Genomic DNA, 115343 nt, shown 5'->3' with positions numbered 1-115343 from the left:
ACCAGATGAACGAAAACACCGTGATCAGGACCATCGTCAAAATGGAGATCGGCCAGTGGGCCGCGGCGATCGGCGCGCCGGCTGTATACAGTGCCAATCCGATCAGCATGATCACCGGGCCGACCACCACCGGGGACAGGACTTTTCGGATCTGTCCCATCAAGCCGCTGAAACCGATCGCGATTTCGAAGACCGCGCCGACGATGATCGCGCCGGCAATGTAGGGCATCGCCGCTCCGGGCGTGACGGTTTCACCTTCGGGATGAATCGTCGCGATGATCATGAAGAACGCCGCGAGAAAGGAAAAACTGACGCCCTGAATGATCGGCAAACGGGAACCGAACGTCGCTTGGATCAGCGTCGCGATGCCCGAGCAGAGCATCACGCTGGAGATCAATAGCGCGATCGCGGCGGTGTCCATGCCCATCGCCGGACCGAGCAACAAGGGCACGGCGACCGTCGAACCGAACATGGTCAGCACATGCTGCATCGCCAGCACCACCGCTTTGCCAAGCGGCGGGCGATCATCCAGTCCGTAAAGAACGTTGTTTCGCATGGATCAAAGTGGGATAGGCTTCCAGCCTGTCATACGTTAGATCAAAGTGGGATAGGCTTCCAGCCTGTCATACGCTGGATTTGACAGGCTGGAAACCTATCCCACTATAAGTCGGTGATCGCGTCGTAGGTTTCCGGGCGGCGGTCGCGGAAGAATTGCCAGGTGTTGCGGACTTCGCGGATCATGTCAAAGTCCATGTCGCCGATCACGATGTCGGTCTCGTCGCGTTTTTCACTTTGCGCGAACAACTGTCCGCGCGGGTCACAGAAATAGCTTTGTCCGTAAAACTGGCCGATGTTCCAGGGGGCTTCGGTGCCGGGACGATTGATCGCGCCGACGAAGTACTGGTTGGCGACCGCGTGGGCCGGTTGTTCCAGTTTCCACAAGTACTCGCTCAATCCGGCCACCGTCGCGCTGGGGTTGAACACCACTTCCGCTCCTCCCAGCCCCAAACAGCGGGCGCCTTCGGGGAAGTGCCGGTCATAGCAGATATAGACACCGACTTTGCCGATCCGGGTGTCGAAGATCGGATAGCCGAGATTGCCGGGACGGAAGTAGAACTTTTCCCAGAAACCGGGGCTGCAGTGCGGGATATGGATCTTGCGAAACTTGCCCAGGTACGAGCCGTCGGCATCGATCACTGCCGCCGCGTTGTAATAGACCCCCGTCAGGTCTTCTTCATAGACCGGCACGATCATCACCATTTCGTGCTTCTTGGCCAGCTGCATCATCAACTTCGTCGTCGGGCCGTCGGGCACGCGTTCGGTCATCTCGTACCACTTCGCATCCTGTTCGGCGCAGAAGTACGGGCCGTAGAACAGTTCCTGCAAACAGCAGACCTGGGCACCCTGGTCGGCGGCCTGGGCGATCAGATCGACGTGCAGGTCGATCATCGACGCTTTGATCCGTTCCACGGGCGACGTCGCTGGTTCACAAAGCTTGGTCTGGATCAACGCCCCTCGAACAATTCGTGCCATCAGTCAGATTCCTTGTTGCCGTAAGTGGGATCGGCTTCCAGCCGCAGCAATTCCTATCCCATCCGAGTTGTCTCGCCGCTAAGCTTAGCAAAGTCTTGTCATTTTCCCGAGACGAGTTTGCGACCGTAGCGGACAGCGAGCGATTTCAGCAGCGAGCGATTTCGATGGAACCAACCTGGAGGTCATGATGAGTACCGAGACAGCGGAGGTGAAGCTGCGGGTCGGATCGCAATGGATCCGCAGCAGCACTCACGGGGATTCAACGGCCGTTTTCAATCCGTCGACGGGAAAGACGATCGCCCGGACGCCCGTCGGTTCGGCTGCCGATGTCGACGCCGCCGTCACCGCGGCGCGGGATGCCTTTGATGAGTGGGCCGAAACCCCGGTCGTCGAGCGGGCTCGGGTGATGTTCGCCTACCGCGAATTGATCGCCCGGCACTTTGACGAACTGGCCCGGCTGGTGACGCGGGAGCACGGAAAGACCTACGGCGAAGCCCGTGCGGAAGTCCAGCGCGGTCTGGAAATGGTCGAATTCGCCTGCAGCGTCCCGACGATGATCAGCGGAGACACGTTTCCTCAAATCGCCGAAAATGTCGACGGCGAAACGAACCGCCACCCGCTGGGCGTATGCGTGGGGATCACGCCCTACAACTTTCCCAACATGGTCCCGCTGTGGATGTTTCCGATCGCGATCACGTGCGGCAACACGTTCGTGCTCAAGCCCAGTGAGAAGGTGCCGTTGAGTGCGGTTCGTTTGGTCGAGCTGTTGATCGAAGCGGGGCTGCCCGACGGCGTGATCAATTTGGTCCACGGCGGAAAGGAGGTTGTTGACGCGTTGCTGGAGCACGAACGGGTCGCCGCCATCTCCTTCGTCGGTTCGACCCAGGTCGCCAAACACGTCTACCAGACCGGAACCGCGGCGGGGAAACGTGTTCAAGCGGCCGGCGGTGCAAAAAACCATTTGATCATCATGCCCGACGCCGACATCGAACAATCGGCTCAAGCGCTCGCGGCGTCGGCGTTCGGGTGCGCCGGCCAGCGCTGCATGGCAGGTTCGGTCGCCATCGCCGTCGGTTCGGCCGGTGATCCCTTGCTGGATCGGTTGCTGGGCGTCGCCGACCGGTTGAACGTCGCACCCACGGACAATAACGACGCGTCGGAAATGGGACCGGTAATCAGCGCCGACCATCGCGATCGTGTCGCCGGTTATTTGGACACCGCCGGGCAGGTCGGCGCGAAGGTCGTCCTGGACGGCCGCGATGTCGATGCCGGAGATTCATTCCTGCTGGGCCCGAGCATCGTCGATCAAGTCACGACCGACATGCCGCTGTGGAAAGAAGAAATCTTTGGACCGCTGCTGTCGGTCGTTCGCGCCGACTCGCTCCAGCAAGCCCTGGCGATCGGCAAGACCTGTCCGTTCGGAAACGGCGCATCGATCTTCACTCGCGACGGGTACGCGGCGCGCGAGTTCAAACGTCACTTCAATGCCGGCATGATCGGGATCAACGTCGGCGTGCCGGCGCCGATGGCCTGGTTGCCGTTCACCGGTTGGAACGAATCGTTTTTCGGGGATCTGCACATCCAAGGCACCGAGGGCGTCCACTTTTACACCCGTCAAAAAATGACGCTCACCCGCTGGTTCCAATCCGCCGCCGATTCCCATCACGACCCGGTCTGGAAATCGAAGTAAATGGTAGTGGACGACGCGAGGAGTCTCCGCAGTGCGCAATCCGAATGGACTCGTCGCCTCGTCCACTACCGGAACACCACGCTGGCATAAAACACCCGCGGCATGCCCTACTTGTAACTACGCTCGATGCGAGCGTGGAAAACGTCCGGGAACCACCTTCTGGCGAAGGCAGCTACGTTTTCGAGCAGAAACGGGGGCAGCGGCGAATGGCACGGGCTTAAGCTAATACACTGAGCCGTAGGCGCTAGCCTCGGGCCTTACCGCCGTGCCAAAGGCATATCAAGGCCCGCGGCTAGCGCCGTCGGCTCACTAAGCCCGTGCCATTCGGGCGCAGCGGCAGACGCTACTTGCGATACACCAGGGGGCTCTCGCCCTGGTCGACAATCACCATCAGTCCATCTTTCGTCAACGCGATGCTATTCAACTGGCCGCGAACCTTCATCAACGGCTCTAAATTCGCGTTGCGACGTCCCCGTTCGTACGCCGCAACCGGCTCGATTGCCGACGACCACCGCGACAATTGGCCGCCGCGATCGCTGACCAACCAATCATCACCCAGTCTGCCGTGCACCCAATGTGATCTCAGTTCGTCGACGACGCGTCCAGAATCGATGTCGTAGACTGCAACGCGAGATAAATGGCAGACGGCGATGCGTTTTCCGTCTTCGGAAAAGCACACCCCGGGATGTTCCGAATCGAGAGAACCCCGGGGGTTCACCGTGTTCAACGCCCGTTCGTCTTCAGGGTCCCAAATTACGACGCGACCGGACTGTGCCAACGCGATCCGCCCACGTTGCTGGTCAACGTCCATGGCTTGAATCATCGAGATCCGGACGGTGCCGGTTTGTCGTGCGACTTCGGCCAATTCGATCACGCGCTCACGCGATTGAACATCGTAGATTCGAAGTGCGTCCTGTTCGGCCACCAACAATCGCTGGCCGTCATCCGAAAAACGAACCCAGCGGTTGCTTCGGACCAGGTTCGCACGTTCCCGTCAGTCAGTCCGAGGATCCAGTTTCCGTCCGGGCTGGAGGTCACGAAGGTCGGTTCCTCGGCGAGCGGCACTCGCACTCGCTGTCGCAGCGACGACGTCTCGTAAATCGAAATCGCTTCAGTCTCCGCGATGGCGATCGATTCTCCGTCATCACTGATGTTCGCATCCACCACCTTGACTTCGTCGGGCACCAATCGATGCGATTGTTTGCTGCGCAGATCGATCCAATGGGCGTTGGGAATGTTGCGTCCTTCCGGTGTTCGCTCTCCGACCGCCACAAATCGCTGGCCGTCGGGATGGAACGCGATCCGATCCGCGTTGATGCTGCGATCGGTTGGGACAGGCACCAGGGAGTCGTCAGAAAGCCGCAACAATTTCATCGGGCCGTAGGGTGAGCCAAAGGCGATCAGCTGACCGTTGGGGGAATAGCTCGCGCTGGTGAACAACGTGTCTTCGGCTGTCGGGTCGATCAGCCGTGTGTCGATCAGCGATCCGGTTTCCACATCCAAAAACTGCACGTTGCGCCCACGGGGGCTGGCGAGGATCGGCTTTTCGGGATGCACGGAGGATCGCCCACCGGCACCGACGAGTAGTTGAAATGTTTCCCGCTGTGCCCTTGGGGCGTGCAAAACCAGTCGCCAATTCGATTGCCCGTCCGTCTGAGACACCTCGATCGCAGGAGCAACAAGATCGGGTCTCGGTAAATCCGGCTCGGTGACCCCCAATCGAGAGTCGGCGTCTGGAGCAGCGTGAGACTCCGTCGGGGGCGCTCCGGGGCGATTCACGCGGTTTGATGCATCGGCCTGCGGTCGCACGGCGACCGCGTCACCACGGAAGAACGAACGGATCAGTGGATACAAGAAAGGAAAGGCGACGAGCAACCCCGTCAACAAGATCAACCGTTTCGCAAATCGCGACATGGCCTGAACACCGTTAAATCCCCGTCCATGTTTGGCAATTGCGGCACTATCTTTCCGCTCGTCCTTTCCGCTCGTCGCATCGAGACTTCCCTTACAACCGTTTCGCTTTCAGCAATACGATCGCGTTCATCGTAACGGCTTTCGGCTTGGTTTGCTTGAACGTCTTGTTCAAGTACGGCAGGTTGGACAGCATCAGCGTGCCGGAGGTGACGTCGGTCCGTTCGGTGGACTGGAAGTACGGGTCGAGCAACAGGGTTTGCTTCGGTAACAGTTTTGCCGTCGCCGTTGCTTGACGCACCTCATGGCTCGGCACTTGGATCGTTTTTTGGCCGTCGCCGATGCCGTAGACATGATGTTGCTGGACGTCCGCGACGCGGGCCTGTTGGATCTTGGTCCGCACGATCAGGGCGTCGCCGTCCACATTGCCCAGGACCGAGACGTCGGTGCCTTCGCTAAGCACGTGGATCCCTGACTGCACTGCGGTCTCGCCTTCGTACTGGACCTCTTTCAACTCGGACAAGAACGGACGTTGCACCTGTTGTTCGATCGAAGCGGCCTGTCCATCGCCGGCGATCATGTTGGGACGAGCGATCACCTTGCTGTGTTCACTTTCTTTCGCCAGGGCATACAACTGTTCGACCTGGTCGGGGCTGATCACCGCGGTGGACACGATGCTGCTGGTCGTCACCGTATGCCGGCTGCCGAGTGTCAGTTCGTCATCGGAGATCATTTCCGAGCCCGCGTCGGTCACGTTCGTGATTTGCGTCTGGACGTTGTCGGTCCCCAATTGGGCGTAGATTTTGTCACGGGTTTCCGAGTCGACCGACAGAATCTGCACCTCGAACTTGATTTGACCGTGCGGGGCTTCAAACGACGCCTTTTGCAGCATACGCGACGCGATCGTTCCGCTGCCAAGTGCCCGGATCACCTTTCCGTCGGCAAAGGGGCCCGAGCCGTCGACGACCGTGGCAGATTCGGGTTCGGGCAGGGTGCGGGGAGGTTCGGCATGGACCGAAACGATCGAGGCAACGACCAGGACAGCGACAACGCTAGCAATTCGAGCGACAGACATCATTTTTTCCGTGGTGAGGGCAATCGAGCACCGGGCGACCGCAATCTGTTCCCTACCAAAAACGCCACGGCGGAGGGAAGACTTATTCGCCGACCGGTGGGGGAACCGCGCCATTGGCATCCGACTTGCGTCGGTGTCGGGTACGGCCTCGGGATGCAACCGGCCGTGTTGAATACGGAGGCCACAGCATATGCCCCCCACATCTCGTGGAGAACAACGATGGAATACGTCAGATTGCTGATAGCGTTTATCCTTCCGCCTGTCGCTGTCTTCATGCAGTTCGGTATCGGAAAGCACTTCTGGATCAATCTCGTCTTAACACTGCTCGGTTTTGTGCCGGGCATGCTTCACGCGGTCTACATCATGGCGGCTCGTCCGCCTGGACTGGCAAGGTTGCGATGACGGCTGGGCGTCCAACGTGGCCAGTCGGTGACCGGGTTGTCGGATTGCCGCCCGGTGCCGTCGGACAGAATCCTGACGCTTCCGACGACGCGGCAAATGGTCAGCCAATAGCGGAAGGAAGACTTGCGGCGATGCGAGCGTCTGGAAAATGTCCTCATGAAAGTCCTGATCGGGCGCGCCGAGTGCAGCGTGAGGGATACCGAGAGTGCGAATCACTTGACCAACTCGGATTCACTACACGCGACGCTGCCATCCCAATGAGACCTGTCTTGTATGAATGATTGGATTCACGACATCCTTGATCAATTTGGCGTCGTCGGCGTCGGGGTGATGATGTTGGTCGAGAATATTTTTCCACCGATCCCATCGGAGGTGGTGATGCCTTGGGCCGGCTATGCCGTCAGCCAGGGCGATCTGTCCTTTTTCGGTGTCGTGTTGGCCGGCAGCGTTGGTTCGTTCATCGGCGCGCTCGCCTGGTACTTGTTCGCGAAATGGTTGGGGAGAGATCGTTTAACGACCTGGGTGGAGCGGCACGGTTGGTGGATGACGATTTCCAGTTCAGAGATCGAGCAGATGGATATGTGGTTCGCCCGTTGGGGACACTGGGCGGTGTTCTTGTGTCGCATGATCCCAGGCTTGCGAACATTGATCAGCATACCGGCGGGATTCGCCGCAATGCCGGCCGGAAAGTTCTGTGTGTACACCGCGATCGGAACAATTCTTTGGACTGCGCTGTTGGCCGCTCTCGGTTGGTGGTTGGCCGACCGCTATGAGCAATTGGTCGCGCCACTCAGCTGGGTCAGCACTGCCGTTATCGCGGGAATGTTTTTCTGGTGGCTGTTCCGATTCGTCAAAGCCGGACTGATCCGTAACGCTGCCAATTCCTAATCACCGAGCTTACGCCAAATAGAGAGGAGCGATTCGACATGTCAAATTTGGACACTGCAACATCACTGGAAAGGATCCAACCCGATTCTCCACACGCAGAACGCATCGCAGCATTCGTGCATGATGGCATCGATCTGGACTCGTCTCCGCGCGAGGTTCAAAGCAACACCTTTTGGCAGCGCATCAACGGTGTCGATACATCGCTTTGGGTCGACAGCGGCGACATCGATGCGATTGAATCGATTTGGAATGAATCATTCAGCGGACTGACAACCAACAACACACTCCTGAACAAGGAGGTTCAAAACGGAACGTATGATGACCTCGTTCCCACCGCGCGGGAGTTGGCCGATGAATTATGCGATCAAGCCTTGGTGCGAGAGATCGCGTTCATCTTGAATGTGCGGCATGCGTTGAGACTGGTCGAGCGATTTCGTTGCGACGTCAGCGTGGAACTTCATACGGATTTGGCCAACGATACCGAAGCGACGTTGGCCTTTGCGCGACGCTGTCACCAAATCTGTCCACAGCACTTCGTCGTCAAGATTCCGTTGACGCCGGCCGGATTGATCGCGACCCGGCAGCTTCGTGATGAAGGGATCCGTGTCAACTGCACTCTCGGATTCAGTGCGCGACAGAATTATGTGGCCACCGCGCTGGCGCGTCCGTCATTCGTGAACGTGTTTCTGGGGCGGCTCAACTCCTACGTCGCCGACAATCGACTCGGCGACGGCAAATTGGTCGGGGAAAAGACGACATTGGCCAGCCAGGGCGAGGTGGCGACCTTTTCCCGCGCTTTGCCGACCACAGATACACTTCAGATTGCCGCCAGTCTGCGCGACGCGTCGCAGTTGCCCGATTTGGCCGGCGTCGACGTGATCACGATTCCCACCAAAGTCGCAAACCAGGCCCAACAGACATTGGATCAACCCTGGCAATCTCAGCTGAACGAATCCTACGATGTCAAACTCGCCGCCGAAGTTGATTCGGAAACCGTAGGAATCGAGAAATTGTGGGAGGTTAGCAAAGCAGAGCGGTTCTTTGTGCAACAAGCGATCCTTTCACCGCCGCAGAGCGCCGAGGAGTTGCGGCTGATGACGACCGACCACGACTTGGAAGACCTGTTCCCGATGATGGCAGACGCGGATTTGCAAGCGATTGCCAGGGACGGAAAGATCCCCGTTCACGACCGCTGGAAAGGGCGGATCGTCCGCGGGGACTTGGCGATCGATAGCCTGATGACGCTGGCGGGATTAGCGTCGTTCGCGGACGCTCAAGCGAAACTTGACCGGCGGATTCGCGAGCATCTTGGTTGATTGACCCACGGTCAATCGCAGCGTCTCCACGAGACCGCGGTGAATCCCGCCCCGACGGGAAACGAAGGGGCGTGCGATTGCACCTTCATTGGTGGTCGGGCAGCACCCGACAGCAGCTTAGCAATTCCCATGGGAGACAGTTGTCGGCCAACGGCGGGCAGGAGTCCGCATCGGTGTGAAGCACCGACGGCGTTCGGCAGAAAAACTCAGTGCGGTAGGTTTGTCCAACTTTCGCAGTCACGGGGGCCGTGATCGAAAGGACCAATAGGACATAGGGGACCTATAAGTCCTATGCGTCCTATTGGTCCCATTGCACGATCGTTACCTTTATCGTCGAAGGAACGGCAAAACAATTTCAGGCTGTGATCGTCTTGCCCCTATCGTTTTGCCCATGTTCGTTGCCCAATCGTGCAACACACACACTGACAACGAGGTCGATTCGGCTGCATCGACCGATATTTCGAAGCATTCGGCCAAGCTTGCTTCGGCACCTTGAAATCTGGGACACCTATGCGTCGAAACGATTGTTCCGAAAGGGATTCGGTTTCATCGCTCCGGAGTCGCTTCTCCGGTGCTTTCGCCTGACACGGTCGCTGAATCCTCTCATGCTTTTGACCGTGCCAATCGGTTCTTCAGAACCGGGACGAATGACGGCCGATGCGACACTTTGGAATTCGAGCCGCTCAGAGACTCGTTCTGCGACAATCGAGCTACAATGGGCGGCAGCCTGCCAACTCGCCCGCCAATTTTCTACGTGTGATGTCGCGACAAAGATTTTCCCCACTCGGTTGTTTTTTCGTCGGGTTCGCGATTTCGATCGCCGTCGCACAAGGCCCCGGTGACACTCGCCCCGTCGTGGGGCTACGTGAGAGTCCTCCAGATCGCGTGTTTCTAAGAGATGCCCGCGTCGTCGTCCGGCCGGGTCAGGTCTTGGAGTCGGCATCGGTTTCGATCCAGGGATCATCGATCGTCGACGTGGGCACCGACATCGTGCCACCGGCGGGCGCTGAAGTGATCGATTGCACCGGAAAAACGATCTACGCCGGACTGATCGATGCCTACAGCGAAGTTGATGTGCCCGAGCCGCCGGCCGCCGGTGGCGGACATTGGAACGGAAACGTCTTGCCGCGCCGCAAGGCCGCCGCGGCAATCAAGTCGGTCGACGAGGTCGCGGCATCCCGCACGCAAGGTGTGACGATGCGACTGGTCGCCCCTCGCGGTGCGATCGTCAAAGGCACCAGTTGTTTGGTGATGTTGGACGGAAACAGCAGCGTCAGTGTGATCGATGACGACGTCGCGCAACACTTGCAGCTGACCGTCCCACGAGACAAACGCCGCGACGGCTATCCGAATTCACCGATGGGCGCGATCGCGCTTCTGCGTCAAACACTTGCCGACGCCGACTGGTACACCCGCGTCTGGCAGGCCTACGCGGCCAAGGGCGAATTGCCGCGACCGACACGCAACGACGACTTGGCCCGCATCGCCGACGACCGCGCCGGCGGAACGTTTGTCGTTGACGCTCCGAATGAGCGAATGGCGTTACGGGCCGACCAGATCGCCAATGAATTCTCACTAACCGCCATCATCCGCGGTTCGGGACGGGAGTATCGCGATCTGACAGCGATCGCCGACACGGGGAGGTCGTTGCTGATACCGATCGACTTTCCCGATGCACCGAACGTCAGCTCCGAGGCGGCTGCCGATGACGTGACGTTGTTGCAGTTGATGCATTGGCACTTTGCGCCAGAAAACCCGGCGCTGCTGGCCGAGGCCGGCTTGACGTTTTGCTTGACCTCCGACGGATTGGATGACCCGAAAGCGTTCTTAAAAAACATCCGCATCGCGGTCGACCGAGGCTTAGCGGCCGACACAGCTCTGGCGGCCGTGACCACCGCGCCGGCTCGGTTGTTGGGCGTCGATCCGATCGCCGGTCAAGTCCGCGCCGCAGCGCTTGCGAATCTCGTCGTGACCGACGGTGACTTGTTCGACGAAGACACCAAAGTACTGGAAACCTGGGTCGCCGGAAAACGTTTCGAACATGACACCGCCTCCGAGCCGGAGCCCGACGCGTTGATCGGATCGTGGAAAACGAAACTTGCCGTCGCCGGCAAGAACATCCCGATTCGCTTGGAGCTGAAACGGGAAAAGAAAAAGTGGTCGGGTGAGTTCGTCGCCGATCGCGGCGTGAAAAAGAAGCCGAAACAGGCAGACCCGACGGACAGCGACACGGACGACAAGCAGGGCGAATCTGACGAACAAGACGAACAGGACGACGCATCGGCCAAGCTCAACGAAATCGCCCGCGCCGTGGACCGCTTGACCGCTTGGGCCGACCTGAGCGACGTTGACGACCGGATCCCCCAAGGACCGTCGCGGATCACGATCCTGAGCGTCGCCGAAGGGGAAGACTTGAACGTGTTTTCGACGCTGACGCTGCCCGGCGGAGTGACACAAACGCTCCATTGGCAACGCGTGGAATCAAAGCCGAAAGACAGCGCCGATTCAGATCCCGAAGCAGAATTAACTAGCGAGGAAGACGAAACCGAGCAGGTTGCTGATTCTGCCCTCGATGAAATCGCGATCAACTATCCGCTGGGCGGCCTCGGCGTAACCGAACCCGTACCGGTGGCCCCCGCCGCGCTGTTTCGCGGCGCGAGCGTATGGACTTGCGGCGACGCCGGTGTGCTTGAAAACACCGACGTGCTGGTCGTTTCTGGCAGGATCGAATCGATCGGTCGGTCACTGAAACCGCCTCCGGAGTGTGTCATCGTCGATGCTCGTGGCAAACACCTTTCACCGGGACTGATCGATTGCCACTCACACATGGCGACCGATGGCGGCGTCAACGAATCGGGCCAGGCGGTCACGGCGGAAGTCCGTGTCGGTGACTTTATCGACAACAGCGACATCAACATCTATCGCCAGTTGGCCGGAGGTCTGACGACGTCCAATATCCTGCACGGTTCGGCCAACCCGATCGGCGGGCAGAATCAGGTGATCAAACTGCGGTGGGGCGATGGCATGCAGGCGATGAAGTTTGCCGAAGCGCCCGCGGGTATCAAGTTTGCCTTGGGAGAGAACGTCAAACGCAGCAATCGCAGTGAGCCAGCGACGCGGTACCCGGCCAGCCGAATGGGTGTCGAGCAACTGTTTCGAGATCGTTTTTTGGCTGCGAAGGAATACGACGAACAACATCGGCGATTCCGCAATGGCACGCACAACGGGTTGCCGCCGCGGGTGGATTTCGAATTGCAGGCGATCGCGGAAATCCTGCGCGGTGAGCGTTGGATCCATTGCCACAGCTATCGGCAAGACGAGATCGTCGCGTTGTTGGACTTGCTGGACACGTTTGATGTCACGATCGGAACGCTGCAGCACATCTTGGAAGGCTACAAGGTGGCCGATCGGATGAAACAACACGGCGCGATGGCCTCTGCGTTTTCCGATTGGTGGGCGTACAAGTTCGAAGTCTACGACGCGATCCCCTACAACGGAGCGATCATGCACGACGTCGGGATTGTCGTTTCCTTCAACAGCGATGATCGCGAACTGGCGCGTCACCTGAACACCGAAGCCGCCAAGGCGGTCAAGTACGGCGGCGTGTCGCCCGAAGAGGCGTTGAAGTTCGTGACACTCAATCCGGCCAAGCAGCTTCGAATCGACGACCACGTCGGCTCGATCGAACCCGGCAAAGACGCCGACCTGGTGCTCTGGAGCGGTCCGCCGCTGTCGACGCTTTCGCGCTGTGAACAGACGTGGGTGGACGGACGGATGATGTTTTCCCTGGAGCAGGACCGCGAGCGTCGGCGGCGAGATGCGCGTTGGCGGTCGTTGCTGATCGCAAGGATTCTGGACAAAGATTTCGGCCGCTCCGGCGGCGATGACGACGATGTCGCCGAAGAAGATCGCTGGCTGCGGTACGACGAATTCTGCCATGGACACGATCACGATGACCAGCAAGACCAACACGCCGGACACAACCACGGAGCAGTGCAATGATGAATCTTTACCACTCGTTGCGGGGCTTACGACCGGCCACCTCGTTGCGGGGCTCCGCCTCGCAACGGGCTGTCCCTGAGGCTCCGCCTCTGGAGGCTGTGCCGAGTCGTCGGGAGGCGGAGCCTCAGGGACATTGCGTTCCCAGGCGGAGCCTGGGAACGAGGGCGGCGAGGGGGGGCTGTCTTACGATCCTCGCAATCATCACTCTGTTAGCTTCACACGCCACCGCCCACGACCAAATCCCCGGCGCCCCACAATCTCAGCCGATCGCATTGGTCGGCGGGACGATTCATCGCGTCGATGCGAAACCGATCGAAAACGGCACGGTTGTCTTCGACGGCGGAAAGATCACTGCGGTCGGAAAAAATGTCGCCCTACCGAAAGGATGCAAACGGATCGACACCTCCGGGAAACAGATCTATCCCGGTTTGATGGAATCGTTGTCCAACATCGGCCTGGCAGAAGTCAATGCGGTGCGATCGACGATCGATACCGACGAAGTGGGAAACGAAAACGGGAATCTCCGCCCCTGGGTCGCGGTCAATGCCGACAGCGAGTGGATCCCGGTCGCCCGGGCCGGAGGCGTCTTGCTGGCTTCGGTCGCGCCCAAACGTGGCGACATCCGCGGCCAGTCGGGTGTGATTCAATTGGACGGCTGGACCTACAAAGACATGTTGCTCAGGGGCGACACCGGATTGGTCGTCGACTGGCGTGGCTATGATTCACGCAAGAGTGACGCGAACGATCGAGCGAAAGAACGCGACGAGCGGCTGAAGGCGTTGTCGGATCGGTTGGAAACTGCGGCCCGCTATGCCATCGCCCGGCAGGCTCGTCCGGACAGCACGCCGACGGACTTGCGTCTGGAAGCGTTGGTGCCCGTGCTGGAAGGGGCCACGCCGATGATCATCGATGCCGATTCACGTCGCGAGATCGAAGCGGCGGTTTCGTTTTGCGTCTCGCGCGGCATCCGGCCGATCATCTATGGCGGCTATGACGCGCCGCTTTGTGCACCGCTGATGAAACAATACAACGTTCCGGTGATCGTGCATGCGACCTATCGATTGCCGTTGCGACGCCACGATCCCTACGACCATCCCTACACGTTGCCGCGACGGTTGTTGGACGCCGGGATTTCGTTCGCGATCGGCGGTTCGGGCGCCGGCAGTCCCGGGGGTGGGGCGGCTGCCAGAAACTTGCCCTACCATGCCGCCGTTGCGGTGGCGTACGGTTTGCCGGCCGACCAGGCGGTCCGCGCAATCACGCTCGCGCCGGCGGAGATCATGGGGGTCGCCGAACGCGTCGGTTCGATCACGGTCGGCAAAGACGCAACATTAATCGTCGTCGATGGTGATGTGTTGCAAACCGAATCAAACGTCACCGCGGCCTACATCGCCGGTGCGGCGGTGGACCTGGGCAGCAAACACAAGACGCTGGCCGAAAAGTACCGCCGCAAGTACGAACAACCGTGAGGCACGGTTGGAGAGGCATCTTGCTTGTCAGCGAGTGGAGGGATGGCAGAATGATTCGGGGCAGAATGATGCGGTGGCCGTAGGCACCACGTCGAGACGAAACTCTCCCTGGCAGGGTCGTGTGGTTTACAAGTCTTTGATTCTAAGGGGTTTTTGAAAGTTTTTCTGGCCGCCCTGAACCAGATGGAGGTCGATTGCCCACGGATAGCAGCGCGAACCCACGGATCCCAGGCCGCTTCACATCCGTGGGTTCGCGCTGCCATCCGTGGGCCTTTACGGTTCCACCAGACCTCCTGCCTGAACGCACCACCTCGGCAGGGAGGGGTTTCTACGTTGCGGTGATCGTTGAGCGTGACCGGCATTCACTGCCCGACAGGCTGGAAGCCTCTCGTTCTATTTCCGCCAGGGCTCTCGGGCGTTGGCGGTGACTTCGGCGTCGAGTGCTTCCATCCGTGATTGCATCGAAGCGACAAGTTCAGATTCTTCATCGGCCAGATTCGTTTGCTCGCCGATGTCGTTCGATAGATCGAAAAGAAGAATCTCCGGCGGGGGGACTTTGGCGTTGGGTCGATTCCGCGGCGGACGCTTCTTCTTGACCAACAGCTTCCACTGGCCTTTGCGCAGACCTTCGATCTCGCCTTGCGAGGTGTAATACAAGTATTCCTCACGAGGCGTTTGATCCCAGGTTCCGGACAATAGTCCCGAGACGTCCATGCCGTCGATCTTTCGGTCTTTGGCAAGCGGCGAATCGGTGATCGCGGCGATGGTCGGCAGCAGGTCGATGGTGCCGACCAACTGGTCGCACTCGGTACCGGCGGGGATACGTCCGGGGCCCCACATCACGCACGGCACACGTTGGCCGCCTTCGAACGTCGTGCCCTTGCCGGCCCGCAGCGGTCCGGCCGACCCGCCGTGGTTCTTAAACTGCAACCAGGGGCCGTTGTCGGACGTGTAGATCACGTAGGTGTTGTCGGCCAGATCGAGCTCGCGAATCGTGTCCATCACCCGTCCGACTTCGGCATCAATGTGCTCGATCACGCAGGTGTACGCGTTCTGCGGATCGGGGTCGTAGGCGTCTTCCGGGACGTACAACGGGATGTGCGGCATCGAATGCGGCAGGTACAGAAAGAACGGGCGGTCCTTGTTCGCCTGGATGAAGTCGACGGCGCGGTCGGTGTAGCGCCGCGTGACGGTCCGTTGATCGACCGGCAACTCGACGATCTTTTCATTTTCCATCAGCGGCGTCTTCCACAGCGTCACCGCACTTTCCTGGTTCTTCCACAATTCGTCCGACGGCACCTTCGGCTTGCCCTTGTTGTCGGGATGGTTCATGTCGTTGGAGTACGGGATGCCAAGATACGTGTCGAACCCGTTTTGTTGCGGCAGCGTTTCGGGGTGGTGCCCCAAGTGCCATTTGCCGAAGCATGCCGTGGCGTAGCCCTGCGCCTTCAGATGGTCGGCGATGGTGTGCTCGGTCGGATTCAGGCCTTTGGTCGATGCGGGGAACAAGACGTGCTGGTGCATCCCGACGCGTTTGGGATAGCAACCGGTCAGCAAGGCGGCGCGCGAAGGGGTGCAGACGGGCGAGGCGACCATGAAGTTGGTGAATTTGCGTCCTTCGGCGGCCATCCGGTCGATGTTCGGCGTTTTGATCTTCGTCGATCCGAAGCACCCCAGGTCACCGTAGCCCTGGTCGTCGGCAAAGATGATCACAAAATTCGGCTTGGCGTCTGCCGCGTCCAGACAACGCGGCAGGAACAGGGCAAAGCTGATCAGCGCAAGGCGGATCGCGGTCACTCGGAGCATGGTTCGTTCTTAGGTAGGCGGGGAGAAATAAGGACAGGCACCTTGAATCCAGTGCGCATGTGGGGGGCCTATTAGGATAGACGAAATCGTGAGCACGATGCCAGCACGTGGCGTGAGCCAGTGGCCGGCGATTGGGGTGGAGTGGATTCCGGGTCGCTCGCTCACGCTTCCCGCTGGCATGGGATGCCAGCCCGGGCCGCTCGCTGGCCGGCCCGTTGATTTAATCAGCCGTTTGGCGCGAGCCTACGGGCGCCAGTGCGTTTTCTTGGGATAGGAAACCCGTGCGCTCGCGCGAAACGGCTGATCCCGCGTGTGATCGGACTAAATCAACGGGCCGTGACGCGTCCCGCTGGCATGGGGATGCCAGCACGTGGCCGCTCGCTGACGCGTCCCGCTGGCATTTGGGAGCGTGTAAACTGTGGGGCCGCATTGATCCCGCCTTCCGGTTCTGTTTATCAAGATTCTTATGCATTCTTTCTGTCGTTGCCTGATCCTGATCTCGGCTTCCCTGATTGCCTCTGCCGCCCCGGCCGAAACGCTCCGGCATCCCGAAAACTTGGAACAACAGCTCCGAAGTGCCGATCTCGATGTTCTGGCCGATCAAGTGCGGTTGCGGGGAGACGCACGGCGCGGCGCGTTGGTGTTCTATAAATCGGCGGCCGCCTGCGTAAATTGCCATGGCAGCGGAGACGATGCGACGCCCTTGGGGCCCGATTTGGCCACGCTCGGGGCCGTCAGCGAGCAAGACGTCATCGAATCGTTGTTGGATCCGTCCAAGAAAATCCGCCAGGGATACCAGACGACCAACGTGCTGATGGACGACGGGACGGTGGTGACGGGATTGATCGCGGCCGAGACCGCGGACTCCGTCACGCTTCGATCGGCTTCGGACTTGACTCGCGAAACGGTCCTTCAGCGTGACGAAATCACTCAAATGAAACCGGCGTCCAAGTCGATGATGCCGGAGGGGCTGGTCGGATCGCTGGGCGAACAGCGCGACTTTCTGGACCTGGTCCGCTACATCACCGAAGTCGCCGCGGGCGGACGTGACCGGGCCGCCGCACTCAAGCCGTCGCCGCAGCAATTGGCCGTCAAAGACGACTCGGTGGATCTGGATCACGCGGGCATCATCAAGGGGATGCGATCGCGTGACTTCGATGCCGGCAAAGCGATCTACCACGGCTATTGTTTCAACTGTCACGGCAATGACGGCAACACGCCCTCCCTGCCCACCGCCCGTGCCTTCGGGACTCAAAAACTGAAGTTCGGTAGCGATCCCTACCGGATGTTCATGACGCTGACGCAGGGCAACGGGTTGATGGCTCCGATGTCACACCTGACGCCCAAAGAACGTTATCAGGTCGTGCACTACATCCGCGAGCAGTTCATGAAGCCGGCCAACCCCGATTACTTCAAAGTCGACAAGGCCTACCTGGCTGGCCTGCCAGCGGGAACCAAAGACGGCACCGAAATCGAAAATGTCGAGCGCGATTTCGGACCCGCGCTGGCTTCCCAATTGGAACGCAAGTTCAGCAGCGTGCTGACGGTCAAGTTGGGGGAGCTGACCATTTCGTACGACTTGCACACGATGAACCAGGCCGGGATCTGGCGTGACGGATTTCTGGATTTGAGCAACACCCAGCACGTTCGTGGACGCGGCGAGGGAACGGCAAACCCGTCGGGCAACCTGATCGATGGGCTGGCGGGTTGGCAGTGGGGTCATGATGGAACGCTCGACTACTCGCGTGAGGAGTTGTTGCCACGCGGGCCGATGCCGACGAAATGGATGGACTATCGCGGCCACTACCTGCACGGCGACCAGTTGGTGCTTCGCTACTCCATCGACGGTCGGGAGATCCTAGAGATGCCGACGCAAGGGACGCTGCAAAATTCGGTGCGACATTCGCTGCGGATCGGGCCGGGGAAATCGCTTGTGCTGGCAGTCGCCCAGGCAGACGCATCTTGGAAGGGGCCGAGGTGGGTTCCGGTCGACGGCGGACGCCATCAAGTCAACACTTCGAAGGCTGATGCCGCCGAAGTGATCGCCGTGGTCACCGACAAAACGGGAGCATCGTTCGATCGATTCACCGCCGCGGCCGTCCGCGGCAATGTCGGCGGATTGACCTGGAAGATCGACGCAAAGAACCGCTTGCAACTCGTGATTCCGGCGAGCGAGCACACACGACAGATCGACGTCCACTGCATTTCAGGTCGGTCAACGACTGGGGCGAGTGCTCCAGACGATCACGCTTCGCTGGCCCAATTCCAAGCTCACATCGCCCAGCATCGTCCCGCCGCATCACCGCTGGACTTCGATCGATTGATATCCGGCGGTCCGCTGTTGTGGCCGGACGTGCTGACCACCACCGGTTACCTCGGCTTGGAACGCGGTGCCTATGCACTCGACACGATCACCATTCCCGAATCCACGCCGTACAACACTTGGTTCCGAACATCCGCGTTGGACTTTTTTCCCGACGGACGCATGGCGCTGGCCACACACGGCGGTGACATTTGGATTGTTTCGGGAATCGACGCCGACTTGTTGAATTTGAAATGGAAGCGATTCGCTGGCGGCTTGTACGAACCCTTCGGCGTTAAAGTCGTCGATGGGAACGTGTTCGTGACCTGCAAAGACCGGTTGGTCAAATTGCATGACGTCGACTCAAACGGCGAAGCGGATTTCTATGAGAGTTATAGCGCCGACCAAGATGTTTCGGTCAACTTTCACGCCTTCAACTTTGACTTGCAAACCGATAACGAAGGGAACTTTTACTATGCCAAAAGCGGCCATGGCACCGACTCCGACATCCCCGGCGCCGTGATCAAGGTTTCCGCCGACGGTCGGCATCGCGAAGTGTACTGCACCGGATTCCGCACGCCCAACGGAATGGGCAGCTTGCCCGACGGACGCATCGTCGCCAGCGACAATCAAGGGCAATGGACACCGGCATCCAAGATCAGCCTGCTGAAACCGGGCGGTTTCTACGGCTGGGTCGGCAACTATTCGATCCCCGGAATGTGGTCGCCCGGCGGCGGAACGATCGACTTGGACAAGGTCGTCCCGCCGGAATCGTTTGACCCGCCGCTGGTTTGGATGCCCCAGGAATTCGACAACTCCTGTGGCGGGCAAGCCTGGGTCGATGACGAGCGTTGGGGACCGTTGTCGGGGCACTTGCTGCACACCAGTTTCGGCAAAGGATGGATGTACTACACGATGATTCAAGATTTCGCTGATGTTTCTCAAGCGGCAATCATCAAGCTGCCGTTCGATTTCAGCACCGGCATCATGCGTGCCCGAGTCAATCCGGGCGACGGCCAGGTCTACGCCACCGGGCTGCAAGGCTGGAACGGCGGCGGCCGGATCGGGTTGGCCGACAAAGGGATCCAGCGGCTCCGCTACACCGGGCGACCGCACAAGATGGTCAGCGACTGCAAGGTCCAAGCCGACGGATTGAAGCTGCGGTTCAATTTCCCGCTCGATGTCGTCTCGGCAACCGACTTGGCCTCCTATGACGTCACCCACTGGAACTATCGCTGGGAGAAATCTTATGGGTCGGAGATGTATTCACCGGAAACCGGCCAGATCGGCGTCGACCCGATGAACGTCACCAGCGTCTCGCTGGGCAGCGACGGCAAGAGCGTGTTGTTGAACGTCCCCGACCTAAAACCGGTCGATCAAGTTCACGTGTTGTTGAAGGTCAAGGCCCGCGACGGCCAGGATTTCGAAGAAGAGATTTACTGGACGATCAACCGGGTTCCGGAAGATTGATTGCTCGTGTTGATCGAAGTGGCTTGCACCGAGAGAATTCGGCCAAAGGCCATTCACACCCAAAGCCTTGGGCATCGCCCAAGGTCCCCGTCAAGACTTACAGTAGCCATCGGGCGGCGAAACACGAGTGATATCAGCCGATTCGCGCAAGCGTTCGGGCCCCCGTGCCAATGGAGGCCCGTGTCAATGGAAGCCCGTAGGCTGGCGCCAAACGGCTGATCTCAAGAGAGTTCAGCGGAATCGAAAATGCCAAAATCCAACAACCTCTAACAGGGGGCCGGTTTCACACCGCACCCAGGCCGACGCCGTCCAGGCAGCTGGTGTCCATCGACCCGTCTCGCACGACAAAGATCCCGGGGAACTTGTCTTCCCAGGGCAGGTTGGCCTTGGGGCAGTACTGCCGCGAGTTGGATTCGATCGCCGCAACGCCGGGGACGTGGGCGGCGATGGCGGCCGAGTGAATCAGCGAGGCGCCCGGGCAGGTCAAGTCCTGGACACATAGGAACAGCCCCAGTTTCTGCGCGGCGACGGCCATCAACATCGATTGCGATTGACCCTTGCACGCTTTGAGCGCCGCGCCGGTGTAGCCCATCTCGCGAGCCAGCATCAGCGATTCCAAGTCGGTCAACGATTCATCGATCACGACAGGTTTCAGCTTCGCCGCTTCGTGCATCTTGTTTTCCGGGTGCGCCTTCAAGTCACGCGCGGTCGGTTGTTCGATGTACTGGACGCGATCAAACCCCTTGGGGGTTCGCTCGCGTAGCTTTTCGAGCATCTCGATCAGATAATCGACGTGGGGGCAACGTTCGTTAAAGTCCAACGAATAGAACCAGGTGTCGACGCCCCGTTCGGCCTGGGTTTCCGTGGCGATGCGGTCGACTTTGACGATCCGTTCCAGGTCCCATTTGACGTCGTCGCCGTTCAGCTTGAGCTTCATGTGCGTCAATCCGTTGTACCGGATCCACTCGGGCAACGTGTCGGGCAATCCGTCGCCGGTGGGCTTGTCCAATTCGCCGTCGTCGAGCGGGTCGAGCGCGCCGACCAGGTGATACAGCGGCATTTGAGGCTTGGGCCGGTCCAACAAGAAGTCGCCGATCCAGTCGCCGGCATAGTCGGCGCCGAGGTACGCACCGACGTCTCGGCTCATGAAATCCTGGCCGTAGGTCTGGAAACAGTTTTTGCCATGGACTTTGCCGAAGGCGTCGTGGATCGCTGCGTCGAAGGGGCTGCCGGTGACCATCGTGGCCAGCATCGGAATCGGTTCGACCAGGTTCAATTCCTTGCTGACATCCGCCGCCGCGCCCAAGTACAGGTGTTCGAGTGCCATACCAAGATCGACCGGATGGCCGAATTCGGCGTAATCGGCGGCGATCGCTTCACATCGCCCGGCCAGTGTCGTCATCGCCCCCAGGGTCTGGTCGTAATCCATCTGACGCGACGGGAACGCCCAGATGTTCGACAACGGCATGGATCCGAATCCGGTCGCCGTCTTGCCGTCGCGGGTGACGACGTCGCAGTGGACGTTCAACACCGTCGCTTTGTCGACCGGCACGCCGCCGAATTTCATCGTCGTGCGGTAATCGTGGTGTTCGTAACTGGTGCGAACGCCGGTGATGCGAATGTCGGTGGGCTTCATGGTTTCTAACAGTCCGGTTGGTGGGTTGAGCGACAGGCCGAGATCTTACCCCACGCTCCGACCTCGTTCCAAGGCTCCGACTGAGGTCGCTGGTGTTGGGGCGAGTGACCCCGGGTCGCTCGCTCACGCTTCCCGCTGGCGTGGGATGCGACCGACGGGCTCGCAGCCTCTCCCTGGCTGCTATTCGTAATCGCTCATCGGGACGCAGGCGCAGACCAGATTGCGATCGCCGTAGGTGTTGTCGATGCGACCGACGGTGGGCCAGAATTTTGCGTCGCGCAACCAGGGTGCTGGCCAGGCGGCTTGCTCGCGAGTGTACGGGTGCGACCAGTCATCGCTGCCGATTTCATGCATCGTGTGCGGGGCGTTGTGCAGCGGGTTGTCGTCGCGATCCATCTGGCCGTCTTCGATCGTCGCAATCTCTTTGCGGATCGCGATCAAGGCGTCGCAGAAACGATCCAGTTCTTCCTTGGATTCGCTCTCGGTCGGTTCGATCATCAGCGTTCCGGCGACGGGCCAGGACATCGTCGGCGCGTGGAATCCGTAATCCATCAAACGCTTGGCGATGTCGTCGGTTTTGATGCCGGCGGTTTTCTCGAAGCTGCGGCAATCGATGATGAATTCATGCGCGACGAATCCGTTGGCATCGGTGTAGAGCACGTCATAGTGTTCGGAGAGTCGCTTGGCCATGTAGTTGGCGTTCAAAATCGCGACTTGCGTGGCCTTCTTCAGCCCCGCGGCGCCCATCAGGGCGATGTAGACGTAGCTGATCGTCAGAATGCTGGGGCTGCCATACGGGGCCGCGGCGACTGGGCCGATCGCAAATTCGCCGGCGGTGTCGGGGCGTTCGACGGGGTGTCCGGGCAGGAACGGCACGAGTTGTTTGGCCACGCCGATCGGGCCCATGCCGGGGCCGCCGCCGCCGTGGGGGATGCAGAACGTCTTGTGCAAGTTCAAGTGGCAGACGTCGGCGCCACAGATGCCCGGGCTGGTCAAACCGACCTGGGCGTTCATGTTGGCCCCGTCCATGTAGACTTGACCGCCATGCTGGTGAATCACGTCACACACTTCACGGATCGTCGGTTCAAAGACGCCGTGGGTGGAAGGGTAGGTGATCATCAACGCGGACAAGTGATCAGCGTGCTGTGACGCTTTGGCTCGCAGGTCATCCATGTCGATGTCGCCGCGGTCGTCACACTTGATCGCCACGACTTTCATTCCGGCCATCACCGCCGATGCCGGGTTGGTTCCGTGAGCGGAAGTCGGGATCAAGCAAACGTTGCGAACATTTTCCCGGCCTTCCTTCCTGGCCATGTGTTCGTGGTAGGCCCGGATCACCAACAACCCGGCGTATTCACCTTGCGATCCCGCGTTGGGTTGCAAGCTGACCGCGGCGAATCCGGTGACTTCACACAGCCAGCGTTCCAGTTCGCGGAACATGTGCGTGTAGCCGCGCCACTGGACGTCGGGGGCAAAGGGGTGGATGTTCGCGAATTCGGGCCAGGTCACCGGGATCATCTCGCTGGTCCCGTTCAACTTCATCGTGCAGGACCCCAGCGGGATCATGCTGTTGGCCAACGAGAGGTCGCGGCCCATCAGCTTAAAGATGTAACGCAGCAATTCGGTTTCGCTGCGATAGCTGTGAAAGACTTCGTGGGTCATGAAGTCCGACGTGCGGGTGAACGCGCCCAGGTCCAAGGTCCCGTCGGCGTCGGCTTCGTTGACCAGTTCATCGACGTCGAATCCGGTGTAGTGCCCGAAGTTGAACGCGGCCAGCAGGTCGGCCACGAGCGCGCGGTCGGCGGTTTCGTCCAACGTGACGCCCAGGGTCCCGTCCTCGTATTCACGCAGGTTGATCAGCCGTTCGCGGGCGGCATCGGCGACCTGACGGGCTGCATGCGTGCGGCCTTTGCCAAGCCGGATGCGGATGGTGTCAAAGATCGGTCCGCCGCCGAGTGTTTCGTGCCCCAGTCGCGCCAGGCCCTTGGCCAGGGCGGCGGTGTAGGCTTGGGTGCGGCGGGCGATATCGGTCAAGCCGTCGGGGCCGTGGTAGACGCCATAGAACGAGCTGATGATCGCCAGCAAGGCCTGGGCGGTGCAGATGTTGCTGGTGGCCTTGTCGCGGCGAATGTGTTGTTCGCGGGTTTGAATCGCCATCCGCAGTGCGCGATTGCCGTGCACGTCTTTGGAGATCCCGATGATGCGTCCGGGCAGCTTGCGGGCATGTTTATCGTGTGTCGCGATGTAAGCCGCGTGCGGTCCGCCCAAGCCCATCGGCACGCCGAAGCGTTGGGCGCTGCCGACACAGATGTCCGCGCCCCACTCGCCCGGCGGCGTCAACACGGTCAGCGCCAGGATGTCGGCCGCCGCAACCGTCATGCAGCCGCACTGTTTGGCTTTGTCGGCGACGTCGCGGTAATCTTCGATGCGGCCATCGCTGGTCGGGTATTGAACCAGCAACCCACACAACCCGCCTGCGCCATGCTCGAAATCGATGTCTTCGATGGGGCCGATCTTCAGGTCGATCCCAAGTCCGTCGGCGCGTGTTTGCAGCAACGAGAGTGTTTGGGGGTGGCAATCATCACTGGCCCAGAAGCCGGTTTTCTTATGCGAGGCGATCGAATAGCACATCGTCATCGCTTCGGCCGCCGCGGTCGCTTCGTCCAACAGACTGGCACCGGCCAACGGCAATCCGGTCAGGTCGGCGATCATGGTCTGGAAGTTCAACAATGCTTCCAACCGGCCTTGGGCGATTTCCGCCTGGTAGGGCGTGTACTGGGTGTACCAGCCCGGATTCTCCAACACGTTGCGCAGAATCACCGGCGGGGTGACCGTGTCGGTGTAGCCCATGCCGATGCACGACCGGTGAACCTTATTTTTGCCTGCGATCGTTTTCAGTGCCGACAAAAACTCTCGTTCGCCCCGCGCCTCGGGAATCTCCAGCTCCGATTCGAGCCGAATGTCGCCGGGAACGGTCGCGTCGGAAAGCCCCTCCAGCGAGTCAAAACCGACCGTCGCGAGCATGGTTTCCAGGTCCGACGGGGAGGGCCCGATGTGCCGTTTGGAGAACCCGTCCACAAAGTTGAGGATACGGGTGGCTGCGGAGCCATTGGTTCGCGATTCGCTGGACATAGGTGTGCCGGAGGAAGGCTGGGTCGACGCGATGCTCATCGGAAAGGTGTTCTTCGTTGCGTGGGAAGAATTCTGGAGAGGCCTATCGTAGAACAGTGAGAAGATTGTGTCAGCGGGCTAAATCGTGTGCCGGGAGGGTGAATTCGCCCCGGGGCGGCACCGCAGCTCGGTCGAGGGTAGCGGAACTCGCCAAGAGTTTCGCCTGCCGCTTGCCGAAAGCCTTGGCGGCTTCCGCTACCTCCGGGATCCTGATGCTGGTTTTGGGCAATACACTCGGCCAGTTTTTTTCCGGTTTGCTCGTAACACAATTTCACCCCTTCCGCTTGGTAAACTGAAGTGTTGGTTGCGGCGGTTCGATCGAGCGGTAACCAATGGCCCGCCTGAAATTTGAAATCGAGGAAGAGAAGTGATGCGTCGATCCTGTGTGTGGTTATTCGCGGCTGTCGTCGTTATGGGGACAATCAATCTGGGTGACGTGGGGACAGCCACGGCGGGCCGCGGGTTCCGGCTGTTCCGCGGCCGCACGTATTCGGTCCCCCGCACTTACTCGACCCGGCAACCTGTTTCGTCTTGGCGAAAGACGTCGACGTGGTCCCGCCAGTCGCAACCGGCGGCCAACGGCCCGCGGATCAAGGGCCGCCACGACTGGCCCGGCGCCATCGGTGCACCGCCGGCCAATTATCAGTTCTTTCAAGACGTCAACGGTTATTGGCGGTAGCCATCATCGGTCCGATGTAGTCTTTGCCGATGACGACGTTGTCGATGAACAGGTGCTGGTCGTGGGGCGAGGCTTGTTTGCCGCCGTGGTACACGTTCATCCAGATTTGCTCGATCTTCAATGCATCGGTCAAGCGAAAGCGGACATCGGCTTTCTCGAACGCCAACCGGCCGTCGACCCAGGCTCTTAACACGCCGTCGATTTCGCCGGGCGTATTGAGCCGACAGTGTTGCTCGATCGCGTACCAACGGTTCGTTTCCAGATAGCCGCGGTAGTCCTTGTTCCAGATCCAGTTGGTGCCGTAGTTTCCGTTCATATCGGCGTGGTAACAATAAAATCCGACCGGCGTCGTTCCGGCGAGCGGATTGCCATCCGGAACGGTCATGCGAAACAGTCCCCGCGCGGACCAGCCGTTGACGCCGTCACTCTTGCGACCGCCCCAGCCACCACGTCCGTACGTGCCACTGATCCCCGGCAGCTTGCCGCCTTGAAGGGTCTGATTCCAATCATCGGCCAACCGCAGGTAGTAGCGGAAATAGATCTCTTCGGGCTCGTCACCCGTTTCTTTCTCGAACTTGTAGGTCGTGTTCAGTGCAGTAAACGCTCCCTTGGCGATGCGTGAACGCAGGGCACGCTTTTGTAGAGCTTCAAAGTTTTGAAAGTTCGCGTCGGCGGCGATCACGTCGATCTTGTCTTCCGGTTCGGCAACGGTCCATTCCTCGCGCCAGTCGTCACGTTCGAATCCGGTGGCGAAGACCACCTGGGGATCGGCTTCAATCCCTCGGTCACGATCATATTTTGCGGCGATTCCCAACCGCGGAGGCGAAGGCGGTTCGTCGTGGCCCTGGCGACAGCGAAAGACACCGATCCGCGCTGACCCGTATTGCTCGGTCGAATGCAGAACAAGCGTCGCTTCATCGATCGCTCCGAATCGATCCAGATCGCTCCAATCGAAGCGGACCAGCAGGTGTTCCGGTTCGGCGGAGACGCGTAGTTTCCTCGCGCGGCCTTGGCTGCGATACGTCGATGCGGTCAGGTGGGTGTCGGCGATGGCGGTAAGCTTGATCGTGCCGCTCGGCCCTCGGATCTGCAGTGTCGGATGCAGCGATGCATCCTCGTGCTCTCGACTGGCAAAGGCGATCCGGCCCCGATCACCGGTGACGCGCAAGAACATGCCTTGGCAGGGAAACTCGTGCGCCGTCCACTGTTTGACAAGCGTCGTGACGTTCCAACGCACCGGTTTGGGCGTGTCGTTGTCGATGACCTCGACTTCGGCATACGCGGCATCCCCTTGCGCGACATCGGTGGCGTCGCGCCAATCTCCCATGAAGTGCTTCCAGGGCAGGATCGCGGCGCGGTTGTAGTGTTCACGGTTCGCTCCGTCGGTTTGAGCGGAGGAGCCTTCCACCCAATCCGAGCGATCGGCACGTGCCTGGGATGCGAAGGCGATGGCAAGGACCAGGAGGACATGTCGGGTAAGGGGCATGGGCTGAATCCGATTTCAAAGGTGGGCAGCGGAGGAAGTTGATGGGGTAGGAAGATTAGGGAGGTAGGGGATCCATTCTACGAGGTTTTCGTGTGAAGATTGGCCGCGTCGCCCTTCGTCACGGGCTTGGCCCCACACGTCCGCCGACGTGTTTGATTACGATGTCCGGTTTGCCGAAAGACGCTGTAATACCGCGAGGCGGGGAAGGATGGATTTGGATCGAGACACAATATTTGGCCTGCGTCGCGGTTCCTGCGGTCGTGGCATCGTCGTGATGGTCGGAGTGTTGTTGCTTTCGGTCGCGGTCGTGCACGCCCCGGCCAATGCACAGGACCGACCGCAACAACGCGATTCCGTTGACCGGCCCGCTGATGATGGCCAAAACGAAAAGCGATTGAAAAAGCGTGGGCGGAGAAAAAGACAGGGCAAGCGGCCTAAACACTCTGCAACCACGCCCGCCGAGACTCCGATCCGGCTGCAGCTTGACGGTGCGTTCCAGCTCGACCTCGGCTTCGGCAACGCGATCCATGGCAAGGGCAGCATCACGCTGCAACTAGATCGGGCGACCGTCGAACGACTGGGCGACGAATCGGCCGAGCGGCTGGGAGGGGGCGAGGTCGTCGCGGACGAGTTCCTGGACGTGGTGACGAGGATGCCGGAGATGCTTCGGCAGACGGCCGCGATTTTAGAACTGCTTTCCAAGCCCGAGACGCAAGAAAACCTCCGCCAGGTCGAACAAGTGTTGCGTCTGCTGCCCGCTGGAACGGCGACCGCCCCAACACCCTGAATCGGATGATGCAACACCGCCCGCCTGATCGACACCCGCCCAGTGACGCTCGCCGGAGCGTGGAAGTCCGCCCGCGGAGCGTCAGACGCTCTGGGGGATTACCTACTGGCGATGGTCGCTACGTCTGAATGGCGATCGACCGAAACGACAACGAGAATCTCAACCATGCAATTTGACATCACCAGCTTGATCGTGGGTGGATTGATCGGGGCGACCGTCGGGGTCGCGCTGGCGGTTCCCCGAGTCGGCCGTATCCTGGCGTGCCTGATTTCGGTGGCCCTGTTTGTCACCGGGGCCGGTTTCTTGATCTGGGCGATCTCGGCGGTGATCCGCGGTGACGAGCTGCGTCCGCTGGATTGGCATCAGCTCTACATCGCCTCGCCGGCAGAAGCCCTGGGCGTCGGCGGAGGCCTATTGATCGGCGGGATTCTGGTCCTGGTGCTTGCCCTGTCGCTGGGCGGAAAGACTCCGGTGCGAAGACTTTAGTGCTCTGTCAGCATCAAATCTTCGGGTTGCGTTTGTCAGGTACAAAGAACCGAATGGCCCGAAGGGTGATTCGCGTTTTTGGTATCTGCCCCCTTTTCCTCGGTCAAACGCCAAGAACCTCACTCAGCGACGTCGTGCTGTCGGCGAACCGGTCGGCTTCGATTCCAAACTGCTGAAGGAGGGTGACGTAAAGATCCGATAGGCGGTAGCGAGACTCGTCGAAGCGTTTGTGTGTTCCGTGTGAGAATCCCATCGCTTTGCCACCGGCAAGGATCAGCGGGTAGTTGACGGCTTGGTGGGTGCGACTCGTGCTGCACCCATACAAGATGCAGCTGTGATCAAGCAACGAGCCTTGCTGGAACGGATCGGAGGTCGATCGAAGACGTTCGATGAAGTAAGCGAACTGCGTCGTCAGGAATTGATCGTACCGTGCCCAGTTCTCGTAGCCGTTTTCTTTGCCGGTCCCGTGGCTGAGAGAGTGGTGTCCCGGCAATCCGATCGCACTGGGGAAACGATCGCCGATTCCTTTCGCGTCTTCACTCGTGATCTGGTAGGTGATCGATCGAGTGGAATCGGTGAGAAACGCGACGTACATCAGATCGTAGATCACGCGGATGTACTCCTGAACGTCGTCGTGCGGTGTGGCCGCGAGTTCAAAATCTGCCGGATCGACGTTCGGCCGCTGGACGTCCAGCCACCGGTCGGAGCTTGCCAATCGCTTTTCGATTTCCCGGACCGATGTCGTGTACTCATCAAGGCGTCGGCGGTCGCCCGCGGACAACCCTTGACCGAGCGTTGCGGTCTCCTCCAAGACGTTGTCGAGGATGCTTTGATCTCGGCCGAACCGTCGGCGTTGTTCGGCGACCGTCTGTTCCTGGACGCCGAACAAACGGTTAAAGATGGCGCGGGGTTGCGAAAGACTCGGGATCGGACGTCCTGACGCGGAGAACGAAAGCGTTTGGGTACGGCCGGGCGTTCCTACTCCTCCGTCACTCGATAGAGTCAATGAAGGAAAACGGGTCTGAGCTCCCAGGTGTTTGGCGATCAACTGGTCCAACGAAATACTGTTGGTGTATTCACGCGACGAATCGGCTCCGGTCAAAAAACTATCGGCGGTGAGATGAGCGATCGACGATCGCATCGCGGGATGGGAAAGCCCAGACAAAATGGTCAGTTCGTCGCGATAGTTGGCCAAGGGCTCCAGCGGACGTGTGAGGACGTAGTCGCGTCCTTCACGGTGGGGAAACCAGTGCCAATCGTCATGAGCCGGATGTCCCGCCGGCGGCAGACTGACGCCATTGGGGAAAAAGATGCAACAAAACCGTTTCGGCAGCTGGTGTTCGGTATCGGACGACGAACGTTCCGGTTCCGCTGCACAAACCTCGCGTACGAACGGGACGTCGCGCAAGGATGCGAACATCGGAAGCGCGATCGTGTATCCGGCCGCGGTTAAGATCCGGCGTCGCGGTAGAGTGGGTTCCGAAGTTCGCATCGCTGGCCTTGCCCCGGGGAGATTAGATCCGAAATAGTTTGCTGTCGACGATCGCCAAGACGAGCTCACGCAGCTTGTATCCGGACGCTTTGAAACGTTTTCGGATCTCGTCGACGTCCTGTCGATCAGCATAGTCGGGCGAACGCCCCAGCGTATACGTCAACAGGTGATGAACCAGAGCATCGGCAAATTGCTCGCTTCGCTGACGTCGCAGGTGCTGCTTCAATTCAACGATGTTTTCGATTCGCTGCCCGTCTGGAAGTACCGTTGCTGGATCAATGACTCGTCGCACCCGTTGATCGCCCTCAAACGCAAGCCACTCGTTTCGCCAACGCCCCGTCGCATCAAAGTTTTCAAAGGGAATGCCCCAGGGATCGATCTTCGCATGGCAATTGCGACAGGCCCCCGGTTCTCGGTGGCGTTGGATTTTCTCTTTCAGCGACAGGCCTTCTAATTCGGGATCGTCGATTTCGATTGCGGGAATGTTTGGCGGCGGTGGGGGCGGCGGTGAATTGAGCATCCGGTCCAGCAACCAAACGCCGCGACGGATCGCGTGTGAATCGACACCGTCGGAGTTGAGGGTCATCAGGCTTGCCTGCGTCAGCAATCCGCCTCGTACGGAATCCTTCGGCAACGAGACCTTTTGCATCTCGCCCGACGTTGGGGCGGCCAGCCCGTAGTGTTCGGCCAACCGATCGTCCACGATCACATAATCCGAATCAATCAGGTCCAGGGCGTTCGCATCGCTCTGAAACACCTCCACAAAACACTCGATCGTCTCTCGGATCGATGCCGCGGCAAAGTCCTCGTCATAGGTCGGATAAGCGTCACGATCGACCGCAATGTTGTGGTACCTCCCCAAACGCAACCACTGTCGACAAAAGCTTTCCAGAAATCGGCGACACCGCGGATCGGCGAGCATCCGTTCCGCTTCCTCGTGTAACACGCAGGGCTGTAACAATGATCCGTCGTTGGCGCGAATCATCAGATGATCATCTGGAGGCGACAGCCATAGCAGGTAGGACAACCGCGACGCCAACTGATGCGGGCAGGACGAGTCGGATCGTCGCTTTGCCGGAGTCGGGGAAGGGACTTCCAGAAACAGAAACGCAGGCGAAACGAGGACCGCTGTCATCGTTTCGCGAAGACTGTCTTCAAAGGAATAAGACCGGGTCCGCAAGGCACCGAATAATTTCAGCTTTTGGGAAATCTCATCGGCGCTGACCGGCCGGCGGTAAGCTTGGCGCATGAACTCGGCGAGCAGCGACTCTGCGATCATGGCCTCGTCTCGATCATCTTGATCCACGGCAACGCTGGGGATCTGCCAACGATAGGATGGCGTCGATTCGGACCGGCCAGGAAACATCTCGATCTCCATGCAATCCAACATCAGAAAATTGACGCCATCTCGATCCATCTGATCGATCGCACCAGCGATCCGTTGAGAGCCGATTTCGGGATCGGGATAGCCTCCGCGGCCGAGCGTGAAGACGGCGTGAGGGTCGCAGGAGACGTTGGAAATGTAGATCTGGTCCATGTCGAACACGCTTAACCGATCAAACGTGTCCTCCTGGCGCTGCGGCCCCTTGGTCGGCACATCTTCAAGGCGAATGCGGAATTCGTAGACCGCTGGATCGTCAGTTGGTGCGGTGACATCCGCTTCGCCGAGCAATCGCCTGTCAATCGAACAACCGTCGCCGAGTGTGATCCCTGCCTCGACGCGCAAGCGGGGGAAACGCCCGTTGCGGTCAGCGGTTCCGGCGGCCCGTAGGCGGATGACCATTTCGCCGGTCGACAGCCGGCGGGGAATCGCGACGTACTGTTGATTCAATTTGGGAATCGCCGCCCGTAATTTTTCGTCATCGGAATGGGCGCCCGGCAGCTTGGGCCCCAACGGGTCAACGTACTTTGGTGTCTGAGCAAGATTTCGTTCGCGACGTGCCAGCATGGTTTCACGATCGATTGCCGCGGGCGCACGTTTCCGAGTTCCGTAGCGATCACCGGTTGCGTAATACAGATCCTCGAATTCGATGTGGTATCGGATCACATCGTCTTCGATCGGTCCAAATTGCACATAACGCTGGACCGCGCGGCGGGCGCTGTCCAAATACGCCTCGATTTGCAGTGACGATAGACCGAGCTGAGAGCGGGCATTTCGATATCCCGATTCGGAGATCGGATCCGCCGGAAGCATGTCAGCGAACTCGGCGTCGACACCAAAGAGTGTCTTGAGGGTGTAGTTGTACTCTTCTACCGTCAGACGCCGATGCGGGGATCGCTCGGGTGAGTTTTTCGCGACCTGCAGGAGCCGGTTCCGGAGCAGGCGGAGCAACTGCCGTCGCGACGAAATCGCCAGCGGCTCGGCATCCTCGGGCGGCATCTGACCGCTGTCGACTGCGTTGTACACCCTCTCCAACAGTTTCCCTGCGGCGGCGTATTCAGGCGAGTCGGGCGCGAGCGAAAAATCCGGATTGTCCACTCGAAGATTGGTCTCTGGGTCGTCAGCCCCGTGGCACTGCTGGCAATGGCGTTCCAGTAGACTGCCAAGTGTGTCATCGGCGACCGATCGCAGGCTCGGCGCCAACGTCAACGCAGTCAACAGCACAGCACGAACCATGGTGACATCTCTGCAAAACCACCGATCCATGAGAACTCGCTCGCCGGGGGTGTTTCTGTTTCTGTTTCTGAGACGATCGTCACGCAAGGACAATCAGTTTCCGCTCGCGATTATCTTACCACGCACTACGCGGAAACTCACAAACCGACCGGCGCGACCGTGTGATGCTCGATTTTGCCGTTGTTTCAGCCAGTGATTGTGGCAGAAAACTCTGCCCTATCATTTGTTCGGGGATTCTGACCCTGGCTTACATGCATTTCATCATTCTGCCCCGAATCATTCTGCCCTCCCACTGCCAATTTCCACCAAATCGACAGGGCAAGACGGTTGAACCCGTGGGGTTCTAAGCGACGGCCCGGAAGGGACCGTCGTACAGTGGCGTCGTACAGTGGCGTCGTACAGTGGCGTCGTACAGTGGCGTCGTACAGTGGCGTCGTACAGTGGCGTCGTACAGTGGCGTCGTACAGTGGCGTCGTACAGTGGCGTCGTACAGTGGCGTCGTACAGTGGCGTCGTACAGTGGCGTCGTACAGTGGCGTCGTACAGTGGCGTCGTACGGCGGCGATCGGGCGGTGCGATCACTTTGCGACCGACCAGATTCGGAGGTTGCCGCCGACGTCGCCGGTGACCATCCACTGGGCGTCGTCGCTGAGCGCCAAATCACGAATGCTGATCGGATGACTGCTTTCGACGATCGCGCCGGATCGGCCGGTCACCAGATTGGAAAACGCGATCTGTTCGTCATGGCCGGCGGTGATGAGTCGCTGGCCGGACGGGGAGAACGCGACCGAGCTGATCGGGCCGGTGTGCACCTCGATGGTGCTGGCGACGCCGGACAGGTCACTCGGATACAGATGGACGGTTCCCCGCGCGTCGCCGATCGCGAGTTGGGATGAATCGCCGGACCACGCGACGCAGTGCAACGAATTGCCGAGTTCGGCCCGCGCGAGTTCCGTTTGCTCGTCCACGTCGATCAGGACGGCAACGCCGTTGGCCGAAACGGCCACGGCGCGGCTCCGGTCGCCAGACAATCGCAAGCCGCGAACGACGCCGCCCAAGGCCGCGATCCCGGTGCTGGAATCGGCTTTGGTCAAATCCCAATGCCGCACGCTGCCGTCGAATCCGCCCGTCCAGGCGCTCAAGCCGTCATCCGCCAATTCGATCTGAGCGATCGACTTGTCGGTCGCCGTGCCGTGCAAGCGAATTTCACCGGTGTCGGATTCCCAGACCAAGATCCGTCCGTCGCTGGTGCCGAAGCCGAGCCGCTTTTGGTCTGGTGAACACGCCACGCACGTCAGGTCCTGCGGCAGGGAGTGGTTGCCGGGTGGGGAATCGGTTTCGCCGGGGATCGTTCGCAGCATTCGGCCGGAACTCCGATGCAACAGGCTGGCCGGGCCCGTCGCATGACAGACCACGATGGATTGGTCGACGAATGCCAGATCCGTGATCGCACCATGCGGGGTTTGAACGACATCGGGCCGGACGCCGTCGACGTTGATCGAAACGACGCCGCCATCACCACCGCCGAGCAATAGTCGATCGGAACCCGGGTCGATGGCAAAGTGTCCGACGCCCTGAAAGTAGCGATGGCACTCGCGGACGTGTAAGTCCGGCAGCTTCCAAATGCCCAATTGGCCGTACAGGTTGGTCGTGACCAGAGCGTCTTTTTGGTCCCAGAACTCGACGTCCATGATGGGGCCATGGGTGGTCATGATCCGTCGAACGGATTCAGGATCGTCGACACGTCCGACCATGAATCGATTGTCTTGCGTCCCCGCGGCAAATTGGGTGGCGTCGGCGTTGGTGTCCAGCGACAGAATCGGAAACGCGTTTTTTGCGATCTCGTCACAACGGCCCGACGGGAGTTCACAGCGGATGACCCGGCCACTTTGATCGCCGGTCAGGATCCCCTCGCCGCCTAGAAAATCGGCGGCAAGGATGGTGGAGGTCGTGACCGAGTGGGCAACGTCCTTGGTTCCAGATTCGGACGTCCAGACAACAACGTTTCCGCCAGCACCGGCCGATAACAGTTTCGAACCGTCGGCGGAAAAACGGATCACTTCCAGAGGCGATCCATGGTTCAATGTTCGCATCGGCGTATCCGCCACGCCGATCGTTTTCAGATAGACTCTGCCGAGTTCTCCCCCCCAAGCCAGACGATGGCTGGAGCGTGCAAAATCCACGCAGCGGAGTTGTTTTCCTTTTTCGCGGAAACGGTAAACGATTCGTTTTGTTTCGGTGTCCCACACCAACAGCGTCCGCAGTCCTGTCGCGGCGATCAGCCGCTGGTCGTCGGAGATCGCGATGTCGGTGATCATTTCAACATGGCGCAGGAGTTCTTGGTAACGGCTTTCGATGTTTCGCAACAGCTGAAACTCCACGTCGCCGAGCGGACGCAGCACGTTGAGCGATTGCTGTGCCAAACGATGATCGCCGGCCGTCATCGATTGGAACGCCAGCTTTGATTCGGCGTCGTGCAGCATCTGTTTGGAGTAAGCGACCTCTTCTTTGAGTTCTTCACGCGAGCGTTCGACCTCTTCTCTGGCGATCACTTCTCGTCGCCGATTGTGCTCGGCGCGGCGCCATTGCCATGTCACTCCGGCCAATCCGATGACGATCGCGGCCATCAATCCGGCCACACTGGCGGTCGTCCCCGGGTAGCGGCGACAGCGGCGAACGAAGTGCTCGATTCCCGACACGGGGCGTGCCTGGATCGGATCGCCGTCGAGAATGCGCTGCAGGTCATCGGCCAAGTCCGCGGCCGTCTGATAACGCCGATCAGGGTCTTTTTCCAAACACTTCAGGCAAACGGTTTCCAAGTCCAGGGGGACGCTTTGATTGAGCATCCTCGGCGGCTGTGGATCAGTGTGAATCACATGATGAATCAACATCCGCGAACTGCCGCGAAACGGTTTTTCGCCCGTCGCCAGTTCGTACAGGATCACGCCCAAAGAATAGATGTCGCTGCGGCGGTCCGCGTCCCGCGAGTGCCCGGCGGCTTGTTCGGGCGACATGTAGGCCGGTGTACCGATAATCGAACTTTCGTTGGAAATCGTTTCATCGCTGTCGCTGTGTTTGGCGATGCCGAAATCGTTGACATGTGGGGTTTCATTCTGATCCAACAGAATGTTGCCGGGTTTTAAATCACGATGAATGATGCCTTTGCCGTGGGCATAATCGACGGCCCGGGCGATCGCCACCATGATTTCCGCGGTCCACGTGTGATTGGCCGGCCCCGAAGCAAGACACTCCTTCAGCGTCGCGCCGTCGATCAACTGCGAGATGATGTAGGGTTTGCCATCCAGGTCGGCCACGTCGTAGATCGAGACGATGTTGGGGTGGTCGAGTGCGGCGGCCGCGCGACCTTCGTGAATAACGCGTTTGTATTGGCCGTCACCTCGGTCGGAAGAGCGCGGCAGCGCGGCTTTGAGCGCAACCAATCGCTCTAATCGCAGGTCTTCGGCTTTGTAAACCGTCCCGAAGCCGCCCGAACCGAGTCTGCTGAGGATTCGAAAGTTACCCAGCACATGGTCACCGTCCGCATTGAGCGTGATCGTTTCTCCCAACAACGAATCACTGGCGTGGCTGAGCGTCTCCTGCTGTTCGCCGACGTTGCGATGTGTCTGCTTGGTGAGATCAACAAAGTCGTCACTGCTGCTCGGCAACTCGCTGTCGTGCAAGAAGGTCGATTGCCCCGGCTCGTCCGGATCGCCGGGATCGTCTTCGTGGTTGGGCTCAGCTGGCATGGCAGGTTGCGGCGGCGGGGGGCTTTAACGCGGGGACGTTGCAGTGTAGCCGAATCGTTCCCGCAGCTCGCCTAATATGCTTTCGGCCGTTTCGTGTACCTGGCGGGTAAAATGCGGCGAGTCTTGCCAGACGCCCGGTCGGCCGTGGCGACGAAACGCTCCCGGTCCGGTGTCTTTGTGACGGTCAAAACGAAACCGATCCACCACGCGATCGATTTCATCCACGTTCGCTTGCGTCCCCAAGAAGGAAGCGATCCGAACCAGTTCGCCTGCCGCGTCGGTGATCATCGACTCGTACCGCACCTGGAGCCTTTGCGAGACTTCGAACGCCTCAAAGGCGTCGGCAGCGCGAGCGTACGCACTGGCAATGTGCTTGGCGAGATGTTTCGGGTCGCTGGAGGCCCGATCATTGGACGCTCGATTCCAGCTGCCGGGTTGGCGCATGTCGATGTAAGAATCGAGCACGTCGAACGGATCTCGGACCAGAAACAACATTCGGCTGAGCGGAAACAGTTCTTCGATCATCGCAAACAACTCCGGCGTGTTGACCTCCTTGACGACCAACGCCTCGGCGCCAAACCCCGGATAGCGTTCCTTTGCAACTTCGTAGAACGCTGCTCGGATGGCGCGCAAGCCGGCTTTCCCGTTGCCATCAAAGAAGAAAGCGCTGGGGCGTTTGCGTTCGTCCGGCCGCTCGGCCAAATGTTGAACCAAACGACCGAAATAGGGCTCGTGCCAACCTCGCATCTCGGGCAGCGCGTCAAGCATCTCGCACAACCAGGTCGATCCGGTTCGTCCGCAACCGATCAGCCACGCCAAACGCTCTTCGGGGATTCGATCGGGTTTGAGCGTGGCTCCCGATTCGGCGGGAGTGTCGGCCGCATCGGGCCTGGCGGAGGTCACGCGGAGGGTCGAAAACCTCGCCCGCTGACGGGCCAGCAACTTTAGCAGGGTTTCGCTGCGGTGGCGGTACAGATGTGCCTGGTCGGTGATCAATTTGGCCTGTGCGACGCGGCGGCGACGGTCGGCGTCATTGGCGATCGCTCGGTCCACTTGCTGGCACAGTTCATCGGCGTCGTCGAAGTGATAGACCGAATCGCCGAAGATTCGAGTCACCTCGTCGCGTCGGACGCCGGTCAACAATGCGGGACTGCCGAGCGCGGTGACTTCGAACACGCGTGGGCTGGGGGAGACCGCTTGGTCGGCCGCACGGAACAGGTTCAGAACCAGCTTGCTGGCCGCATACATCCGCCACTTCGCGTCGGGGCGGACCGTTCCGGAGGAGAAATCGACCGCGGGAATGCGTTTGAACTGTGTCGCGTCGGCGGGGAAGTTGCCGGCCATGCGAAACCGCAGCCCGCGGCGGTCGCAGTGTTCGGCAAGTTTCAACATCGTCGCCACTCGGTCTTCGAACAGCGTGCCGATAAAAACGACGTCGCTTTCGGGTTCTTGACCGACCCGCGCGGAAATTTCCGGAGCCGCTAGTGTGGCGGTCGGCAGGTAGGCCTCGGCGTCGGGCTTTTGGTACAGCTCGTTGGTGCAGACCAGATGGTACAGCCGCTGTGTGTCCGCGATCGGGCAATAGGGATCGTCGGTCTTGATGACGGCGGTCAGGATGTTCGAGTCACGCAGCGTCGCCGGGACCCAAGCCCGCTCGCCGCTGAAATGCATGCCGTCGATAAACACGACCGCGTCGACGCCGTTGCGCACGTCATGGGCCTTGCCGACGATATCGTTGCCGACCGCTTCGTGGCTGAGCACGCGCAGCATCGAGAACGTCGCGTAGGGAATCACGTTGACGCCGCACTGGGCCAGCCCTTGGCGATAGCCTTCCCAAACATCGCGGGTCGAAAACCCGGCCGAACCGGCGACCAACAAAACCGTCTTGGGTGTCATCTAGATCCCGTACCCGTATTCCGCTCCGGGTGGCGGGCTGCCGAAATTTTGCTGGGCGGACGCATTTGCCGCTCGGGCATCGATCGTGCCGTCGACCGTCTCGCTGATGCCGTCCATCGCGTGATGCGGTTCCGTCTCGGAGGATTGGTTCACCGTTTTATCCGTCGATTCCTCAGGTGTATTCATCATGTTTCCTCGGATTCTTCTTCGGGGTCCTCAGCCGTATCGCCCAGCGTCCAAAGTGAATGATAGGGTGGATCGATAGCGCCTGTCTCGTCGGGCGGTACCGCTTGGGCAGCCGGGTTTTCGGCGACCCAGACCCCGGGCGCACGACAGGCCATGACAACCGACGTTCTGTTTTTGTTGGCTTCTGTTCGAGTCGCTTCGATCGAAACCACCCGTTTGACGACGGGGTCGTCGACGATTCCGTTGGTCGGCTTGCGGCCGACCACTTGCACCGGATCAAGTTTCTGAGACTCTCTGATTTGAATCGCATCACGAGGATGGCAGAGGATTTTCAGTGTCCCACCATCGACGGTAGGATTGACCGCGAAGAAGTACTCCAGCCCCACGTTGCCCCGGACGGCCCGAGGCAATGTCAGTTCGGTCGACGCATCCGCGTTGACAAAGCATTCAAAGGCATCTGCGCGCGTCAAGGATTTCGTGGAAACCGCATCCGTGCTGAGGGTCGTCAGCGTGGTCGCGACGCGAATCCGGGCACGGACGTCGCCGCGTGACAGGGCGGCAAACTCGATGTGGTCGGCGCCCAACGCGGCTCGACCGAATTGGAAACGCCGCATCCGCAAATTGAAATTGCACATGTTCTGGATCGGTGAGACCGTGACCTGCGAGATGAACGTCGCAGCATTGTTCTTGACGCCGATCAGGTTTGCTTCCCTGGGAACGATGCGGATGACGGTTCGGGTCAGATCTGCCCCTACGCCGACAACGGTCTGCCGCAACCGCTGGCCTCCCCGGTAGTCCGTTGACAACAACAGATCACAGGTCGTCGTTGCGGTGCCCTTGACTGGTATGCTCATGGTGCGTCCCCTTCGCGAATGCAATGTTAGTCCACTCTGCAGAGTGGACCAGCTTATCGTTCGGGGGGTGTTCAATCAAGTCATTCAGTGAGTCGGGCCTGCAGCGTGTGCCAGTCCGCAGTAGTGGACGACGCGAGGAGTCCATGCAGTTCGCAATCCGAATGGACTCGTCGCCTCGCCCACTACCCGGACAACCGGGCTGCGGCGGAATATTAATTCCCCAGCGGCAGATAGGCGTAGCCGTCGGATTGGAGATTGACGACGGCGGTCAGTGCCGAGACGGCGGTGTCAACGAAGACCGCGACGTCGCCCGGGTCGGATCCCTTGGAGATCAATGACTGGCCACAGACGTAGAGTTCGACGCCGGATTCGTGGAGTTCATGCAGCAGGTCCAAGTTGGGATTCGACGGCACGTCCAAGGCGGTCGCGTAGGCATCGGAATTGAGCACGGCAAGTGTGGCGTCGCCATGAAACACGACGGCGATTTGAACGTCCGCCGGTTCCGCGCCGGCTCCGGCGTAGATGTTGACGTACTTGGCCACCTTTTCGATCGCCGTATTCAACTTGCTCGGATCACCGCCACGCGTCACATCGACCAGCAACTTGGTTCCCGAGCGCGGCTGGTGCGCCGCCTGGGGTAGTGGCACGACCGATCCGTGCCCTTTGATGCTCGGGTAGCGAGGCTTTGCCTGAGCAACTTCCCCCTGCCGGGGAACGGCGTGGTTCTTCATCGCTTCGGCAAACCCACGTCGGACAAAACCCGAGACGACCTTGGCATGCTCCTGGATCAGTTTTGCGACGTAGGGATCAGCGGACGTCTCGGTGACTCGCACTCCTTTCTCCGTGTCTTCGTGGACCATCTTGATCTTGTCGGTGTGGCGAAACAGTTCGGCAAACAGGGGATCTCGCATCCGGATCGGTTTGGTGTTCTTGATCCTGTACTCCATCCACTCGACGTGTTCTTTGATCTTGTCGGCGATGTCGGGGGTGTCCGACTCGGTCAGCGTCTCGACACCGTCGGGCAATTCTTTGACGGTGCGGTCGATCTTGTCGTGATTGCTGAGCAAGAACTGAAAGACTTCGTGATCGGCGTCATGACGTTCGTCTTGTCCGTGAGCCTGACCCGGACCGCGTCCGCCCTGAAAACCGGGACCGCGTCCGCCTCGAAAACCTCGCCCCTGCCCGGGGCCGCTTTGAGCAAACACGGGTTCGACGATCATCAACGAAAGGGCAACGGTGAAGACCAGAAGTGCAGATCGTTTCATGAGGGTCTCTCGGCAGAAAGGGAGGTTGTGGCGGGGGAAGGGATCAGGTGTTTCCGTCGTTGTAGCGACACCACAGCGTGTCTCCGCCGCCGATGATGACGATCTTCATGGCTGGGGTTCCGTCGACGGTGAAGAACAAAAAAGCGACATATCGAGAGGCGACGATGTATGGTTCTAAAAAAATGGGCCGCCCCACTAGCGACGTTTGGCGGTCTGCTGCAGGAAACGCCCTTCGACACAGGCCATCAGCTGTTCCAAGTGCGGTTCGGCGACCTGGTAATACACCCGCCGCCCGTCGCGCTCGCTGTTGAGGAACCCACAGCGCTTGAGCAACCGCAAGTGTTCCGACGCGACGTTGTCGGGAATCTCACAATCCTCGGCCAACTCGCCCACGGTGTAGCGGCCGTGGAGCAGCAGTTGGACGATCCGCAACCGGACCGGGTGGGCCAGTGTTTTCAGACATTCGGCGGCGTCGGCGAACGCCTGGACGCTGCCGCGGGGTTTGGTCGAACTGTTGGACGTCGATTTGCTGGTCATCAGATTTCCTCTGCGGGCGACGCCTATCATATATCGCAAGATCGCGAGGTGTCAAGTTCTGTGCCGGCGGCCCGAAAGGGATCGTCGTACAATCAATCCCCGTAGGACATCCCTTCCGGGTTGTCCCCTCCTTCACGGGCTGTCGATTTAGTGAGCCGACGGCTGAACCCGCGGGGTTCAAAGCGACGGCCCGGAAGGGACCGTCGTACCTGGTGACGCTCTCAGCCGATGACGGTTTGGTGCAGCAGCGGTCCGGCGGCGCGGACGGCTTTGCTGACGCCATCGGCGTAGGTGACAAAGTTCTTGTGGAACAACTCCGCCAGTTTCCCCGCGGTGGCGTCATAGGCTGCCCCATCGCTCCACGTCTTGCGCGGGACCAGCATCTCGTCGGGCACGCCGGGACACTTGGTGACGACTTCCAATCCGAAGCAGGGTTCGGTTTCGGTCGGGGCGTCTTTGAGGCCACCGGAGTGAATCGCGTTGATGATCGCTCGCGTGTAGGAAAGCTTCATCCGGCTGCCTTCGCCATAGGCCCCACCGCTCCAACCGGTATTGATCAGCCAAACATTTGCCTTGTGCTGCGTGATTCGTTTGGAAAGCAATTCGGCGTACTTACCGGGATGCCAGACCAAAAAGGGGCCGCCGAAGCAGGGCGAAAACGTCGCCTCCGGTTCGGTGACGCCGACTTCGGTGCCGGCGACTTTGGCGGTGTAGCCGCTGATGAAGTGGTACTCGGCCTGTGCCGGCGACAGCTTGCTCACCGGCGGCAGGACACCGAAGGCGTCGCAGGTCAGGAAAATCACATCGGTCGGGTGCCCAGCGATGCAGGGGATCTTGGCGTTGGAGATGTATTCGATCGGATAAGCACCGCGTGTGTTTTCGGTGATGCTGGAGTTGTCAAAATCGACGTGGTGATCGGCTTGATCGTAGACGACGTTTTCCAGCACGGCCCCGTAGCGGAGTGCATCAAAGATTTGCGGTTCGGCATCACGGGTCAGATAAATCGCTTTGGCATAGCAGCCGCCTTCGATGTTGAACACGCCGTCATCGGTCCAGCAGTGTTCGTCGTCGCCGATCAGGTCTCGGTTGGGGTCGGCCGACAACGTCGTCTTGCCGGTGCCGGAGAGTCCGAACAGGACCGAAGATTGACCGGTCGTGGAATCGGAGGTTGCCGAGCAGTGCATCGGCAACACGTTGCTGCGTGGCATCAGGTAGTTCATCAGCGTGAAGACGGCTTTCTTCATTTCGCCGGCGTACTGCGTGCCCAGGATCACGACCTCGCGTCGTTCCAGGCTGAGGTCCACACTGGTCTTGGACGTCATCCCGGTGGTGTAACGGTTGGCGGGAAAGGCGCCGGCGTTGAAGATGACACAGTCCGGAGTGCCGAACTCCGCCAGCTCCTCGCGGGTCGGCCGGATCAGCATGTTGTGCATGAACAGCGCATGGTAGGGACGTGCGCAGATCACGCGGACCTTGATGCGATACTTCGGGTCCCAGCCGGCGAACGCGTCCAGGATGTACAGTCGTTCGCGGGTATTGAGATAGTCGATCGCACGTTCCCGGTTGACGAAAAACGCGTTCTCGTGCAGCCCGATGTTGACGCTGCCCCACCACACGTCGTCGGAGGACTCGGGGTGTTCGACGATCCGTTTGTCCTTGGGCGAACGGCCGGTTTTGTCACCCGAATAGGCGATCAACGCGCCGGTGTCGGCCAGCGTGGCCTGTTTCTCGTAGCGCAGGGCTTCCTCGTAAAGCGTCGCCGGGGAAGCGTTTCGGAACACGTTTTTGACATCGATTTGATATTCGGATAGATCAAACATTTTTCTGATACTGCACTTTATCCCTGAGAATCCATGGTTGGTGAAACGAGGTCGTCCCGGAGGATCGTCAACACAACTTCCCACGTCGAACTTGAATTCCACGGCACACCGCGCGCCAAATCCGTGCACCGAATCGTTTGTCCTTCGATCCGCCTCTTTGACCCGGTTGCGGCGAAAACTCGAGAGATTGCCCACGAGGGTCGCAATCGTACCTCCCGTCGATCGCGCGCGATAGAGCACAGTGACACCGCGTTGTCGTGCGAAAACCGCGCGCCCAGGTGCCGCTTCCCGGACTCTAACGATCCGCGACAAACGGGGGCATTGGTGTTGGTGTACAGGCTTTAGCCGCCCGGTTTCGCTGCGTCGCAGCGACCGGGAATCGCCTCAAGGCTAAACACCAACGGTTGCTGAATCTCGTTTCACCGATACCCGCGAGATTCGTTCCCGCTCTCATTTCGCAGCCGGGCGCGATACCGTCCGCCGCCGAGGTACTCGCCGATCAGGTCGCGGCGCTGCGGGTTCCAAACCGTCTGCACGTCGGTCGCCGAGAGGACCGGTGGGTTGTCCGAGAGGAGGGACAATTCGAATTTAATTGCGATGTTGGTGTTGTCATGGCCGAGTCCACGCTTGGTCCACGCGGCGATTCGAACCGGTACCGGAACGAATGCGCTGCCGGGTTGGCGGATCAGTTGCTGTATCCCCACCTGATTTGGAAACACGGCTTGGCGGTAGCCGCTCCACGACGCACCGACGGATCGAAACGGCGGCGGCGGCAGGGTCTGACGCTGAGTTTCAAAATCGGCTGCGTCGCTGGACAGTTCCCATTGCATCGGAGCTTCTTTCTGGAAAGAGTCCAGGATCTCAAAGCGATAGGCGTGATCGGCCAGCAGCGGAACGGACCACGTTTTTTCGCCCGGTGGAATCTCGGTATCCTTTTCCGCAGCATCCCCTGCCCCATTCGCCGAGCCGTTCGTGGGAGTGACCGTCCACGAGAGATCGACGGACAATCGATGACCGCCTTCGGGAACATAGAACGTGACAGCATCAGCGCCGTTCAAATTGGACAGGATGCGGTCGCCGCCGAGCGCGCCCACATCATCGGCCGATCGGCACTGCCGCAGCACGTCCCACACCACGTCCAGATCCCGGTTGTATTGACGTTCCTGTTCTTGTCGGATTCGGCCCTGTTGATTGAGTTCGGCAAGTTCTCGCTTTGTCGCTTCGATCCGACCGGCCAGCGCACGGCGGGCCGCGATCACCCAGCCGAATCCGGCGACCAGGGCCGCCACGGTGATGAAGAACAGAACCGTCGAGAAATTAGGGAGCCGAGTTTTCGAGGTCATGGTTGATTCACGATGCCGGGAAAGGGATCGAAGCCGCTCGGTTGATCACTCAGCCACAGACTGCCGTGATGGGCTGCGTCCTGTCGGGTTTCGTCTTCCATCGTCACCTTGATTTGGATGCTCTGCAGCCAAGGCAAGCGGCGCGATTTCAGGACGTCGAACTGTCGCAATCCGCTGATGTGATGGGCGCCGGAGCTCGGCACACCCTCACTACGAAAGGATGAATCCAGAAGCGGTTTGTCGTCGATCCGAATCGCGATCGGCAGCTCCCGACCGTTGGACGGTCCGGTTTGAACCGCCAGCAGTTGCTCGCCGGGCGCGAGTCGCAGTTGATAGGGACCGGGGTCGGCGAATCCGCTCGCTTCAACCGGTGTCTGCAACTGGTCAAGCTTGTCGGGCGACCGGGAAATGCCCTCCGCCGGAACCACGGCATACTTCAACCAAACCTCTCGATCGGTCGGCACGAGAAGGCGATAAACGACCGGCGGTTGCGATTGGCCCAGACTCAACTGCGGGACGGTCCGCAGTGAAAGGACATCGGCCCCACGAACCTCGATACCGCCGTACTTCTGCTGGATCCTCTCAAATTGTCGTTCGGCCCGCTTGCGCACCGTGCCCATCGAGGCGTATTCCTCGCGCTGGTGCTGCCGGACCCATTGCCGCTCGGGATCGTCCAACGCCAATCGCTGCCGAAGCGCTTCCGCCTCCAGTCGCAACTGCAACCGGATCGCTTCGTCGCGGCGAAAATTGCGGATCTCCATCACCAAAGGGAACAAGATCGCGCACACCAGCATGATCGCGAGTAGTGATCGGATGGAAAAACGCATGGAATTTTCTGAGGCGGAAGCGGCTCCCTGGCCGGCACAACCGGATCGCGAACTGGGCGCGCCGCATCGCCACGACCATTGGTCCGAACGGCGTGTGCTCGGTGGCCAAGATAAGCGACAGGAAAATGGCTGACAAGAAAATCAGAGTTTCTGTCAAGGACATCCGACGATTGTTTCGCAAACGTTGAATCAGCACCACGCGAGGAATCGACGCCGATCCCATGCCAGCGGGACGCGTCAGCGAGCGACCCCGCGTCTTGTTCCCTGGCTCCGCCTGGGGACACGTTGTGCCGGAGGCTCCGCCTCGCGGTGGTCCGCGACGTGTGGCGGAGCCACACCGAAATCGCGTTCCAAGGCGGAGCCTGGGAACGAGGGCGATGCCAGCGGGACGCGTCAGCGAGCGGCCCTGCGCCTTGTTCCCGGGCTCCGCCCGGGGACACGTTGTGCCGGAGGCTCCGCCTCGCGGTGGTCCGCGACGTGTGGCGGAGCCACACCGAAATCGCGTTCCAAGGCGGAGCCTGGGAACGAGGGCGTTGATTGAATCAGCCGTTTGGCGCGAGCCTTCGGGCGACAGTGCATTTTGTTGGGATTGGAGGCCCGTACGCTTGCGCGAAACGGCTGATCCCACGTGTGATCGAATGACATCAACAGGCCGGCTAGCGAACGGCTTGGACCTGCCTTGTCCGTCAGCAGCGGTTGCTCAGATTTCGGGCGACGGGGGGTAAATCGGATTGTCGGCACGTGTGCCGCAGGTGCTCAACTTTGGCAACCGTTCGCCCCACAGAGCGTCTTTTCTTGCGTTTTCGCGTGTGCGAAAAGGCACGTGCAACGAGACCGGAGGGACGGTGGTTGAACGGCACAGGAGATGCTTTAGAAAAATCTTCCTATTCACCCTCACCCCTTTCCGATCCCGAAACTTGCCACACCCGACCGGCCCCATGAGTGCAGAAACCATCGATTCCGCGGAAACCACTGAACTGAACCTTGGCGAATCGCGAGTCGAGCTGCCGGTGGTCGTTGGGACGGAAAATGAACGTGCCATCGACATCTCGGCCCTTCGCAGCAAAACCGGATTCATCACCCTGGACGAAGGCTACCGAAACACCGGTTCGGTGCGGTCCGGGATCACCTTCATCAACGGCGAAGAAGGTGTGCTGCGTTACCGCGGGATTCCGATCGAGCAGCTCGCCGAATCATCAAACTTCATCGAAACGGCGCTATTGCTGATCTATGGCGAACTCCCTTCGGCCGAACACCTGGCGCATTTTCGTTCGCTGCTGACCGAGCACGAGATGATTCATGAAGGGATGCGGAACTCGTTCTTGGGTTACCCGACGCATGGCCATCCGATGGCGATCTTGTCCTCGATGATCAACACGCTGTCATGTTACAACGCCGATGTGATGGTGATGGAAGACGAAGCGACGTTTGAAAACGCGGCGGCCCGCTTGATCTCCAAAATCCGAACCGTCGCCGCTTATGCTTACAAGACGTCGATCGGTCACCCGCTTATCTACCCGCGCCCGGAACTGAGTTATTGTCGCAACTTCCTGCACCTGATGTTTTCCACGCCCAACCGAGATTATGAACCGGATCCCGATGTCGTTCGAGCGTTGACCTTGTTCCTGATTCTGCACGCCGATCACGAACAGAACTGCAGCACATCGACGGTGCGGATGGTCGGTTCCTCGGGGGCAAATCTGTTCGCGTCCTGTTCCGCCGGCGTTTGTGCCTTGTGGGGGCCGCTGCACGGCGGAGCCAACGTGGCCGTGATGGAACAGCTGAAACGGATCAAGAGTTCCGGAATCAGCGTCAAGGAACTGATCGAGCGTGTGAAGCAAAAGAAGGAGAAGCTTTACGGGTTCGGTCACGGAGTCTACAAGAGCTATGACCCGCGGGCCGAAATCCTTCGTCGTCACGTCCCCAAGGTGCTGGGCAAATTGGGTCGCAACGATCCGTTGTTAGAGATCGCCAAGGAGCTGGAGGAGATCGCGCTGAGCGATGACTACTTCGTCAGCCGCAACCTTTATCCCAACGTCGACTTCTACTCTGGGATCCTGCTGCGAGCGATCGGAATCCCGGTCAACATGTACACCGTGATGTTTGCCATCGGTCGCATGCCGGGCTGGATCGCGCACTGGAAAGAAGTGCATGACAGCAACAGCCGGATCTACCGGCCGCGGCAAATCTACAGCGGGCCGACGACGCGCGACTATGTTCCGATGGACTGGCGTTAGTGCGTTGGTTCTGTTGGATTTTAGTAGTCCGCCGTAGCTCGGTTCTCGAGTAGCGGAACTCGCCAAGAGTTTCGCGCCGGCGCGGCGACGCCGCTCCGGGAGGCCGAAAGCCTTGGCGGCTTCCGCTACGACACGAACCCGAACAATGATCTGCAGCGGACTGCGATGCCAGGATCGCCGCGGATCCCCACGCTCTGACGAGCGTCGCTGCGTCAAAGTGGCGTTGTCCAGGCAGACAGCACCACATCGATCTAGCACCTGAGATTCACTTTGCGACTTGCCCGCGATCAACCAGCCGGCGGGCATCGGCGACCGCGGCATCGAGTTGCTGACGAAGCTGGATCGCGATGGGGCCGGTGTTGCTGAGCGAGCCGTCGCTGGCTTGCTGTTCGATCTGAAAGGCGAGCTCGCCCATCGAAGCCAGCCCGAGCGCCCGCAAGATATCGACGAGCAGCGCCCGGTCACCGGCGCACAACTCCAACGCCGCTGACCAATCCGACGACAAAAAACGTCGCACAAGTTGCGAACCCATTTTGTCGCAGGGCCGTAGAACCTCTTCACGTTGACTGACGGTTCCCTTGCTTTGTGAGCGAACCGAGCTGAACTGTGTTTAAGCAGGGGGTCGGTGTGATGGATGGTGATCAGGATTCTGTTGCCACGTCGGAACTTGCTTCCCCGGTCAACGCCTCCCCGCCCGGTCGAGCGTCTTTCGCCCGGTTTCTGTACAACCAGAATCCGTTCTATCTGATCAGCTGTTTGTTGGTCATCTACGGGTGCCAAAGTCTCGCGGTTTCCGGCGGCGGATTGATCGACAAGTCGCTTTCGATGGCCGGAGGGATTGCCACCTACACGTTGCTGATGGCGGTGGTCTGCGTCGGCGTGGTGCGAATCGCCAAGGTTTGGGATGACGCGCGGTCGATCTTTCTGGTCGTCGTGATCAGTTTGGTCGCAGTCACGACCGGCTTTGACGAACTTTGTATCGGGGATCAACCGATGGCCAGGGCGTTTGCTTGTGTCGCCGCGGCGCTCGTGTTGCTGGTCGTCGAAAGCGTGCTCTGGTCATGTGGGATCCGATTGAGTTTCTGGTATCGGATCGCTTTGTACGCTCATTTCGCGGTTCTGATCGGATTCCCCCTCTTGCTCGGGAATGCCGTTGCGACGCGCAATGACCCGCTCGCCAACTGGGGATCGGTCTTGTTTTCGGCGGCAATCGGCGCGAGTGTCTTGTTGCTGATTCCGGCAGTGCGGCGCGGTCAGCAGTCGGTGCGAGAGAACGGAACGCCCTGGACTTGGCCGCTGTATCCGCTGTCGGCGTTCGTGGTTTTGATCGTGTTGGCGGGCATTCGATCCCACGCGATTTGGATGTCGTTCGGCTTTTACGGGGTGGCCGGAAAGTTTGAACCGTTTTTGTTATTGCCGATTCTGGCCGCCGTGATCGTGTTGATCGCCGAAGCCGGACTGGGCCAACGCAATCGAACCTTGCAAGGCCTGGCGGTTGTTTCGACGTCAGGCTTGTTGCTTTGTGCGTCGACCCGCGGGGGAGCGACTTGGTTGCCGATCCAAAGTGACTTGGCCTATTGGTTCGGATCTTCGCTGACGGTCACGCTGGGCGTGGTCTTCTTGGTTTATTCGTGGATGGCGCTCCGCGGCGTGCGCTATGCCTCGTTCGCAGTGCCGACGACCTTGTTGGTAACAGGACTGGCCGCGCCGATTCCGGAAATCGGACAGACCTATGGTCTGGGGTCGTGGATGTTCCCCGCAGCGGCCTGTGTGATCCTGTTGGTGATGACCCTGGGCCGCATCGATGCCGATTGGTTGTGGGCGGCGCTTGCGGGCATGGCGGCGACGACGATCGCGATGGTCGGCGATGCCTACGGCCGGCAGACCGACGGGCTGATCGCCGGAGTGGCGTTTGCGACGCTGGCGATGCTGGTGATCGGGGCGACCTTCAAGACTCAGCTGGCGGTGTTCTTGCGCTACTCGGCCGCCGGGGTGATGTGCTTCGCGGCGACGGTGATCGTGTTCCGTTTCCTGCAGGACCCGCGCGGTTTGATCCTGTACGTGGTGGCGGGAATGGCAATCGTTTCGGTGAGTTACGCGTTTCTGGTTCGTCGTCGCGGTTGGTTTGCGGTCGCGGTGTTGCAAGCGGTGTTGTTTTGCGGAACGTTCAGCTATCAGGGGCACCGTACCGGCAAACTGCGGCGGATCAACTGGCCGATCGCTTCGGGATTGATGTGCCTGTGCGTGGGTGTTGCGATCACCACGGGCAAGACCGGTCTGTATCGCCGACTGGCCGAACGCAAAGGAGACGGGCGACCGAGTCGTTTTGAAAGCGGGTTGTGAACCAGTGGGACAGGCTTCCAGCCCGCCGCGAATGCCAGCCCGTCGCGTAAGCAAGGGGCACGGTGCGATTGACCGGAGGCCGCTCGCTAACCGGCCTGTTGATTTAGTCCGATCACACGTGGGATCAGCCGTTTCGCGCGAGCGTACGGGCTTCCTGTACCAAGAAAACGCTCTGGCGCCCGTAGGCTCGCGCCAAACGGCTGATTAAATCGACAGGCCGTAACGCGTCCCGCTGGCATGAGACACCGGGCGCTGGCCGCGGAGGAAGTGCAGTATGATTCGGGCAGAATGATGTTGATCGTTTACTCGGTGACATCGTGGTGATGTTCTGCCGCGAGGATCCGAATCGCATCTCGCATCAAAACCATTTGCCTGCGCAGCATTGCGACTTCACGTTCCAGACGGACCACTCGAGCCGCCGTCGCTTGGCGAATCTGCCCCTCCACGTCGTCGGCGCCGCTAAATCGGATTTCGCGTTCGTACTCTCGGTTGTTACGGATGTAAACTAGTTTCAGGGGCGAACCCAACGGATGGTTCAACAGCGCCGTCTGGGCGTCCAACGGAGTCTCGATGTCGGCTTCATCGATTCGCACGATCTTGTCGCCTTCGATCAAACCCGCTCGGTCGCCGGCCAACCCATCGGCCACACGAACCACCTCGACACCCAGTGCTGCGTCCTCCAGCGAGACGCCCAGCACCGGTTTTCCATCAATCGCCTCCGCATCGACCGGGTCCGCAATCGAATCGGTCTTGAATTGGTCCAGTTCAATGATGATCGCGTCGATCGATCTTGAACCGCGGTCGTTGGTCGCGACGGTTTCCTGGGCGGTGGCGGGTTGGTGACTGGCGTGAGTGAAGATCACGGCGAAAATCATAGCCGCGAGGGTCCAGCGGTAACGCCGCGATGATGGTGTCTGCCGGTTGCAAGCTGGATCAGTTGTGGTTGGTTTCGTGGACATTGGTCGTTTCTCGATCAACAGGTTGGATTCAAGTGGTTTGCATTTGACCGAATCGAGGCGCGGTGGATGAAAGGGAGCCAGGGCGCGTGGATCTCGGTATCGGAAACGGCGTGGACGCAACTCGCATGCCGAACATGCCAGCCCGCCGCGTGAGCAAGGGGCGCAGGATCGCCAGATTCCGACTGAATCGATTTCGCCAATCTTCTTACCTCTCCAGCCAGCCGAGGCGTGTTGTCATGTCGATGGGAATTAGGAGAGGGATGGCAGAATGATACGGGGCAGAATGATGAAACATTTGGGCTGACGCCAAACGGCTGACCAAATCGACAAGCCCTAATGCGTCCCGTTCGCGCCCCCCTCTTTTGAGTTTTTGGCAACTTTCCCTTGCATTACCGACACACTGTCGGCAACAATGCCTACACCTTGTAGTCAACCAGCCGATCGAGGAGAGTGCCGATGAACCGGGCCGAGCCGCCGCCGTTGACCGATGTACAGCGGGAACTGATGGAAGTGTTCTGGCAGCACGGGGAAGCCACCGTCAGCCAGGTGCGCGAGCAACTGGAGGCCCAAGGTCGCTCCGTCGCCCGCAACACCGTGCAAACGATGATCGTGCGGCTGGAAGAGAAGGGATGGCTGCAACACCGCAGCGAGGGCAGAACCTTCGTCTATTCCGCGCTGCGGCAGCGAAAGCGATCGCTCGGTGTGAAGGTTTCACAGCTGATCGATCGGTTCTTTGCCGGTTCGCCCGAAGACATGGTGAACGCACTGATCGAGTACCGCGGTCTGACCAGCGAGGAATCGCAGCGGATCCGCAAGATGATTCAGGATGCCGAACGCGACTCGGGCGATGGTCCGAGTGAATCCGAAAACAAAACTTCCAAACGCGGCAAACGACGGGGAAAACAATCATGAGCGTCTTTGATGTTTCCTGGATGGGCGGTCTCGTTTTGCACGTCACCGTCATTCTGGGCGTCGCGATCGGTTTCGACATGGCGGCCGCTCGGCTTGCGGCGCTGCGTCACTGGATCAACGTCGCGGCGATCGTCCTGATCTTGGCCGCGCCGATCTCGATCGTGTTGTTGCAGCGATTGGATCCGGGGTGGCTGCGTGTCAGTTGGGCCGGCCCGTCCCGGTCGGCGGCCGAATCGGCACCGGTCGAACCGGCTGTGATGGAACAGCCGACGCCGACGACGCATCAAAATTCGCCCGATAACGTCACTGATCAAGCGGACGACTCTCCAATCATCGCTGCACTCGCTGAATCACCGATCGAGAGAACGGACTTGAGGGACGACGTGAGTCTGGCGACACCATCCGCACCTCTGGCCCAACGACCCGACGTGCAGTCGGCAACACCGGCACCCGAAACTCAATCGCGATGGGTGGACTGGATGCACGCCCTGACACCATTTGCCTCGGCGACATGGTTTCTTGGCGGCTTGGTCTTGCTGATTCGGATGACGGTCAGCTTGTTGCGTGTGCGTCTCCTGCTGCAGAGGGCTCGACCGGTCTGTGATTCCGGCGCGTTGGATGTTTTTGCCGAGGCCTGCAAGCACTTGGGCGCGGACAAGCACCGAATCGCCCTTGCGACGTCCGACCGCACTGATACACCTTTGGCGACCGGCATCCTGCGTCCTTGCATCGTTTTGCCCGCTGAAATGCCGGGAACCGCGACACGGCAGCAACTGCTGGAGGTGCTGATTCACGAACTGGCGCACGTCGCGCGGCGTGACCAGATGGTCGTGTTGCTTCAGCACCTTGCCGCGGCGCTGTATTGGTGGCATCCCCTGGTCCACCGCGTCAATCGGCGGCTTGGCCAGGCCCGCGAGGATGTTTGTGACAACCATGTGTTGGCGGTCACCGATGGAGTGCAATACAGTCAAACCTTGTTGGACATTGCCCAGCGACGCAGCGGACATGGTGCACCGATGGTCGTCGCCGGTCTGTTTTCATCGCAGTGGAAACTGGAACATCGCATCGCGTCGCTTCTGGATCGTCGCCGCAATCGATCGACGCGGGTTTCCACGCGTGGATGGATCGCCGTGGCGATGGCGACCTGCATCGCGGTCGGGCTGGGCAGTCTGGCGTCGATGGCGTGGGGGATCGAGAATCCTCAAACGCCGACGAATCAGCCGACCGCTGAACCCGTTTCCGCAGAGACAGACGACGCCGATTCCGATCCAATCGAGACGAAAACAGGGGACACCGAACCCGACACGCCGATCCAGGGGACGGTACATAACGAAGACGGGCAACCGATCGCCGACGCGACGGTATTGTTGGTGTACCGTGTCGGCGAAGACCGCCAACTCCATCGGACCACTTCAAAGACCGACAGATCGGGACGCTATCGGTTTGGTGATCTGCCGGTCGGTTCGTCGGAACTGCCTTACATCTCCATACGCGTTCATGCATCCGGATATGCGATCGGACAGCAAAACGTGACTCGCTATCTCTCGCAACCGGATTCGTTCACCGAACTGGAGGACATCGACGTGTCGTTGGTGGCCGCGGATGCTTGCGTGGTCGATGTCGTGAACGAACAAGGCGAACCGGTTTCGGATGTCTTGGTCGAACAAATCAACACCAACGGCGATCACGCCAGCAATCTCTATATCTTTCCAGAAGACTGGGCAGCCTTCGATCTGGAATCGCCCCGCTCGAATGCCGCGGGGCGACTGACCATTCCGTCGATCGATCGGTCACGCAACTACGACTTGCGGCTGTCACATCCGCAGTACGCTGCGACGCCGGTATGGGAAGTCGAGTTTGGAAACGAGCCGCTGCGAGCAGTGATCGAAAAAGGGAATGCAGTTCGCTTCGTCGTCACGTGCAAAAGCGACCCTGATCTGATCGACCAGGCGACGATCGAAGCCACCGTCTCGGAGGACGGTGGCCACAGCGTGTTGACATTCGATGTCGATGCGAGCGGCGTGGTCCAAGGGCGACTGCGCGACCGACACACCACCATCAACATCGCACACCCGACGCTTGAAGGGTTGCCGTGGTATTTCTATCGTCCGGCGGAGCCCGAGATGCCGTTTACGTTGCACCGGACCGGTGTCGTCGAGGGAACGGTCGTCCATGCGACCAGCGGTCAAGGCGTTGCCAACGTCAGCGTGCGTTTCGTCCAGGACAACCGCGTGATCAAGCAGGTCGGAACCGATGCTGACGGCCGTTATCAGTGCACGCTTGCCGAAGGGGAGTATCGCGTTTCGGTCGACATGGCCTCTGGGAAGTGGAAATCGTCCGAGACGGAGGTATCCGTGGAAGTTGCGGCGTCGAACACCACGTCGATCGAGCCGCTCTCGGTCCAGCCGGAATCCATGATTCGGGGACGCGTCGTACTCGCATCGGGAGAAGGAGTTCCGAGTGCGATCATCGTTCCTCACCTACGTGAGTCGCCGGTCATCGCCGACGAAAACGGCGACTTCGAGCTCGAACCGTCCCGACGCATGCGAACGATTCAAGCGTTTCATCCCCACCAGCGACTCTCCCGTGTCGTCGCCGCTCCGACCGACGGGCAAGACCTGCGGATTCGCCTCGCACCCGAAGGCGTTCTCACCGGCGTCCTGCGTGACAGAGCCGGCAAAACATTATCCGGCGTCCCGGTAGGGCTTGGTGTCCGGTCTGGCAACCTGGGCGGTCGGGCCAGATCAAGCTTTCGAACCACGTTGCTCCGAGATTTCACCGATGAATACGGTTTTGTCCGATTCGCCGGACTTAGTGAAGGCCTGGAATATGGGTTGGCTGTCGAAGGCAGTTCGCGCGCACGTTTTGGTGATCGCACCGTCAGCCGTAGTGATTGGCATACGGTCCCCAACCTGCCTGCCGCGCCTATCGAAATCGAAGTGTCGCCCGATTTAATCGCCCAGCTTGAAACCGTTTCTTCGTATCGCGAGGCACCTCTGGAGATCCAGCCCTTCGGCCAAGTCGACTGGTTCGATGGCCGACGTCTTGATGTCGACGCACTTCGGGGGCAATTCGTCTTGATTTCGTTTGTCTGGCATCCAGGACAGTTCGCAGAAACGCAACTCTGCCAACAGATTTATGGTGACCAGGGCTTGGACGTTGTGGGTGTCGTGAGTTCTCAACAAGCTGGTTCCCCGGCGACAAAACGACTGTTGGAGAAGAACGACTTCCCGATCGCGATCGATAACCCGCAGGCACGTGTGACGGAACGTTACGGCCAATCCGATGGTATCGGATCGATCATCTACGACAGGGCGGGCAAGCGGGTGCGGACGATCCGGCGGAGCGACAACCTGTTGCCCATCCTCCGATCGATCATGCTGTATGATGAACGGCTGCAGCAGTGAACAGGATGGCGTGAGTCATCTTTGAAACTCGTTTCCCAGCGGCGACCATGGCACAAATCGTTCTCTGTCCGAAATGCAACGCCCGTGTTTCGGTCCGTGAACGGCAGGCCGGTCGGCGGGTGCGATGCCCGGCGTGCTCGCAGCCGTTTTTGACCGCGCCGGCCGCCGAGAACTCCGCTGGCGATCATCAGGGCGAAGATTGGCTGGGGCTGGAGGATTCGCCTTCCGATTCAAACTTCGCGCCGCAAGCATCGCAAGGCACGGAGCAATTTCGCCTGCGTTGCCCCAAGTGTGAGAGCGTCAAGTACGTCAGCGTCCGTCAGGTCGGCAGCACGGTGCGCTGCAATGATTGTCACAGCAGGGTCAGGGTCCCTCGGCCACCGAAGAAGCTTGTCGCATCGTCATCGTCCGCTTCCCAATCGGCGCCACTACCGGATTCGTTTCCGAGTAGCGAACTCCATCCCTTCGAACGCCGCACCGAAAACGCCGGGCTGGTGATCGATAACTTGATGAAGTCGGCCGAGGTGGTGGTGGAGCAGGAGGCGGAGGATCTTAGCCGCACCGAAAACGCGATGAACAGCTGGGTCAAATCTGTCACCAGTGTGTTCGTCGATCCGGGCGTCGTGATTCATCTGGTCGCCGTCGCTTCGCTGCTGGCGGTTTCGGTCGCGGCGACGGTCGCACGGCCGCGGCTTGGGTTTGCGACGTTCCCCGTGATGGCGATCGGGTTTTCACTGGCAATGACCTGCGGACTGGCGATCGTCGATGCGGTCGCCAACGGCAGCCGGACCGTGGAAGACTGGCCGACGATCGATCTGTACGCATGGCTGGAGTCTTGTTTGATCGTCGGGGCGGCGCTGGTTTGCTCGGTGACACCGGCGCTGTTTTTGGCGACGTTGTTTTCAACGCATACGCTCGTCACGGTGAGCCTGATGCTGCTGGGGGCGCACCTGATGTTTCCGTACGTGGTGCTGTCGATCTTAGACAACCAGACCGTGATGGCGCCGGTTTCTTTTGACGTGTTTCGTGGCTTTCAGCGTTCCCGGCGCGCGTCTCGGCTGTTTTACTTTGCCGCCGGAGCGACGTTGGCGGTGCCGCTGGTGTATTTCGCGTTCGCGCCGCCCGAACCGATTTACGCGGGCGTTGGTGCAGCGATCTGTGTCGCCATCGCTTTCCTGTACGCCGCCATGTTGGGACGGTTTGCCTATTCGCTGGGAATCAACAGCGAAGAGGATTGCCAGCGGGACGCGTAAGCGAGCGGCCTCCTTTCAACCACCACGTGCCCCTTGCTTACGCGACGGGCTGGCATTCGCGGCGGGCTGGCATTACGCCTTCTGCGTCAACGGCCTGAGTTGGTCGCAAAACAATTCCAGCAGCTCTTTCGTGTCGCGTTCGCCAAACAGATAGGGATCACAGCGGAGTGAAAAGCACAGTTTGCGACCGTAGATGCTGGACGACAGCGTGCTGCGGGTGTGTTTGCGCAGCGGGGGCACGCCGGTGATCGCTTCGAGCGTGAATTCATCGCAAGCGATCTTGCCGCGTTGCTTGGGCAGTCGGCCGGTGAAGCGGCGTGAAGGGTCGCCGGCGTTGGAAAACACGCCGGTGGCAAGACAGCCGCCGTACTTGAGCAGCTTTTGCATCACCGAACCTTCCATGGCCGACGTCAGCGCGTTGACGAAGGCCGATTGGGGCGCGCCGTTTTTGAGCGCCAATGTGTCTTTGATGACCGAATCCATCAATCGCTTGTCGTCTTCGATCTCGGCAGCCGACTTGGTGACGAAGGTGCAGGCGGTCATGTTGCAGGCCGGGATCTCAAAATCTTGTCCGTCGCGCATGTCGGCGGGAACGAGCATCCGGATCTTGCGTGATCCGGTCGTCGGCCCGTTCCACTTCAGCGCCGCTTGAAACATCTTGCACAGGAACAGGTCGTTCAGCGTGCCACCTTGAGAGGTCGCGGCGGTCCGCAGCGTCGCCAGATCGCCGGCGGAGAACTCCTGCTTGACCATTCCCGGCAAGACGAACTTGTTGGGCGGCGAGGCGGGAGGTCGCAGCGGGGCGGTTCGGGTGCTGAGATGGTTCCAGCCTTCGGCGACCGCGATCTTCAGTTTCTTAAAGCCGCTGTCGTGGATGCGGATGCTGCGCATTTTCGACCGGCGGACTTTCAAGAGGGCACTGTCATAATTACCCAGTTCGACCTTGCCTTCGCAGCTGGACAACCGCTTCATGTAACACCCCAGCAGGTCGCCGACGAAGCGGTAGGCGCCGGTGCCGTCACAGGCCGAATGGTGAAATTGCATCGTGACGCGGGCCGAATCGGCCGACTGCCGGACCCAGATGCGGAGCCCTGTTTCGGTGCGAATGTCGATGTAGCCGTTGTTCTTGAACTCCACCGGCACGTCGCCGTCGGCCCAATCGACCGGTGAAACTTTGTCGGGAGCCAGAACCCAGCAGAGGCGATTCTTTTTGGCCAGTTCGATGACGCAGAACAGCAGCGGATGGCGTGATAGCGCCTCGTCGAGCGCGGCTTGGAAGAGGTCTTGGTCCAATTGGCCAGAAAAATCCAGGTCCAAGAAGAACGACATCGTGTACTCGGGGCTGTCGTCGATCAGAAAAAACCAGTCGATCGGCGGCACGTACAGCGGAAACGTGCGTCCATAATCGGGCAGGGAGTCTTGTCTGGACATCGACTTTTCGAATCAAGAACCGAGCGTCCCGGTGGCCTGCGTCATTGCAGAGCGGTTTCACCGAGCGAGCCATCGCACAAGATTAATTGTCGCGGACGCGTTCCGACAGCGGGGTGGTCATTTCAACGGCCAAAGATTCCGGATCCGGCGGAGGAGCGACCGGCCCTGGAGCATTGATGCGTGTGCGTTGCGGGCACATGTCACGGCGCGTCTCGTTGCGATGGTGTACTTCGAAAAATCGGCCCACGGATGGCAAGGCGTACGCACGGATGTCATCCAGCCTGGGATCCGCGGGGACGCCTTGCCATCCGTGGGTTTTCGCTGTTGATCCATTCCAGTAGCCAGTGATCGACGGGCCCAGTGTCTGATCTCCGGCACCCGCGTTCAACCCGCAAGGTGCGCCCGGTCGTCGCACCGAACTTCGATCATTTGTACATCCCGGCGCGGAATAACATCCCATTCGCTATAGTGCCCGACATCAACCGGGGCACTGCGACGATTTATATTTCCTATCCGCCCCCATTTGTACCGCGGAGCTGACATGCCGCTGCGTCAACGAACCCCGCGTCCGGTGAACCGAAGTCCCTGGCGCACCTTCACCCCATTCATCCCGGCCTGTCTGTTTTGTTTGGTCATCGGATGGAGCCAGATGGCGCAAGCCGATGTCATCGCACGCTTTGAATTTGAAGGCAACGACTACACCACCGAGACCAGCAATCCGAGCGGATTCAACACGGGGCTGAACCTATCCAGCAGCGTCTCCAACGCGGGTGTGACGGTTAGCGAATTGCAGTTTTCTCGCAACCTGGATCCCACGGCCGCACTCGGCTTCGCCGCCGATGACTACGACAATGCGCTCGGATTCAGCACCGACGAGAATGACGATCGATCACTCGAGTTCACGAATCAAGTCGTTTACTTTGACGTCAACGTCCACGTCGGATTCCGACTGAATCTGCAATCGATCAGTTTCGACTCCTTGAAGACTCGCGGGACGAACACCAGTGGTGCCCGCGTCACCTATTCCTTGTTCGTCAACCCAGAGGGTGACCCTGCGGTTGACGGCTTGCTCGGCGACACCGACTTTCTGACCAACGTGGCACACGACCATCACGCACCGGGTGAAGCGGGAGCCGAATCGACGGGCGAGGATTTTTCGACCGGGCGTTGGAACACCGGTCCGATCGACTTGAACGGTGTGCAAGCGGCCGCTGGCACCAACACGTTTGCGCTGCGACTGTACGGCAGCGAAGGTGCGACGAGCGACCAAGACTTCGGCATCGACAACCTGATCCTGTCCGGCCAAGTCACCGCCATCCCCGAACCGGCCACCACCGCGGTGATTCTCTTGAGCATCACCGCCGCCAGCTGGCGGCGACGCCGATCCCAGCAGGCGTAAGCATTACGCGATGCTTCACGATCAACGGGCCGGTCGCTTTCCGTGATCGTCGCGGTGCGACTGGGGGGCGACAGCCCGGAAGGGCATCGTACTTGAAGCAGCGACACCCGTGCTGGTGTTTAGCGTTTAGGCGACTTCCCCTACGCTGCGGAGCAGCGAAATGTGGCGGCTAAAGCCTGGACACCAGCGAAAACTATTCTTCTCGCGTGTAAACGGCGGGGTAGACGAACTCGGGCGTTCGTGGCGGACAGAGGTAGCGAAATTGCTCGGTGAGTGCTCGGCCTGCGTCGAGTAGCCGGACACTTATCTCGGCCGGCGCGTCTTCGTTCAGCCGCAGCGTCACGGTGGCAATCCAGTCTCCCGCGTCGGTCCGCTCGACCGCCTTCTTCACCACGGTTGCGCGGATCGTTTCGACGTCGACATGGATGCTGGATGCTTCGGACATCTGGGCGACCGCAGTACCGGCAAAACGTATCGCGATCTCTACGCTGTCATTCGACTCACCGCGTTTGAGATTGAAGTCGGTGGCCCGGCCGACGTAACGCTGCTGGCCGTGATCGCCGGCAAAGAACCCGACCGTGTAATCCAGCTCAAGCGGCGTTCCGGGCTTTGGTTGCTCTCGGGGAACCCAATAGGCGCCGATGTTATCGACGCCTTCGTGGGCGCCGGGCAGCTCCAGCAATTCGATGACACCGTCACGCCAAGGTTCTTTGGGCGTGACCCAAACACTGGGCCGCAAATCGTAGCGCGCGTTGTGGTCGTCGAAATGAAAGAACGCTCGATTGCGTTGAAGCAATCCGAATCCGCGAAGCTGCGCCACATCAATCCGACTGACCGATGGATAGCTCTGCCGCGCGAAGGCGCGCCAGATCCATTCCGACTGTCCGCCTTTGCTTGCTTGACGGATCAGCAACCCGTCCGCGTCGTGGCAAGCCGGACGACTGTCTTTGGGCGGACCGGCCAGGCCGTCGCCCCACATCCACATGCTCGTCAGCGGAGCCAAGGCAACCTTTTCCACAGGACTGCGAAAGTGCAACGTGCTGCGGACATCCAGCCGAGACTCCCATCGATCGGGTGTGAACATGAACCGGTACGCGCCGACCACGCTGGGGCTTTCCAGCAGTGCCAAGACCTGCACCTTTGACTCGGGCGGTTCCGGTTGAACGACCCAGAACGCGTGGAAAAACGGAAACTCTTCGTCGTGATTGAGTGCCACGTCGACCGCCAACGCCCGAGCGGAGGTGCCGTAGCGTGTCTCGGCACTCCGGCCACGAAAGTAGCTCGCACCGAGAAACGTCAACAACTCTTGCCCGCCCGGCATCCCGTCCAGCGTGCTGATCAGTTTGATCCCGGCGTGTCCCGCATCGTCGTCAATCAAAGCGGGATCGAGTTGCTCGCCATACGTGAAGTTGGCTTTCTGGAAAGGGACTTCAGCGGTGCCTGATGGCGTGACCGCAAACACACGCACCTTGTCGCGCTGGACGAATCCGCGATGGAAGGTCTCAAAATATGTCCGACGTTCCTCGCGCCAGATCGCAAGATCGGGCTTGTACGAAATTCGCTCGTACTGCTCGTAAGGCAGATCGGCCAGCGCCGCGGGCAACGTGGCTCGCGGCGGGGCCGATTGAGTTGATCGCTGGCGAGCGAGTTGTTGAAGGTCACTGAAACAACGGATCGTCGAAAGCGGATCACGTGCGGAGCATCGGCACGCGAAGCCGCCGAACATCACCACGACGGCTAGACCGAATGAGGAACATTGCGAAAGATCCACCGGAATACCCCTACGCATGAATTAAGAAAACCAGAGAAGAACTGAAACACGAGCCAGCGTCGCAGCGAAGGAACGTCCATCAGCAGACTAGAAATGCGGTCGTTGCAAAAAGGTGTGGTGCGTACACTGGCGACGCCACGCGCAGTTGCAGTTTCCACGCGCAGTTGCAGTTTCCACGCGCAGTTGCAGTTTCCGTGCCATCAAAGACTCGGTTCCATCAGAAACTCGAGCCCATAATTCAATTGCGATCATCCCAACGTCACCCGTCGGCTACGTGATCAAACGGTACCCAAAGGTTCTCAATCGATGAATGCTTCGACGCGCCTTCGACGCGACACTTCACATTGATCGGAAATCGCGCAACGGCTGCTCGATTTTCTTGCCGTTGACATCAATTGATTCCACCGCGTATGTAAGTTTCATGAAATGGCTCACGCGGGAGCCGAACGCTGTGCTGCGGCGTGAATTCAAGTCTGCCCCGTTCTTATCTTCCAACGGTGCTTCGATTCACGCTAATCCCATTCGGGGACCTTGGTAGCAACTCCTGATTCCATCCGACCGACGGAATTCTGGAATTGCCCAAGAGAATCGGTACAGCGTTTGAACCGTCTTATCAACCGAAGCTCTCCGCTTTCACTTGGTCGTTTATGGATCGAGTGCGGTGTAGCCCCTTCTCTCAACTCAAAAAGCAAGTCCATGTCATTCGACAATACCACGGCGCCCGTCTGGACGCCTGATCTCTCGGTTTCATCGTTTGTATCCACACGTCCATCTGCGGTGAACACGCCTGCAGTGCGGATGGAGCATCGCGGACCGACGTTGCGTTTGGTTGAACGCTACCTGCGTGAAAGCCGCATGGTGAAGGAGGAAGTCATCGACCAAGAAGCGGAGCGTGTCGTCGCGCAGGTCGAACGTACACTCGGCAATTGCGACAAGGTCACCGCAAGCGAATTCAAACGCAGTGCGCTGCGGTTGGCCGCCGAGAGGATGGATGCCATCGCGACCGGCGTGCTACCGAGCGTGGTGCCGGTGGAGACACCCGCGGCGATGGCCGAGGCGGAGGAGGTCCGCGCTGTTTGTTGGCTCCGGCCGAGATTTTGGTCCGGCTTGGCCACGCAGCGATTCACGCAAAGTGGCATCGCACGCGTTGGATCATCCGTCCGCCCCTCTCTCACGGACGAATGAGTGATGGACCGTACACGTCTTTTTCGCGCTGTGGTGATCATGGTGACATTGGTTGCCACCGTAATCGCGACGAGCCACTACTACGTTGTCATTGCGGGCGGCCCGGGTGTTCAGATCGCCGAGATGTTGACCGTTCCGCTGTTCGCGTTGTTGTTCGCTTGGATCACGTTTTCGTTTTGCCTGGCAACCGTGGGAGCTGCGAGCCTTGCGCTGGCGCGTAACCGGGGTGGGGAGGCGATTCATCAACGTGAGGCTATGACAACAGCGCGGACGGCGGTTCTTGTGCCTGTCTACAACGAGTCGCCGGAGCGTGTCTTCGCGGGGATCCAGGCGATGATCCAAGATCTGGCCGATCACGGCGCAGCTTCCACATTCGACTTTTATGTGCTCAGCGATACCACCGACCCGGAAACCTGGTTGCAGGAAGAAGTTGCCTGGGCGCGTTTGAGCGAAGAACTGGGGGAGACCAGCAAGGTTTTTTACCGACGTCGTCCGCGCAATGTTGCCCGCAAGGCAGGCAACATCGCAGATTTTTGTGAGCGTTGGGGACAAGAATACCTGTTCATGATTGTTCTGGATGCCGACAGTTTGATGTCCGCGTCGACGATGATCGAAATGGTGCGGCGGATCTCGCAAGATTCCAAAATCGGCATCCTGCAGGTCCCCCCCACCCCGGTCGGCAGAAACTCGTTGTTCGCCCGGCTACAACAGTTCGCCGCGCAAGCCTACGGGCCGATCTATGTTCAGGGGTTTTCCTTGTGGGCCGGTGATGAAGGGAATTACTGGGGACACAATGCGATCATTCGCGTGCAGGCATTCCTCGATCACTGCGATCTTCCGGTCTTGCCCGGCAAGGCCCCGCTGGGCGGTGAGATTCTGAGCCATGACTTCGTCGAAGCGGCATTGATGCTGCGTGCCGGATTCAAGGTTCAGCTGGCGACGGATCTGGGCGGCAGTTACGAAGAATGCCCGACGACGCTGGCCGACTATGCCATCCGCGACCAACGCTGGTGCCAAGGCAACCTTCAGCACACCAAGTTGGTGGCTGCCGAGAACTTTCGTGCGCTCAGCCGATTCCACTTTGCCAATGGCGTGCTCGCGTTCGCCACCGCGCCGCTTTGGATCGCGTTCACCGTTCTGTGCGTGGTCGGTGCCGCCGTCGAGCGACACAGTGCATCCGATGCGACAACCGCTTCAAATTCCGCAGGCGAGACCGCCCTGCTCCTGTTCGCGGTCTCGATGGCGTTACTCTTGTTGCCAAAACTTTGGAGTGTTTTGCTGGTGATCCGACATCCTTCACGCGCGCCGGACGGTCGCATCGCACACGCGTTGAGTGCGTTGATCGAAACGGTTGCGTCGGTTCTGTTGTCGCCCATCATGGCGTGCTTTCACTCCTGGTTCATCCTCGCCGCCCTCGCGGGCGTGAACGTACGCTGGTCGACGCAGCAGCGAAATGAACACGTGTTGACGTGGCGGGAGGCTGCGAGACAGTTCGCGGGGTTCACACTGTTGGGCATCACCTGTTTGGCCTTGATCGCCTGGGCGATGCCGTCGTTGTTGCCCTGGTTCTTGCCGATGATCAGCGGACTGCTGTTGTCGATTCCGATCGCCAAGCTGGCGAGCAGCGTGACGCTGGGGCAGTCGCTGCGAGCCTGCGGGTTGCTACTGATCGCCGAGGAGCAATCACCTCCGCAGGTCATCCGATACCACGAGGGAGCGTTGCGTTGCAGCGAGTCATTTCGCTACCCGATCGATCGTCGGCCGCTGTTTGAACAATTCTTGCTGGATCCTGCCCTGAACGTTTTGCATGGCAGGATTCAGGACGCAAGCAGTGCGATCATCGCGATGAATCCGGCAGATGCGTGTACGGCAAGGTCGCTATTGATGTCCCACGGCGCCCACGCCATTCCGCCCAGTCTGCACCGCGCGATCCTGCAGGACAGCAGGTTTTTTCAACAGCTGCATCTGGAAGCCTGGGTTCGGTAGTCGCTAGCAATTCTTCGGAAAGACGAAATGGGTGCGGGGCTTGGGAGCATCGATTAGCATATTCATGGTTGTTGAACTCCGTTGCATCCCCGTCCACACCGAGTCGATTGATGACCGAAGGCAACCAGTCTCCCGCACGTGACGTTGAACCTGATCTGTTCCCGGTCCGCAAACGAAGCTCATTCCGGAGGAGACTCTGGTGGTCTGTTCCGCTGGGGCTGGGCATCGGCGTGGCGTTCAGCCTGACATTTCTGCGCGACTACCGGCCGTGGTATCAAGCATCGGCAGTGCTAGCCGTCAACGCGGATAGCGGTGCGTTACGACCGCCAGGAGGCCTGACCCGCGGAGTGAGGCATGTCATTCTCAGCGATGCCATCTCCGAGGCGGTGCTTTCCCATCCCACAATCGCAAATTCGCCGATGCTCTCCGATCCCGAAACGGCGAAAGAGAACTTGGCGATGTATCTGTCCGTCGATCCGGGCGACGACGGAAGCGTGATGAGTCTTCGTTTTATTGATTACGACCGCACGGCATCGGCGGCGGTTTGCAACTTGATTGCCGAGGAATACCTGGAACGCTGTATCCAGTTCGATCGCAAGCGATTTTCTACCTTGAAGCAACTCCTTGAATCGGAGATCACATTGCTGAAAGAAAGGCTGGAGGAACAGCAGCAACGCGTCGTCGATTTATCGCGTGAATCGCCAGAACCCAGTGCGAAGCTGCAGTTCGCGACGGATGACCTGGAACGGACGCAGGTATTACTGGCCAAATTGACCGATCGCATGGCCCAAGTTCACGCGGAGGCCAAGTCGGGCAATTCGGTCCAATTGGTTTCCAGGGCAGTTGCCCCGCCGCATCCATTGAACGGCTTCCCGACCAACAAGATTGTCACGGCGATGACCATCGGGCTGATCATCCCTCAGTTGATGGGTTTGGCTTGGGGAACGCGGCGGCGACCAATCTGGTAGCGGCAGGGGGAAATACCGGGCCGGAAGAAGTTTGGTCAAAAAATGGGCGGGTCAAAAAATGAAGCATCCAGCCGACTCCATCTTTGACCAATCAATCTTTTGCCAGGGTCGCCGCGATGGGTCACGCACCGCGCGGCGATCGCTGGATCATCGGTGGTCAGTTTTGCTGTGGCTCTGCCTTTTCCTCTGCGGGTGCTTCCTCTTTGGCTGCCGGCTTTTCGTCAGCGTTTTTCTCGGCGGCCGGTGTTGATTCGGCGTCGTCCTTCTTCTCCGGCGTCTCTGCCTTCTCCGGCGCGTCTGCCTTTTCAGCTGCCGCTGCCTTCTCGGCTGTTTCTTTGGCGGCTGATTCCTCCGCCGGCTCTTCCGCGGCTTGTTCCGGTGCTGGCTTTTCGTTCCATTCCAGTTTGGCGGCTTCTTGGCGTTGTTTCTTGGACGCGATCACGGGGAAGTCGGCGGTGGTGATGCCGCGGTCGACGATCCAGATGTTGCGGAACCGGACGGGGTCACCGTGGTCTTGAATGTTGATCGGCGACAACGTCGGCTCTTCGGCTTTCCCGGCGCCGGTTTTACTGGGCAATTCGACGTCGTCTTGGACCTTGACGCCGTTGACCCAGCTGGTCACCCGTGCGTTGCGAATCTTCTTTCCGTCCGACGCCCAGCGCGGCGCGGTAAAATGGATGTCATAGGTTTGCCAGACCAGCGGAGGGAAGGCCATGTTCACGGCGGGGGCTTTCATGCGGTAAAGCGCCCCGAGTCCGTTGAACATTTTTTCGGTGCCGAACGAATCGAGCACCTGGCACTCGTAGCGGCTTTGCAGATACAGCCCACTGTTGCCGCGCTGTTGGCCTTCGGCTTGCGGCATGTAGGGCAGTCGAAATTCGACGTGCAGGTCAAAGTCCTGGAACATCGGTGAAATCAGTGCGCCTTCTTTGAGCAACCCGTCCTCGGTCATTTCGGCACCCACGAAGTGATCAACGCCTGTGCCGTCAAACAAGACGGTCGCCCCCTCGGGCGCCTTCGCACCCAGCGTGGGGCTGACGCGGTGGACGCGTTTGAGCCGGCCGAGCAGTTTGCCGCTCGAGCTGACGAGGTTGCAACCTTTGGGGTCGACGAAGATCGCCCACGGACCGCCCGAAAGCACCAGACTGTCCTTGGCTCTAAGCCCGATCAGCCGCATTTCTTCGCTTTGGTGTTTCGGCTCGCCCGGCAGGGCGCCGTAGAAGGCCATCGCGTGAAACTGGTCGCCGGCGACCGGGCGGATCTGCAGCGCGACGGTTTGTTTCTTTTTCTTTTCACCCTGAACCTGAATTTGACCGGCAAACTCACCCATTAAGGGGTAGTTCGGCTCGTCGGTCGGCGGCGTCGTGTACGCCGGGCCTTTGCCGGGAATGATCGTCGGTTCCTGGGTAAAACTCGGTGCGGGAATCAGCAGCGCCGCGATGAACAACGCCGGGGCGGAAAGAAATCCAAGCTTGTGAAAGTGCAATGACATGGGAGGCAATCAGCCAATTCGGGGAGCCGAGGCGGGGGAAACTGCAGCGTGTGACAGGAGCCGTCCGAACCGCATTGGAGGTCCGACGAACCACTGACCTTGCAGAGTCTAATTCGCGCGGCACGACGACACCACTTCGGGGGCCGGAAAATTCGCCTCGGCAAGTTCCATGAGCCGGCGGCGAGCGGAGTCCAGGGAATCGGCCAGGGCAATCCCACCGTGTTCATCATTCTCGGCAGCGACGATTTCGACTTGCTCGACACCGATGAACGAAAACACCGTGCGCAGGTGGGGATCGAGGTGGTTTCGCATCTCGTTGGGACCACCGGGACCGTACCCTCCGTCGCCTCGCGAGACCACCGCGATCAGGCGTTTCCCGTGGACCAGTGGGGTGTAGGCTGAATCGGGATCATCGGGGTGAAAATCAAACGTCCGACCGACGCGAACGATTTGATCGACATAGGCCTTGAACCCGCTCGGCATGCCGAAGTTATAGAACGGAATGCCGGCGACAATCAGGTCGGCATCGAAGAGTTCGTCAATCAATTCGTCGCTCAACCGCAAGGCGGCCCGCATGTCTGCGCTACGCCGGTTCGGTGGCGTAAAGGCGGCGGCGATCCAATCCTGTGTGACATGGGGCAACGGGTCTGTTCCGAGGTCGCGAGACGTCACCGTGCCGTGCGGATGGATGCTTTTCCATCGCTCCACGAAGTCGGACGTCAGGCGACGTGTGTGCGAGCGATCAAAGCGCGGGCTTGAGTTGATATGCAAGAGGTGAGTCATCACAATGCTCCAGTTTCAGCGGGGACGATTTCCAGGAACCGTGTCGAATAAGGATGTCACGGCCGTGCGGGTATAATGTCCGGGCAATCGGTCGGAGCAACCGGGCACAAAGAGGTGGGGTACTTTCTTTCAGGTAAGGAATGGAAAGCAATGAGCGATCCAGAGGTGACCGAAGTTTTTGAAAAGTGCTTGGGGTGCCGCTACATGGTGGCACTGCTGCGGCACATTGAAGACGGCGTCAATCGGCCGGGGCAATTGCAGCGGGCCGTCGACGGGATGACGGCGAAGGTGCTTTCGGAACGTCTGAAGCGTCTTGTTGAGTATGGGATCGTTGAAAGAGCGAGCTATCCCGAAATCCCACCAAGGGTCGAATATGACCTGTCCTCGTTTGGGCGACGGTTGCTGGAGATTATCGATGAAGTCGACGAACTACAAAGGCAAGCTCGGATGACGAAAAACGGGTGAGCGTGAGCCCGAAGCTTCGTTCGGGGCGTCGCCCCACAATCAATTAAGGAGAAGTTTCAGATGCCGTTGGAGAAAGTCGTCGGCGGATTTGTGCGCGGTGCGGGGAGTGGCTAGGATCAAGGGCTTCGCCAACCTGCCCGCCCCCCCTGACTGCCCTCGGGACCCACCAATGATTGCTTCGATGATCACTCTCCGAAAAAAAACGGCACGACATGCTTGTTGTCCATCGCGTCCGTTTTTGATGCTGGCCTTGTCATTTTGCAGCCTGGTCACCCTGACATCGCTCACGGTCGCCGCCGAAACGGATCGGCCCAACATCGTGTTCATCTTTACCGATGACCACTGCACCCAAGCGCTCAGCGCGTACGATCCGACGCGGATCACAACGCCCAACATGGACCGCATCGCCCGCGAGGGCATGCGGTTTGACCGCTGCTATGTGACCAACGGGATCTGTGGCCCAAGTCGGGCGGTCATTCAAACCGGAAAGTACAGTCACCTGAACGGTTTCATCCGCAACGGCAATCGGTTCAATGGTGACCAACAGACGTTTCCCAAACTGCTTCGCGCTGCCGGGTACCAAACCGCGGTCATCGGCAAATGGCACCTTGCGACCACGCCGCAAGGGTATGACTACTACGATGTCTTGAAAGGCCAAGGCCCCTACTACAACCCGCCGATGATCACCGAGGGGGCCGAAGGGCAACCGGTGACGCGTCCCCACACCGGGTACACGACCGAGATCATCACCGACAAGACGCTGGCGTGGCTGAAGGAGGACCGCGATCCCGAGAAGCCGTTCATGGTGATGTACCAGCACAAGGCGCCCCACCGAAATTGGATGCCGGCACCAAAGTACCTGAACTGGTTGGACGATGTGACGATCCCCGAACCGGAAACGCTGTGGGACGACTACACCGGACGCACCCAATCAGCCAGTCGTCAAACGATGACGATCAAGACCCACTTGAACGCGCGGGATTTGAAGCTGTCCGGATACGGCAACATGAACGACCAACAAAAGGTCGCCTGGGACGCCGCCTACGGTCCCAAGAACAAGGCGTTTGAAGCCGCCAGGGAGTCGATGACCGAAGAAGAGATCATCAAGTGGAAGTATCAGCGTTACGTTAAAGACTACCTGCGCTGTGTCAAAAGCGTCGACGACGGGATCGGGCAGGTCCTGGATTACCTGGACGAAAGCGGACTGGCTGAAAACACCGTCGTGATTTATTCCTCCGACCAGGGTTGGTACCTGGGCGAACACGGCTGGTTCGACAAGCGGTGGATGTATGAAGAATCGCTCCGCACCCCACTGCTGGTCCGCTGGCCCGGCAAGGTCGCCCCCGGATCGACCAACAACGACATCGTTTCCAATTTGGATTTCGCCGAAACGTTCCTGGACCTGGCCGGCGTCGAAGTGCCTGCGGACATGCAAGGTCGCTCCCTGGTTCCGTTGCTGCAAGGCAACACGCCGGAGGATTGGCGAAAGGTGTTCTACTATCACTACTACGAGAATCCCGGAGCGCACAACGTCGCGCGTCACTATGGCGTGACCGATGGGCGACACAAGCTGATTCACTACTACGCGCTCGAAGGCAAGAAGATCGATGACTGGGAGCTGTTCGATTTGAAAGCCGATCCGAATGAGCTGCAAAGTGTTTACGGAAGCACCGATTATGAGAGTGTGCAAGAGCGGTTGATGAAGCAGTTGGCCGCGGCACAGCAGCAGTTCGGGGTTCCGGAAGATTCGGATCCGGGTTCACCGCGGCGCAATCGCCAACCGAGGAACCGGGCGGGGGCGAGGTAAACGTCGGTGTGCGTGTGCTGGCACGAGGGGGAATCGGGAGGCGGGACGGGCTGTCGATTTAGTGAGCCGACGGCGCTAGCCGCGGGCCTAGCGGTGCCAGCATCGCCCTTCGAGGCCCGTGGCTAGCGCCATCGGCTCACTCTTGTTTCGGTTGCGATTAAATCGACAGCCCGGGGAGCCTCCGGGGCAGTGTGTTCCAAGGCGGAGCCCTGGAACAAGGATGGATGACGCTTCCCGCTGGCGTGTAGGGGCTGTTAGCGGACGATCCGCCAGCAGCGGTGGATGCGGCGGTTGCGAAAGTCTTCCGGCACGGTCTGTTTGGAGATCTCGTGACACTCCGACACGTCCAGGGCGTCCGGACCAAATTTGAAGCGTCGAAAGTTGGTGGAGAACAGAATCACGCCGCCTTTGCGGACCAACGGCAACAAACTTTGCAGCATCGGCAGCGCATCGGTTTGGACATTCCAATCTTTCTCGGTCTTCTTGCTGCGTGAGTAGGTCGGCGGATCGAAGACGACCAGATCGTAGCGTTCACCGGCGGGATGATCAGCGATGAATTGCTCGACGTCGCTGGCGATGAACGAATGCCCGTCTTGCCGTTTCGCGTCGATCAAGCCGTTGATCCGGAGGTTTTCCTTGGTCCACGAAAGGTAGGTGTTCGACAGGTCGACGCTGGTTGTTTTTCGCGCGCCGCCGGCGGCGGCATAGACGGTGAATGCGCCGGTGTAGCAAAACAGGTTCAGCACCCACTTGTCTTTGGCGAGATCACGGACCATCGAGCGGGCGATGCGGTGGTCGAGAAACAGCCCGGTGTCGACGTAGTCGTCCAAGTTGACGAGGAATTTCAGGCCACCTTCGTGGACGGCAATCCGGTTGCCCGTGTGATCGACCTTCTCATGCTGGGTGTTGCCTTTCTGGCGACCGCGGCGTTTGAAATGGATGTTCGCCGCGGGCACCTCCAACGTCTCGCCGGCCGTCCGCGCCATCAGGTCCAACCAGTTGGCGTGCTGGGCGGGATCACGGTCGTGGGGGCGTTCAAATTCGGTGATGTGCAAGTGGTCTTCGTAGCGGTCAACGATCAGCGGGATCTCGGGGATGTCGCGTTCGTAGATCCGAAAGCAGGTGATGTCGCGTTTTGTCGGCCAGCGTCGCAGGTGCTTGGCGCGTTTGCGCAGCCGGGTGGCAAACAATTCCGCCTGATGCGTCGCCTTGGCATCCAAGTGTCCGAACGCGGCCGGTCCGGCGGCGTGCGTGTACGGTTTTTCCCCAGACGCGGTTTGGTCACTCGGGGTGTCCTGCGGTTTCGCATCGGAGTCGCCGTGCACCGCTTCGACCTCTTCGTCCCGACCGCCGACGACGCGTTTAGGGCCATGGAACTGATAGTAGGTGCATTCGATTCGGCCGTTGTAGAGTTTTCGTCGCCGGTCGGCCTGGCGTCCGACGGCCCGTTCGAAATTCGGATAGGCGGTCAGAAAGTAGTGCGACCAGGTCGGCAACCCACGCAGCACCTCCGGCAAGGCGTGGTAGAGTGCATCGAGCTCTCGATCCTCGCCGATGCGTCTGCCGTAGGGCGGGTTGGTGATCAAACATCCGAAACGGCGTCGGCTGGTCAGCTTGAGTGCGTCGCCGGATTGAAAGTGAATCGAATCGGCCACGCCGGCGCGTTCCGCATTATCACGCGCCGCACGAAGAACACGGCCTTCGAGATCGCTGCCCAGGATCCGTTCTTCGATCGAGTCGAGTTGGGCCGCGATTGCCTGGCTGCGCAAATCGGGTAGCAGTGCCTTGGGGACCGTGGGCCAGGATTCGAAGGTGAAGTCGCGGTCGATCCCCGGAGCGATGTTGCGGCCGATGCGTGCCGCTTCGATCGGGATCGTGCCGCTGCCGCAGAACGGATCCAACAGCGGTCGATCGGGTTTCCAAAAGCTGAGCAGGACCATGGCCGCGGCCAGGGTTTCCTTCAGGGGGGCCTGGGAGATGTCGGTTCGGTAGCCGCGGCGATGAAGACTTCGCCCGGTCGTGTCGATGGTCAGCGTCGCGGTGTCTTTCAGTAACGCGACGTCGATCTTGAACAGGGGGCCGGTTTCATCCAGTGTGGTGGCCCGGTGGTCGCGGAGCATCGCGTCGACGATCGCGCGTTTGACGGTTCGTTGACAGGCCGGGACGCTGGAGAGGATTGATTTGATCGATCGTCCGGTGACCGGAAATTCGGCATCGATGGGCAACAGATCCCCCCACGAGATCGCCCGCACCGTTTCGAACAGGGCGTCGAAGTCTGCCGCGGGGAACTCGGCGACGCGGATCAGCACCCGGTCGGCACAGCGCAGTTGCAAATTCGCCAGCGCGATTGTTTCCAGGTCGCCGCGAAAGTGCACCCGTCCGGATTCGCCGATCGTGGCTTCGATTCCGAGCGTCTCCAGTTCACGGCGGACGATCGCTTCGAGTCCGAAGGCGCAGGTGGCGATAAGGTCGTGGGTCGATGACACGGGTTTTCACTTGGTTGAAGGGCAACGCCCGAGGATACCAGACCTGCCCGAGCGGGATAGGTGCTCGGTTCGGCGGGAGGTCGACCCGGATGCCTATTCTCACAGTCGTCGGTGTCTAGACGCGAGTCCAAGACCGCTAAGTTGAGCGTCGTTTTCTCGTCGCAGGGCCCGTAGGCTCGCGCCAAACGGCTGATACTCGTTTGACATCAGCCGGTTCGCGCCAGCGTCCGGGCGTCCGCGCTGAGCTTAACTGACGCGGTCTTGGGCTTTCGCCGATCCGCGCCGGCCAAAGGCGGCGTGGAGGGCGTCTTAAGGCTGAACACCAACGTTTTCGCCCCGGGTACCAGCGTGGTTGGCTGACGGGGTACACTCTTGGGCTCTCCCGCCCCGTTTCCCGCCTTTAGAAAACGATTTTCGATCGGATATTCAATGACGAGTTCCACGACTCCCAAATCCAACGGCATGTGGATCATCGCCGCGTTGGTGGTGCTGTTGCTGATTCTGCATCAGGACAATTGGTTTTGGACCGACGACACGCTGGTGTTCGGCTTCATTCCGATCGGCTTGTTCTGGCACGCCTGTATCTCCATCGGTGCCAGTTTGACATGGGCCTTGGCAACGGTGATCGCTTGGCCGTTGGATGACGAGGTGGTCGAAAAACTGGACGGGACTTCCAGCGAGGAGGCGGCGTCGTGAACCATCCAGGACTTCCCCAATTAATCATCATTCTGATCTACCTGGGACTACTGCTACTGCTCGGGCTGTCGTCCAGTCGGCTGTTCAAGGGCACCAAAGAAGACTACCAGGTCGCCAGCCACTCGATCGGTCCGTTCCTGCTTTTGATGAGTCTGTTCGGGACGACGATGACGGCGTTCGCTTTGGTCGGCAGCAGCGGCGAAGCGTTCAAAGAAGGCATCGGCGTCTACGGGATGCTGGCCAGTAGCAGCGGGATCATTCACTCGCTGTGTTTCTTCTTGATCGGGGTCAAGGTTTGGAAATTCGCGAGGCGACACAAGTACACGACTCAAATTGAGTTCTTTCGCGACCGACTGGAAAGCGACTTCATCGGACTGTTGCTGTTCCCCATCCTGGTCGGGCTGGTGGTGCCGTACCTGTTGATCGGTGTGATCAGCAGCGGGACGGTGATCCAGTCGTTGACCGCGGGTTTGGCCCCCAATGTGGAAATGTTTCAGGCGCTCACTCCCGACGGCAATCCGATCGTGGCCCTCAACGGCGGCGTCCCGCCCTGGCTGGGTTCGATGGTGATCTGCGTGGTGGTACTGATCTATGTGTTCTTCGGCGGCATGCGTGGGACGACCTGGGCCAACACGCTGCAAACGATCGTGTTCATGATCCTGGGCATCGTCACCTTTTACGTGATCGCGTCTCGCCTGGGCGGCCAAGACGGACTGATGGCGAACTTGCAGGCGCTGGCCGAATCCGTCCCCGAAGAGAAGATCACGCGGATGGAGATGAGCAAGACCAAGTTCTTTACGTACTTGTTAATCCCGCTGTCGGTCGGCATGTTTCCGCACCTGTTCCAGCACTGGATGACCGCCAAAAGCGCCAACACGTTCAAGGTGCCCGTGATTTGTCACCCGCTGTTCATCATGATCGTCTGGGTGCCCTGCGTGCTGGTCGGCATCTGGGCGACGGGCGAACTGATTCCGCCCAAACCGCCGCTGCCGAGCAATCCGAACACGATTCTGCCGTTCCTGGTCAAAACGCAAACCGGCAAGGTGCTCGGCGGATTGTTGGCCGCGGGAATTCTGGCGGCGATCATGAGCAGCTTGGACAGCCAATTCCTGTGCATCGGGACGATCTTCACCAACGATGTGTTGACGCACTACAAAGGCAAGGACAACGTCTCGGACGCACAGCAAGTCCTCTACACCCGGCTGTTCATCATCGGGATCGTCGCGATCACCTACCTGTTGAGCCTGGGGAACGTTAAAAGCGTGTTCGCGATGGGCGTGTGGTGCTTCAGCGGATTCAGTGCCCTGTTCCCGATCGTCTTTGCGGCACTCTACTGGCGAGGATTAACCGCGGCCGGCGCGATCAGCGGGATCCTTGCGGCGATCGTCAGCTGGAGCATCTTGTTCTACAAGGCGCTCGAGCAAGACGCGCTGCGGACGTTCGTGCTGAAGCTGCCCCTGGGAGGCGAGGAATACGAGATCATGCCGGTCGTCGTGATGTTGACCAGTTCGCTGGTCACGATGGTCGTGGTGTCGTTGGTCACGCCGAAACCGAGCGAAGAGACGCTGGCGCGGTTTTTCTAGCTGGACAACGCCATTTTTTTCGTAGCTACCTTCGCCAGAAGGTGGTTCCCCGACGCTTCTGCCTCGTTCCCAGGCTCCGCCTTGGAATGCACTGCAACCGTGGCTCTCGCCATGCACACCGCCTGCGACGACGAGGCGGAGCCTGGGCTGCGCAAAATCGTTCGATTCGTTTTTTTGTTCGTAAGATTTTGGCGCTTTCGATTCCGCTGCCCCCTCTTGGGATCAGCCGTTTGGCGCTAGCCTACGGGCCTCCATCGACGCTGCCCTCCTTTGACGCTGGTGCCCGAACGCTTGCGCGAATCGGCTGATGTCACTCGTGTTTCGTCGCCCGATGGCGGTTGTGAGTCGACCGTCCATCGTGGAATGATTTCGCTTGAGTTCTGAACCACCGCAGAATCCCGGTTCTGCGCAGCGTCTGGGAACGAGGCACGAAATCATGCACCCCCTGCCAGTGAGCGTGTTCTCAATCCTGGCGTTGCTCCTTGTCGCAGCCCTCGTCCAGCGGTGTTGCATCACCGACTTGGTCGACCGGGTGCGTGTAGAGATAACGCCAGACCGGTTCGTGCATGAAGGATCCGTCGGCCGGGTTCTTGTAGGCCCGGCTGCCGGGCTGGACGCTGCTGTGGGCTCGGCCGGCATCGCCACCGACGTCGAAATCGGTGATCAGCCGGCGGGTGTTGGAGTACGGGGGCTGGGTCTGGTCGACGTTGACGATCGGGCCGAACTTGTGCATCCCCAACAATTCCCAGCTGCGACAGTAATGGTCGCCGGTCCAACCGCCATCGAGCACGTGTGAAAAACCGAAGTAGCGGTTTTCAGGTGTCGCCGAGGGCAGGGCCTGCCAGACCTGGTGCTGATCCCGCGGGCCGCACAACGCCACCACGCGGCTCACTTTGACGTGCTTGGCGAAGCGGGCAGCGGTGGTGGATCCGTGGGAACTGCCCGAAACGATCACATCGTCCCAGCGAAGTTGCGACCCGTCTTCGGTCAAGAATTGGTCCCAGTTGCCTTCGGGATGCCTTTCACGGAGCCAACGGACAAATTGCAGCGAACGCTCCATCATGCCATCGGGCTTGGGAATGTCCACTTCGTCACTAAAGTCTTCTCCGGTTGCCGCCTCCAAGCGAATGTTGCCGCGACAATGTTCTCCGACCGGCGTCTGGCGGCAACAAATCGAAAACCATCGGTTCGCGTAGTGCGGCCGGATCACGTGCAGCCCATAGCTGTTCAAGCGATCGAACAGGGCCGTGTTGTTGCCCATCAACCAGATCACCAACTTGCCTTTGGCAGGAACGTTCGTGTCGACCGAGGCATGCTGGACGTCGGCCGGCCGGCCCTTGGCGTCTTCGATCAAGAACCCGATTTCGGGATGCGCTTTGCATCGCGGATCGATTTCACTGGCTCGGGCTTCCAACCGCGTCGGTCCTTCGTCCGCCATGGTGGAACCCGACGTGGTGATCAGGATCAGCGTTGCAGCGACGACGTCAAAAAGTCTTGGGTGTTTCATCAAGTGGTTCAGTTGCGGGGAGAATCTCATGGGAAAAAGCGGTTGCAATCGACGGTCAAAACGTAATCACCGCAGGGGCGCAGTTCGATCTGTCCTGCCGGCTTGGTCTGATGCCAATTGTCGTTTTGCTCGCGTGTCCACATCGCGATGCTGTTGTCATCGGGGTCCAGAATCAAATAGGTTCCCACCCGGAAATCGCGGTAGAGAGTCTGCTTGAAGGTGAGGTCACTTTCTCGAGTGGTTTCTGAAAGCACCTCAACGACCAACTTGGGAGGGGTCTGTACATGCCGATCCCATTCTATTTCAACGTTTGATGAGCGGCCTGGACGACGTCGCTCCAGTTGCCCATTTCGCGTTGGCGGACCAATCGCATGCTCGGGTACCAAGGGGTTTGATCGCCTTCGCATAACCAGCGCCAATCGGGAACCCGACCCAACATGACAGTGGTCGGAACGCCCAGTGCGCCGGCCAGGTGAGCGACCGAGGTGTCGGTGGTGACGATGTGGTCCAGGTTTTTCATCACCGCGGCGGTGTCGGTGAAGGCGCCGCCGCTGGTGTCGGTGTCATCTGGCAGTCGGCTGATCCTGCTGCCGAAATCGACTTGATCGAGTTGCTCGCTGCCGAATCCGAATTGCAAGCTGACCAGATGCAAGTTTTCATCTTCGCCCAGCAGTCGGAATTCCTCCAGCGCGATGCTGCGATACACATCGGCGTGGTGCTTGGGGTTGCCCTGCCATGCGATGCCGATTCGTTTTCGATGATCCTTGCCCATGGCGTTCTTTTCCATCCAGTGGTGCCAGTAGTTGACCAACGGATCGGAAACGTTCAGGTAGCCGCAGTGTTCTCCGCGTTGAAGGAAGCTTTCGGCGGCATAAGGCAGCGAGCCGTTGGCTTGATACCATCCGTCGACGGCATCAATAAAGGACGCGTGGTAATCCACCGGCGGCAGTTGGCTACCCACCGGCAGCAGCGTTTGCACCCCGTGCACCGACGTGAACAGCGGGATCATTTGCGGGTCGGTTTGCACGACCACGCGGGCGCCCTCGGCCGCCAACACGCTGGCGATCCGAATGAAGTGCATTTCGTCACCACGGCCCTGTTCGGGATACAGCAAGATTGAACGGCCCGCGATCGGCTCTCCCTTCCAAAGCGGGGCGTGCGTTTGTGGCCGCCGCAGCCCGCCCATTTTCCAGCGCCAACGGTATTCCTGCCAGCCGCGGTTGAAATCGCCCAACAGCAGGTAGATCACACCCAGATTGCGGTGCAATTCGGGATCTTCGGGCGCGATCTTCAGCCCTTTCTCATACCACTGCAGCCCCCGTTCGATTTCTCCGGACCAGATCCACAGCGTTCCACGGTTCTTGTAAACCGATAAATAGTTGGGATCGAGCGCGTGTGCCTTTTCGAAACAGGCATCACTTTCTTCGACATCGCCGGTCATCCGCAGCGAGTTGCCAAGGTTGTTCCAGGCGATCGGGAATTCGTCTTTGAGCGCCAATGCGGTCCGATAGGCGCTGATCGACTCGTGGTAGCGGCGCTGGTCAAACAACGCGATGCCGAGATAGACGTGCGCTTCGGGGTTGCGTGGGGCTTGCTTGATGACGTGCTGATACACGCGCAGGGCATCCTGGATCTTGCCGGCTTGGTGAACTTTCCAGCCTTGCGAGAGGACATCGGCGACGGACGGCATTGCGTTGAGCTGTCGTTGGGGGAGAGAGCGGAGACGAGGCTAATAATCTCGTATTCTATCGCCGCTTCGTTTTCGATTGGGCTGGACAGTCGCCGTCCTCTCCGAGGTCGGCGCGGGGTAAAGCTTCGCTTTTTCGAGTGCGCCAAGTTCGGAGAACACGGCGACTCTGCGAAGGCATCGGCAGGTGCGCGAATTGAGTTTCGGTCGACCGCTCGTTCACGCCGCATGACCTGAAGAAACAAGGGCGGCGATTTTTCAATCGTCGCCCTTGAAGCGTCATGGGGTGAAGAGCCGATTTGGATCGTCCCTGCTAATCCAGGAACCCGACCAGATCTTGGCTGCGGCTTGGTTGCTGCAATTTGCGAACCGCCTTGGCTTCGATCTGTCGAATCCGCTCGCGTGTGACCTTAAAGATGTGCCCGACCTCTTCCAGGGTGTAGCTGTAACCATCACCGAGTCCATAGCGAAGCTTGATGATTTCGCGTTCGCGATAGGAGAGCGATTTGAGCACGTTGGTGATCCGGTCGCGAAGCATTTCTTGCGTCGCGCCGATTTGGGGGCTTTCTGCGGTGCCGTCGGGCAGCAGGTCGCCGAACTGGCTGTCCTCGCTATTGCCGACCGGTCGGTCCAGCGAGATCGGGAAGCGGCTCATGGTGAGCACGCGACGCGCCTCTTCGACAGTCACATCGGCTCGGCGTGCCGTTTCTTCGATCGTGGGTTCACGTCCGAGTTCTTGCAGCAACTGGCGAGCGACGTTGCGAACGCGGCTCATCGTTTCGACCATGTGCACCGGAATCCGAATGGTTCGGCTTTGGTCGGCCACGGCGCGGGTGATCGCTTGGCGAATCCACCACGTCGCGTAGGTGCAGAACTTGAATCCACGACGGTATTCGAATTTGTCGACCGCCCGCATCAGGCCGGCGTTGCCTTCCTGGATCAGGTCCAGGAACGACAGTCCACGATTGCGGTACTTTTTGGCGATCGAGACCACCAGTCGGAGGTTTCCTTCGCTGAGTTCTCGTTTGGCCTGCTGGTACTCGGCATAGACCATTTTCAGCATCCGGACGCGATTGCGGAGCGACGTCGGGGTTTCCTGGCACGCGGTCAGGATTTGGCGTCGCTCGTGCAGCAGTGCGTCGCGGGTTTCGCGGCCGTGCTTGGTGCGTCGTTGGTCGCGGATCAGCGAGTCGATTTCGGCGATCCGGCGACTGAACTTGTCCAGCAATTCGATGCGGGTTTCGATCCGCTGGGTCCGCAGGCCCAATTCTTCGATCAAACGGACGGCGCGGCGGCGGCGGCGTGCCAGAGCCCGCCAGGCTTCCGCACGGCGGCGTTTGGAAGCGCTTTTGCTGAGTGCGACCTTCCAGTCGTGCTTGTTGCGTTTGAGCAGGGTTTGCAGGGTCAGCAGGTTGTGTGGCAGCCGGCCGATGATCTGTTCCTTTTCCAGCCGGTCGGTCACGGAGACCTGAACGGTGCGGTCGAACGGCAGCTGGCCGCGGTAGACCTTCTTCAGCGTCTTGTAGGCTTCGACCAAGACGTAATGGTTCTCGAGCAATTTGGTTCGGAACCGTCGACGCGTCTCTTCGATGCGTTTGGCCAATTCGATTTCTTGGCGACGGGTCAGCAAGGGGATTTCGCCCATTTGCGTCAGGTACATGCGGACCGGGTCGTCGGACCAAGTCTCCGCTTCCTCGACCGCCAGCAATTCGTCTGGACTGTCCAGTTGGACTTCACCTTCGGCCACTTGCGAAGGCGAACCCACGCCACCATCTTCCTCGTTCTCATCAATGGGAAGTTTGCGAAAGCCACCGGTCACCGCTTCGGCGGAATGTGCGGCGACGTCTTCAAATTCGTCCAAGAGGGTATCGAACAAAACTAAAACTCCAAGAGGAACAGTGCAGGGTATCTGTAATGAATGATGATCAGTGTGTCGGTTCGGCGTAGGGGTGATTTGGTGAAAATCACCAAACCGCTACTCCAGTTCAATGGGCGGGTTGCCAGTGGTCCAATTGCCAGTCATCCAATTGCCAGTGATCCAATTGCCAGTGATCAAACCGCATCGCCGGGTACCATGGCGAGCTATCCAACGGTGTGTGATTGAAATTCGCTGAGAAAACTCTACCACCCCCCTAACGCTTCCCTGGCGTCCGCGACCAATTGGAAAAACTTTCCAGTTGTCCCAGTTGATCTTGATTGAGTTGACTTTGCCGGGAGCGAGAAAGCGCACTGGCGCTGCTGCCCGTCACTCTCCCGTGCAAACTTTCCCCAAGCATGACCCTTGTCTTCACCTCGTGCCTTCACTTCACGCCGGTTGGGCAACCGATGACAGTAAACGAAAATGAACCGTCGAGTCGATTCTCGCGTACCACCTGAACCCGACCGAGCGGAATGGTTCCGCTTGATCAAAGCTTGGAAGTTGGACGCGAAGGTCTCTTTCGGTCGATGGGAATTCGTTCCTACCATCCACGCAACCATTGCTGGTGTTGGACTTCGACTTTCGCCATCCATGCCGTTCCCGACGTGTTCACGCCACCAATCTGAGTCGCAGATCCGATTCCACCGGATCGCTCGTACGAACAAACTAGTTCGCTATTTAGCCGCGGGTCATCGGGGATGTCCGACAGGCGTCGTGATCGCGGTCCATCGAGCAGAGAGACGGAACGTTTCTCGCTTAACGGGGGCGGTCAGTCCGGTGTGGGAGCGGCATGTATCGTGGCGTGATCGAGTACGAGTAAGATTTTAGTCCCGTCATCAGTCGGGTCCACCCGCAACAACTTCAAATCTTCTTCATATTTTAGCCGATGCACCTGCTATCTTGCCCAAATTGTCACGCTGAACTTTCGGTCACCCCTGCCCAGGCGGGTGACACCACGCCATGCCCCCATTGCCGCGGTGACGTGCCGATCCCAAAACTGGGTGAGCTGAGAAAACTGCCGCGCGTCGAAACGGGGGGCAGCGAGACGGCTCCGGCCACGGCGACCGGGGCCGGGGCGGTCGCGTTCGTCGCGCTCGCCTTGGTGGCCGTGGCGCTGCTCTTGGGGGCGGGATACAACGCTGTTCGCTGGGCAATGATCGAAACCACGACCACAACCGAATCTCACCTGCAGGAAGTCGAAGAGAGTTACGCGCGGGTGGAGCCGGCGTCGGTGGTGCTGGATTTTGAGGACATGGAAGTCCGCTCGCTCGATCTGGTGTCGCCGTACACCTACCACGCGGTTGTCACGGAGAAGGCGCGGTGGGGTTGGAACGCGGTGATCACCGCCGGTTTGGCTGTCGGCTGCGGCATCGCAGCGTTCGGCGCTGCGTCGTTGGGTCGCAAGGGTTGACCAACCGCGTCGGGTCACAAGGACACTTGGGCGGCGGTGTCCCGGGCGAGTGCGTTGTTTCTAATCGCAACAGAGCTTGATCAGCTCTCGACAGAAATCCGGCAGGTCATCGGGCCGACGGCTGGTCACATGGTTGCGGTCAACCACAACGGCGGCGTCCACGTAGCTTGCCCCCGCATTGATCAAGTCGTCTTTGATCCCCGGCGATCCGGTCACGTTGATGCCCCGGTAGACACCCGCGGAGATCGGGATCCAACCGCCGTGACATATCGCGGCGATCGGTTTGTTGGCGTCATGGAATGCCTGGACCAATCGCAGCACGACCGGGTCACGCCGCAGTTTGTCTGGCATAAATCCGCCAGGGACCACTAGTGCGTCAAAGGACGCTTCATCCATCGCATCGATCCGCGCATCGGAGACGCAGGGGTAGCCGTTTTTTCCCGCGTAGCACCGGTCCGCTTCGGGGCCGGCCACGGTGACCGCCGCACCGGCTTCGATCAAACGCAGTTTCGGGTACCACAGCTCCAGGTCCTCGTAGATGTCTCCGACCAGGATCAGCACGCATTTTCCCGCCAGCGGGGTCTCGTCCATCGTTGGTTCCTACTTCTTGACCAGATAGCGTTGATACGCGGCGACGGCCAACTGGTCGCAGCGTTCGTTTTCCAAGTGGCCGCTGTGGCCTTTGACGTGTTCGAATTTAATCCGGTGCGTTTGCATCAGCCGGTCCAACTCTTGCCACAGTTCGACGTTCTTGACGGGCACCAGTTTCGAACCGTCTTTTCGTTTCCAGCCGCGGCTCTTCCAACCCTTCATCCAGCTCTGCATGCCTTGCAGCACGTAGCTGCTGTCGGCGTACAACGTGACTTCGCAGGGCTCCTTGAGAGCTTTCAGGCCTTCGATCACGGCCTGCAATTCCATCTTGTTGTTGGTCGTCTGTGGATCACCGGCCGAGCGTTCGAGTTCCTTGTCGGTTTTGCCGCAACGCAGGATGAACGCCCAGCCTCCCGGGCCGGGGTTTCCGCTGCACGCGCCGTCGGTAAAAAGTTGAACTGGTTTCATCGGCAAGCTGCTAAGGGAGCGTCGTTTCTATCGGGCGAAGTCCATTTTGATCGGGCCAGGGTCCGTAGGCTCGCGCCAAACGGCTGATGATCGTTTGACATCAGCCGGTTCGCGCCAGCGTCCGGGCCCCCCGTCGAGCTTAACTTGGCGGTATTGCGCCAAAGCCTGGCGAGGCGTGTGTCGCTCACTTTGCGACCATGTCACCGGGCACGTCACCGACGGTTCCATTGGTCGGCGTGGGTAATCCGCGCGGCTGAGACAACTCGGTGGCCAATTGCAATGTTTCATCGCTCAATCGCCACGGCAACTCCACCCAAAAAGTGCTGCCGCGTCCGAGTTCGCTTTCGAAACCGACTTCACCGCCGAGCAGTTTGGCCAATTCCTTGACGATCGAAAGCCCCAGACCGGTGCCGGCGAATTCGCGCGTCAGCCCCTCCCCGTCGAGCACTTTGCGGCTCTGGCGGAATTTTTGAAAGATCACCGACTGGTCTTCTTCGGCGATGCCCACGCCGGTGTCGATGATCAGCAGCCGGAATCTGCCGGTGGACAGCCCCCCGGACAGGTCGACCACCCGCACCGTCACCATGCCGCCTTCGGGCGTGAACTTGATCGCGTTGGAGAGCAGGTTGTTGACGATCTGGCCGAGCTTGTTGGGATCTTGATACGCCGTCGGCAGATCGTCGGGCACGTCGACGGTCAACGAAATGTCCTTCTCTTCCGACAGCGATCCGATCATGTCGCACTGCGCGGTGACCAGGCGGCCGAGGTCAAATTCGTTGCGGCGGACCTCCATCTTTCCCGCTTCGACTTTGGCCAGATCCAAAATGTCGTTGATCATTTCCAGCAACAGACGCCCGCTCTTTTGAATGTTCTGAGCGTAACGCCGTTGTTTGTCCGTCAGCGAGTCGATGCCTTGCAACACATCGGAGAACCCGATGATGCTGTTCAAGGGCGTCCGCAGCTCGTGACTCATGTTGGCCATGAAATCGCTTTTGACGCGGTTGGCTTCGTAAAGCTGCCAGTTGAGCTGGGCTAACTGGTCGACCCGGCCGTCGAGTTCGGCGTTGATGATCCGCTCCTTCTCCTGACTTTCCAGCATCCCGCGCAACATCCGATTGAACGCATCGGCCAGCTCGCGGAACTCGTCCTCCGATTCGATCTCCGCCCGCTGCGTCACGTCGCCGTGGGTGATCGAATCGCTGACGTCGCGCAAGTGATAAAGCGGCTCGAGGACCAAGTAGCGAATCAACGCGTGCAACATGTACAGCGTTGCGGCGACGATGAACAACGCCAGCGCGACGACGATCGAGCTGATCCAAGTGGTTTGGTTCTCCGTGTCCTTGTAAGGCATGCTGACGCGGATGACCCGGAACGGTGCCAAGCTGGCTTGCTCGATCGGGGTGCCCGACGTGGCAAGCGCCGCCTTTTCGCCTTCGGCCGAGTGACACATGATGCACGTCAGCTTGGGAAAGACGGGCCGATAGTAGATGTAGCGACCGTCGACCGGACCGAGCTGTTGATGGACCGGCATCGTGCCGAGCCCGATCATGCTCATCGATTCGTTTTCACCCAAGTCGATCGACTCGGAGATGTCCGGCTGTTGCTGGGCGATCCGGCGGGCCAACTGGCTGCGGAATTGAGGCTCAAGCTCTTGCAGCCGCTGCCGCTCGGCGGGATCCTCCGGCGGCGCGATCGGAGGCAAATTGGTGTACGTCACCTCGTCCTCCAGACCCATGATTTCGAATTCGATGTCCTTGGCCAGCATCTCCGCCCGCAGACCGGCCAGGATCGGCTGGTTGGCGGCGATCGCTTCGGGGCTGCTGGTCTGGGCCCACTTGGCATCACTGTGAAGCAGCATCAGTTGGGCGTCGGCCAAATCCTGGGCGCGTTGCTGCGTGGTCCGCAGGACCAGGCGATTGCCGAGCGTTTGCACCACCAAAAACGCCCCACACATCAACAGCGTGAATGCCGATCCGAAGAACAGCAGGCACTTTCGCTCCAGGCTCATCGACGAAAACAGTCCTTGAACCACGCGAAACATGAGACTGGTTGAACCGTATGGAAGGGACGAGTCTGGTAGAATGGTGACGTCGCCACGCCGCAGCGGCCATCAGCCGCGGACGTCGCCGCTTTGGTTTTATCGCCTTTCCCGACGCCGCCGACAGAGTGATTCCCGAGTTCCGGCCGGCGAAGAACAAGAACAATTTGCCTAGTTTATCTTCTTGTGACCCGATTTTGGGCGAATTAGCATATTCGGTTCTAACATTCGCCGCTTTCCGAATCTCCCCCTTATCCGCGTGTATCGTGCGGCAGATCGGCCGCTCAGGAGCCCAATACCATGAATCGAAAGGTCCGAAACGCTTTTCAGTGGACCCTGGTTGTCTGCTTGACCGTGATGCTCGGCGTCGGCCCTGCATCGGCCGGCGGACTGCTAAAACGCCTCCGTGGGAACTCGTCTGATTCATGCGCAGACGTCTGTTGCCCGGAACCCGTTTGCGTTTCCCAGCCCGTCTGTACGACGCCGGTGGTCACCTGCTGTGACCCCGCGCCGGTTTGCTGCGATCCCGTCCCGGCCTGCGAAGTCATCCCTTGCTCGCCGGTCGTTTCCGCCGATTGCTGTGGTGGCGAGATCGTTTCCGAAGCTCCGGCAGCGGATGCCGCACCCCCGGCACCCGAGTCGGCCGATGTGGCACCGCCCGCTCCCGAAACGCCGGCGGAATCCGAGCCCGCTCCACCAGAACCGGCCGCCAGCGAGCCGGAACCGCCCGTCGCCGAAGCCCCTGAAACCGTGGAAGCGGAAACCACCGAAGCAGCCAAGCCGCCGGTCGAAAGCGAACCGGCCGCCACCGAACCGAATCCGTTTGACAAGCCTGCCGAACCGGCTCCTGTTGAAGCTGAACCGGCTCCCGCAGAACCAGCCCCCGTCGAAGCGGCTCCGGCCGACGACGCGATGGACGATCTGTTCGGCGATCCGGCACCGGCTGAACAACCGGCACCTGCTGATCCGCCAACTCCTGCCGACGAACCCGCTCCTGCGGACGAACCGGCTCCCGCGGATGGCGGCTTGGACGATTTGTTCGGTGATGCACCGGCCGAAGAAGCTCCCGCCGAAGCGGCAGCAGCCGACGAAGCGATGGACGACCTGTTCGGCGATCCGGCACCCGCTGATGCTGCCCCGGCGGACCAACCCGCCCCGGCGGATGAGCCGGCCCCGGCGGACCAACCGGCCCCGGCGGACGGCGGCTTGGATGATCTGTTCGGCGATGCACCGGCCGAAGAAGCTCCTGCCGCAGCAGCTCCGGCCGACGATGCCATGGATGACCTGTTCGGCGACCCGGCTCCGGCCGATGCGGCTCCCGCTGACGCTGCCCCTGCTGACGACTCGGCACCTGCCGACGGAGGATTGGACGACCTGTTCGGTGACGCACCGGCCGAAGAAGCTCCCGCCGCAGCGGCACCGGCCGATGACGCCATGGACGACCTGTTCGGCGATCCGGCCCCCGCTGACGCTGCACCGGCTGATGCTGCCCCAGTTGACGACTCGGCCCCTGCCGACGGAGGCTTGGACGACTTGTTCGGCGATGCACCGGCCGAAGAAGCTCCCGCCGCAGCAGCCCCGGCCGACGACGCCATGGATGACCTGTTCGGCGATCCGGCCCCCGCTGACGCAGCACCCGCCGACGCAGCACCCGCCGATGGTGGCCTGGACGATTTGTTCGGCGACCCGAGCGCCCCGGCCGACGATGCCACCGAGGATGCGCCCGCGACCGACGCGTTGGACGACCTGTTCGGTGATCCGGCCGACGATGCACCGGCCAGCGATGCCGCACCCGCCGACGAGGCGACGGACAACCTGGATGACTTGTTCGGCCAAGCCCCTGCTGCCGACGACACCCTGAATGTCCACGTCGTCACCGTCGCCCCCGCGGCTCCGGCGATCAACCCGTTGGACGAGACCCACGTGCGAACATGGATCGACAACACCGGTAAGTATCAGGTCGAAGGTCGCTTGATCGAAATCAACAGCGACAACGTTCGGCTGTTCAAGTCCAACGGTCGAACCTGCACCGTTCCCTTCGAGCGACTGTGCCCGGCGGATGCGTCATACGTCGAGTCGATCCGCGACGAAGTCAAGCAATCGCGACTGCCGTTGTTGAGCAGCAAGTAGCGTCCAACGCTTGACAGGGTGAAACGATACGGCGAGCCTATCGCAGCAGCGATGGGCTCGCTTTTTTGTTGCTGGCCGCCACGCCACAGGTTTCGATCCAAACATGGCCGACACCGTCCGATTGATGCACTACGACCCGCGCTGGCCGCAGGAGTTCCAGCAGACTCGGAGCGGGATTTTGCACAGTTGTCTCGGTTGGGTGATCGATGTGCAACACATCGGCAGCACGGCGATCGGCGGCATGATCTCCCGTCCCGTGCTGGACGTGGTCGCGGCGGTTCGGGACGACGATGACGCTCAACAGGCGATCGCCGAATCAACCGACATGATCGAGGGGCTGAACTTTCGCCGCGTCACCACGCCGATGTGGGCTGCCGAAGCGATCGTCCTTTGCAAGCCTCGCAGCGGAGAACCAACCCACCGCGTCTTTCTGACCTATCTGAACAGCCCCTTCTATCGCAGTTCGATCGCCGTCCGCGATGCGCTGCGACGGGATCGAGAGCTGTCGCTGCGGTTCGAGGAAACGAAGGTCACCCGATGGCGCAAGGGGGCCGGCCAGCCGCAGCGGTACGCCGACGACAAGTCCGTGTTCTTCGCCCACCTGATCGAGCACCATGCCGGCTGAGTCATTTTCGGTGCGAAAAGGGGACGGGCTTAAGCCCAATACGCTGAGCCGTCGGCGCTAGCCGCGGGCCATTCACCCCCGTCCCCTTTTCACTCCCCAACCCGTAGCGGAAGCCGCCAAGGCTTTCGACTCGCAGCAGTCCACACGGGAAAAGCCGAAATTCTTGGCGAATTCCGCTACCACATACGACCCTTGCCGTGTTGAGGGACAAAGCCTAGTCCCGCAAGAAGACCGGCGCCGATTCGGTCGACGAATCCGGGTCGTATCGGTACCCGTCTTCGGCAAACTTGACCAGCTTGGCGGTTGTTTTGACTTTGTTTCGAATCACCCACGACGCCATCGTGCCGCGAGCTTTCTTGGCAAAGTAACTGATCACGCGGTACTTGCCGTTGCTCTGATCCTTGAACACCGGCGCAATGATCTGTGCCTGGACGTGCTTCTTTTGGATGCTGCGGAAGTATTCGTTGGATGCCAAATTCAATAGGAACCCGCAGTCGGTCACGGCGAGCTGATCGTTGATCGATTGTGTGATTCGCGATCCCCAAAACGCATACAGATCTTTTCCGCGACGCGTCTTCAGCGCGGTGCCCATTTCGAGCCGGTAGGGCAACATGGCATCGAGCGGCCGCAGCACTCCGTAAAGCCCCGAGAGAATCCGCAGACGGTCCTGGGCGAACAGCAGTTGTTTTTCGGTCATCCGGTCCGCTTGCAGCCCCAGATATACATCGCCTTTGAAGGCCAGAATCGCCGGCCGCGTGGCTTCGGGCGGCATCGGCAACTGCCAGTCCTGGTAGCGCTGATGGTTCAGCTCGGCCAGTTTGTCGCTCACCCCCATCAAGGCCTGGATCTGTTTGGGCGTCTTCTTTTTCAGCACACCGACCAACGTCTCGCTTTCGGTGATCCACTCGGGTGTGGTTTGCGACGCGATCTTCGGTTCGGATTCGTAATCGAGTGTTTTGGCCGGCGAGAGAACGATCAACATGATGTCGTTTGGGGACGGTGGGGAGAGTGAATTGCGGTGCCGTGGTCGAGTGCGGTGGTAGACGGAGGATTGTAGAACGGTTAAAAGCCTTGCCAATGACCGATGCCTCTTCGTCTCCTTCGCCTCGAACCGCCCCTTCGCCAAACAGCACTGTGCAAGAACTGAACGAATCCATCTACGACCACCCGAAATACTATGACCTGGTGTTCGGAGCGGACTGTGCCGCGGAGACCAAGTTCATTCTTGGCTGTGCCGAGCGATACTCGAACCGGCCGGCCAAACGCTTTTTCGAACCGGCATGCGGGACCGGGCGGTTGCTGTATTCACTCGCCCGCCGCGGTCATGACGTCGATGGATTGGATTTGAATCCCAAGGCGATCGAGTTCTGTAACGCGCGATTTGAGCGTCACGAGATGCCGTACCGTGCCTTCGTGGCCGACATGTCAGATTTTCGGCTGCGGAAAAAGGCGGACGTCGCGTTCAACACGATCAACAGTTTTCGTCACTTATCGACCGAAGCGGCCGCCCGCGGACACTTCGATTCGATGGCCGACGCCGTCCGCGTCGGCGGGCTTTATCTGCTGGGCGTCCACCTGACGCCGACCGACGCGGAACCGAGCGAAGGGGAGTCCTGGTCCGCCCGACGTGGCCATCTGACGGTCAACACGCACATGTGGACCAATTCGCGAGACCCCAAACGTCGTGTCGAAAAGTTCGGCATCCGCTTCGACATCCACCGTCCGTCCGGATCGGTGCGGATCGTCGACGAACTGGTTCTGCGAAGTTACACGATGCGTCAGATGAACGCGTTGATCGATCAAGGCGGCCGCTGGGAAATCGTCGAAACGTTCGACTTCGGATATGACCTTGCCGATCCGATCGTCGTCAATCCGAGCAGCGAAGATGTGGTCTACGTGCTTCGCCGTCGGCGATCGAAATAGGCGGTCGATCGGACAGACCGTTAGGGTGCCGAACCGATCTCAAACACGACCTTGAATGAATTCGCGCTAGCGGCCGAATCGAACGCGCGACGAAATTGATCCAGCGGGTAGCGATCGGTGATCAACCCGGTCACGTCGATCCGGCCGTCGGCCAACGCATCGAGGGCTTTGTCGAACGGTCCGCAGCGTGATCCGACGACACTGATTTCATCGATCACGATCGCCGCAAGCGAAAGTTCATGCGAGGCGGCCACCGTTGTCTTTAGGACCACCGTCCCGCGCGGCCGAACCATGTGAATCGCCATCGGCAATCCCGTCGTCGACCCGCTGCAATCGACCACGACATCGAACTTGTGTTTGGGAAGCTCGGCGGGATCGGCCGAGGGGACCTGGACCGTTTCGTACCCGCGGTGCCCGAACCGCAATAGCTTGACGCCGTGTTTTCCGAAGACGGTGATCTGATCGGTGACCAGCGAAAGCACTTGAGCCGACAGATAGCCCAATCGGCCGTCACCCAAAACCGCGATCTGGTCGCCGGGTTCGATCGCGACCTGTTCCAGGATTTCAAAGGCCGCAGCCAGCGGTTCGGTAAACAACGCCTGGTCGTCGCTGACGTTGTCGGGAATCACGTGAAGGTTGTGTTCCGGGATCGCGACGTCGTCTGCAAACGCCCCGTCGTGACGGTCGATCCCGATGACCGTCCGATGGGGGCAGTGTGTCGGCCGGCCGGCCAGACAGGTGGGACACATTCGGCAATTGCAATTGATCTCGCCGACAACACGTCGACCGGCATGGTCGCCGGATTGCGCGATGCCGACAAATTCATGCCCCACAATTCCGTGGAATCCCATGTAGCCCCGGGCGAGCTGCAGATCGGTCTCGCAAATCCCGGCCTTGAGAACCTGGACGAGCACTTCACCGTCGGCCGTCGTCGGTTCGGCGTGCGAAGGTTGGAAGTGAAGCCCGCCGGCATCCAGGGTGACCGCTTTCATGGGACCGTTTCCGTTTTCCTAGATTCGACTATCCGCGTCCGCCTTCGCAACAGGTTTCACAGATCGAATGGCAGCGCGAGCATTGAAGTTTGCCGCGGATTTCGATCAGCGTCTTGCCGCGACAGACCGGACAAACCCCGTGGCCGCCGGCGCCACGGGTGACTTCGCAGGTCCTTGACGACGCATCGTCGCTTGGGGCCAATGGAGTGGTGTTCGGAACGTCCATCAATGCGGTATCCTTCGTGCATTCGAGCCGCGGGTCTAACAAGCAGCTTGCAGTCTATCCGCTTGGGTAGCAAGCGTTCAACAGTCAGCGGAGATCGGTCTCGGTGTTCGACGCGTCGAACTTCGTGCCAAGATTCGATCTTGTCGAACGAATCCCGCGAAAAACCATGTCCCCGACGAATTAGGAATTCTCGATGACGACCGAAATCGATTCTCCGCAAGCGGAAAACGGCGATCCCGTCCCTGAATCCTCGCCGTCGGACGCGGCGGTCACGGCACCACGAACGACGCTGCGTTGGTGGCCGGCAGTCCTGTTGCTCGCCGCGATGTTCGCCCTCCGAATGATTCCGTCAGTGATGGAAGCCCCCGGCTTGCCGTTGATGATGCTTTCGTTCATGGGGCCAGCCGCGCTGGGAATTCTGCTCCTGTTCTGGTGGTGTTTTGCGAGCCGAGCGTCATTGCGTGAAAAGATGGTCGGCACGGCTGCGGTGATTCTGATCGCAGCGGTCTCGATCGCGGTGCTTCATTTTTCGCTTCAAGGTGTGTTTGCCGTCGTGCTGGTGCTCCCGACCGGCTTAGCCGCGTTCGCACTTGGTCTGGTGGTAATGTCACGCAACGCCCGGTGGCGATTACCGATCGCATTGCTGCTTTCGTTGGTCACCTTCGGCTATTGGGATTTGCGTCAGAACGAAGGCGCGACAGGCGCGTTCCGAACACAGTTGCTGTGGCGATGGCAACCGACCGCCGAGCAGCGTTACCTTGAAGAACTTGCGGAACGTCAACAGCGCCCAACGCCGCTCTCGGACACGACGGCGATCACCTTGGCATCCGCCCCGTGGCCCGCCTTTCGCGGCTCGGATCGCAGCGGAGTGGTTCGCGGGGTGACGCTCGATGCCGATTGGGACCGCTCGCCGCCCAAGTCGCTGTGGAAACAAAAAATCGGTCCCGGCTGGTCCTCGTTCAGCGTCGCCCAGGATCGGCTGTTCACCCAGGAACAGCGGGGTGAACTGGAAGCCGTGATCTGCTTGGATGCCACGACGGGACAGCTGATTTGGGAGTTCACCTATCCGAGTCGGTTTTGGGAAGCGATTGCCGGAGCCGGACCGCGGGCGACGCCGACGATCGCCGACGAAGGACTTTTTGCGCTCGGGGCCGACGGCATTCTGTTGTGTCTCGATGCAGTCACGGGAGGAGAACTCTGGCGGCGTGATTTGAAACAGGACGCCGATCGAAGCCCACCGACCTGGGGCTTTTCTGCCTCGCCACTGGTGACCGATTCGCTGGTGATCGTTCATGCCGGGGGAGCGGATGACAAGGGATTGTTTGCCTACCACGCGGAAACAGGTGAGATCGCATGGTCCGTCGCCTCGGGGAATCACAGCTACAGTTCGGCCCAGCTGGCGACATTTTTTGATCAACGCGGCGTGCTGATGCTCAGCAACGACGGGCTTCAGTTCGTCGGCGTGGAGGACGGCCGAACGATTTGGCAACACGAGTGGGCCTTGGAAAACTATCGCACCCTTCAACCACTCGTCGTCGGTTCGACGATTTTTTTCACGACCAGCACACAAGAAGGCACGCGACGTCTGACGGTTTCACGCGGCGACGATGGTTCATGGAACATTGCCGACGACTGGACGTCTCGCGATCTGAAATCCGATTACAACGACTATGTCTATTTCGAAGGAAATCTTTACGGATTTGACGGCGGGATCTTCACATGTGTCGACGCCGAGACCGGGCAGCGTCACTGGAAACGCGGACGCTACGGCAACGGCCAATGCATCCTGTTGGCCGATTCCGGACAATTGCTCGTCGCGACCGAACGTGGTGAGGTCGCGCTCGTGGATGCATCACCGGAAAAACTGAACGAACTTAATAAGCTTCAGGCGATCGAAGGTAAGACTTGGAATCATCCCGTGCTGATCGAAAACCGTCTCTACATTCGCAACGCCCAGGAAGTCGCGTGTTTTGAATTGGCTTTGGCCGGGGGAGGCGTCGCGGAAGAGTAACGCACGCGGACCAGTAGTCGCTGATCATTGCATTGACCGGTGACGGCCTTACTTGATCAGCCCGTCCAACCCCTCGTCGAATCCGGGCTTGGAACTGCGATAGGCGGACAGCATCGCGATCGGATCGATGAAACGCCATGCCGGTAAGCTGGATGCAAACACGGTCATCAGCGTGCCGCCGCGCAGCGCCCAAAAAACATAACCGATCGAAAACACACTCATGCCTGCCCCCGCGGCACCGACCATCACCGTCATTTGGTTTTCATCGTCCTCGGGCGCCTCGTCCCACTGTGTCCAGACGATCGCTTGTTGCAGATCCTGTCGCAGCAGACGCTCAAGCTGTTGCAGTTCGGGGGAGTAGCCCATCGTCAGACTCGATGCTTCTTCCGACGCCGCATAGATGCCGTACAACTGTCGCTCGGCCTCAAGGGCCATCACTTCGTTCGGCAGACCGGTGTCGTCCCCGCCATTGCCTGCACCCGAAGTCCGATTCGCGTCCCCGCCAGCCTTATCGCCCGAACCGTCCATCACGACCGCCGGCACGACGTCGCCCGCCGGGCTGGTCGTTTCGGTCGCATCGGACGGATCCGTTGATTCCTCGCCCTGCGACTCGATCTCCGAAGGCGGATCGCTTTCCGGTTCCGTGAAGTCTTCTGTTTCGGGCTCCGGTTCAGGCTCGGTCTCGGACGACGTTTCCGTGGTCCCACTCGTCGCCAACAGGGCAAGCGGAACCTCCAGCACCGCCTCGGCGACATTGCTCAATAGCGTGCCATCGGTCACTTGATATAAGAACGAATCTTGGCCGAAGAAGCCCGGATTGGGCGTGTACGTGAAATTCCCGCCTGGATCCAATGTGAATGAACCGTTCGTCGGTGCCGCGACCAAAACAATGGCCAATGAATCACCGTCGACATCACTGTCATTGAAGATCACACTCGACACACCGACGGTCAAGGTTTCACCAATATTCACCGTGAACGATTCTCCGGTCGCCACGGGGGCAGCGTTGGAAGCCGTCACCGTCCAGTTGAAGGTGCTGCTGGTCGTCGTTCCCACGCCGTCGTCGACGGTGAAGTCGAATGAATCGCTGGTCGTATTGCTGCCGTCGTGGTCGTAGCTGATCAACCCGGCGTCGATGTCGGCTTGGGTGAACGTGTCACTGACGTTCAAGGCCACGCCGTTTCGATAGAGCGTTCCGTTGGTCGGGACCGTGTCGACGGTGTAAACGAGTTGTGAATCGGTGTTGTCGACGTCCGTCGTTTCCAACATCGCGGTGGTCACGGTGTTGCCGGTGGAACCCTCGGTGACCGTATCACCCGTGTTAGTCGCCAGGACCTGTTCGTCATTGACGGCGGTGATGTCGACGTTGACGGTGCCGATCGTTTGATCCGTTCCGCCGCCAGAGCCCGTGTTGCCGCCGTCGTTGACGACGACTTGGATCGTATCGGCGTCGTCGCCGAAGGTGTGCGGGGTGCCGTGCAGGTACTGGACGTTGGCCGGCGTGTCCAGGAATGTGTTCAGGTCGGTTAGCGTTCCGGTCAGTGTCAACGTGCCCGTACCATTGCCGCCGACCGTGACTCCGCCGCCGGAGCTGGCTGACAAGTTGCCCCCGGTCGACGTCGACAGCGTGACGGTCAGATTGCCGCTGTTCGCGTCGACGTCGCTCAGGTTCAAAGCCGACAGGTCGACGTTGCTGCTGACGTCTTCGGTCACCGTGATGTCACTCGGCAGCCCCGTTCCGGCCGGGTCGTCGTTGGTCGCGGCGATCGAGATGTTACGGGTCTGTGTGTTGGAGTCCACGTCGCCGTCGTTGACAGTGAAGGAAACCGTTCGCGTCGCGGTGGAGGGGTTATCGCTGGTGTTCGTGTACGTGATACTCCGCAACGCCGCCTGATACTGGGCGACGGTAGCCGTCCCCGTTAGAGTCAGCGTCCCGCTACCCGCATTCCAAACGCCGCTAATCCCGTTTTGGTCGACGAAGGCCAGCACGTCCTGGCCGTTGGCATAGTTACCGGTGATCTGGACGATGGCCGATTCCAGGTTCGTGTCGTCACTGTCGCTCAAGGCCAACGTCGACGTGATCACGACCGCGCCATCGTTTTCCGTGTAAGCCAGCGTCGTTCCCTCGATCGACGCTTCCACCGGGGCGTCATTCGCAGCCGTCACCGTCCAGTTGAAGGTGCTGCTGGTGGTCGTTCCGGCGCCGTCATCGACCGTGAAATCGAATGAATCGCTGGTCGTATTGCTGCCGTCGTGGTCGTAGCTGATCAACCCGGCGTCGATGTCGGCTTGGGTGAACGTGTCACTGACGTTCAAGGCCACGCCGTTTCGATAGAGCGTTCCGTTGGTCGGGACCGCGTCGACGGTGTACACCAGTTGTGAATCCGTGTTGTCGACATCGGTGGTTTCCAACATCGCGGTGGTCACGGTGTTGCCGGTGGAACCCTCGGTGACCGTATCACCCGTGTTGGCCGCCAACACTTGTTCGTCGTTGACGGCGGTGATGTCGACGTTGACGGTGCCGACGGTTTGGTCCGTTCCGCCGCCGGAGCCCGTATTGCCACCGTCGTTGACGACGACTTGGATCGTATCGGCGTCGTTGCCGAAGGTGTGTGGGGTGCCGTGCAAATACTGGACGTTCGCCGGTGTGTCCAGGAACGTGTTCAAGTCGGACAGCGTCCCCGTCAAAGTCAACGTGCCCGAGCCAGATCCACCCACCGTGACGCCACCGCCGGAACTGGCTGACAAGTTGCCCCCGGTCGAAGTGGACAGCGTGACGGTCAGATTGCCGCTGTTCGCGTCGACGTCATTCAGGTTCAGAGCCGACAGGTCGACGTTGCTGCTGACGTCTTCGGTCACCGCGATGTCGCTCGGTAGCCCCGTTCCGGTCGGGTCGTCGTTGGTCGCGGCGATCGAGATGTCGCGGGTTTGCGTGTTGGAATCCACGTCGCCGTCGTTGACCGTGAACGAAACGGTGCGTGTCGCGGTGGACGGGTTGTCGCTGGTGTTGGTGTAGGTGATGCTCCGCAGTGCCGCTTGGTACTGGGCGACCGTCGCCGTTCCGGTCAGGGTCAGCGTTCCGCTACCCGCATTCCAAACGCCGCTGATCCCGGTTTGGTCGACAAAGGTCAGAACATCCTGCCCGTTTGCGTAATTGCCCGTGATTTGAACGACGGCGGATTCCAGGTTCGTATCATCGCTGTCGGATAGTGCCAACGTCGACGTGATCGCCACCGCGCCATCGTTTTCGGTGTAGGCCAGCGTCGTGCCTTCGGTCGATGCTTCGATCGGGGCGTCGTTGCCAGCCGTCACGGTCCAGTTGAAGGTGCTGCTGGTCGTCGTTCCCACGCCGTCATCGACGGTGAAGTCGAATGAATCGCTGACCGTATCGCTGCCGTCGTGGTCGTAGCTGATCAACCCGGCGTCGATGTCGGCTTGTGTGAATGTGTCACTGACGTTCAACGCCACGCCGTTTCGATAGAGCGTTCCGTTGGTCGGCACCGCGTCGACGGTGTACACCAGTTGTGAATCCGTGTTGTCGACGTCGGTCGTTTCCAACATCGCGGTGGTCACGGTGTTGCCGGTGGAACCCTCGGCAACCGTATCCCCCGTGTTGGTCGCCAGGACCTGTTCGTCGTTAACTGCGGTGATGTCGACGTTGACGGTGCCGACGGTTTGGTCCGTTCCGCCGCCGGATCCGGTGTTTCCGCCGTCGTTGATGACGACCTGAATCGTGTCGGCGTCGTTGCCGAAGGTGTGTGGGGTGCCGTGCAAATACTGGACGTTGGCGGGAGCGTCCAGGAACGTGTTCAAGTCGGACAGCGTCCCCGTCAAAGTCAACGTGCCCGTGCCAGAGCCACCCACCGTGACGCCACCGCCGGGAATGGCTGACAAGTTGCCCCCGGTCGAAGTGGACAGCGTGACGGTCAGGTTGCCGCTGTTGGCGTCGACGTCACTCAGGTTCAGCGCCGACAGGTCGACGTTGCTACTGACGTCTTCAGTGACCGTGATGTCACTCGGCAGCCCCGTGCCGGTCGGGTCGTCGTTGGTCGCGGCGATCGAGATGTCGCGGGTCTGCGTGTTGGAGTCCACGTCGCCGTCGTTGACGGTAAAGGAGACGGTTCGAGTGGCCGTGGACGGGTTGTCGCTGGTGTTGGTGTAGGTGATGCTCCGCAGTGCCGCTTGGTACTGGGCGACGGTCGCCGTTCCGGTCAAGGTCAGCGTCCCGCTACCCGCATTCCAAACGCCGCTGATCCCGTTCTGATCGACGAAGGTCAGCACATCCTGGCCATTGGCGTAATTGCCAGTGATCTGAACGACGGCGGATTCCAGGTTCGTGTCGTCGCTGTCGGATAGTGCCAACGTCGACGTGATCGCCACCGGGCCACCGTTTTCCGTGTAGGCCAGTGCCGCTCCCTCGATCGATGCTTCGGCCGGAGCATCATTGACGGCGGTGACGGTGAAGTTGAACGTGCCCGTGGCGGCGGTCGCTCCGTTTTCACCCCCGTCGGCCAGAGAAAAGCTGAACGCGTCGCTGGTCGTTTCGCTGCCGTCGTGGTCGTAGGTCACGTCGCCGGCATCGATGTCGGCTTGGGTGAAGGTGTCATTCAGTCCCAACGCGCCGAAACCGGCCAGATACATCGTGCCGTTGTCGGTGACGTCGGTGATCGTGTAGGTCAGCCCGGCGCCGCTATCGTCGACGTCGCCTTCGTTCAACATCGCCGTGGTGATCGCGTTGCCGGTGGAGCCTTCCAGCACGGTCGCCCCTGTGTTGGTCGCGACGCTGGGTGATTCATTGACGTCGGTGACGGTCACGGCGACCGCTTGGGTGTCTGTCGTAATCCCGTCAGAGACCTGGACGGTGACGTCATACACGTTGTTGCCGCCCGAGTCGGTGGGCGACTCGAAATCCGGTGCCGAGGCGAACGTCAGCGCGCCGGAGTTGGGATCGATCGCGAACTTGGTTGAGTCGGCGCCCCCGATGATGCTGTAGGTCAGCGTTTGTGCGTCGCCATCCGTTGCGGTCACGGTGGTCACGGCAGTCCCGTTTTCGGCCACGTTGACCGACGCGGTGGCGCCCGCGCCGTCACTGGTGATCGTGGGTGGCGAATTAGGAGTGTAGCTGATTTGGACGTTGTCCAGCTGAACATTGCCCCCCGGGCCGCCTCCGCCGATCGCCGTGACAATAAAGCGGACGCGGGTGTCCGCGGCGGTGTAGGCGCTGATGTCAAACGAGAGCGTTCCGGTGCCGGTATTGGTGGCGGCGTCCAGGGTAGCCAAGGTGTCGTAATTGAGCCCCCCGTCGCCGGAGACTTGGACGAGGATGGTACGGTCACCGGTCAAGTCGTTGTCAAATGAGAAGTCCAACGCGGCAGAGGTCGCCGTGCTCAGGTCAACTTGGCGGTAGATGCTGTCATTGACGTTGTTTGCGATGACGCGGAGTTCGCCGCCGGAGACTTTGATGGACCCGATCGTGGCGTTGCCGTCTTCAGAATCCACCCAGGTGTCGCTCCAGGTTTGCGTCCCGTCGCTGTTGTTGTAGGCGTCGGCATCAAACAGGTCGAGGTATTGTCCGCCGTCGGCAACATCGGTGACGGTTACGGCGATCGATTGGGAATCGGTCGATGTGCCGTCGCTGACTTGGACGATGACGTCGTAGACGTTATCGCCGCCATTGTCAGTCGGGGATTCAAAGTCGGAGGCCGAGACAAACTCCAACACGCCCGTGCTTGAATCGATCGTGAATTTCGCCGCATCGAGACCGCCGCTGATGGAATAGGTCAGCGTGTCGGCAGGCAGGTCCGCATCGGTGGCGGTCACGGTGGAGACGTACACGCCGTTCTCGAACACGTTGACTGCCGCCGACGCACCGCCCCCGTCGGAAGTGATGATCGGGTCGTCGTTGACCGGATTGACCGTGATGGTCACCGTGGCCACGTTGGAGTCGGTGGTGCCGTCGTTGGTTTTGTAGGTGAAGGTGTCGACACCGCTGAAGTCACCGATGGGCGTGTAGTTGAAGGTTCCGTCGGGGCGCAGCGTGAAGGAGGCTGCGTTTGACGGCCCTGCGACCAATGACACCGTCACTGCATCGCCGTCGGCATCGGAGTCATTCACCAGAACACCACCGGTCGCGGGCACCGATTGTTCACCGCCGAAGGACACGAATTCGCTGCCGAGGTCGTTTCTCATCGACAAGCTTTGGGCGGCGATCCAATCGGCCGACTGGACGGTGTTGTAGATCCGCACTTCATCGATGATGCCATCGAAGTACTCACCGTACTGGCTGTTTCCGATCGTCAGGTCATCGGTGTTGTTGACCATCGACTGGGTGATCGTTCCCGTGGCGACTTCGACCCCGTCCACATAAAGCTTCACTTCATCGGTCGCATCATTAAACGTGGCCGCGATGGCGTACCAGGTTTCAGTCGTCAGGTTGACCGCGGACTCCACGTCCGGCCAGTCGGCACCGTTGCGAAGACCGAAGGAGACCTCATCGCCGTTGAGTCCGAAGAAGTAGGTCTGGTTGGAACCCGTCGTGCCCTTGTTGAGCACCAAGTCCCAGCCGGACATCCCGCCGGCATTGGCGTAAATCAGGGCGGAAACCGTGATCTCGCCGCCGACGTCCAGCGAAGCATCGTGCGCGACGGTCAGATAATCGTTCCCGTCCAGGTTGTTGGCGCCGGAGACGAGTCCGGTGGCGTTTTGATCGGAACCCGTGTTGACCGCGCTGAGTCCGTTGCTGGTCGAATCGAGATGCGTCCCCGAGGTTTCTTGGAGGTGATGGACCAGGGTGTAGTCGCCATTCCAAACCGCCGTCGGGTCCTGGCCGGCGGTTGCCGACGCATTGCCGTAATACATCGTGATCCCATCAGACGACGAGGAGGCATCGATCTGTGGGACGCGGACCCAGACATAGGAATCGCCCGATTCGTTCCACTCTTCGATTTCGTAGGCCAGCGCCGTGCCGTCGGAGTCGAAGAACCTCAGGTCCGCGCCGTCATCCTGGGTCTTTGCGTAGTCAATGTTTCCGGAATTCAGCACGACCAGGACGGGGAAATCGGTCAGCGCCTCCGTCTGTCCCGAGTTGTCGAAGGTCAGGGTCTGGCGTGCGGTCCAGGCCGTGTCGAACCAGTCGACACTCAACGCAACCTCTTCGTCGACGCTGTAGTTGTCATCGGCGGCGACCGGGGCGTCGTTGACGGCCGAGATGTACATGTTGATGTTCGACGCGGCGCTGGTTCCGCCGTCGCCATCGGAAAGAACGGCGCTGATGATTCGTGTCGCCGTCGAGGGGTTTTCCGAAACATTGTTGAAAGCGATCGCCCTGGCCAGTCCCTGGACGGCGGTGACATCGGCGTTGGCATTCAGGTTGACTGTCAACGCGGTCGTCCCCACGCCGCCGCTGAAGGTTCCGATCAAATTGCCTTCGTAGTAGACATTGGATCCGGATGTGCTGATCTGACCTGGGCCTGTACCGACGTTGCGAATTTCCAATCGGTCATTGGCGGTCGCGTTGGTCGTAATCGTGACCGTGAGATCCCCGCCGTCAAAGTCGGCTGAATCTGAATCCGTGACTGTCGCGTAGGCGTCATAAATGGGAGCACCGTTCTCGGTAAACAGCCCGTTGGGTGATGATGCGGTTAGAACCGGGGCGCTGTTCGGCGCGATGTACTGAATCGACAATTCAGGTCGCAGCGAAGCATTCGCTTCCTCGGAGCTATCAAAGTCGAATCCGTTGGCGTTGTCGTTGAACAGTGCCCAGCCGTAGTTGGTGCCTCCGTCGGACCAGGTTTGCAATGCGTCTTCCAACCCGGTGATCGTATACAAGCCCAGACTGCTAAGATCGGTGATCGAACCGTCCGCCGCCGCGACATACTCGGTGCCTGCCTGCAGTCCGCTGCCGAGCGAGTTGTAGGTCGACGATTCGTCCCAAGCGGTCAACATTTCGTGAAGAGACAACGTGCCACCGGCTGTTCCCGCACCGACGCCGTTGATCGTCAGACTGGCCGAAACGATGGTCGACCCCAGCGGGATTTGCCCGGGGCCGTTGCCGAAGATGCTGTCGAAGCGGAGCAATCCGACACTCGCGAACCCGTTGTTGTGGTCGTCGTCGACGGCGATCGAAGCGTCATTGCCATAGGAGGAGTTCGGAGAGTCTCCGTTGAAGTCGGTGTCCTGCGTCCCGGTGTAGCCGTTAACGCCCTCCTGGAACGTTACATCTACCGTCGCAAAAACGTGCTGCCAGGAATGCGTCGCGTCCGATTCGAACGCGATCTGGGTTTCGATCGTTCCCACCGCATACTCGAGTTCCCAGTCGCCGCCGAGTGTCTGATGCCCCGTCAAATCATCGCTTGCCGCGACGTCACAGTCGCAGACCGCGGCCAAGGTCTCGATCAAATCCCGCCCGCTATCGGATGACGCCAGATCGCAACCGTAGATCAAAAGGTCGGCATCCGCGTCGAGCGCGCCTGCCCAACGGGCGATCGAACCGGCGTGCGCCGTCGCCGAGTTCATGTCCAATCTTGTGTTGCCCAGCTGAATCCCTTCGCCGCTGGCATGACTGAGCAGATGGACCGCATCGACGCCGGACAACTGGTCCAACGCCCGCGTGATCTGGGCAATGCCGTCTTCGTCGGAGGATAGACGCACGATCGACCATTGGGTGCCGTCGGCCGCACTGTCTCTCAGCCCGGCCAACAGTACGTCTGCATCTTCGACTCCTGCATCGACGAAGACGACTTCCAGTCGGCGCGATGGATCGTACGCCGCGGGCTCGATCAGCCCGGTCGAATCCGCCGTATCGTCTGTTACGTTCGAATCGAAGTGATCGATTCCGATTAACGGGTCGGCACTGGCGGCCGAATCCGATGCGAGCAACTGGGCCATTATCGCATCGAGAAGCTCAACATCCGCGTGGGGCGCAGAATCTGCCGCGTCGAAACCGTCTGCGCTGAGCAGAATCCGGTCTTCCAGCAGGTAGAAGTCGAACACGCGGTCGTTGGGTGGTGCAGGCAAGGTATGAGATCCAGTTGACGCTTTGAACCCGGTGAACTCGACTTTTCCGCCCCCCCGTTTCTGCCGATGTCCACTATCCAAACCTATGCCACGCACAAATCCGTGCGACGGAGTGCGTACACGGGGACTGAAAATGGCGGACAATCGCCAGGACGGATGGTGGTGGTTGTTCTGACAATGACGTCAACGCAGTTATGATCCGCGCGATCGTCGGTGCCCTTGCCCGATCAACGCATCCAGGCCCTCATCCGGAGCCGCCGCGGCGTTCCGGTAGGCCGACAGCATTGCGATCGGATCGATAAATCGCCATGCCGGTAAACTGGACGCAAAAACGGTCATCAACGCTCCGCCACGGAGAGCCCAAAACACGTAGCCGATCGAAAACACGCTCATCCCCGCGCCGGCCGCCCCGACGTAAACCATGATCGGGGTTTCCTGCTGCTGTTCCAGATCGTCCCACTGCGTCCACAGGATGGCTTGCCGGATGTCCTGTTGAAGCAGCCGTTCCAGTTCGGATATTCCCAGTGAAGACGAATTTCTGGCAGACACGTGGTTATCCGAGACCCCGTATACGTTTAACAGTCGCGCGGTCGAATCGCTGTTCAATTCATCTGGCATGGCCGGGCCGATGCCAGCACCGCCTGCTCGATCTGGCCCCGCATTGCCGTCTCGCTCCTTCCCGGTGGTATCCAGTGCCGTTGGGATCGCCGCGGCACCGCCAGCGGCGCTCGCGCCGCTTTGCGACTCTTGCGACGCCTCGTTTCGCGACAAGGGATCGTCGCTATCGACGGATTCGCTCTCCAGTGTCGTTTCAGGCGTCGACTGTGACGCTGGTTCAGAAGCCGCCTCGGTAAGCAACGGTGACGACGGCACGGCGACCACGTCCAGGGTCACTTCGACCGTTCCGCTGACCAAGGAGCCGTCGGTCACGGAATAAAAAAACGAATCTTGTCCGAAGAAACCCGCATCGGGTGTGTAAATCAACGCACCACCGGGCTGCAGCGACAACGTTCCGTGATTCGGTCCGGTGACCAGGATCGTCGACAGCGTGTCACCGTCGATGTCGCTGTCGTTGAAAATCACACCCGACGTTTCTGAGGCGAAGGTCGACGTCGCGATCAGTGTGTAATGGTCCGAATGGGCAATCGGAGCATCGTTAACCGGCGTGATATTCAAGTGAATCGATTGAGAGAGCGTGTCGTTGCCACCGCCGTCATCGACGACCTGGAAGGAAAAGATCGCCGGCCCGCCGTTGGCATCGTCGCTGGGCTTGAACTGCATTCCCTGGATTTCGGCCAACGTGTACGTCGATGCCGTCACGGCAGTCAGGCCATCGGTCAGATAGATTTGCCCGAACGATGCATCGGGCAATTGGGTGACATGATAGAACAGCGTTTGAGACGACTCGTCGGGTCCGCCGCCGGGGCCATAGTTGACCGCAGCCAATCCGAGCGAAGTGAATCCTGAATCCTCTGCGACCGTGAGGTTGTTCAAACTGCCGGTGGTCAGGACCGGGGCGTCGTTAACCGGCGTGGCAGTCATCGTTTTGACACCGGTCACCGGTGCGGCCGCTCCGTCATCCACGCTGGTCGTGATCGTGAAGTCGTTGGCATAGTCGGCGCTCGGTGAAAAAACGACGCCGGCCAGCAACGCGTTGACGTCGGCCACCGCACCGCTGGCGGACCAAACCCCCGCGGCGAAGGTCGACGTGACCGCCCCGGACGTCCCGGTGCTGAGCGCCCCCGCAGCGGCATCGGACAGCGTCAACGTGACGGTCAAATCCGTGTCATCGATGTCACTGACGACGATGTCCGTCAAATCCAACGGAGCGTCTTCGGTGTACGTTTCTGCGGCGCCCAGATTCGTCCCCAGCGGGGCATCGTTGAGCGCCGTGATCGTGATGTTGACGGTCGCGGTGTCCGTGCCCCCGTTGCCGTCATCGATCAGGTAGGTGAACGTGTCGACCGCGGTTTGCCCCGGCGCCAGATAATCAAAAACACCGTTCGGGTCGTATTGGAAATCGCCGCCCGCACCAACGGTCAACAAAGCCCCCGAAGGCAGCGTGAACGCCGAACCGACGTTCGTCCCGCTGCCGTTGACACCGGTGACGGTCAGCGGATCGCTGTCGCCGTCAAGATCGTTATCCAGGACCCCATCGGCGACGTTGATGACCAGCGTCGCGTCCTGGTTGGTCTGGTAGCCGATCCACTGCGGACCGGCAGCACCCCCGCCGCCGTCGACAAGCGATCCCGCGTTGCCATTGGCGGACAAGTCGGCGGCGCCGCTGCCGGTTCCATCATTAAAATTCCAGTAACCGATCAACCCCGGTTCCGCTCCGGTCAGCGCCGCATCGAAATCGCTGCGAATCTCGTTTCCTGTGCGGGCGACGTTCCAAAGTCGCACGTCGTCGATGTCTCCGCTGAAGTACTGTCCGGCCGGGTTGTTCTGGCGTCCGCCGACGGTGAAGTCATCCAAAGTGGCATGGGCGTCGCCGATGCTGCCCGATCCGTAATAGGTGTCGACCAGATTGCCGTTGACGTAAGTGTTCATTGTGCCGTTGTCGTACACGACGGCGACATGAGTCCACTGGTTCAGCGGAACGACGTACCCGGTGTCGTACCACGCCCAACCGGGATTGGTGTTAGACACGGCCCAACGCAGATTGCCGCTGGATGTGATCCCGATTTCGTACTCGCCTTCCTTATTCAGAATCACGCTGGAAGACGCGGGATAGGCATCGGGTCGGATCCGTACCTCCATCGTCAGGTAGTCGCTGACTTCCAACGTCGTGCTGGCGCCCATGTTCACTGCGTCGTCGATTCCGTCGAACTTCAATCCGTGGTGGTCGTCCACGGCGAAGGGGACATCATCGACGGCGGCCACCGACAAGGATTTCTGCGACGTGTTGCTCGTGCCACCGTCGCCGTCGGTCACGACGAAGTCGACGGCGCGGACCGCGGTCGAAGGATTCTCCGAAACATTGAAGTAGCTGATCTGTCGCCCGACTTCTTCGGCGATCGGCTGCGTGGCGTTGTTGTTGAACGTGATCACCAAAGGCGTCGCGCCTCTGCCACCGCTAAACGTCCCGACCTGTGTGCCGCTGTGGTACACGCCGGTTCCCAGCAGTGTGATCGCGCCGCCGGGCTTGATGATCAATCGATCGTTCGCCGTCCCGTTGGTCGAAATCGAGGCGGTCAATTGTCCGGTGGCAAAGTCCACCGAATCGACATCGGTCAACGTCAGCAGCGAATCCACGACCGCCGCGGCATCGTTTTCGCTGTACGCCGTCGTGCCGGCAGAGGTGCTGATGACCGGCGCATCGTTGACATCGCTCACGGTGACACCGGCCGTTTCGGCGTCGAGGCTCAGCCCCGTGGTGCCGCCACGCGTCGACACATCGACTTTGGTGCCCGCCGATCCGCTGGATTGGTCCCAAGCATAGAAATCAAAGCTGGCCGTCGTGCCGGATTCGCCGTCGGGGACGAACCGAACCCGATCGGTCGCGCGCAACAACAGCGCCGATGCGTTGGAAACCGCTCCCACGCCCGACCAGGACGATCCGCCATCGGTCGAGTACTCCCAAGTGCCGTTGCCGCTAGCCAGCGTCGCGATCGCGACGCCTTCGGCGGCCCCGATGTCCACGTCGCTGACGCGGTCGCCGCCGGCGCTGGCCAACACCGACGCGATCGTGTCGCCCGAATTGTTGACTTCGTCCTCGGTGATCGACGAAAGTGTCATCGTGCCGCTGTTATCCAACACCGGCGCATCGTTGACATCCGTCACGGTGATCGAAGCGACTTCGGTCGCGACGCTGTACGGGGTGGTGGCACCGTTGACGGAGGTGTCGACGTACGTGCCCTCGGTTCCGGTCGCTTGGTCCCAAGCCCGGAACGTCACCGTCGGCGCCGTGCCGTTCTCGGCGTCGGGAACAAACCGCAGCAGATCGGTTTCCCGCAACAGCAGTGCCGACGCGTCCGACACCGAGGCGACGTCGGACCAGCTCGATCCGCCGTCGATCGAGAATTGCCAGTAACCGTTGCCGTCGTCGGTGGCGGTGACCGCGATGCCTTCGACCGGGCCGAAATTGACATCGGTAATGCGGTCGCCACCGGCACTGGCGATGATGGACGCGACGGTATCACCCGTGTTTGCAACCTGGTCCTCGTTGATCGTGCTCAGCGTCATCGATCCCGAGTTGTCCAGAACCGGGGCGTCGTTGACCAACAGTGACGCCGTGTCGCTGTCGGTCGAGAAGGCGGTGGTGGTTCCGTTGACCGTGGTGTCGGCCAAGGATCCGTTGACTCCGGAGGTCTGGTCCCAGGCGCGGAACGTGATGGCCGAAGCGATCTGGCCGTTAAAATCGGGTGTCGGCTGAAAATACAGTCGGGTGTTGGCATCGGCGGCCAGCAAGCGTGCCGAGCCATCGCTGACTGCACCCAGTGCGTACCAGTTTGCCCCGTCGTCGATCGAATAGAACCAGGTGCCGTTGGTCGTGTCGGCGGCCGTCACCGCAATCCCCAGCACCGCCCCGATGTCGACGTCGGAGACGTTGTCGACTTGACCTGAGGGAGAATCAAAATCGACCAGCGAAGTGATCAAGGTCCCGACGGCTCCGGCCGGCGCCGGAGCGTCTTCGTACTGGCCGTCCAATTGCGGACTTTCGGTCACATCCAACTCCGGCGCGTCGTTCACATCGGTGACCGTCATCGAGGCGACTTCGGTAGCCGTACTGAAAGGTGTCGCACCGCCGTTCTCGGACGCGTCGACGGTGGTCCCGGCGGTTCCGCTTGCCTGGTCCCAGGCGCGAAACGTGATACTCGGCGCGGTTCCGTTTTCCTGGTCAGGGACGAAGCGGAGCAGGTCGCTGTCACGAAGCAACAGCGCCGAAGTGTCGGACACGCTCGGGACAGACGACCAATTGGTGCCGCCGTCGAGCGAGAATTGCCAGCTGCCGTTTCCATCGTCCGTCGCGACCAACGCGATGCCTTCGACCGCGCCGGCGTTCACGTCGGTGATGCGATCCCCGCCGGCGCTGGCGATGATCGATGCCAACGTGTCGCCCGTACTTGCGATTTGATCTTCATCGATCGTCGTCAACGTCATCGCTCCGGAATCGTCCAGCACCGGGGCGTTGTTGACCAATTGAGATGCGGTGTCGGTCGCCGCGGAAAAGGCCGTCGTGGTTCCGTTGGTCGACGTGTCGGCCAACGAGCCGTTGGCCCCCGTCGTTTGGTCCCAGGCGCGGAACGTCATGGCACCCGCGACTTCGCCGGTGAAACCCGGGTTGGGCTGGAAATAGACGCGTGTGGTCGCATCGGCGGCCAGCAATCGAGCGGAGGCGTCGCTGACCGCTCCCATGGCGATCCAGTTGGCTCCATCGTCCAGCGAATAAAACCAGCTGCCGTTGCTGCTGTCGACGGCCGTCACCGCGATCCCCAAGACCGAACCGCCATCGACGTCCGTGACATTGTCAAGTTCACCCGAGGGCGTTGCGTCATCGACCAGCGCCGTGATCAACGTGCCCACCGCTCCGACCGGCGCGGGGGCGTTTTCCTGTACGGCGTCCATTTCGGGATCGGCGGAACTGTTCAGCACGGGCGCATCGTTCACACTCGTGACGCTGATGTCGGCGGTTTCGACCGCAGTGCTGAATGCCGAGCTGCCACCACCGGTTGACGCATCGACCTTGGTTCCGAACGCGCCACTGGTTTGGTCCCAGGCCCGGAAATCAAAGCTCGCCGAAGTGGCGTTGTGTCCGTTGGGGACGAATCGAATCAGGTCCGTGTCGCGCAACAGCAGCGCCGAACTGTCCGACACGGTGCCGACGGCCAACCAGGTGCTGCTGCCGTCGGTCGAGTATTCCCAGTGCCCGTTGCCATCGGCGGTCGCCGTGATCGCGATCCCTTCCTGAGCTCCCGCACCGAGGTCGGTGATGCGATCGCCGCCGGCGCTGGCGACGATCCACGCGACGGAGTGCCCGGAGTTGGACGATTCGTCTTCGTTGATCGTGTTGAGCGTCATCGTGCCGGTGTTGTCCAGCACCGGGGCGCTGTTGCCGGCCGTGATGTTGGACGAGAACTCGGAGGTCGCGTTGGTCGTCAAGTCGGTTGCAGTCGCCGAGATCGCCTCGCCGGCGGTCACCGCGGTCGCTAATGTCGTGTTGAACGACGCGTCGCCCGTCCCATCGGCCGTGACGTTGACAAAACCCAGGTAGCGCTGTCCTTGGCCGTATCCGCTAGCGTCACCGCTCGCGCTGGCGAAAAACTCGATGCGGAACGATCGTCCCGGCGTCGAGGCGAGCGAACCAGTGATCGTGGTTGAAGCCCCCGGGGTGGCCGCGGTGAGATTCGCAAAGTTCTGCAGATCGTTGGCTCCCGAATCCGTGTCCGGTGTCGGAGTCAATTCGCCGTCGTTGGCCGTCACTCCGTCCCCACCCAGGTCGATCCCCAGACCTCCGTTGGAATCAATCGAGTTGCCAAGGATCGCGTTGCCGGTTCCCGATGCGTCGACGTGCACCCCATCGTCGGTGTTGAAGCCGATGACGTTGCCCTGGCCGGCGCCGGTCCCGCCGATCGTGTTGTTGTCACCTGCGACCACAATCCCGTCGTCGTGGTTGGCCAAGCCTGCGATTGCGGTCGCGTCGGTACCGATCAAGTTGCCTTGAATCACCGTGCCGCTCACCCCCGCGGCGATGTCAATCCCGTCGTCATCGTTGCCCGCGATCAGGTTGCGATCGGCGGCGGCCGCACTTCCGATCGTATTGTTGTTGGCAACGACGGCGATCCCGTCTTGCAAGTTGCCCAGGTCGGACATCCCGCTACTGTCGGTCCCGATGAAGTTGCCCAGGATCGAGTTTCCGGTGCTGGCGATTCGGATCCCGCCGAGTTCGAATTGATTGATGACCAGCCCCTTGATCGTGCTGCCATCGCTTCCCGCGCCCAGGTTGATCCCGAAGGTGGTCCCGGCTGCGGATCCATCGATCTGGATATTGAGCACCGCATCATCGCCGACGGTCAGCGTGTTGACCGATGATCCCGATTGGGTGTATCCGTCGATGATCACCGCATCAGTGATCGTCGGCAGCGCGGTGGTCAGTGCGATCGAATGGACTCCCGCGCCGGCAATGTTGAACTGGATCGTGTCCAACCCCGACGACGCGTTGGCATCCAGGATGGCTTGGTGCAGCGACCCGGCGCCGGTGTCATTGACGTTGGTAACGGTGAAGGTCGCCAGCTGTCCCATCCAGTTCTGTTGCGACACAGTGCTGAACGCGATTTCTGTTTCGATTGTGCCCGCAACATACTCCAAATCCCAGTCGCCGCCGCGGGATTGATGCCCCGTCACGTCGTCACTGGCCGCGACGTCACAGTCACACAGCGCGGCGATCGAGTCAACGAGCGCTCGGCCTTCGTCGGATCCGGCCAGATCACATCCGTACAGCAGCAGGTCCGCATCGGCATCCAACGCACCCGCCCACAAGGCGATGTCTCCAGCGTAGGCCGACATCGTTTCCGTATCCAGCCGAGTGTCACCGAGCTGCAGCCCCTGGCGGTCGCCGTGGCTGACCAAATGAATCGCGTCGACACCGGAAAGGCCGCCGAGTGTTTCGGTGATTTGGCTGATCCCGTCTTCGGACGATGACAACCGGACGACCAACCACTGCGTGTCAGTGGCCGACTGATCGCGCAGACCGTCAAGCAACCCCTCGGCGTCCTGGACCGAGTCATCAACGAAAACAACTTCTAACCGACGCGACGGATCGACTGGCAGCGTTTCGTGCGACTCGGTCAACGGCGACGCGTCGTCATCGGTTACCGTTCGGTTGGCCGACGGAGGTTCTGGTCCGGGTGCCGTTGCGATGGCGTTGTCTGATTCAGCCATCTGGGCGATCATCGCATCAAGAATCTCCGTCTCGGCGTGCGGCATCCCCTCGCCGGAATCCAGCCCGTCCCCGTTAAGCAGGACGCGCTCTTCCAGCAAGTAAAAATCGAAGACTCGATTGGGATGATTCACGATCAAGACGTTGATCCGATGAATGACGATTGGGGACGCAGGTGGATGCCACTGCTGCCCGATGGCTGTCCCCTATGGCTGCCGCTATCTGATTTCCAAAGGTAGGATGCGGCGCGATAGTCTTTGTACAGATGTCAGGTAGGATCAATCACGAAGGTCAACCGACGTCACGGGTTATTCCTGTCACAACGATCACTCCGGTGGGGTCGGGTGCAGCACCCTTCGCCGCCGGCTATCGGCCGCGTGATTCGCCGCCGCGTCCGATCATCGCTTCAAGCCCTTCGTCAGGCGTCAACTGCGAACTCCGATAGGCCGAAAGCATGGCGATCGGGTCGATAAATCGCCATGCCGGCAAGCTGGATGCGAACACCGTCATCAACGCCCCGCCGCGTAGTGCCCAGAACACATAGCCGACCGAAAAGACACTCATCCCTGCACCGGCCGCACCGACAAACACCGTCATCGGAGTGTGTTCTTCTTCGGTTTGGGAGTCGTCCCACTGGGTCCAAACGATCGCTTGCTGCATGTCCTGTTGAAGCAATCGTTCCAGTTGCTTGAGTTCCGGCGAGTCGGAAAGGACATAGTTGGCCGCGTCATCGGCTGTCGCATAGGCAGCCAAGCGTTGCTGCTGCGAGGCTTCGGCAACGTCCAGCGACGGAGCCTCCTGCCCCCGGCCGCCCTCGCCGGTTTTTTCGCCCGACTCAATGGTGACCTGAGATTTGGGGGTGGCGGCAGGTGCGGTGACGGACGACACGCCCGCTGCATCGCCTGTCGAATTCGATTCGGTCTCCTGGGAAGACTCTTCTGATTCGAGTTCCGATTCCAAGTCCGGTTCCGACTCGATGGCCGGTTCAGAACTGGGTGATTGGTCTGCAACGGGAGCTTCGACGGAGGCCAGCTCGAACGATCCGCCGGCGAAAGAAAAGAGCGGCACTTCAATCACCGCTTCGGCGACGTTGCTGGACAGTGATCCATCGGTCACGCGATAGAAGAACGAATCCTGACCGAAGAAACCTGGGTTGGGCGTGTAGGTAAAGCCGCCGCCCGGCTCCAAAGAGAACGAACCGTTGGTGGGTCCGGTGACCAGGACGACGGCCAAGGTGTCTCCATCGACATCGGTGTCATTGAAGATCACGCCGGGGGCGGTCACGGAAAGCGAATCACCCGGGTTGACCGTAAAGCTTTCGCCCGTCGCCGTGGGCGCCTCGTTCACCGCTGTGATATCGACGTTGACCGTTCCGATGGTCTGATCGGTTCCGCCGCCCGATCCGGTGTTGCCACCGTCGTTGACGACCACTTGGATCGTGTCGGCGTCGTTGCCGAAAGTGTTCAGAGTGCCGTGCAGGTACTGGACGTTGGCCGAAGTGTCCAGGAACGTGTTCAAATCGGCCAGCGACCCCATCAGGGTCAACGTGCCGGTACCTGATCCGCCGACGGTGATTCCGCCACCGGAACTGGCGGTCAGGTTGCCGCCCGTCGATGTCGATAAGGTGACCGTCAGGTTGCCGGTGTTCGCATCGACGTCACTCAGGTTCAGCGCCGACAGGTCGACGTGACTGGTGACGTCTTCGGTCACCGTGATGTCGCCGGGCAGACCCGTTCCCGTGGGATCGTCGTTGGTCGCGGCGATCGAAATGTCGCGGGTCTGCGTGTTGGAGTTCACATCCCCGTCATTGACGGTGAACGAGACCGTTCGCGTCGCGGTGGAGGGATTGTCGCTGGTGTTGGTGTAGGTGATGCTTCGCAGGGCCGCTTCATACTGGGCGACCGTGGCGGTCCCGGTCAACGTCAACCGGCCCGTCCCCGAATCCCAACTGCCGACGATCCCGTTTTGATCGGTAAACGACAATAGATCCTCGGCGGAATCGTAGTTCCCCGAGACTTGAACGACCGCCGATTCCAGGTTTGTGTCGTCGACATCCGACAGCGCGATCGACGCAGTGATCGCCACCGCGCCGTCGTTTTCGGTGTAGGCCAGCGTACCGCCTTCGACCGACGATGCGATCGGTGCGTCATTGATGCCCGAGATCGTCCAGTTGAAGGTGCTGCTGGTCGTCGTTCCGGCGCCGTCATCGACGGTAAAGTCGAACGAATCGCTGACCGTCGACGAACCGTCGTGGTCGTAGGTGATCAACCCGGCGTCGATATCGGCCTGCGTAAACGTGTCGCTGACGTTCAAGGCGACGGCATTGCGGTACAGGGTTCCGTTGATCGGCAATGCATCGACGGTGTAGACCAATTGGGCCACAGAATTGTCAACGTCCGTGGTCTCCAGCATCGTATTGAACAAAACGTTGCCGGTCGATCCTTCGGCGACCGTGACGCCGGTGTTGGTCGACACCACCTGTTCGTCGTTGACCGCGGTGATGTCGACGTTGACGGTGCCGATCGTTTGATCCGTTCCGCCGCCGGAACCCGTATTGCCGCCATCGTTGACGACGACCTGGATGGTGTCGGCGTCGTTGCCGAAGGTGTGTGGGGTGCCGTGCAGGTACTGGACGTTGGCCGGGGTGTCCAGGAACGTGTTCAAATCGGCCAGCGTCCCGATCAACGTCAACGTGCCCGTGCCAGAGCCACCCACGGTGACGCCACCGCCGGTGCTAGCCGACAGATTGCCTCCGGTCGACGTCGACAGCGTGACGGTCAGGTTGCCGCTGTTGGCGTCGACGTCGCTCAGGTTCAATGCCGACAAGTCGACGTTGCTGCTGACGTCTTCGGTCACCGTGATGTCACTGGGTAGCCCGGTGCCGGTGGGATCGTCGTTGGTCGCGGCGATCGAGATGTCGCGGGTTTGCGTGTTGGAATTCACGTCACCATCGTTGACGGTAAACGAAACGGTGCGTGTCGCGGTGGACGGGTTGTCGCTGGTGTTGGTGTAGGTGATGCTCCGCAGTGCCGCTTGGTACTGGGCGACGGTCGCCGTTCCGGTCAAGGCCAGCGTCCCGCTACCCGCATTCCAAACGCCGCTGATTCCGTTCTGGTCGACAAAGGTCAGCACATCCTGGCCATTGGCGTAATTCCCGGTGATCTGGACGACGGCGGATTCAAGATTCGTGTCATCGCTGTCGGACAGTGCCAACGTCGACGTGATCGCGACCGCGCCACCGTTTTCGGTGTAGGCCAGCGTTGTTCCCTCAATCGACGCTTCCACCGGGGCGTCGTTCGCAGCCGTCACAGTCCAGTTGAAGGTGCTGCTGGTCGTCGTTCCGGTGCCGTCGTCGACGGTGAAGTCGAATGAATCGCTGGATGTTTCGCTGCCGTCGTGGTCGTAGGTGATCAGTCCGGCGTCGATGTCAGCTTGGGTGAACGTGTTGCTGACGCTCAATGCCACGCCGTTGCGATAGAGCGTGCCGTTGGTCGGGACCGCATCGACGGTGTAGACCAGCTGTGAATCGGTGTTGTCGACGTCGGTGGTTTCCAGCATCGCCGTGGTCACGGTGTTGCCGGTCGATCCTTCGGCAACCGTGTCGCCCGTGTTGGTCGCCAGCACTTGTTCGTCGTTCACACCCGTGATGTCGACGTTGACGGTGCCGATGGTTTGATCGGTTCCGCCGCCGGATCCGGTGTTGCCGCCGTCGTTGACGACCACTTGGATCGTGTCGGCATCGTTGCCGAAGGTGTGCGGCGTGCCGTGCAGGTACTGGATGTTGGCCGGGGTATCCAGGAACGTGTTCAAGTCGGACAGCGTTCCGGTCAAAGTCAACGTGCCGCCGCCAGATCCGCCCACGGTGACACCGCCGCCGGAACTGGCCGACAGGTTACCACCAGTCGACGTCGAAAGCGTCACCGTCAGGTTGCCACCGTTGGCGTCAACGTCACTCAGGTTCAGTGCCGACAAGTCGACGTTGCTGCTGACGTCTTCGGTCACCGTGATGTCACTGGGCAGTCCCGCGCCACTGGGATCGTCGTTGGTCGCGGCGATCGAGATGTCGCGGGTTTGCGTGTTGGAATTCACGTCACCATCGTTGACGGTAAACGAAACGGTGCGTGTCGCGGTGGACGGGTTGTCGCTGGTGTTGGTGTAGGTGATGCTCCGCAGTGCCGCTTGGTACTGGGCGACGGTCGCCGTTCCGGTCAAGGTCAGCGTCCCGCTACCCGCATTCCAAACGCCGCTGATTCCGTTCTGGTCGACAAAGGTCAGCACATCCTGGCCGTTTGCGTAGTTGCCGGTGATCTGAACGACGGCCGATTCCAGATTCGTGTCGTCACTGTCGCTGAGGGCCAACGTCGACGTGATCGCGACGGCGCCACCGTTTTCGGTGTAGGCCAGCGTTGTGCCTTCGATCGACGCTTCGACTGGTGAGTCGTTGACCGCCAGCACGTTCAAACTCGCCGAATCGGTCGCGCCGCCGTACGCCGTCGAGCCTCCATTGGTGGACACATCGACCGCGGTGGTTCCGCTGGGGTTTCCGTCGGTCGTGTCCCAGGCCCGGAAGGTGATGTCTCCCGATGGTCCGGAATAATCCGCATCGGGGACGAATCGGATCTTTGCGGTACCGTCCAACAGGACCGCGCTCGCGTTGCTGACCGCTCCGAAATTGGTCCAGCCGCTTCCCACGTCATATTGCCAGGTCCCGTTCGTGTCGTCCACACCGATCACCGCAACCCCTTCGACCGCACCGCTGTCGGCATCGGTGATTCGGTCCCCACCGGCCGACGCGACGATGGACGCAACGGTGTCACCGACCGGATTCAAGTCGTCTTCGTTGATATCGGTCAGCGTCAGATTTTCCGTTTCCGCCGATCCGAGAGAGAAGAACGCACTAGGGTTATCTTGGCTGGCGAAGGACGCTTGTATCCAATCCTGTGAACGGACCAGATTGGACACGCGGATTTCATCCATCATCCCATCGAAGTACCGCGTTGCTCGATCGGGGTTGCCGCCCCACAACCAGTCGGCCGGGTCGGCGAGTGTCGTCCAGGTCGTCGCCAGCGTGTCCGAACTGAATGACATCGCCACGCCGTCGACGTAGATCTCAACCTCTTTCGTGGCAAAGTCCTGCGTCAGGGCGACGTGGTGCCAAACACCATTGGTATAGGGACTCGGCCCCAGAACATAGTTCGGATCGGTGCCGCCTTCGGGATAGTAGAAGTGATTGCCACTCCCGTTGGACGCCCATTCGTATCCGTCTTTCGCCCCCGTGGTAAATCGGTTGCTGGATGTCATCAGGATTTGGTGATCGCCGTCGGCGACGTTGTCCCAATTGACCCACACTTCGATCGTCGCCGTTGACGCCGTGCTATCTAAGCTGGCACTGTCGTTGATTCGGATCAGGTCGTCCACTTCATCGAAATCCAGCCCGCTGCCGATCTTGGTGGTGACCAAGTCCGCGGCGTCCATCGTTCCTTCGGTCGTCCCGTCATTGTTGTTGGCGGTGCTGTCGTTGATTTCCCCTGCAGTTCCGTCAGGTGAATCGTTCAGGTGCCAGACGCCCTGGAAACCGCTGTCCCAGACGTTGACGACGTCTTGCTGGTTGGTGGCCCCAGCGTTGCCGTAGTACAGGTACAGACGCGTGTCTTGCGCTGCCGACAGGTCGGTTTTCACCCACGCGAACAGCTCTCCAGTTGCCGAGGTGAACAATTCGACTTCGTGGGCCAACTGAGTGGTTCCGTCACCGGCGGTGAACAAGATGTCGTCCGCATCGGCCTGGGCAAAGGACGCCAGATCCGCATCGGAATTCAGATGAACCAGCAGAGGGAAGCCTACAAGGTCGGCGGAAACCTGCCCCGCGCCGACCAAGATTTCTTTTCGATATCCCCAGTCGCTGTGGTACCAATCGGCGATCTCGGGGGCATCGTTGGCGGCTGCGACGTTGATCGTTTTCTGTGCGGTGTTGCTGGTTCCGCTGTCGCCATCGGTCAAGACAAAGTCGACGGTGCGTGACGCGGTAGAAGGGTTGTCCGACGCATTGAAGTAAGCGATTTGTCGTCCGATGGCTTGAACGATCGCCGGGGTACTGTTGGCATTAAAGGTGATCACCAGATCGGATCCCGCGGACCCGCCGCTCCACGTACCGACATCGACCCCGCCGTGGCGGACCGTATTTCCGACGACCGTCACCGATCCTCCGTCGACGACCGTTAATTGATCATTCGCGGTGCTTCCGGCGGAGAACGAAACTGTCAGGGTGCCGGTATCGAAATCGGTGGAATACGGATCCGTTGCCGTGAAACCGGTGTCGATCAACGTCGGAGTCGTGTTTTCGGTGAATGCCGTCGCACCGCCGGACGTGGCGATCACCGGGTCGTCGTTGACCGTGATGGTGACGGTGGCGACATTGGAATCCAGGCTGCCGTCGTTGGTTTGATAGGTGAACGAGTCGACGCCGTTGAAGTTCAGGTTGGGTGTGTAGGAGAACGACCCGTCGGCGTTGATGCTGAGCGTGCCGTTGCTCGGCCCCGCGACGACGGCCGTGTTGACCTTGATCGGCCGACTGTCTGGGTCCGAATCATTTTGCAGAACCCCGGATTGAGCGATGGCTTGAACTTGCCCGGCCGAAAGCGCGGTGTCGTAAACACGAACATCGTCGATCTGGCCGCTGAAGTAGCGTGTCGCCGCGCCGGGCTTGCCGATCTGCAGGTTGCCCCACGCCGAGCGGTCGTTCTGAACGCCGGTGTCGGTGCCTTCCAGCACGCCGTCGACGTACAGCGAGGCGCTGAACACGCCGCCTCCCAAATCGGTCACCGTCACGGCGGCGTGATGGAAGTTTGTGGTGTCGGTGAAGTCCGAATTGGAGACGATGTAGATCGGGTCGGCGCCGTTGGCGGGAACGTCATAGCCCAAGAAGAAGACGATCTTGCTGGACTGGTTGTAGGTCCCGATCGTCAGCCCCATCTCTGCCTCGGCGGGCGTTCCCGGCCCCGATCCGTAACCGTTGCCGCTGCTGTAGCCCTGCCAAAGGATGTGCTGTTGACCGGTCGTCGTCGTCGTTTG

72 protein-coding genes (2 of these 72 running past the window's edge) are annotated in these 115343 nt (G+C 60.2%); 29 read left to right on the top strand and 43 right to left on the bottom strand.

Annotation, left to right across the window (positions count from 1 at the left end; all coding sequences use genetic code 11):
- Together Mal15_RS02425 and Mal15_RS02420 are read right to left on the bottom strand one after the other, a co-directional pair.
- Positions 1–556 carry the 5' portion of a uracil-xanthine permease family protein gene (locus tag Mal15_RS02425; protein ID WP_147866293.1) on the bottom strand. It extends 833 nt beyond the left edge of the window, so the window shows 556 of its 1389 coding nt (coding positions 1–556); its start codon is at positions 554–556; its stop codon lies beyond the left edge, outside the window.
- 104 nt (positions 557–660) lie between these two features.
- Positions 661–1533: a nitrilase-related carbon-nitrogen hydrolase gene (locus tag Mal15_RS02420; RefSeq protein WP_147866292.1), complete on the bottom strand. Its 873-nt coding sequence runs from the start codon at positions 1531–1533 to the stop codon at positions 661–663.
- Between the two features lie 187 nt (positions 1534–1720).
- On the opposite strand from Mal15_RS02420, the gene Mal15_RS02415 reads away from it, so the two are divergent.
- Positions 1721–3223 (top strand): CoA-acylating methylmalonate-semialdehyde dehydrogenase, encoded by a 1503-nt coding sequence (locus tag Mal15_RS02415; RefSeq protein ID WP_147866291.1) that lies wholly within the window; start codon positions 1721–1723, stop codon positions 3221–3223.
- 343 nt (positions 3224–3566) lie between these two features.
- Here Mal15_RS02415 and Mal15_RS02410 read toward each other — a convergent pair whose 3' ends face one another.
- The 3 genes from Mal15_RS02410 to Mal15_RS02400 form a co-directional block, all read right to left on the bottom strand.
- Positions 3567–4148 (bottom strand): WD40 repeat domain-containing protein, encoded by a 582-nt coding sequence (locus Mal15_RS02410; RefSeq protein ID WP_147866290.1) that lies wholly within the window; start codon positions 4146–4148, stop codon positions 3567–3569.
- Complete coding sequence (locus Mal15_RS02405) at positions 4094–5137, bottom strand: WD40 repeat domain-containing protein (RefSeq protein WP_147866289.1); 1044 nt, start codon at positions 5135–5137, stop codon at positions 4094–4096. Before Mal15_RS02405 ends, Mal15_RS02410 begins: the two co-directional genes overlap by 55 nt.
- Positions 5138–5228: 91 nt before the next feature.
- Complete coding sequence (locus Mal15_RS02400; protein ID WP_167546595.1) at positions 5229–6209, bottom strand: hypothetical protein; 981 nt, start codon at positions 6207–6209, stop codon at positions 5229–5231.
- Between Mal15_RS02400 and Mal15_RS35240 the strand changes: the two genes are divergently transcribed.
- Positions 6144–6611 (top strand): YqaE/Pmp3 family membrane protein, encoded by a 468-nt coding sequence (locus Mal15_RS35240; RefSeq protein WP_315854284.1) that lies wholly within the window; start codon positions 6144–6146, stop codon positions 6609–6611. The genes Mal15_RS02400 and Mal15_RS35240 overlap by 66 nt on opposite strands.
- Here Mal15_RS35240 and Mal15_RS33900 read toward each other — a convergent pair.
- The gene (locus Mal15_RS33900) at positions 6566–6769 is read right to left on the bottom strand and encodes a hypothetical protein (RefSeq protein WP_167546530.1); all 204 of its coding nucleotides are present in this window, start codon (positions 6767–6769) and stop codon (positions 6566–6568) included. The genes Mal15_RS35240 and Mal15_RS33900 overlap by 46 nt on opposite strands.
- A gap of 115 nt (positions 6770–6884) precedes the next feature.
- Between Mal15_RS33900 and Mal15_RS02390 the strand changes: the two genes are divergently transcribed.
- The 4 genes from Mal15_RS02390 to Mal15_RS02375 all read left to right on the top strand — a co-directional run bounded on the left by Mal15_RS02390 (position 6885) and on the right by Mal15_RS02375 (position 14286).
- A complete protein-coding gene (locus Mal15_RS02390) occupies positions 6885–7499 on the top strand; it encodes a DedA family protein (RefSeq protein ID WP_147866286.1) in 615 nt (204 codons plus the stop codon).
- A 38-nt stretch (positions 7500–7537) separates the two neighbouring features.
- On the top strand, positions 7538–8815 hold the full coding sequence (locus Mal15_RS02385) for a transaldolase family protein (RefSeq protein ID WP_147866285.1): 1278 nt from the start codon (positions 7538–7540) through the stop codon (positions 8813–8815).
- A gap of 759 nt (positions 8816–9574) precedes the next feature.
- Complete coding sequence (locus Mal15_RS02380) at positions 9575–12817, top strand: amidohydrolase family protein (RefSeq protein ID WP_167546594.1); 3243 nt, start codon at positions 9575–9577, stop codon at positions 12815–12817.
- A 272-nt stretch (positions 12818–13089) separates the two neighbouring features.
- A complete protein-coding gene (locus tag Mal15_RS02375) occupies positions 13090–14286 on the top strand; it encodes an amidohydrolase family protein (protein ID WP_233903239.1) in 1197 nt (398 codons plus the stop codon).
- A 393-nt stretch (positions 14287–14679) separates the two neighbouring features.
- Here the strand turns inward: Mal15_RS02375 and Mal15_RS02370 are convergent, their stop codons facing one another.
- Complete coding sequence (locus tag Mal15_RS02370; protein WP_147866283.1) at positions 14680–16092, bottom strand: sulfatase family protein; 1413 nt, start codon at positions 16090–16092, stop codon at positions 14680–14682.
- 466 nt (positions 16093–16558) lie between these two features.
- Here Mal15_RS02370 and Mal15_RS34500 point away from each other — a divergent pair, with 466 nt between their 5' ends.
- Positions 16559–19864 (top strand): DUF6797 domain-containing protein, encoded by a 3306-nt coding sequence (locus Mal15_RS34500; protein WP_233903238.1) that lies wholly within the window; start codon positions 16559–16561, stop codon positions 19862–19864.
- 283 nt (positions 19865–20147) lie between these two features.
- Here Mal15_RS34500 and Mal15_RS02360 read toward each other — a convergent pair whose 3' ends face one another.
- Together Mal15_RS02360 and gcvP are read right to left on the bottom strand one after the other, a co-directional pair.
- Positions 20148–21500 (bottom strand): enolase C-terminal domain-like protein, encoded by a 1353-nt coding sequence (locus Mal15_RS02360; protein WP_147866282.1) that lies wholly within the window; start codon positions 21498–21500, stop codon positions 20148–20150.
- Positions 21501–21680: 180 nt separating this feature from the next.
- Positions 21681–24632, bottom strand: coding sequence for an aminomethyl-transferring glycine dehydrogenase (gene gcvP / locus Mal15_RS02355; RefSeq protein WP_233903237.1), 2952 nt, complete (start codon positions 24630–24632; stop codon positions 21681–21683).
- Between the two features lie 409 nt (positions 24633–25041).
- Between gcvP and Mal15_RS02350 the strand changes: the two genes are divergently transcribed.
- Positions 25042–25350: a hypothetical protein gene (locus Mal15_RS02350; protein WP_147866280.1), complete on the top strand. Its 309-nt coding sequence runs from the start codon at positions 25042–25044 to the stop codon at positions 25348–25350.
- Here the strand turns inward: Mal15_RS02350 and Mal15_RS02345 are convergent.
- The gene (locus Mal15_RS02345) at positions 25331–26836 is read right to left on the bottom strand and encodes a polysaccharide lyase (protein WP_147866279.1); all 1506 of its coding nucleotides are present in this window, start codon (positions 26834–26836) and stop codon (positions 25331–25333) included. The genes Mal15_RS02350 and Mal15_RS02345 overlap by 20 nt on opposite strands.
- A 208-nt stretch (positions 26837–27044) precedes the next feature.
- On the opposite strand from Mal15_RS02345, the gene Mal15_RS02340 reads away from it, so the two are divergent.
- Both Mal15_RS02340 and Mal15_RS02335 read left to right on the top strand, forming a co-directional pair.
- Positions 27045–27623 (top strand): hypothetical protein, encoded by a 579-nt coding sequence (locus tag Mal15_RS02340; RefSeq protein WP_147866278.1) that lies wholly within the window; start codon positions 27045–27047, stop codon positions 27621–27623.
- Positions 27624–27788: 165 nt separating this feature from the next.
- The gene (locus Mal15_RS02335; RefSeq protein ID WP_147866277.1) at positions 27789–28109 is read left to right on the top strand and encodes a hypothetical protein; all 321 of its coding nucleotides are present in this window, start codon (positions 27789–27791) and stop codon (positions 28107–28109) included.
- A 103-nt stretch (positions 28110–28212) separates the two neighbouring features.
- On the opposite strand, the gene Mal15_RS02330 is transcribed toward Mal15_RS02335, so the two are convergent.
- From Mal15_RS02330 to Mal15_RS02280, 12 genes are all read right to left on the bottom strand, one after another.
- Positions 28213–29601, bottom strand: a complete 1389-nt coding sequence (locus Mal15_RS02330; RefSeq protein WP_167546593.1) for a DUF1552 domain-containing protein — start codon at positions 29599–29601, stop codon at positions 28213–28215.
- Positions 29602–29623: 22 nt separating this feature from the next.
- A complete protein-coding gene (locus Mal15_RS02325) occupies positions 29624–32218 on the bottom strand; it encodes a DUF1592 domain-containing protein (RefSeq protein WP_167546592.1) in 2595 nt (864 codons plus the stop codon).
- A 577-nt stretch (positions 32219–32795) separates the two neighbouring features.
- The gene (locus Mal15_RS02320; protein ID WP_147866274.1) at positions 32796–35963 is read right to left on the bottom strand and encodes a WD40 repeat domain-containing serine/threonine-protein kinase; all 3168 of its coding nucleotides are present in this window, start codon (positions 35961–35963) and stop codon (positions 32796–32798) included.
- 24 nt (positions 35964–35987) lie between these two features.
- Entirely contained in the window at positions 35988–37859 is a 1872-nt protein-coding gene (locus Mal15_RS02315) for a glycosyltransferase family protein (RefSeq protein ID WP_147866273.1), read from the bottom strand.
- Positions 37860–38045, bottom strand: a complete 186-nt coding sequence (locus tag Mal15_RS02310; RefSeq protein ID WP_147866272.1) for a hypothetical protein — start codon at positions 38043–38045, stop codon at positions 37860–37862.
- Positions 38045–38899, bottom strand: coding sequence for a hypothetical protein (locus tag Mal15_RS02305; protein WP_147866271.1), 855 nt, complete (start codon positions 38897–38899; stop codon positions 38045–38047). The genes Mal15_RS02310 and Mal15_RS02305 overlap by 1 nt, the downstream gene beginning before the upstream one ends.
- Positions 38900–39111: 212 nt before the next feature.
- Entirely contained in the window at positions 39112–40164 is a 1053-nt protein-coding gene (locus Mal15_RS02300; protein ID WP_147866270.1) for a DsrE family protein, read from the bottom strand.
- A 43-nt stretch (positions 40165–40207) separates the two neighbouring features.
- On the bottom strand, positions 40208–40360 hold the full coding sequence (locus Mal15_RS33895) for a hypothetical protein (RefSeq protein WP_167546591.1): 153 nt from the start codon (positions 40358–40360) through the stop codon (positions 40208–40210).
- Positions 40360–40701, bottom strand: coding sequence for an ArsR/SmtB family transcription factor (locus Mal15_RS02295; protein ID WP_147866269.1), 342 nt, complete (start codon positions 40699–40701; stop codon positions 40360–40362). Before Mal15_RS02295 ends, Mal15_RS33895 begins: the two co-directional genes overlap by 1 nt.
- A 221-nt stretch (positions 40702–40922) precedes the next feature.
- Positions 40923–42521 carry a phosphoenolpyruvate carboxykinase (ATP) gene (pckA, locus tag Mal15_RS02290; protein ID WP_147866268.1) on the bottom strand — a complete coding sequence of 533 codons (1599 nt, stop codon included), beginning with the start codon at positions 42519–42521 and terminating at the stop codon, positions 40923–40925.
- A 419-nt stretch (positions 42522–42940) separates the two neighbouring features.
- Positions 42941–43864 (bottom strand): hypothetical protein, encoded by a 924-nt coding sequence (locus Mal15_RS02285; RefSeq protein ID WP_147866267.1) that lies wholly within the window; start codon positions 43862–43864, stop codon positions 42941–42943.
- On the bottom strand, positions 43861–44691 hold the full coding sequence (locus Mal15_RS02280; protein WP_147866266.1) for a hypothetical protein: 831 nt from the start codon (positions 44689–44691) through the stop codon (positions 43861–43863). The genes Mal15_RS02285 and Mal15_RS02280 overlap by 4 nt, the downstream gene beginning before the upstream one ends.
- On the opposite strand from Mal15_RS02280, the gene Mal15_RS34870 reads away from it, so the two are divergent.
- Together Mal15_RS34870 and Mal15_RS02275 are read left to right on the top strand one after the other, a co-directional pair.
- Positions 44690–44824, top strand: a complete 135-nt coding sequence (locus Mal15_RS34870) for a hypothetical protein (protein ID WP_261344584.1) — start codon at positions 44690–44692, stop codon at positions 44822–44824. The two genes, Mal15_RS02280 and Mal15_RS34870, sit on opposite strands and share 2 nt — an antisense overlap.
- A gap of 805 nt (positions 44825–45629) precedes the next feature.
- Entirely contained in the window at positions 45630–46928 is a 1299-nt protein-coding gene (locus Mal15_RS02275) for a citrate synthase (protein WP_147866265.1), read from the top strand.
- A gap of 265 nt (positions 46929–47193) precedes the next feature.
- Here Mal15_RS02275 and Mal15_RS02270 read toward each other — a convergent pair whose 3' ends face one another.
- A complete protein-coding gene (locus Mal15_RS02270; protein WP_147866264.1) occupies positions 47194–47460 on the bottom strand; it encodes a hypothetical protein in 267 nt (88 codons plus the stop codon).
- Positions 47461–47558: 98 nt separating this feature from the next.
- On the opposite strand from Mal15_RS02270, the gene Mal15_RS02265 reads away from it, so the two are divergent.
- Complete coding sequence (locus Mal15_RS02265) at positions 47559–49271, top strand: hypothetical protein (protein ID WP_147866263.1); 1713 nt, start codon at positions 47559–47561, stop codon at positions 49269–49271.
- A 302-nt stretch (positions 49272–49573) separates the two neighbouring features.
- On the opposite strand, the gene Mal15_RS02260 is transcribed toward Mal15_RS02265, so the two are convergent.
- Positions 49574–50146, bottom strand: a complete 573-nt coding sequence (locus Mal15_RS02260) for a PDZ domain-containing protein (RefSeq protein ID WP_233903236.1) — start codon at positions 50144–50146, stop codon at positions 49574–49576.
- A gap of 540 nt (positions 50147–50686) precedes the next feature.
- On the opposite strand from Mal15_RS02260, the gene Mal15_RS02255 reads away from it, so the two are divergent.
- Genes Mal15_RS02255 through Mal15_RS02245 form a run of 3 tightly spaced genes read left to right on the top strand, consistent with a single transcriptional unit; the run spans position 50687 to position 55802 of the window.
- A complete protein-coding gene (locus Mal15_RS02255) occupies positions 50687–51142 on the top strand; it encodes a BlaI/MecI/CopY family transcriptional regulator (RefSeq protein ID WP_147866261.1) in 456 nt (151 codons plus the stop codon).
- On the top strand, positions 51139–54549 hold the full coding sequence (locus Mal15_RS02250; RefSeq protein WP_147866260.1) for a M56 family metallopeptidase: 3411 nt from the start codon (positions 51139–51141) through the stop codon (positions 54547–54549). Before Mal15_RS02255 ends, Mal15_RS02250 begins: the two co-directional genes overlap by 4 nt.
- Before the next feature lie 47 nt (positions 54550–54596).
- The gene (locus tag Mal15_RS02245; protein WP_147866259.1) at positions 54597–55802 is read left to right on the top strand and encodes a zinc ribbon domain-containing protein; all 1206 of its coding nucleotides are present in this window, start codon (positions 54597–54599) and stop codon (positions 55800–55802) included.
- Positions 55803–55874: 72 nt separating this feature from the next.
- On the opposite strand, the gene Mal15_RS02240 is transcribed toward Mal15_RS02245, so the two are convergent.
- Positions 55875–57233, bottom strand: coding sequence for a hypothetical protein (locus tag Mal15_RS02240; protein ID WP_147866258.1), 1359 nt, complete (start codon positions 57231–57233; stop codon positions 55875–55877).
- A gap of 571 nt (positions 57234–57804) precedes the next feature.
- Between Mal15_RS02240 and Mal15_RS02235 the strand changes: the two genes are divergently transcribed.
- Entirely contained in the window at positions 57805–58632 is an 828-nt protein-coding gene (locus Mal15_RS02235) for a PEP-CTERM sorting domain-containing protein (protein WP_167546589.1), read from the top strand.
- Between the two features lie 193 nt (positions 58633–58825).
- On the opposite strand, the gene Mal15_RS02230 is transcribed toward Mal15_RS02235, so the two are convergent.
- Both Mal15_RS02230 and Mal15_RS33890 read right to left on the bottom strand, forming a co-directional pair.
- A complete protein-coding gene (locus Mal15_RS02230; protein WP_167546588.1) occupies positions 58826–60403 on the bottom strand; it encodes a glucan biosynthesis protein in 1578 nt (525 codons plus the stop codon).
- A 339-nt stretch (positions 60404–60742) separates the two neighbouring features.
- Positions 60743–60898, bottom strand: a complete 156-nt coding sequence (locus Mal15_RS33890) for a hypothetical protein (protein ID WP_167546587.1) — start codon at positions 60896–60898, stop codon at positions 60743–60745.
- A gap of 282 nt (positions 60899–61180) precedes the next feature.
- On the opposite strand from Mal15_RS33890, the gene Mal15_RS02225 reads away from it, so the two are divergent.
- The 3 genes from Mal15_RS02225 to Mal15_RS02215 all read left to right on the top strand — a co-directional run bounded on the left by Mal15_RS02225 (position 61181) and on the right by Mal15_RS02215 (position 64542).
- On the top strand, positions 61181–61588 hold the full coding sequence (locus Mal15_RS02225) for a hypothetical protein (RefSeq protein ID WP_147866255.1): 408 nt from the start codon (positions 61181–61183) through the stop codon (positions 61586–61588).
- Positions 61589–61591: 3 nt separating this feature from the next.
- Positions 61592–63574, top strand: a complete 1983-nt coding sequence (gene mdoH / locus Mal15_RS02220; RefSeq protein ID WP_147866254.1) for a glucans biosynthesis glucosyltransferase MdoH — start codon at positions 61592–61594, stop codon at positions 63572–63574.
- A 110-nt stretch (positions 63575–63684) separates the two neighbouring features.
- Entirely contained in the window at positions 63685–64542 is an 858-nt protein-coding gene (locus Mal15_RS02215) for a GumC domain-containing protein (RefSeq protein ID WP_147866253.1), read from the top strand.
- 157 nt (positions 64543–64699) lie between these two features.
- Here the strand turns inward: Mal15_RS02215 and Mal15_RS02210 are convergent, their stop codons facing one another.
- A complete protein-coding gene (locus tag Mal15_RS02210; RefSeq protein WP_147866252.1) occupies positions 64700–66034 on the bottom strand; it encodes a 3-keto-disaccharide hydrolase in 1335 nt (444 codons plus the stop codon).
- A 108-nt stretch (positions 66035–66142) separates the two neighbouring features.
- Entirely contained in the window at positions 66143–66817 is a 675-nt protein-coding gene (locus tag Mal15_RS02205) for an FMN-dependent NADH-azoreductase (RefSeq protein WP_147866251.1), read from the bottom strand.
- Positions 66818–66967: 150 nt separating this feature from the next.
- Between Mal15_RS02205 and Mal15_RS02200 the strand changes: the two genes are divergently transcribed.
- Both Mal15_RS02200 and Mal15_RS02195 read left to right on the top strand, forming a co-directional pair.
- The gene (locus tag Mal15_RS02200; protein WP_147866250.1) at positions 66968–67282 is read left to right on the top strand and encodes a winged helix-turn-helix transcriptional regulator; all 315 of its coding nucleotides are present in this window, start codon (positions 66968–66970) and stop codon (positions 67280–67282) included.
- A 181-nt stretch (positions 67283–67463) separates the two neighbouring features.
- A complete protein-coding gene (locus tag Mal15_RS02195; protein ID WP_233903235.1) occupies positions 67464–69089 on the top strand; it encodes a sulfatase family protein in 1626 nt (541 codons plus the stop codon).
- 254 nt (positions 69090–69343) lie between these two features.
- On the opposite strand, the gene rlmKL is transcribed toward Mal15_RS02195, so the two are convergent.
- Positions 69344–71575 (bottom strand): bifunctional 23S rRNA (guanine(2069)-N(7))-methyltransferase RlmK/23S rRNA (guanine(2445)-N(2))-methyltransferase RlmL, encoded by a 2232-nt coding sequence (gene rlmKL, locus Mal15_RS02190; protein ID WP_147866249.1) that lies wholly within the window; start codon positions 71573–71575, stop codon positions 69344–69346.
- 429 nt (positions 71576–72004) lie between these two features.
- On the opposite strand from rlmKL, the gene Mal15_RS02185 reads away from it, so the two are divergent.
- Together Mal15_RS02185 and Mal15_RS02180 are read left to right on the top strand one after the other, a co-directional pair.
- On the top strand, positions 72005–72271 hold the full coding sequence (locus Mal15_RS02185) for a DUF3311 domain-containing protein (RefSeq protein WP_147866248.1): 267 nt from the start codon (positions 72005–72007) through the stop codon (positions 72269–72271).
- Entirely contained in the window at positions 72268–73854 is a 1587-nt protein-coding gene (locus tag Mal15_RS02180) for a sodium:solute symporter family protein (RefSeq protein WP_147866247.1), read from the top strand. The genes Mal15_RS02185 and Mal15_RS02180 overlap by 4 nt, the downstream gene beginning before the upstream one ends.
- A 463-nt stretch (positions 73855–74317) precedes the next feature.
- On the opposite strand, the gene Mal15_RS02175 is transcribed toward Mal15_RS02180, so the two are convergent.
- From Mal15_RS02175 to Mal15_RS02160, 4 genes are all read right to left on the bottom strand, one after another.
- Entirely contained in the window at positions 74318–75292 is a 975-nt protein-coding gene (locus tag Mal15_RS02175; protein WP_147871806.1) for a BPSS1187 family protein, read from the bottom strand.
- Between the two features lie 95 nt (positions 75293–75387).
- Positions 75388–75768 carry a Uma2 family endonuclease gene (locus Mal15_RS35050; RefSeq protein ID WP_390623524.1) on the bottom strand — a complete coding sequence of 127 codons (381 nt, stop codon included), beginning with the start codon at positions 75766–75768 and terminating at the stop codon, positions 75388–75390.
- Complete coding sequence (locus tag Mal15_RS02165) at positions 75660–77051, bottom strand: tetratricopeptide repeat protein (protein ID WP_147866245.1); 1392 nt, start codon at positions 77049–77051, stop codon at positions 75660–75662. The genes Mal15_RS35050 and Mal15_RS02165 overlap by 109 nt, the downstream gene beginning before the upstream one ends.
- Before the next feature lie 310 nt (positions 77052–77361).
- Positions 77362–78924, bottom strand: coding sequence for a sigma-70 family RNA polymerase sigma factor (locus Mal15_RS02160; RefSeq protein ID WP_147866244.1), 1563 nt, complete (start codon positions 78922–78924; stop codon positions 77362–77364).
- Positions 78925–79852: 928 nt separating this feature from the next.
- Between Mal15_RS02160 and Mal15_RS02155 the strand changes: the two genes are divergently transcribed.
- Positions 79853–80377, top strand: a complete 525-nt coding sequence (locus Mal15_RS02155) for a TFIIB-type zinc ribbon-containing protein (RefSeq protein WP_147866243.1) — start codon at positions 79853–79855, stop codon at positions 80375–80377.
- Positions 80378–80437: 60 nt separating this feature from the next.
- Here the strand turns inward: Mal15_RS02155 and Mal15_RS02150 are convergent, their stop codons facing one another.
- The 3 genes from Mal15_RS02150 to Mal15_RS02140 form a co-directional block, all read right to left on the bottom strand.
- A complete protein-coding gene (locus tag Mal15_RS02150; protein ID WP_147866242.1) occupies positions 80438–80968 on the bottom strand; it encodes a type 1 glutamine amidotransferase domain-containing protein in 531 nt (176 codons plus the stop codon).
- 9 nt (positions 80969–80977) lie between these two features.
- A complete protein-coding gene (gene rnhA / locus Mal15_RS02145) occupies positions 80978–81436 on the bottom strand; it encodes a ribonuclease HI (RefSeq protein WP_147866241.1) in 459 nt (152 codons plus the stop codon).
- Between the two features lie 184 nt (positions 81437–81620).
- Positions 81621–83477: a sensor histidine kinase gene (locus tag Mal15_RS02140; RefSeq protein WP_147866240.1), complete on the bottom strand. Its 1857-nt coding sequence runs from the start codon at positions 83475–83477 to the stop codon at positions 81621–81623.
- 297 nt (positions 83478–83774) lie between these two features.
- Here Mal15_RS02140 and Mal15_RS02135 point away from each other — a divergent pair, with 297 nt between their 5' ends.
- Together Mal15_RS02135 and Mal15_RS02130 are read left to right on the top strand one after the other, a co-directional pair.
- Complete coding sequence (locus Mal15_RS02135; RefSeq protein WP_147866239.1) at positions 83775–85604, top strand: SHD1 domain-containing protein; 1830 nt, start codon at positions 83775–83777, stop codon at positions 85602–85604.
- 103 nt (positions 85605–85707) lie between these two features.
- Positions 85708–86229, top strand: a complete 522-nt coding sequence (locus Mal15_RS02130) for a GrpB family protein (RefSeq protein WP_147866238.1) — start codon at positions 85708–85710, stop codon at positions 86227–86229.
- A gap of 214 nt (positions 86230–86443) precedes the next feature.
- Here Mal15_RS02130 and yaaA read toward each other — a convergent pair whose 3' ends face one another.
- Positions 86444–87211 (bottom strand): peroxide stress protein YaaA, encoded by a 768-nt coding sequence (yaaA, locus tag Mal15_RS02125; protein ID WP_147866237.1) that lies wholly within the window; start codon positions 87209–87211, stop codon positions 86444–86446.
- Positions 87212–87363: 152 nt separating this feature from the next.
- Here yaaA and Mal15_RS02120 point away from each other — a divergent pair, with 152 nt between their 5' ends.
- Complete coding sequence (locus Mal15_RS02120; protein ID WP_147866236.1) at positions 87364–88152, top strand: class I SAM-dependent methyltransferase; 789 nt, start codon at positions 87364–87366, stop codon at positions 88150–88152.
- Positions 88153–88172: 20 nt separating this feature from the next.
- Here the strand turns inward: Mal15_RS02120 and Mal15_RS02115 are convergent, their stop codons facing one another.
- The gene (locus Mal15_RS02115; RefSeq protein WP_147866235.1) at positions 88173–89144 is read right to left on the bottom strand and encodes an MDR/zinc-dependent alcohol dehydrogenase-like family protein; all 972 of its coding nucleotides are present in this window, start codon (positions 89142–89144) and stop codon (positions 88173–88175) included.
- A 28-nt stretch (positions 89145–89172) separates the two neighbouring features.
- Positions 89173–89370: a hypothetical protein gene (locus tag Mal15_RS34360; RefSeq protein WP_147866234.1), complete on the bottom strand. Its 198-nt coding sequence runs from the start codon at positions 89368–89370 to the stop codon at positions 89173–89175.
- Positions 89371–89563: 193 nt separating this feature from the next.
- On the opposite strand from Mal15_RS34360, the gene Mal15_RS02105 reads away from it, so the two are divergent.
- A complete protein-coding gene (locus Mal15_RS02105) occupies positions 89564–91381 on the top strand; it encodes a PQQ-binding-like beta-propeller repeat protein (protein WP_147866233.1) in 1818 nt (605 codons plus the stop codon).
- A gap of 48 nt (positions 91382–91429) precedes the next feature.
- Here Mal15_RS02105 and Mal15_RS02100 read toward each other — a convergent pair whose 3' ends face one another.
- From Mal15_RS02100 to Mal15_RS02090, 3 genes are all read right to left on the bottom strand, one after another.
- The gene (locus Mal15_RS02100) at positions 91430–100396 is read right to left on the bottom strand and encodes a DUF2341 domain-containing protein (protein WP_147866232.1); all 8967 of its coding nucleotides are present in this window, start codon (positions 100394–100396) and stop codon (positions 91430–91432) included.
- A 192-nt stretch (positions 100397–100588) separates the two neighbouring features.
- Positions 100589–108409 carry a DUF4347 domain-containing protein gene (locus tag Mal15_RS02095; protein ID WP_147866231.1) on the bottom strand — a complete coding sequence of 2607 codons (7821 nt, stop codon included), beginning with the start codon at positions 108407–108409 and terminating at the stop codon, positions 100589–100591.
- A gap of 232 nt (positions 108410–108641) precedes the next feature.
- Positions 108642–115343: the 3' portion of a DUF2341 domain-containing protein gene (locus Mal15_RS02090; RefSeq protein ID WP_147866230.1), read on the bottom strand. It continues 2844 nt past the right edge of the window; only the last 6702 of its 9546 coding nucleotides appear in the window; its start codon lies beyond the right edge, outside the window — the gene reads right to left on this strand; the stop codon is at positions 108642–108644.

Origin of the sequence: Stieleria maiorica (assembly GCF_008035925.1) — a bacterium.
GTDB classification, from domain to species: Bacteria; Planctomycetota; Planctomycetia; order Pirellulales; family Pirellulaceae; genus Stieleria; species Stieleria maiorica.
This window is presented reverse-complemented; position numbering and strand designations above follow the sequence as displayed.

Excerpts from the sequence above, each read along its gene's own strand:
- Mal15_RS02135 (WP_147866239.1), top strand. The coding sequence starts at position 83,775 with ATGAATCGAAAGGTCCGAAACGCTTTTCAGTGGACCCTGGTTGTCTGC.
- Mal15_RS02380 (WP_167546594.1), top strand. The coding sequence starts at position 9,575 with ATGTCGCGACAAAGATTTTCCCCACTCGGTTGTTTTTTCGTCGGGTTC.
- Mal15_RS02140 (WP_147866240.1), bottom strand. The coding sequence starts at position 83,477 with ATGTTTCGCGTGGTTCAAGGACTGTTTTCGTCGATGAGCCTGGAGCGA.
- Mal15_RS02275 (WP_147866265.1), top strand. The coding sequence starts at position 45,630 with ATGAGTGCAGAAACCATCGATTCCGCGGAAACCACTGAACTGAACCTT.
- Mal15_RS02130 (WP_147866238.1), top strand. The coding sequence starts at position 85,708 with ATGGCCGACACCGTCCGATTGATGCACTACGACCCGCGCTGGCCGCAG.
- Mal15_RS02205 (WP_147866251.1), bottom strand. The coding sequence starts at position 66,817 with ATGACTCACCTCTTGCATATCAACTCAAGCCCGCGCTTTGATCGCTCG.
- Mal15_RS33900 (WP_167546530.1), bottom strand. The coding sequence starts at position 6,769 with ATGAGGACATTTTCCAGACGCTCGCATCGCCGCAAGTCTTCCTTCCGC.
- Mal15_RS02240 (WP_147866258.1), bottom strand. The coding sequence starts at position 57,233 with ATGTCCAGACAAGACTCCCTGCCCGATTATGGACGCACGTTTCCGCTG.
- gcvP (WP_233903237.1), bottom strand. The coding sequence starts at position 24,632 with ATGTCCAGCGAATCGCGAACCAATGGCTCCGCAGCCACCCGTATCCTC.
- Mal15_RS34870 (WP_261344584.1), top strand. The coding sequence starts at position 44,690 with ATGGAATTTTCTGAGGCGGAAGCGGCTCCCTGGCCGGCACAACCGGAT.
- Mal15_RS02415 (WP_147866291.1), top strand. The coding sequence starts at position 1,721 with ATGAGTACCGAGACAGCGGAGGTGAAGCTGCGGGTCGGATCGCAATGG.
- Mal15_RS02260 (WP_233903236.1), bottom strand. The coding sequence starts at position 50,146 with ATGATTTTCGCCGTGATCTTCACTCACGCCAGTCACCAACCCGCCACC.
- Mal15_RS35240 (WP_315854284.1), top strand. The coding sequence starts at position 6,144 with ATGGACCGAAACGATCGAGGCAACGACCAGGACAGCGACAACGCTAGC.
- Mal15_RS02200 (WP_147866250.1), top strand. The coding sequence starts at position 66,968 with ATGAGCGATCCAGAGGTGACCGAAGTTTTTGAAAAGTGCTTGGGGTGC.
- Mal15_RS02350 (WP_147866280.1), top strand. The coding sequence starts at position 25,042 with ATGCGTCGATCCTGTGTGTGGTTATTCGCGGCTGTCGTCGTTATGGGG.
- Mal15_RS02285 (WP_147866267.1), bottom strand. The coding sequence starts at position 43,864 with ATGACCTCGAAAACTCGGCTCCCTAATTTCTCGACGGTTCTGTTCTTC.
- Mal15_RS02325 (WP_167546592.1), bottom strand. The coding sequence starts at position 32,218 with ATGGTTCGTGCTGTGCTGTTGACTGCGTTGACGTTGGCGCCGAGCCTG.
- Mal15_RS02155 (WP_147866243.1), top strand. The coding sequence starts at position 79,853 with ATGCACCTGCTATCTTGCCCAAATTGTCACGCTGAACTTTCGGTCACC.
- Mal15_RS02340 (WP_147866278.1), top strand. The coding sequence starts at position 27,045 with ATGGATTTGGATCGAGACACAATATTTGGCCTGCGTCGCGGTTCCTGC.
- Mal15_RS02360 (WP_147866282.1), bottom strand. The coding sequence starts at position 21,500 with ATGAAGCCCACCGACATTCGCATCACCGGCGTTCGCACCAGTTACGAA.
- Mal15_RS02265 (WP_147866263.1), top strand. The coding sequence starts at position 47,559 with ATGGATGGTGATCAGGATTCTGTTGCCACGTCGGAACTTGCTTCCCCG.
- Mal15_RS35050 (WP_390623524.1), bottom strand. The coding sequence starts at position 75,768 with ATGCGAAGGCGATCAAACCCCTTGGTACCCGAGCATGCGATTGGTCCG.
- yaaA (WP_147866237.1), bottom strand. The coding sequence starts at position 87,211 with ATGTTGATCGTTCTCTCGCCGGCCAAAACACTCGATTACGAATCCGAA.
- Mal15_RS02195 (WP_233903235.1), top strand. The coding sequence starts at position 67,464 with ATGATCACTCTCCGAAAAAAAACGGCACGACATGCTTGTTGTCCATCG.
- Mal15_RS02310 (WP_147866272.1), bottom strand. The coding sequence starts at position 38,045 with ATGAATACACCTGAGGAATCGACGGATAAAACGGTGAACCAATCCTCC.
- Mal15_RS02320 (WP_147866274.1), bottom strand. The coding sequence starts at position 35,963 with ATGCCAGCTGAGCCCAACCACGAAGACGATCCCGGCGATCCGGACGAG.
- Mal15_RS02270 (WP_147866264.1), bottom strand. The coding sequence starts at position 47,460 with ATGGGTTCGCAACTTGTGCGACGTTTTTTGTCGTCGGATTGGTCAGCG.
- Mal15_RS02245 (WP_147866259.1), top strand. The coding sequence starts at position 54,597 with ATGGCACAAATCGTTCTCTGTCCGAAATGCAACGCCCGTGTTTCGGTC.
- Mal15_RS02175 (WP_147871806.1), bottom strand. The coding sequence starts at position 75,292 with ATGGCGGACGAAGGACCGACGCGGTTGGAAGCCCGAGCCAGTGAAATC.
- Mal15_RS02335 (WP_147866277.1), top strand. The coding sequence starts at position 27,789 with ATGCAATTTGACATCACCAGCTTGATCGTGGGTGGATTGATCGGGGCG.
- Mal15_RS02390 (WP_147866286.1), top strand. The coding sequence starts at position 6,885 with ATGAATGATTGGATTCACGACATCCTTGATCAATTTGGCGTCGTCGGC.
- Mal15_RS02420 (WP_147866292.1), bottom strand. The coding sequence starts at position 1,533 with ATGGCACGAATTGTTCGAGGGGCGTTGATCCAGACCAAGCTTTGTGAA.
- Mal15_RS02305 (WP_147866271.1), bottom strand. The coding sequence starts at position 38,899 with ATGAGCATACCAGTCAAGGGCACCGCAACGACGACCTGTGATCTGTTG.
- Mal15_RS02165 (WP_147866245.1), bottom strand. The coding sequence starts at position 77,051 with ATGCCGTCCGTCGCCGATGTCCTCTCGCAAGGCTGGAAAGTTCACCAA.
- Mal15_RS02185 (WP_147866248.1), top strand. The coding sequence starts at position 72,005 with ATGACGAGTTCCACGACTCCCAAATCCAACGGCATGTGGATCATCGCC.
- Mal15_RS02250 (WP_147866260.1), top strand. The coding sequence starts at position 51,139 with ATGAGCGTCTTTGATGTTTCCTGGATGGGCGGTCTCGTTTTGCACGTC.
- Mal15_RS34500 (WP_233903238.1), top strand. The coding sequence starts at position 16,559 with ATGCATTCTTTCTGTCGTTGCCTGATCCTGATCTCGGCTTCCCTGATT.
- Mal15_RS02215 (WP_147866253.1), top strand. The coding sequence starts at position 63,685 with ATGACCGAAGGCAACCAGTCTCCCGCACGTGACGTTGAACCTGATCTG.
- mdoH (WP_147866254.1), top strand. The coding sequence starts at position 61,592 with ATGGACCGTACACGTCTTTTTCGCGCTGTGGTGATCATGGTGACATTG.
- Mal15_RS02400 (WP_167546595.1), bottom strand. The coding sequence starts at position 6,209 with ATGTCTGTCGCTCGAATTGCTAGCGTTGTCGCTGTCCTGGTCGTTGCC.
- Mal15_RS02315 (WP_147866273.1), bottom strand. The coding sequence starts at position 37,859 with ATGACACCCAAGACGGTTTTGTTGGTCGCCGGTTCGGCCGGGTTTTCG.
- Mal15_RS02345 (WP_147866279.1), bottom strand. The coding sequence starts at position 26,836 with ATGCCCCTTACCCGACATGTCCTCCTGGTCCTTGCCATCGCCTTCGCA.
- Mal15_RS02300 (WP_147866270.1), bottom strand. The coding sequence starts at position 40,164 with ATGAAACGATCTGCACTTCTGGTCTTCACCGTTGCCCTTTCGTTGATG.
- Mal15_RS02405 (WP_147866289.1), bottom strand. The coding sequence starts at position 5,137 with ATGTCGCGATTTGCGAAACGGTTGATCTTGTTGACGGGGTTGCTCGTC.
- Mal15_RS02105 (WP_147866233.1), top strand. The coding sequence starts at position 89,564 with ATGACGACCGAAATCGATTCTCCGCAAGCGGAAAACGGCGATCCCGTC.
- Mal15_RS02280 (WP_147866266.1), bottom strand. The coding sequence starts at position 44,691 with ATGCGTTTTTCCATCCGATCACTACTCGCGATCATGCTGGTGTGCGCG.
- Mal15_RS34360 (WP_147866234.1), bottom strand. The coding sequence starts at position 89,370 with ATGGACGTTCCGAACACCACTCCATTGGCCCCAAGCGACGATGCGTCG.
- Mal15_RS02150 (WP_147866242.1), bottom strand. The coding sequence starts at position 80,968 with ATGGACGAGACCCCGCTGGCGGGAAAATGCGTGCTGATCCTGGTCGGA.
- Mal15_RS02115 (WP_147866235.1), bottom strand. The coding sequence starts at position 89,144 with ATGAAAGCGGTCACCCTGGATGCCGGCGGGCTTCACTTCCAACCTTCG.
- Mal15_RS02330 (WP_167546593.1), bottom strand. The coding sequence starts at position 29,601 with ATGCGAACTTCGGAACCCACTCTACCGCGACGCCGGATCTTAACCGCG.
- rnhA (WP_147866241.1), bottom strand. The coding sequence starts at position 81,436 with ATGAAACCAGTTCAACTTTTTACCGACGGCGCGTGCAGCGGAAACCCC.
- Mal15_RS02385 (WP_147866285.1), top strand. The coding sequence starts at position 7,538 with ATGTCAAATTTGGACACTGCAACATCACTGGAAAGGATCCAACCCGAT.
- Mal15_RS02370 (WP_147866283.1), bottom strand. The coding sequence starts at position 16,092 with ATGCTCCGAGTGACCGCGATCCGCCTTGCGCTGATCAGCTTTGCCCTG.
- Mal15_RS02255 (WP_147866261.1), top strand. The coding sequence starts at position 50,687 with ATGAACCGGGCCGAGCCGCCGCCGTTGACCGATGTACAGCGGGAACTG.
- Mal15_RS02295 (WP_147866269.1), bottom strand. The coding sequence starts at position 40,701 with ATGACCAGCAAATCGACGTCCAACAGTTCGACCAAACCCCGCGGCAGC.
- Mal15_RS02210 (WP_147866252.1), bottom strand. The coding sequence starts at position 66,034 with ATGTCATTGCACTTTCACAAGCTTGGATTTCTTTCCGCCCCGGCGTTG.
- pckA (WP_147866268.1), bottom strand. The coding sequence starts at position 42,521 with ATGTTTGATCTATCCGAATATCAAATCGATGTCAAAAACGTGTTCCGA.